We start from the raw sequence: 97043 nt of genomic DNA, 5'->3' as shown, positions 1-97043 counted from the left end.
TAAATCTCTGATCATGAAAAATTCCTCACTTTGTATCATTGCTGCGTCTCCTCCCAAAGAGAAGACTACGTTTTTTGTGGGGATTTTTCAACCGTTTATTAAGGGTATTTTAGCACCGATTCTTACACTGGGGGACAAAGGGGAGTGAACGTATAATCCAGAACATAGCAAACCTTCTGAGAACCCGCAGGTATGAGGTGGCATATGACCGGACGCTTGGCCTTTCGGGAGATTTTATAGACAAACCGTTAGACCAGGCTATAGCCATAGCGGCAGCAGAACTGTCCGATCTAATAACTCAACGTGAACCCCGGGCTTCACTGATCGAGGTGCAGTCTGCCAGCACTGATGAGGACGGTAACATTCAGTTCAAGGTGGTGGTGGAAATATGAGCGATATAAATTTTGTGACCGTTGACAGCGGGGAAATCCTTAATAACTTGATAAAAGCCTTTGAGGAGCATATGGGCGAAACACTTTATCCTGGGGATGAGCGCCGGCAGTTTCTATATAATTTTGTCCCGGTGCTGGTCTCGGCATATAATTCTATAAATAATACCGGCCGAGGAAACCTCCTTCGTTATGCTTCAGGAGAAGTGCTGGACAGCCTGGGGGAATTTTGGGACTGTACCCGGCTGCCTGCACAGAGGGCAAGAGTAACATTAAAGTTTTCACTGTCCGCAGCTCAGACATCCAGCACACACATACCTGCCGGAACGCGGGCGACTCCTGACGGGACTATATATTTTGCAACTCTGCAGGAACTTGTCATACCTGCAGGGCAGAATCAGGGGACAGTCACGGCAAAAGCCCAGGCAGGTGCACAGCTTAATTTTACCAGAATAGCGGTGGGGGACGGACAGCTTGCAGGACAATCAATATCGGATTTGAGCATAAGTGATATAACAATATATGCTGTAGATAAAGAGACTAATATAGTAACATCTTCAGGCACCACTGTTAATATCGAACAAGCCGTACAGTTGATTAATAAAGTTGTTGAAGTTCAACTTGAAAACACCTCATTGCAGAAAAGAGTTGATGACATAACGATAGCAATAACTGCTTTAATGGGAGGTGCTATATAACATGCCTATATGGAAAAAGAACATATTTGTAAATGCCATAAAAGCTAGGATGTTGCAGGAACGAAGGACGACGGAGGAAATTATTCGAGATTATCCAGCACTAACAGCAGAAGAGAAAGAAGAAATACTCAGCGCAATAGGGTAATATCACGACTCAAAGAGGGCTGTAAAAGACTCTCTTGTATTTTGCATAAACTTCTAATTATACCCTTATAAGAAATTAATTATCAGACTTATGTTAATCTAGATATTGAGGTATAATTTAGCAAAACATTAATTTGGAGGTAGAAACGATGAGAAGATTTGGTAAGTTAGCGGGGTTTTTTGTTGTTTTTATAGCAGTTATTGCAGCGTTTTGTAATGTTAGTTTTGCAGCGTCTGTTGGTCAGGTTTCAGCCAATCCAGATCAAGGATGGAGAAGGTATGATGATACAGATAGCAGAATAAAATATTCCGGCAGTTGGTTAACTGAAAATGTCTCAAGTAATTATAATTCAACTTCACATTATACTTCTACGTCAGATTCCAATTATACTTTTAAGTTTGTTGGTACAAAATTCAGAATTATAGGAGTAATTAACCAAGACCATCCGACAAACAACTCTATATCTATTGATGGAAATATTTACACAATGTCAGAATATGCAACATCATTACAAAGAAAAATCATTTTATACGAAGAAACTAATTTATCCTTTGGAACCCATAGTGTAACTGTTACAAGCAAATCAACTGGGAAGTTTACACAAATTGATGCCATAGATATTGATGAAACTGGCTATTTAGTTGATATTAACACACCAGATGCCCCGACAAATCTAAATGCAATATCTGGCAATAAAAAAGTTGACTTATCCTGGGGTTCCGTAGAAGGAGCTGCAAGTTATAATGTTAAACGGGCTTTAACTGCAGGTGGCCCGTACACAACAATTGCAACAACATCAGCCATTACATATATAGATTCAAATGTGAATAATGATGTTAAGTACTATTATGTTATATCCGCTGTAGTAAATGGAACAGAAAGTCCTAATTCAAATGAAGCTTCAGCTACACCGACCGCTCCTGAGGTTATTGGCAACCCTGGAATCCTTGAAATAACCATGACAAATGGACAAATCAAGGAATATGATCTCTCAGGTGCAGAGCTTTTAGCCTTCTTGAACTGGTATGATGGTAAATCGGATGGCACAGGAAAAGCATACTATACAATAACAAAGAAGAATAATATCAAGCCTTTCTTAAGCAGAAAAGAATATATAGCATTTGATAAGATTTCAAGCTTTGAGGTAAAAGAGTATACAGAATAAAAAACATTAATTTAATAGGTTGATTAAACGGGATTACTCAGAAACGGGTAGTCCTTTTTAGTATGCATAAAAAAAGAAAGGGTGAAAATTAATGAAACAAGAAGGTAAGTTTATCTTAATGAATGGGGAAGAATTAAGAGCCCATATCGAAGAGATAAAAGGCACTAAGAAGTTCACAAACATCCAGCAGCACCACACGGCAAGCCCGGCCTACAAGGATTTCAAGGGCAATCACATTGCGTTGATGAAAAGCATGGGAAATTACCATGTAGGCAATCTTAAAATGAGTGAAATAGCCCAGCACTTTTCAACTTTTCCCGATGGTACTATATGCGTAGGGCGGCCGCTTACAAAAGATGGTGGAGGCTTCCTGAGCCCCGGGAACAAAGACTCGATCACAATAGAAAATGTCGGTAACTTTGATACTGACACAATGACCGAAGAACAAAAGCTAAGTATTATATTGCTTAATGCGCTGCTTTGCAAAAAGTTCAGTATCATCCCTTCTACAACCACGCTGCCATACCATTGCTGGGTACAGAACAAGTCCTGCCCCGGCACAAGATATTTTGGAGGCAACTCCAGGCAGGCCGCTGAAAAGGGATTTATTCCACTTGTAAAGGCAGCAGTGGAAAATTTGATGACCTATGAAGAGGCACTGAAAATAGTCGCAGGAAAAGCTGGAACGTCATATGAATTCTGGTTGAGGAAGAGAGGGATTGATCCCAGTTTTGAAGCCCTGATTATTAAGATTGCAAAAAGTTATGGAGGTAGACAGGATGGATAATATCAACGCATTCAAAATAACAATCGTAGCTGTATTCGCAGGGGTGTCAGCCTGGCTGGGCTGGTTCGGATGGTTGATAGTCGCATTTATTTTTTGCATGACTGTGGACTGGATAACAGGTTCCATGGCTGCCTGGAAACGTGGAGCATGGGAAAGCAAAACGGCACGTGAAGGCATCTGGCATAAGACCGGCAGTATCGTAGCAGTATTGGTGGCATTGATACTTGACTGGGTAATAGGCAACGTGATGAACAACATTCCTAATATTCAAATACCATTTTCATATACGGTACTGATAACCCCGGTGGTTCTGGTATGGTACATACTCACGGAGCTGGGGAGCATAATCGAGAACGCAGGAAAGATGGGAGCACCAGTTCCAGGCTTTCTGCGAAAGGCAATATCAGTGTTCAAAGGAACTGTTGATGCTGCAGGCGAAAAAGCAATCAGCGGCAAATAGAATCTGCCCTCAGGCATATTGCCTGGGGGTATATTTTTTTAGCCGTTAAACGAACATATGTTCGAAATATATTTTATTTTGGAGGATATTTATGAATAGTTTCATCGGATGGATAGGCGGAAAGAATTATTTGAAAAAGGAAATAACAAAGAGATTCCCTCAGGGCTTCAAGAGATATATAGAGGTTTTCGGAGGAGCTGCATGGGTACTTTTCTACAAGGATTCACATGCTGACATGGAAGTCTATAATGATTACAACAGCGAGCTTGTGAACCTGTTCAGATGCGTAAAGCATCACTGTGGTGAACTTCAAAAGGAGCTGCAGTATGTTCTGAATTCCAGGGAGATTTTTAATGATTTCAAATCTCAATACAACATGCAGGGCCTGACCGATATCCAGCGGGCGGCAAGATTCTTTATGGTACTGAAAACCAGCTACGGCAGCAATCAGAAAAATTTCGGCTGTATAAAGAAGAATATCGCCCACATGGCGGAGTACCTGGAGCATATAAACAAAAGGCTTTCCGGCGTGGTAATAGAAAATAAGGATTTTGAAAACCTGATCGAAGTCTATGACCGGCCAGATGCTTTCTTCTATCTTGACCCACCGTATTACGGAACCGAAAAATATTATCAGGCGCAATTCTCCGAGGAGGATCATGTGCGGCTTGCCAGTGCTCTGAAGAACATTAAAGGTAAATTCCTGCTTTCATACAATGACTGTGAGTTTGTGCGGGATTTGTACCAGGACTTTCAGATAGAAGGAATTCAGAGAAACCATAATCTGGTTAATCGGTATGAGGGGAAGGAGAATAAGTATTGTGTAGGGATTATTAAGTGCAATTATACCTTTTGTAGGGACCAGGTGCATAAATTTCAAGGCCATGTTTACAAGCATACTCTTATTATTTGCGTTTCTTTGTTATTATCTGGAATGTAAGACTAATTCGAACGCATTAGCAAAAGATTACGAACAAATAAAGTTGATCATTGAGAATTGAATAATGAGGTACTTGTTATACCAAACAAATGTTGACACCAATTAATACCAATTGTAGTATAGATGTAATGGATTTCTGAATTATTACAGAGTTGTTTAAAATGCGAACCACCTATTATTTATATAATTGGTGGTTCGTAATGGGGTGAGTTACAAGTTATTGTTTATATTGATATATACAAAAGGAGGCAAAAATAATGAAGGCAAAAGAAACAAAGGACTTAAATATGGAGGGAACAAAGAAAGTCGATGGAAAAAAGACCCGAAAGAAGAACGAGCTTTTGTTTAAGATTAAAGAGAGCAAAAAAACAGCGGAAGTAGTGGGCATAAGAGATTCTTTTAAGACTCAGGCAGTTATCGAAATTCCGGATATGGTAGACGATTATCCTGTGACTAGCATTGGTAGAAGTGCATTTGCAACGCCCTATCTATGCAGAATAATCATTCCAAACGGTGTGACCATAATAAATGAAGATGCATTTCTTCTGTGTGTTAACCTAAAGCGTGTATCGATTCCCGACACTGTGAAGTGTATCAAAGATGGCGCTTTCTGTCCGGGGACGATCCTATCCGGTACAACGGAGTATATAAAGGCATATGCGGATATGAACAATTACGTCTTTGAACCGAAATAAAAGAATTCAGACTGAAATAAACAGTATAATCAGAAGTTGTTTTACTTTATAATGTTAAATAACAACAATCATTCTATTACCGCACATTCAGTAAACTTGAAATGCGGTTTTTTACTACCCATTTTAGTGCGTAGTTTGAACATTATGATACGAAAGGTGATCTTTAAAAACAGAATAGTGCGGTAGCGATTTAGAGTGATAATGATTAATTTAATTTTCTGGACCTTTAGGAAAAGTGTGTTTTTGAATTCATGCAACAATCCTGATTAATGACTGTTATATTCCCTATTTATTGCTACTATGTATAATTTATCAGAGAAACATAGTTGCTAATATATGTAAAAGATGTTAGTATTTTATGGATTACAGTTCCAATTATGATTACTATAAATGGAGGCTTTATGGGAAATGATTTAATGATAAACATTATAGGATGTATAATAATTGTAGTCTTATTAGGTCTAGCAGTTAACTCCTTACATTTAATAATTTCTGAGAAGATTATACAGAAAAGTGATAAAATTAAGCACATTATTATCGCAATACTATGTATCACTATGGCTACTGTACTTGTTGTATTTGGAACAAATAGAAATGTGCAGACTAATAATGCAAACAATAAACCAAATGATGAGGTTAGTAGTGAAAGTACAAGAGGTGTTGTTGACTCGATAAATACTTCTTTAGAACAACCAGTAATTGATTCTACCAAAAATAGTAGATCTCAAAAAGTTTCAGAAAAATCTGATTCACAAAAAAAACTTAGCATAAATAAACAAGATAATTTAGAAAAGAATACAATTAAACAGGCGCCAATAGATAACTATTCTGTAACAACAGGTGAAGCAGATATCGTCAACAGTAGTACGGTGACTTTGTATGGCAAAACTGGGGGATTTTATAGTAATATTGAAGAATGTGGCTTTATACTAGGTAAAGATAAGAATAAAATGGAAAGCCTTTACACATGTGGTGGTGTTAATTCAACAAATACATTTTTTATATCACCTACAAATTTACAAGAGTCACAAACTTATTATTACAAAGCTTATATAAAAGTAAACTCAAAATATTATTATGGTTCAGTACTGTCTTTTAGCACATCTGAAAATATTAGTATTAATAATTCTTCAACTAGTATAGAGGTCTATAGTATAACAACAGGTGAGGCAGATATCGTAAATAGTAGCACGGTTACTTTGCATGGTAAAATTGGCCAAATTAATGATAATATTGAAGAATGTGGATTCATACTCGGTAAAGATAAAAATAAGATGGAGTTTTTTTACACGTATGATGGAATTATTTCAACAGACACATTCGCTATATCACCAACAAATTTACAAGAATCACAAATTTATTTTTATAAGGCTTATTTAAAAATTAACTCCAATTACTACTATGGAGAAATACTATCCTTTTGTACAAATAAGTAAGTCATTATTAATCTAGTTGCTATCTATAATTGAAAATGTTCTTAATCGCTATATAGTTCTCCAAGATATATATACATACTTTAAAAACATATAATTGATAAATATTGTTTCAAAATAGAGGCTATATCATATGGCGGTAATAACTTATATTTGTTGTTATCTTTGACTGGTACGGTTCGCCTCCACCACATGATATAGGGTATGAGATCTGAACAAAAAAATTAGAAATGTTCAGATTTCATACCCTTTTCATTGCGTGAAAAGCTTGTTTGGCAAGGATTTCACGGTTTTGTAGAAATCCTTGTTATTAGAATTCATAATAACAAACATCGGAAAACTGTTATGAGAAAAGCGGAAAATACAACTTCCGAACCCCTGTTTCCAAAGATACCTAAATATTTCTTCCATACGGTTTGGCATCTTATAATTAATTGCCGCATGAGGTCTTTTCGTATTATAGAATGTAATATATTTTTCTATTCCCTTCTTAAATTCTGCCTCTGAACAGTAGCTGGTCTGATAGATTTCTTTTTGTTTGATGGATGAAAAGAAAGCTTCGGATACTGGGTTATCATGTGGCTTTCCAGAATTCGAAAATGATTGTACTACATTATAGTCACATAATAATTTTTGAAATGCGTAAGAAGCGTAGGGTGTGCCTCGATCACTATTAAAAATAATTGAGCTTGAGGGATTTCTTTGCACATATGCCTGTTTGAAAGTTGATGCCACCAGTTGCGTACTACTCCGTTTTTTTCCGTAATAAGAGGGGATGGCAGATTCATTTAGGATATTTGCTATTTGGCCAACAGCTAGTTTGTTCTCCTCGAATAATTTATAATCCCTTTTTTTTACAAAATAGGAGGATTTTTTTTGTTTTTGTAGAAAGAAATTATAAAATACAAACGATATATAAAATTTGAAGAAATTTTGTAGTATTTATGAAAGTAAATTAATAAAAATTTAGAGAATTTGAATTAATTTTCAGGGCGGATAAAAATCATGACTAGTGAAGAGGCATGGAAGAAAATAATTGATAAATTATCTATAGATCCTGATGATTATAAGAGTGTACCCCAAATTAATAGGATTCCGGTGTGGTTTAGTGCAAGTACTGATAAAGAATTTATCTTTATTAATAGTGCAAAGATGGAAAGCCCAAGTAGTAAAATAACTACACCGAGAAAGATTGTTTTTTCAGATTTTGATCAGGTATATGCGGTTTATGCAAGCTGGGCAGATGGTGAGAAGGGTGCTAGAAGTGAGGTTCGAAAGATATCAAGTAATACAGCATATATATTTGCACTTATTAAAGCATTACTTCAATCTTAAAATATTAATTTTAAAAGATTTAAGAGGATATTATGAATAATAATGAAAGTAAAATTTATGCAATACCAGATAAGATTAAAGAATTATATAAAATTGTAGACTTTCTTGAAGAAAGCTTTCCGGGAAGGCCATTTACTCCCGATGGACACTTGGTTGGAAGTATAGGTGAGGTTCTTGCAGAATTCTATTATGGATTAAAATTGCTTCCACCATCATTTGAAACACATGATGCTACGACAGTAGATGGAAGGCTTGTCCAAATTAAAGCTACTCAAGGTAGGAGTATTGGGTTAAGGGGTAACCCGGAATATTTACTTGTTATTAAAATTTTGTCTACTGGAGCAATTGAAGAAATATATAGTGGTCCTGGTTCCATAGTATGGGAAGCAGCAGGTAAGTTACAGAACAATGGACAAAGAAATATATCAACAAATAAATTGAAGGAATTATTCAAAAAAGTACCAATAGAAAAGCAATTGCAAAGAATAAAATAGTTAAGAAAAAATTATAAAAATGAACTGAACATAATTTGGGAGTTCTTGACGGTGGAGTTTTTTTAGGCTATATGCTTTTGATGATTGCAACTTCTAGATAAAGTATGGAAACAAGCTGGTAAAAATATAAATGATTATAAAGGATGATATTGTGAAAGAGGAATTAATTAATTTCTATAAACTTGAAAGATTGGCAAATTCTAACCCGGTTAAATTTCTGAATTTAATTAAAAGTTTAAGTGAAGAAGCGGATGTTAGCTGTTGTATAAAAATCTTGAAGATGTCTGGAATATGCGTAGATATTTATGGGACTGATAGAAATCGAGAATTATACGAACAAAGTTTAACAATACTATCTGATCACTTCGGAAAGAAATGTGAAGAAATTTTAATTTTTAAGTATGAGGTATCATTACTTGCCAAGTTAATAAAGGATTTTTTAAATTTACGATCTAAATGTGGTGTTGATAATGTAACAAAAATAAATCAAATTCCCGCTATACTACTAGTAGCAGAAATTTGGGTCAGAAGTTGTAGTGACTATATGAAAGGTTCTGAATTAGACAGTATTATAAAAAAATATCCATTTGCAATTATTGGTGGAGATTATAATGGGAAGCCTATAGATTTTACTATTTCAATTTCACAAATGGTACAGAGTATTGATAACATAATGGAGTATGTGGGTGTAATATTAAAATATTTGATTCATAATAATGCACCTTTGAGTGGGACACAAATAAATATACCATATGATGATTTAATTGTATCAAGACAGCATATTCCTTTAATTGATAAATGGGATCGTTTATACCATACATATGATGAGTGGAAGTTTACTAACTCAAAAATTTATAGTAAAAAAACTGGAGAAATTACTTTCATTCCTAGTGGAAATAACGATTTTCTTGCACATCATATATCAAACATAAGATTTAGAAGTATGAAATTTAAGTGGATGTTTGATTTTGAAGCTATAGGCGAGGAAAACATAAAAGTGGTACAAAATACTTTAGTTTTGCCACCAGAGGAATTTTGTTCATCAAAAGAAGCTCTCTCCACTATTTTGGCACATGAATTTTTTGGGTCGGATACTTTTAAAGAAGAGTGCTTTAAGGTTTCTATCGCAGAATGGATTAGAGCATACATAGTTTTAAGAATGGAAGCAGAAAACTATTTGAATTCATGCCAAAATATTAATACCACAGGGCTATCAATTAATAACTGGTGTATAGCGAAAAAGAGAAGCGAATGGATTAAGATAATTGAAAAGGGAGGTGTATGTGCAGAGAATGCCGAAATAATTATTAATTACTTAACGTTTGATAAAAAAGCTAAAGACTTATTAGACTGCCCTCTGATTCCGATGGATGGATATCTGGTAGCTTTACCATCATTTCTAGCAAATATTGAGGCTGCTAGTGCTATGTTGTCAAATTTTGTTAACAGGGGTGTTGATGTATCTTTTAAAGGATATGGTTTTGAAAGAAGAGTACTAAATAAAATTAAATCTTCAGGTTTTTCTGTTGTACGTATTGTAACCGAAGAGAAAAATGAGACATATGAGTGTGATGCAGTTTTTGTTATGGGAGAAGAATTATTCTTACTTGAATTAAAATCTTTCCTGCAACCCCATACTATAAGAGAACACTATGAATTAAAGCTGAAAATTCAATCGGCTGTTAGTCAACTGAATCGTATAAGCGATTTTTATTCAAACAGAATAGACATTATTAAAGATAAGCTGAATCTTCCATCATTTTGGATACCTAAAAAGATTCATAAGGTTATTGTATGTATGGCTAACTTAGGTGAAGCACTTAAAATAGATGATTGCGTGGTTGTTGATGAGTCAGTTCTTAGAAGGTTTTTTGATAGAGAGGCTCCAGCTATAGTTATAGGTAATAAAAAGATTGTATTTTTCGATGAAGCTTATGAAGGTGATATTAAACCTGAAAAGTTATTAACAATACTAAGTGAGCCTCCTCAGATAAAAATTGCAAAAAGTCAGCTTGAATATACCTCAAGGATTTTGGATTTAGATAATATTCAATTGAAATTCTTTGATTTTGTTAAAAAAACAGGTGATTTTACATATTTAAGTAAAGATGATGTAAGTGCAGTAGCTAATATTCTTAAGATTCCACCACAGGAGTTAATTGATAAGACAAATAAAAGTATGAATAAAGATGAGAGATAATTAGGAGGCCCGTCAGTCCCAGGTTGCCGCATATGGGTTGGCTGGCGTCGACAAGTCAGCCTTTCGCATAGGAAGGTCAAATGCCGGCACTGATTTGGCCATAGCCCTGAGCCATTTTACTGGATGTTATACAAAGCTTTATAATAGCTCCGTCAATCGCGGGGTTTTAATTATGTATGTAGGAATTCTTTGATTAATGCAGAACATAAATAGTTATGGAAATTAATAAATAAGAGTCAGTCAATGAAACTTTATTTGTTTTTTTCTGTCTAATATTTACAGAGGTGATTGGATTATGCAAAATAAAAAATGTAGATGTATTGAAAGACTCAGCTTGTTATTATTGTTAATGTTAATTTTATTTACTTTTGTAGCTTGCAATGACAAAAATGATTTAAAGATTGAAAATAATATGGCGTCCGATTCTAGTATAGAGACTCAAGGCCATGCGGCATCAGATTCCAGTATAGAAACATTGAATCAGAATACAGGCACTGATTCATTTGATATTAATGTGCAAATTAATTATAGAGTAACTATTGATAAAAACATAAAGGAAATCAATCCTAATATTATAAGAGCAACCAGACAGGCTATTTTTGACTACGATTGCAGTAACGCTAAGTTTTCTCATTATAATGGAGTTATAATAAACAATGATATTTGCGTATTTGAAGTAAATGAGACAGGTAAAAATACATGGCAGGTTAAGTTTTGGGAGAAACCCCAAAATTCCGATTTATATAACAAAGACGGATTCTGTTTTGCTACTGTAGAAAAACAAGATTCAGGAAGTTATAAAGGGTATGTTATAAATCCGGGAGGACCGGTGATTAGAGGAGATGAGACATATTAAGCATATTAATATTAATAGTAAATTTTACTGTGGATGAACCTGAGCCTGTGAAAAAAATTCTGTAAAATAAGCTTTCTATGATAAAATAAAAAATCATAGTAGGCTTTTTTCAATGGGAAAAAGAGCAAAACCATCCGCAGCAAATATGGAGAAACGGACGTTGTGGTTCCCCAGGACCGTGAAAGCACCTTCGAACCCAGAATAGTCCGAAAACGCCAGAAAGACATTTCAGCCATTGAAGACAAAATTATAGCCATGTATGCAAGAGGACTGACAACAAGGCAAATTTCCGACCAAATTGAAGATATATACGGATTCGAAGTCAGTGAGGGTATGGTATCAGACATCGCCGACAAGCTGCTTCCGGAAATTGATGCGTGGCGAAAACGACCGCTTGCCAGCATTTATCCCATTGTCTTTATCGATGCCGTACATTTTTCCGTTCGAGACAATAATGTGATTCGAAAGCTTGCAGCCTATATTATTCTGGGGATCAACGATTCCGGGCATAAAGAAGTTCTATCAATCCAGGTTGGTGAGAATGAAAGCAGTAAATACTGGCTGAGTGTTTTGAACGAGCTGAAAAATCGGGGAGTCAAAGATATCATGGTCCTTTGTGCCATGGGCTAACGGGAATCAAGGACTCCATAGCTGTGGCCTGTCCCCGGACAGAATACCAACGTTGTATCGTGCACCAGGTCAGGAATACATTGAAGTATGTTGCGGATAAGGATAAAAAGGCTTTTACCATAGATTTGAAAACAATCTATCACGCACCCTCTGAAGAGAGTGGGTATCAGCAGATGAAGGAAGTGATGGAAAAATGGCAGGAGCACTGCCCCAATGCCATGAAGAGCTTACAGACTGTCCTAGCAAAAAACAAACGGTCGGTCAAGAGTAAATACACGCCCTAAAAAAGGGCACTCTTGACTGCCATTTGTTTTTCTCTATAGTGTAGTCAAGGGCTTGTAAGCCAGATTCTGGCCTACAAGCCCACATAGTGCTTTTTCAATATCTGTGACTACTTTGTCTTTCTCACGCTGCTTCTTCTTTGCATATCGTTAAGATTTTATTTGGTCGTCATCAGGTTATACAGCACCTGTGCCATCTGAGCACGGGTGGTCTTTTCCTCAGGAGCAAGTTTTCCGCCGCTGACTGTTCCGGTTTCAACCATCAATGTCATGGCGTCCTTTGCCCAGGAAGCGATCTGTCCGGCATCACTGAATGCCGACAGCGTTTTTCCCGTATTGACTTTGGGCAGCTCGCCTATTGCTTTCAGTGCATTATACAGCAGGGTAAACATCTCCTGACGGGTGATTTCCTTGCCCGGCGCGAACATGTTCTTGCCTACACCGCCTGATATGCCAAGGCGTTTTGCCGCTGCCAGATAGCCTGTGTAATAGGTGTTGCCTGCGTCGGCGAAGTTATCCGCGGTCGCTGTGTCGGAGGCTATGTCATAAGCTTTCATCAGCATGACGATGAATTCGCCTCTTGTCAGTTTTGCATCAGGACTGTAATTGCCGCCTCCTGTGCCTGTGGTGATGCCTCTTGCTGCTATGAAGCCCACTGCCTTGCTGTACCTTGCGCTTTCAGCCACATCCTTGAAGGTCACTTTATTGTAGCCAACCGCATATTGGGAGAAGTGGCTGGTCTTGAAGCTTATTGTGCCGGTGGCCGGGTCATAGCTGCAATTGCTTACTACTTCCGGTTTGCCTGACCCATTTATGTAGTAGATGACGATAGCGTTCACATCCTCACCGGTTTTAGGCGTATAGGGCACCGATACCGATACGTTGCCGCCGAATTGGGAAATTGTCTTATCTCCGCTGGTGACACTAAAATTGTATACCGGTCTGTCCCCTATAATCTGCTGCGTTTGCGCAGACAGAGAAGAGACTTCTGCTTTGGAGGCCGATATGTTCACAGCTCCCGCCGCTTCTCCTGCTATGGTGGAAAGTGCGGCTGCGTCAAAGCTGATGGACGCAAAAGAGGTGGACACTTTAAGAGCTGCTGTTTTGCCGTCCGCAGCCAGTTCTATTGCTGCCTTGGGGATGCTGGTTTCTACGGTTTTGGCATCTGCCGGAGCCGTTACCTTAATTTCTACAACCGCTGCCGTACCGCTGCCTTGCTTTACCGCTGCTTCCACCGCTTTGGTGATGGCTTCGCTTACCTGTGCCTGTGTAACTGCTGCTGTGGCCTTGCCGCTGTTGTCAATAGTCGCTGTAGCGGTGGTTGTAGCCGTTGTTGTATTTCCTGAGGTTGTTGTTTCTATTTCCGGTTGTTTTGCCGGCGGTGTAACAACAGATACGCTGCTTCCGCCGTCTCCACCTCCGCCGCCGGAATACGCCGCCGGGTTCACCGTCACAGTTACATCGCGTGTATCCCCGTCATGGCAGCCCGCAGCGGTGAGTACGCAGCGGAAGATATAAGTCCCCTCCGTTAAATTCGTCGGGATGGAAAAGCTGCTGCCTGTCGCCCCGGCAATCTCACTGTAAAAAACCCCCCCTGGTACTTCGTTGCGCTGCTGCCACTGATAACCAATCGGATTGCCGTTGCTGGCTGTACCCTCTGCCGACAGGAATCCGCTGATTGCGCCCTGTGTGACAGTTGCATCCTGCGGCTCTGTGGTGACAGTGATCCCATGTTTCTCAAACAGACTGCCGTTCCAGAAATATGTGCCCTCCGTCAAGCCGGCTGCCGAGGCCGGTGCGTTACTTGCTCCCACCGCGACCTGCCCGGGAGCGGTAAAGACCGTGCCCCGGTCCTTGAATTTGTTGCCCATGCCTTCGACCTTTGAGGTCACAATTAAATAAAGCCCGCTTCCCTCCTCGGGAGAAAGCGTACCGGAAGAATATTTCAGGAAGCTGCCGCCTTTGCTGCTGGAAATACCCTGGTTAACCCCTGAACCTACCTTAACGCTTAATGTGCCGCCGTTTACATGCACTGTGCCTCCCAGGATGTCAATGCCCCTGTCTGTAAAAGCATTGACATTCACCGCGGCGCCGGTGTTGATGGTCAGGGTTCTATCGTTTCCTAACCGGATCTGGCCTCCTGCTGTCGGAGACTTCAGATTGATGGTGGCGTTGTTGCCCACAGTAATGTCCATATTGGACAGGCCGCCGGAATTGCCTGTGTTCTCCAGATCCACCGTGACATTTACAAGGTTCAGCGTACCACCGGCGATATTGCTGGTACCGTTGCCGCCCCGAATACCATTCTGGGCGGGGGTGGCGACCTTTACCGTGCCGCCGCCGTTAATGGTCAGGGCTTTGCCGTTTGTAATGATGCCCCTGTTATTACTGATGGTCAGGGTGTTGCCGTTAATGTTCAGCATGTGGTCTGCGCCCACTGTAACGTCGGCCGCGCTCAGTGTGATGGGTCCCGCGACGGTGATGGTTTGCGGCAGCGCATATTCCAGCGCCACTTTCAGCTCGTCTTCGTTGTTGACACTAGGGTTTTCATCGGGTTTCGCCTTGATCATATCGACGCAGTTGGCCAGGCCGGGTACCTCCTTGTAGGTATCCACTGCGCCCGCCGGAACATAGATGGAGGATAGCTTATCGCAATATAGAAAATTATAGTTGCCTTCGATGGCGGGCGGATTATTCCTCTCGAAAAACACGGCGGTCAGCATGGAATCGCCCGGAAATGCATTGTCCCCAATGGAGGTCACGGTATCGGGGATGACGACGATGGAAAGATCAGTTTCGTCAAACGCGAATCCGCCGATGGCGGTAATGCCGTCCTCCACGGTGTATTCACCGGTTATCCCCTTAGGGAAGGTGTACAACGTGGCCCCGCCGTCTGTCAGCAGCGCGCCACTTTGTGCGGAGACGCTGAAGTCTGTATTACCATCCGCCACGGTAAATGTGGTAATCGGGGTGCCGACAAATGCTGTGGGGTTAATCGCGTTAACATTGGCGGGTATGGTAAAGGCGGTGAGGGCACAGTAAGAGAATGCGCTGCCGCCAATGCTTGTCACGGCCGGTGTGCCGTCAAAGGTTACCGTGGCCAGATGGAGGCAGCTAACAAACGCGTTGACTGGAATGCCGGACACGGCCTCGCCGATGGTCAGGGCGGTGACGGAGGCCTTGGGGTCATAGCCGGCAGCTATCCAGCCGGTCATGCCTGCGTCGCTGGTGATGGTCAGGTGACCGTTATTCAGCGTCCAGCCCGCGTCGCCGATCGGCGCAGAATACGCCGCAGCCTCTATTTTCAGCGGGTCGCTGATGTTGTTTGCCGCATCCTTGACCACCACATATATGTCCTTTGCCCCGGCGATCAGGGTAACAGCTTTGCCGGTAACTGTACCGGTAACCATGCCAAGGGAGGTTCCTCCCGCGACACTTTCCTTTGTGGGAACCGCTGCGCCGCTGTTCACTACCGCATAGAACGCAGTGCCCGCTTCACCGGTGGTAAAGCCGATGGTAGCCTCCGTATCGCTGGTGCGGTTTACCGTTCCAGCCGAAAGCGTGGGAGCAGTGGTGTCAACGCTCTTTGTAAAATAGGTGCTATCCCACGTATAGGTTCCCGCGCTCAAGCCTGTGGGGGAGGCCGGTGCGTTCGCCGCGCCCACGGTTACCGGGGCTGTTGAGGTCAGCGGTGTGCCGCGGTCCTGCATGGGATAGCCTTGAAGCTCGGCGCCTTCTGCCAAAATAATCTTTGAGGCGCCGCCCCCCCCGACTGAAGATAAATTTTGGGCTATCATTGCTTTGCCGGACGGAACGGTGATTGTAGAGTCCTCATAGACTACTGATCCTGTACCCAACGAAGAAAAAATGCCCCATTCTGAAGTATTTGCCGTGATCTCGCATTCTTTAAAGGTCAAAGCTCCGTCGCTAGGATCAATGGCCACTCCGTTTGCATCATTTTCAAACACAACCTGGCTGCTTTCGATGTCAGCAGTACCCACCAGAGAAAGTCCTGTGTTTGAGCCGGACTGCCTGCTATTTTTGATGGTAAGAGTGGACCCCGTTATAAGCATGCTGGCAAAGGAGAGAATTCCAACTGACCCATCACCAGTGTTCTCAATCGTTATTTCGCATCCATCCGACACGGTCATCTGACTGAGGGAGAAAAATCCTGTTGAACCAAAACATTGATTATAAATCTGGAGCGTGCCGCCTTGAATATCAATGGTACCGAAAGAGGAAATTCCAATGGTGCCGGAGCTGGAAGCATCGGAATTCCCTATGGCTATCGCACAATCCACCGATTGAAGTTTTCCGCTGGAGCCGATGTTCACTCCCATACCCGTATTGTTGTTAATGACATTAAAGGTCAGCCCATCCTTTAACGAGAGCGTTCCCTCCAATTCGATACCATCTTTCAACCAATTCCTGAAGGTTCCCGGGCCCTTTACCGTCAGTGTTTTACCTACGGGAATGGTCAGTATACTGCCCATGACCTCTACTATCTGGCCTGTGGCAATGTTCAGCGTGTGGTCGGCCCCCACCGTGGTGAGATTCATTTGGATGAAGGTGTTGTTCACCGTGATATTTTTGGGCGTGGCTGATTCCAACGCAACTTTAAGCTCTGTCGCCGTTGAAACGGTGACATTTTCTTCTGCTGCAAAAGCTGTCGCCGGCATCATTGTCAGCACCATGCACAGCGCCAGCAGCACTGCGCCGAGTTTTTTGAGTGTTCGTTTCATTTTTAATATTACCTCCTCATTCATTGTTTTTTTGAACTGTCAGCCAGCGCAGGATTTCTTCCAGCGCAAGCCGGGGGCCGTCCCGCCAGAAAACGCTCCGGCCGTCGGTGCTGGGGCGGGGCAGTACCTCCAGGTCCCGCAGGCTGTCGTAGATGTGATCCGTTTCCGGCAACTGCCGGATATCAAACAGGATCAAATGGCCGTTACTGAGCTCAATGTCCAAGGTCTGGCCGTCTATAATGTCCACCCGGGTAATTTTCAGCATACGTTATCACCTCATTTCCGCCGGTTCCGCTTTTACATTCCGGCATAGTTTAAATCGTAGCAGAAAAATTTCTCCCTGTGCGTAAGGTTAAGAAATCTTTACCATTTTTTAAAAGAACTTTTCGGCGTTCCATTCTTATATAAAATATGGTAAAATAATTCGGTGAAATGGAGGTGAGGGGATGAAGAAAATAAAGCTCTTAATGGTAGAGGATGAAGCCAACGTGCTGGAAATCAACCGGGAATATTTCGAGGGCAAGGGATATGAGGCAATCTGCGGGGCGACCCTTGCAGAGGCGCGGTTTCTGCTGGAGGAACACGCCCCTGACCTGATTCTTTTAGATGTGATGATGCCGGACGGCTCCGGCTTTGACTTCTGCGCCGAGCTGCGGCAAAAAACAAACGCCCCCATCATCTTCCTGACCTGCAGGGATGAAAATGAGAGCGTGATAAAAGGACTGCTTCAGGGCGGTGACGATTACGTCACCAAACCCTATGACTTGAATGTACTGAGCGCCCATGTAGCGGCGCAGCTTCGCAGAAACGGGGTCATGTCCGCCGGGAAAATCGAGCTTCCTCCGTTGACTGTTGATTTTCTGGCGGGAGAAGCCACCTTGGACGGAAATCGCATTCCGCTTACGCTGAAAGAGCTGCAGCTTTTAGGCTGCTTCGCTCTGTTTGCCGGACAGCGGCTCAGCTTTAATGAAATCTACCGCCGTGCGTGGGGCGAGCTGTCCTCCGGGGCATCCGGCACGGTAAAGGCACATGTGTCCAATCTGCGCAGAAAGATGAAGTTCGATGAGGGCGGCTGGTTTGAACTGTCCAGCCCCTGCAAAAACGAGTACATATTCAGCAAGGTGCGGTATTAGCCTTTACAGTACGGGCAGAGTGAAAAACAGCTTGGTTTCATGCCCTTCCTGGCTTTCAATCCAGATTGTTCCGCCGTGCTGCTCCACGATATGCTTGCATATGTATAACCCAAGTCCGGTGCCGGTATCCTGACCAACCCCGGATTTGTGTTTTTTGCTGTAGCGTTCAAAAATATGGGGAAGCCGCTCTGCCGCGATTCCAACACCGGTGTCCGACACGCAGACCAGGATATGAGAACCCTCCCGCCTTGCGGACACGGTAATCAGACCGTTTGCCGTAAACCGCACCGCGTTGGAAATCAGGTTGACGATAACCTGAGAAATTCGCACCGGGTCGGCATGGACGGCGGGAAGCCCGCTTTCGATGCGGATGTCCAGCCGGTTTTGGTTCTTGTTCAGGATGGGGTAATGAGTTTCAACGGCGGCATGAATGATTTCATCCACATAGCAGCGCACCGGCTCCATGACCATACGCCCTTCCTCCATGCGGGTCACCTCCAGAACCTGTCCCACCATCAGGGAAAGCCGCTCCGCTTCGGATGAAATGAGGGTCATCCGGCGGGACACTTCGCCGCCCTCCAGCGTATCCGGATTTTGGGCAAGCTGTTTGGTGGTCTGCGCATAGCCGGACATCACTGTCAGCGGTGTTTTCAGTTCATGGGAGACATTACCCAGAAACTCGGTTTTCAGCCGGTTAAGCGCTTCTAGCGCATTCTTTTCCGTTTCCAGCTTCTGTTCCGCTTCTTTGGCCTGGGCCAGCACCCGGTTGTTCATCAGAAACAGGGAAACCGTCTGCGCCAGCACAAACACCAGCATGGCCATTTCCGATATGGGCGCATTGGGCCCGTCGCCGAACAAATCGCTGTACATCAAAATATCCGACAAAGCGGCAAGGAAAAAGACCGCGATGCCGTATATCGCGGCGCCCTGTTCCTTTGTCGGGCTGCGCATGTTCCAAAACAGCCCGGCAATGCCGGGAACGATGCACAAAACAAGCAGTATCTGATAATAGCCCAGCACTGAGGTATAGAAGATGGAATCTCCAAGCAATACGCATAGTCCGTAAACACAGGAGCCGAAAATCGCCGTATATTGAACGCCCAGCAGCAATTTCCCTGTGGCATACTGTCCGAGATACAGCGAAAGAAATACGGTCAGCAGCACTACGCTTAAATATTCCAGCATAAAGGAGAGGTTGCCGGGAATATGAAAGTATGTCCATGCCTGACTTTGCAGGCATTCCCGCAATGCCATGACAACGCAGGCCAGCGCAAAATACAGGGTTGCTTTTGTACGCGACAGCAGCAGGTAAATGCCCAGCAGCAGTACCGCCGCACACAAAAACGCACCTGCGACGGCCATCCCCTTGATTCGGTCAAAGGAAAACGAATCAGGGACGGTTCCTGATTTACTCAAGCTCAGCGACCCAAGGGACGCGCCCCGTTTAACATGATAAAATTGGGCGCTGTGGAGAATGATATCCATTTTGCCGTCTGTGGCTGCCGCGTCGAAGGTGATGTTGTTCTCCCACACCTCGGTGTCCTGCTTTGTGGTTCCCGGATGACCGGCCTGGGCAGTCAGGCTGCCGTTTACATAGACGCGCATGGCGTGGCGGCCGGAGAGGGCAATGGTCAGGGTGTAAACCTCGCTGGTATCCGGGAGTCTCAGAACAAACCGCTGAGAGAGGTAGTCGGCGCGGATTTCTTTGTAGCGGTCAATGCTTTCGGGAACAGCGGCAGCCGCATTTTCCGGTGACAAATATGTATTGGGGTAATAGGTTCCTGCCGGAGCAAGACGGATCAGCGTTTCATCCAAGTCCGCAAGGCCGGTCAGATCATACACGCCGTTCTGCGACCTGACCGTGACGCTTTCAGGACCTTCCGGCGGCCTGACCATCAGCCTCAGCGCAAGAACCGTGAAAAGCGCCGCTATCAGAAGCAATGACAGCCCGTACTTATGTGTAAAAGGTTTGATAGGTACCGCCTCTAACGATCCGGTATGCTTTTCTCCTTTGTGCCTGGGAGGGAATAACGGCGTCATGGGTTTTTTACCATGGGCTTGCTCCCGTTTCCTTTTCGCCTGTCCTCAGGCCGGGTGGCGTCCCCCGGAATCAGCCACACACCTGCGATTTTCTGCGAACCCTTGATGCGCCCATTGACACAGTGGTAGACCACCATCCGAGGGGTAAGGCCCCATTTCTCCGCCGCTTCTTTTGTGCTGATATATTCCATATTGGCTTCCTCTCAAAAAAACATCTTGTTATTGAAATTATATTTCTTATTGAGGAAGTTTTCAAGAAAAAAGCGATTGGACTTCGCATATGTATTTCGAATTTGCTGAGCTGCAAGCCATAAGAAGAAACCGATGCATATGGCAGACTGGATCAGCGGCAGCCTCACCCACCACCAATGCTAACAATTGCACCTTTACTCTCTTTCCCGAAATAATCCCGGTTTATTTCCCCATACCTTCAATCAACGGCCTTATGGCCGACTCGTAATAATCCAGTTCAAATAATGAGTACAAATGCTCTCTGAAGTTTAAATCACCTACATATAACGGATTAGTCAGAAGAGGTTTTGTCCTGTTGTCACCTGATAAAATAACATGGGAAGTTCCATATATCGTAACTATATATTCTGCCGGCTGAAAATCAAACAGGCAGTTTGGGGAGTATTTCGCTTGAATCTCATTGGCTTCAACATAATTTTTCCCGAAGTAGATGTAAACATTCAAGCCGTCTGAGGAAGTAACCTTGTTTGAAAGTGAGATAGCTGAGGATGAGGTTATTAACATGGCATAGGGGGCCGGTGACGTTATGACCGGTGCTGTAACGGCCGGTGGAGTTGTTTGAGGAGTTTTCACGGGAGCTTTTACAGGAGTTTCTTCCGCCTTAATTCCTGTTCTGAAGCTGAGATTGAAGGGAGTTATAAGCATGTTGTCGGACAAATCCTTAACTGCCCCTTTGGCTATTTTCAAGACATAAGCAGTATTATTTTCAAGATTGCCGGAGGGGACTACAGCAAGGCAGTCAGAAGTCACAAATAATCTTATGGGAAAAGAATTTCCCCACTTATCCGTCAATACTATTTTTTCAAAATTTGTACCCTTTTTAATCTTTTCATTAAAGAAGATTTTAATTGACTTATTAATAGTCACATTTGAAGCATTATTTTCAGGGTCACTGTACTTTATCTTTGGAGAGGAGGTATCCTTGACTGCGCTTAGAGTAAAGCCTGAAAAGAAAACAAAAGAAAAAAATATTGACATTAACATTATTAAAAATATTTTCTTCATAAAAACCCCTCCCCAATAACTGATGTAACATAAATCTCCTAACTATATGATATTATTGCTTTCGCAAAATTATATCCATAAATGGAATAAATGCAATTTTCACATATAACCTGAGGTTTAAATATGGCTTTGATTGACTTAAGCAGTGTTACCCCTGTTTTTGTTAAACGTGCAAATACTGGAATGAACAATAATTCAAGTACTTGTAATATTTTACAACATATAGTAAATTTAATAATATAAATTTTAGGGAGAGTGATTATATTGAAGAAGTTTATAGCAGGACTTATTATTGGTGCTCTGTTAACCGGTTCCATTTCATTTGCAGCGTCAAATCTCACAGCAGTTAAAAGCGCTTTTGCTACTTCAATAAATGGCAAAACAGTTAAACAGGATGTTGTCACAATTAACGGTGAATATTATTCAAGCCTGAAACAACTTGCTGGAAATCTGGGAATTAAGTATAAGGTAGATACCAAGGGCAAAAAGCTTATTCTTGGCGAAGCACCTGCAGTAAATACAAATTCCCGTAATAATCCGGCTCCGGTAGGTAAAACCCAGACTCTGACTTCACAGGCGTATACCGCTGATATTACAGTTAAGGAAATAGTCAGGGGTGACAAGGTAAAGAATTTGATAACTAAAACCGAAATTAAGGACTTGAAATTAGAGGCTGGCTATGAGTACCTTTTTGCAAAAGTAAAATTTCATATTAAAAATACAGATGAAAACAGGGCCATCTTTGTTTTTAACGCCTCATTTTTATTAGTCTCCGAAAAAGGCAGTACATATGAATCTATAAAGAGTTCAGAGCTGCCTGCTGAGACTTTAAATTCAGCTTTATTTAAAGGTCAGTCTGCCGAAGGCTGGGTAATATTCAAGGTGAAAACTGATGATAAAAAACCCTTGATTACATATGGGGGATATGACGGTGCGGGCAGTTTATGGTTTAAAGGATTTTAAGCCCTGATAGACACGGTTCAAATGTTTCAAATATTGCAGGAGGGGCCTACTTCAAAACGAAAGAGTTTTGCTTAAGGCTTCTTTTTGTTTACAAATAGAGGCTGGGGATGTTACTATTGGAGTACCTGTGTAACCTTTTTCCAGTTTCCGGATTTAAATTATTGGAGGCAAAATGAAAAAGCTATAGTTGTTATAATTGCTTTTACAGTAACGCTGTTAATATTCAAATATTATAATCAAAGTGCATTGGATGATGCAGGCAAGGTAAATGAAGATACTGTTTCACAGAGCAATCATTCACCCATAGCTGATAAGAGTTTAACGACAGAGATGGATAACAGGATAATGATTAAGTTCAATAACCAATGAGTATGACAGCATGCCGATAAGAAACGGGCGTAATGGCGATTCCAACAATACAATTACCGATTTGTCCGCTTTGAGAAATCTGGAGCATTTGGAAGTACTGTATTTGGATGATATGGGTGTTTCTGATATAACACCCATAGGCAAATTTGTACGGCTGAAAAGACAATGCCATAAGGGATATTGCTTGCATTTCCGGACTGTCCGGTCTGGAAAGTCTCAGCCTTGACTACAATAAAATCGAGGATATAAGGGCACTTGGAAGTTTACCGAATATTATGAGTATACATTTTGAAAACAACAATATAAAGGATTTCTCGGTGCTCAAGGATATTCCGAATTTACAGGAGTCTTATTTTGCAGGCAATCCTGGAACAGATTCCAGTCCGAGAAAAACAGACATATCTGAGTCCCGTGGGGACTGAGCTGTATTGCTATTTATCTTTATACTTCAATAAAACCAATGAACTATTAAAATACATCCCTAAAAGATGGGAAATATAAGTCCATCTGTCCGGCTCGAGGGTTGTATCTTGAAAGTCATTATTGCCATCAGGTTCAGCGATATTTAAAAGGGTAAATATGTATTTGGTCAATTTTTTATAAATGTTATCAATAGTATCAAAATGCTCTCTTTTTTCACGTATTGTTTTTGCAAGTTCGTCCCAACCGTTTGTACCTTTTACTTCTATTGGATCTGAACACCAGCGGTATCTCCAGGGTGCAGTCTGAAATATTATGTCATGTTCAGCATTTCCACTATTTTTGGGAATTGTACACAGATTTATAAATACACTATTGTCCACTATCCGGCCATGAGTGTGAAAAGAATCGAATTGGTCATAATCAACAAAAGCGGAGGAACAATAGTAAACAAAAGGAAAAACCGTGCTTAAGGACTTAAGCCTGTTATGCTGCGGTGATTTGGTTGCCGGATAAACTGAAAAACGGAAAAAAGAAGAAGAAAACTCCTTCCAGTTTCTGGCTGATTTTCTTATCATATAGTCCGCAACTTTATACTGTAGGAATACAGGAGCATATAAGGAACCGATAGCCACATCAAAGCCAAACTTTGCTTCTTCAATTAATGTGGGAAAATAGGGCGCACATGAGCAGGAACTACCTAAACGATTTTCCAACTCGCGGGTACAACTGTATGCATATTGAAGTTCACTAAAGGCTGCTTCCATAAAATACCTCCCAAATTATAAATTTTATTATAAATATATTACTATTGATTGACATTTAAAGCAATAATTTGAATGAAATTGTCATGATATCAATTTATTTGTTGTAACTTAAAATAGGATTGCTGATATGTAATTTCAATTAAATGATATAATTTTTATAAGTTAAGTCTGTGATTTTAGCTTGTGCCTCCCCGCACTTGAAAACATCTTAGCAACCAGCGTCAAGAAAATCAAGCCATAAGTTGGTATCCTTATATCAAGGAGGTGAGAACATGGAGCGATGGGAAGTAATAAATGCAGTGCAGCGGATGCAGGATTACATCAGCGAGAACATCAATTCAACTGTTACCCTTGGTGACCTTGCAAGGGCTGCGGGGTATTCACAATGGCATTCTGCAAGAATATTCAAAGAGCTTACCGGCAAGTCGCCGTTTGAATACCTGAGAGCACTGAGGCTGAGCAAGGCTGCCATACAGCTCAGGGACAACCGGACCAAAATTGTGGATGTGGCGTTTGACTTTGTATTCGATTCCCACGAAGGTTTTACAAGAGCCTTCAATAGGCAGTTCGGCATGTCCCCTAAAAGGTATAGTGAGAATCCCGGGCCCATACAGCTTTTTATGCCCCACCGTATTCGTGACTATTACCTTACACTGCAAAAAGGAGAGAACAAGATGTCTGAGAAAAAAAGCACCAATACTGTATTTGTCCAGGTAGTGGAAAGACCGGCCAGAAAACTGATTATGAAGAGAGGGCTTAAAGCCTCCCACTATTTTGAGTACTGTGAAGAGGTGGGCTGTGATGTATGGGGAGTGCTGTCCAGCATAAGGGAAGCCATGTACGAACCTGCAGGCATGTGGCTGCCCGGCAGGCTTATAAAGCCCGGCACTTCCAGATACATTCAGGGCGTGGAGGTTCCCGGTGACTACGCGGGAGAAGTCCCGGAGGGTTTTGAAATCATTGACCTTGAGCCATGTAAGATGATGGTTTTCCAGGGCGAGCCCTATGAGGACGAGAATTTTGGAGAAGCTATTGAAGAATTGTGGGATGTGATAAAAAAGTATAACCCACAGCTTTACGGTTTCCAGTGGGCGGAGGAGGCCGCACCGGCATTTCAGCTTGAACCCCAGGGCTACCGGGGCTATATTGAAGCCAGACCTGTAAGACAACTGAACGAAGGAATATAACCGTTATCAAAAGCACTTCTTTAAAGGAGTGCTTTTCTCAAGTTTAAAGGCGGCAGACCGGTGAGCAGTCGGCCAGCCGTCTGCCTCAGGCAGCTTAAAGCGGCTTCAGGCACTCAGCCGGGGTTTCATAATTTATTGTATAAAACGGCTTAATATGCTAAAATAAAGCAAATATTATGCTTTATTGTGAGGTCTTATGGTAACTTTAAAGGAAATGGAATGGAACAGAATAAATGAACTTCTGCTTGAAATCTATTCAATGGACAATGAGCATGAAATTGCAGACAGGTTTTTAAAGATTATCCGGGGACTGATTCCTTACTCCCAGGGCTTTATATTGATGAGCTCTGAGGAAAATGAGATTAATGCTGAAAACAGTTCTTTTATAAACATAAGCGAAAAGATGAAAAATCTGTATATAGATCATTTTTACAAGGTGGATTATATTAATTATATAATCAATGATTCCTCAACACTGGTATTTAAAGATACTGAAATACTGGAGAATTCCCTAAGGGTTAAGAGCGAGCTTTACCTGGGGTTCTTAAAGCCGCAGAATATTGAATACGGCTGCGGTATCATATTCATAAAAGAAGGAAATGTACTGGGAGTTTTGAATTTATTCCGCTCGGCAGACCTGGGGGATTTTTCGGACAGGGATATAAGAATACTTCATCTGGTAAAGGACCATATGACAAATATTATCCACTCCCTGAGAAAAAGCAGTAAATCCCTGGGGGGCAGGCTTTCAATAAATTTTGATGAACTGGAAAGCTACAAGCTGTCAAAAAGAGAAAAAGAAATAATTCAAATGATGATACAGGGCTTGTCAAATCAGGATATCAGCGATAAATACATGATCAGCATATCCACCGTAAAAAAGCATGTCTATAACATTTTCACCAAAATCGGCATAAACAGCAGGATGCAGCTTTTGAAAATATTCGGGGAGCAAAGATAAATAGAACTTTAGGAGTAGGGTTCATTCTCCTAAAGTTCTATTTATTTCAGAAAAATCAGTATTTAGTTCAATTGTGGTCAATATGGTATTGTAATATACTTTAAGCAACATTTAAATACTGTTGCATACAACGTGGTATGGGAAAGACGGCCGCGTTTGTATGTGAAGCAAAATAACAAACAACACTGTTTGTTATTTTTTTTATTCAATTTTTGTGGTTTGAATTGTAAAAGGAGGTAAAAATATGAAAAGTATTTGGACTAAAACCTTAAAGCCGGGTGAGAAATGGTCAGGAAACATCGGCAAAGGCAGATACCTGAAGTTCAGAGCCGATGAAGCCGGTGCCAACCTGTCCGTGCTTATATATAACATGTGGGACTCTTCTGAAAGATACAACATGCCGGATACCCTGAAAGCCCAGCACTGTGCCTATCTGACAAAGGGAAACATACTCCTGAGCGATAACGGAAGGGTACTTGCCAGTATTGTGGAAGACAGCCTGGGCTGGCATGACAGCATTTCGGGACACACTACCAGGCTGGCTACGGACGAAAAGTATGGAGAAACGAAATACCAGGAGGTGGGAAACGACTGGCTTAAGAGCGGCGAAGAGAATTTTGCAGTTGAGCTGGTGAGAAATGACCTGGGAATACGGGATATGGTTCCCTGTGTGAATTTATTTTCCAGGGTCTACTGCCGGGAGGACGGTAGCATGCACTATGACGAAAATCATTGCAAAAAGGGAGCTTTCGTCACTTTGAGAACTGAGATGGATATCATCCTCATATTATCAAATACTCCCAATCCTCTGGACAATCGAGCCGATTACCCATCTGTGCCTGTAACCGTGGAAGTTTTCCAGGCTCCGGAAGTAGAGCTGAACGATTATTGCGTCAATTTCAGACCTGAAAATTACAGGGCCTTTCAGAATACCTGGGACTATATAAATTTACTTGGCTGGTGAATAGGGGGGACAATATGTTGGGTTTTATTAAAAAAGAGAGCTTTTTGAAAGTAGAGGATGCCGTATACGAAGAGACAATTCTGGCGGGAGACGGCTGGATTCATGAGCTATTAAAGGGACAGAGCCTCAGAATAATCGATTTGGGAGGCAACCAGGCAGTGGATACCACTTTCTATGATTTACATAATCCACAGGACCACTATAGTGCCGTTGCAACAATTGTCTCTCAGGCAAATATCTACCTGACTACAGGGAGCATACTGAGAGCCGAGTCGGGCAAGCCTCTTCTGGAAATCACTGCGGATTTATGCGGCAGGCATGACACCCTTGGCGGGGCATGTTCCTCCCAGAGCAATACGGTGAGATATTCCAGAGAAAAGATGTATATGCACAACTGCCGGGATTCTTTTATGCTCCAGCTTGCAAAAAACGGTGAGACCGTCAGAAAGCGTGACCTGGCGCCAAACATAAATTTTTTCATGAATGTGCCGGTTACTGAAGAGGGAGCTTTGAAGTTTGACGACGGCCTGTCCGCACCAGGGTATTACGTGGAAATGAAGGCTTTGTGCGATACCATGGTTCTCATAAGCAATTGCCCGCAGATAAACAATCCATGCAACGCATACAATCCCACTCCGGTTCATGTGATTATCTGGAATGAACAGGAAATTCACGCAAAGGGGGCGGCAGTATGAACGTAATCTGGCAAAAAGTATTGATGCCCGGAGACCGATGGTCGGGCAATATCTGCAAGGAACGCCTTATACGCTTTACGGCGGAGGGGGACGGAGCAAACCTGGGAATGCTTTTGTACAATGTGCGGAATCTCAGCGAGCACTACAATGCACCTGATACCTTGAAGGCACAGCATACCTTTTATTTGAAAAAAGGCCACGCCATTATCAGCGACTGCGGGCGGGCCATGGCAAGCATAGTCGAAGACGATTTGGGCTGGCATGACAGCATAGCAGGCTGCACCACCAGAAAGATGACAGACGAAAAATACGGATTTACCAGCTATCAGAAGCAGGGAAACGACTATTTGAAAGCAGGTCAGGAGAACTTTATAAATGAGCTTATAAAGAATGGAATGAGTAAAAAGGACTTGATGCCTCCGGTGAATTTTTTCTCCAAGGTGGAGGCGGATGAGACCGGCAATTTAAGCTTTTGCAAAAACCACTGCAAAAAGGGCGCAGCAGTTGCTATCAGGACGGAAATGGATGTTTATATTGTTTTATCAAACACGCCTAATCCAATGGATGAAGCGGTGAATTATCCTTCGGTTCCCGTAAGAATAGAGGTTCTGCCTGCGGCCAGGGCTGATGAACTGGATTTTTGCGTAAATTATTCGGAATATACTAAAAGGGCGTTTGAAAATACCTGGGAATATGACTTGTTGCTGGGGATATAAGGGGTGAAAATATGATTCGATTTGAAAAAACTTTAAGCAAAAAAGAACCGGGCGATGCAGTATATGAGGAACTCATACCTGCCGGAGAGGGTTGGATGCATCCCTTGCGGAGAGGCCAGACACTGAGAATAATAGACCTGGAGGGCAACCAGGGCCTGGATCTTTTGATTTATGACCTGCATAATCCGGAAGACCACTACAGTGCGACCCAAACAATTGTCAGGCAAAAAAAGCTGTATATAAATGCAGGCACCGTATTTGTTACAGAATCAGGTAAAGAGCTGCTCAAAATGGTGGCGGATACCTGCACCTGCCATGACACAATGGGAGGTGCCTGCGCCACTGAAAGCAACACTGTCAGGTATGGACATCACACCCTGCACATGAAGACCTGCAGGGACAGCTTCATTTTACAGCTTGCCGGGCATGCAGACAGGTATTCAAAATCGGATCTGGTTCCAAATATAAATCTGTTTGCCCAGATATTAAAGCTTCCCGACGGAAGGTTCGAATTTATGGACGGTATTTCCAGTCCCGGTTCATATGTGGAGTTTGAGGCGTTGAATGACACAATGCTGCTCATAAGCAATTGTCCGCAGATAAACAACCCGTGCAGCGGCTTCAGGCCAACCACAAACAAGGTTCTTATATGGAATTAAAGAGCATAAAGCGTCAAGACCGCATTAAGACAGTATCAAGACCGCATAAAACAACAGCTTATAAATAAGTATGCCGCGGCTGCGGCGGAAAGGAATTAAGGCTATGAAACTGATAAAAGCAGTGGTAAGACCCGAAAAGGCAAACGAAGTACTGAGCGCACTATGTGATGCGGGCTACATATCCGCAACGAGATACAGCATTCTGGGCAGAGGCAAGCAAAGAGGACTGAAGGTAAGCAATATAAGCTATGACGAGCTGCCCAAGGAAATGATCATGATGGTAGTGCCGGACGAAGCGGAGGAGGAGATAAAGAAAATCATAATCCAAACGGCCCGTACAAGTAAGAATGGGATGTTCGGAGACGGAAAAATATTTATCATGCCTGTCCAGAAGTCGGTTACCATAAGCTCCGGGCTGGAAGAATAGGAGGTCTTATGAAGCAGGTATATATATTCATACGTCCCAATATGTACTTTAAAACCAAGGCTGCACTGGTGGAAAACAGCTTTCATTCCATGAGTGTAAAGGATGTACTGGGCAGAGGAAAGGGCAGCGGGAAAGGTTCCTTTGTGGCAGGCAACGAAGAAAGCCTGGTGAACCATATGGACAATCCGTTTATAGCCAAGAAGATGATAGAAATATTCTGCCGGGATGAAGATGTGGACCGCCTTATCAGTGTTGTGAAAAAGGTGAATCAAACCGGAAATCCCGGAGATGGAAAGGTATTTGTCCTGGAGGCCGAGGAAGTCATCAGGATAAGGACCGGAGAGAAGAACGACAATGCGCTTATGTAAATGAAAAGGAGATTATAGCCATGAGAAAAATAATTAAAAAAGTTTTAGTACTGCTTTTGTCAACTGCTTTTATCGCCAGCTCCCTTGCGGGCTGCGGCAGCGGTGACGAAAAGGGAGCTTCTGAAGGAAAAACATATAAACTGGGCGTTTCAGCCTATCCTGCCTTTTATACCTGGTACATATGCCAGGAAGAGGACTTCTTCAAAAAGAATAATGTCAAGGTTGAACTTGTTAATTTCCCGGTTTACAGCGACAGCGTACAGGCCTTTTCAACAGGCCAGCTGGACATGCTTTCCATAGCCACCCCCGACACAATTGCACCTTACATAAATGGGATAAAGCTTGAAAGTGTGCTGGTGCTGGATAATTCCAACGGTGCAGACGGGCTGGTAGCCAATTCCTCGGTGAACAGCATTGCGGACTTGAAGGGTAAGTCGGTTGCCACGGAATATGGAACCATAGAGCACTTCTTCCTGTTGAATGTGCTCAAAACCGCAGGGTTGAAGGAAAGCGACATAAATATGGTGAACCTGTCAATATCCGATTCCGCACCTGCGTTCCTGTCTGACAAGGTAGATGCTGCATGTCTGTGGGAGCCGTCCTTAAGCCAGGCGTTGGCAAAAAAGGATTCCAAGCTGCTGACCTCCTCAAAGGACACTCCGGGCCTTATTCCCGATGTGCTGGTGGCAGGAGGGGGTATGCTTGAAAACGGAAAGCAGGACATTGTAAATGTGATTAACGCCTACTATGATGCTATGGATTTCTATGTGGCAAATGAGGATAAGGCTATAAAGGATATGGCCAAGGGAGCCCAAATAAGCGAGGCGGAGATGAGAGTTGCCATGAGCGGCTCCAAACTGTTCACTATCCAGGAGGGAATCGACACCATGGACAACAAGGCTGAGGACTACAGCTATTTACCCTATACCGCGCTTAAGATAGCAGAATTTTTAAAAGGTGTGAACCTGATAGGCGAATTGCCGGATGATTCAGCAAAGCTTGTCAACAGCTATTACCTGAAAGAAGTTCTCAAGGGAAGAAAATCCAATCCTGTGCCTGATACAAGCATGAATTAACTCGTTGTGCTAGTTAAAAACGTGGTAACCAGGCTGCTCGGATGCTTAAACTGACATCCTGTCAATTTAACTGCAAAATCAGCAGGCTGTAATATTCCAAGTGTAAGCTTACACTTGGAAGTACAATTTCAGCAAAAAGCTTTTAATCATACTGCGCATTTCTTTAAAGTCGTCCTCGCGTGAGCAAACCTGTCTCTTCAAGACTTTATTAACTAGCGCTACAGGTTAAGTCAGGGCGGGTCCTCCAAAAGGAACAGCGGTGGAAAACCGGGCTTAAAAAACTCAGAACAGGCTTAAAACAGGCTCTTACGAATAAAAGAGGTGAAAACTGATGAACAAACTATTTCAAATACGCAAGAGTATTGATAAAAAATTATATATTTTCATAGCTGCCATGTCCTTTGTCATACTGATAGCTGTCTGGCAGGCAGCCAGTGTTTCAGGTGCGGTGAACCAGGTTTTTCTGCCCACTCCGGGAAGGGTTCTGTCAACCATCCTGGACCTGTTCATAACAGGTTCCATATGGGGAGACTTGTACATAAGCTGCTACAGAATATTCATGGGCTTCATATATGCAGTCATACTGGGCATAGTACTGGGCATCCTGGCCGGAAGCTTCTCGGTAACCGAAGCATTTATACAGCCTATGATAGAGTTCTTCAGATATCTGCCTGTTCCGGCCTTTGTACCGCTGATTATGGTCTGGGTGGGTATAGGAGAAGAGGCTAAAATAGCAGTTATATTTCTGGGTACCCTTTTTCAACTGGTTCCCATGGTGGCAGACGATCTGAGAAGCGTACCGGAGGACTATATAAATGCAGCTTATACACTGGGCTCAAAAAGATTTAAGGTACTGTGGAAAATAATAATTCCATCCATGCTGCCAAGACTGATGGACACCTTGCGGATGATGATGGGCTGGGCGTGGACCTATCTTGTGGTTGCAGAACTTGTAGCCGCAAACTCAGGCCTGGGCTACAGCATATTGAAAGCCCAGAGATATTTAAAGACCCCCTACATTTTTGCGGGTATTATAATAATCGGCCTGCTTGGGCTGCTGATTGACAGAACCTTTGCATTGGTGAGCAGGAAGCTGTTTTACTGGTCGGAAGGGGGAGTCAAATAGTGTTGGGAAAAAAATCGACTAGGACGGAAATATGCAGCGGGTCACAAATTGAGGCCCGAGTGGCAAACAGCAGGATTTTCGGAAGAAATGTGACAAAAGTATATAAGAGCAGAAAAAAAGAGACGCTGGCCATCGATCATGTGGATTTTGACATACTTGAGAACGAATTTGTCAGCATTGTGGGCCCGTCAGGCTGCGGAAAATCCACGCTGCTTAAAATGATAGGCGGGCTGGATGATATCTCAGAGGGTGCAATCATTCTGGATGACCAGGTTCTTAAAGGACCCGGCGCCGACAGAGGAATGGTCTTTCAGACCTATACCCTGTTCCCGTGGATGAGTGTGGAGGAAAACATACGCTACGGACTTAAGGAAAAAAAGTGCCCAAAGGACAAAGCCGATGTAATTGTAAACAAATATCTGGACCTGATAGGGCTTTCACAGTTCCGCAAGGCACTTCCCAAGGAACTTTCAGGAGGTATGAAGCAAAGGGTTGCAATAGCAAGGGCCCTGGCAAACAGTCCGGAAGTGCTGTTAATGGATGAACCCTTCGGGGCACTGGACCCTCAGACCAAAGCAAATATGCAGTTGCTGACCAGAAAGATATGGCAGAAGGAGAAAACAACAGTAATATTTGTAACTCATGATATTGAAGAGGCGGTTTATTTGTCTACCCGGATTCTTGTCATGAGTCAGAGGCCCGGCAGGTTCATAGCGGATATCCCGGTATTCCTGCCGTATGAAAGAGATCTGGAACTGAAGGATACACAGGAATTCATTGCATTACGAAAAGAAATAACCGGAATACTGCACCAAGGCGGTGACAATTCCTGAGGCAGTGACAATACAAGTGGATGAGGTAGATAGCGTGAAAGATACATGTGGCAAGTCAAAGTGGCTTTCACGCAGCGAAAGCCACTACGTGTCTTTCATTACTATTTGTGTACGCACTATGCGCGTAGATGGGAGATAATATGTTCAATAAAGTCTTAATAGCCAATCGGGGTGCAATAGCAGTGAGAATAGCACGCACTCTTAAAAAAATGAATGTAAAAGCTTTAGCGGTTTATTCCAGAGCGGACCAGGACAGCCTTCACACAGACTATGCAGATGAAGCAATATGTCTGGGAGATGGTCCGGTCACAAACACCTATCTGAATGGTGACAGGCTTCTGGAGATTGCAAGGGAAAACGGTGCCGACGCAATTCATCCGGGATATGGATTTTTAAGTGAGAACAGCGAATTTGCCAGGAAATGTGCCGACCAGGGCATTGTGTTTATCGGCCCTACACCCATGCAGATGGAACTGTTCGGCCTAAAGCATTCTGCCAGGGAGCTGGCACGGACGGCAGAGGTTCCCATGCTGGAAGGTACGGGACTTTTAAAAAATGTGGATGAGGCTGTAAAAGCGGCAGCTTCTCTGGGCTATCCGGTAATTTTGAAGAGCACCGCAGGAGGCGGAGGAATAGGTATGAGGGTCTGCCGGGACAGAGAGGAACTGGCAGGAGCCTACGAAGCCTGCAGCTATCTGGCAAAGACTAATTTCAGCAATGCGGGAATATTTCTGGAGAAGTATCTGGAAAAGGCAAGACACATAGAGGTGCAGATATTCGGCAATGAATATGGAGAGGTTGCGGCACTGGCAGAAAGAGATTGTTCCGTACAGAGAAGAAACCAGAAAGTAGTGGAGGAATGTCCTGCGGCGGGTATCTCGGAGCAGACCAGAGAGGCAATGCAGGAGGCCGCACAAAGGCTTGCCCTGTCTGTAGGCTATAGAAGTGCCGGAACGGTAGAGTTCCTGTATGATACAAAAACCGAAAAGTTTTATTTTCTGGAGGTGAACACCAGACTCCAGGTTGAACACGGAGTAACGGAAGAGGTGCTGGGTATTGACCTGGTCGAATGGATGGTCAAAGAGGCGGCAGGTGAGCTTAAGAACCTGCGGCAGTTGTTTTCAAAGCCCCGGGGCTTTAGCATTGAGGCCAGAATATATGCTGAGGACGGCAAAAGAAATTTTGCGCCCAGCGGAGGAAAAATTGACAAGCTGCATTTTTCAGATAAGGCAAGGGTTGAAACCTGGATAAGAGACAATATCGTCATTACCACAAACTATGACCCCATGCTGGCAAAGCTCATAGTCAAAGCGGATACCCGTGAGGAAGCAATAGCAAAAATGAAAGTAGTGTTAAGGGAAACATCCGTTTATGGTGTTACCACAAACATTGAGTATATAAATGCATTTATAAATACTGAGGAATATCAGAGAGGCCTGCTGTATACAGGAATGCTGGAGGGCTTTGAATACAGGGAGCATAAAATCGAGGTGCTTGACGGAGGTGTACAGACCAGTGTTCAGGATTACCCTGCCAGAACAGGCTATTGGGATATAGGCGTTCCTCCCAGCGGAGCCATGGACAATCTGAACTTCAGGATTGCAAACCAGCTCCTGGGAAACTGCCCTCAGGCCGCCGGATTGGAGTTTACGCTCCGGGGAGGGAAATACAGATTCCGAGACGACTTCATCCTCTGCATTACAGGTGCCGATATGAAGCCCAGACTTGACGGAGCACCCATACCCATGTACCGGGCCGTCAAGGTCAAGGCGGGGCAGGAGCTGGAACTTGGGAAAGCCGCCAGGGGCATAAGGGCATATCTTGCCGTTCAGGGGGGACTGGATGTTCCAGAGTATCTGGGCAGCGCTTCAACCTTTGCCCTGGGAGGCTTTGGAGGCCACGGGGGCAGGTGTCTCCGCACCGGGGATCTGCTGCAGGTTACGGAGGCAGCGGAAGGTATTACCTATTCAATCAATAAGGTACTGGTGCCGGAGATAACGGAAGTGATGGAAATCGGAGTGGTAGCAGGTCCCCATTGTACGGAGGAGTTTTTGAAAAAGGACTACCTGGAGCAACTGACTGAAACCTGGTGGGAGGTACACTTCAACAGCGACCGCACAGGGGTGAGGCTTTTGGGTCCTGCACCGCTGTGGGAAAGAGAGGACGGCGGTGAAGCAGGCCTTCACCCCTCAAATGTACACGACACTGCATATGCGGTAGGTACACTTGATCTGACGGGAGACATGCCCATTATTTTAGGGCCGGACGGTCCAAGCCTGGGAGGCTTTGTCTGCCCAGTAACAATACCCTCCGGGGAACTGTGGAAGACAGGACAGTTGGCTCCCGGCAGCAAAGTGAGATTCAAGCTCATAACAATTGAAACCGCCCAAAAGATAAGATTGGAGCAGGAAGCCTTTATAGCCTCAATAAAAGAGGGAAATATGAAGGCTCTGCCGGAAATCAATGAGACAGAAACAATTACCCCGTCTTATCCTATTTTGAGGAGGATAGAAAAAGAGGAGGGAGATGACTTTGTAATCCGCTGTGCGGGAGATGAATACATACTTTGTGAATATGGTGCCATGGAAATTGAAATGAGGCTCAGAATCAGGGTGCATGCATTGATGGAGGCGGTAAAAGGCTGTGGTGACATTCCCCTGATAGATGCTACGCCAGGCATACGTTCCCTGCAGCTTCATATTGATTCGGGCAGGATGTCCATACGGGAACTGGCAGACAGAATTGTAATGCTGGACGGGCAGATAGGTGACCTGAACGGTTTTAAGATAAAGTCCAGAAAAATAAAACTGCCGCTGTCGTGGGATGATCCGGGAGCCAGGCTGGCAGTGGAGCGGTATTATCAGAATGTCCGGCCCAATGCTCCCTGGTGTCCCAGCAATATAGAATTCATCAGAAGGATTAACGGCCTGGAGAGCCTTGAAAAAGTCAAAGATATTATTTTCCAGGCCCGATACATAGTCCTGGGCCTGGGGGACGTATATCTGGGGGCTCCGGTTTGCATACCCATGGACCCAAGGCACAGGCTGGTTACTACCAAGTATAATCCTGCAAGAACCTGGACCCCGGAAAATGCAGTGGGAATCGGAGGAGCCTACATGGGAATATACGGCATGGAGGGGCCTGGGGGATACCAGTTGTTTGGCAGAACCCTTCAAACCTGGAATCCCATAAGGGTTACAAAGAGCTTCCGGGAGGGGAAACCCTGGCTGTTGAACTTTTTTGACCAGATATCCTTTTATCCTGTCAGTGCAGATGAACTGCTGCAAATCAGAGAGGACTTTCTCAGGGGCAGGTATGAAATTATGGCTGAAGACACGGTCTTCGACTATGGCGAGTATATGGAGTATCTTGATAGCTGCAGAGAAGAGGGCCTGGAGTTCAAGAGACATCAGACCCGATCCTTCAATATTGAAAAGAATATGTGGAAGGAACAAGGTCTTGACCAATTCATATCAAAAAATGAAGACAGCAGGGCACAGGAACTGGAAATTCCGGAAGGAACCACACCTGTTTGCTCAGTTTTGCCCGGCAGTGTATGGAAAATACTCGTAGCAGTGGGTGACAGGGTCAAGAAGGGCGACACTATTGTCATAGAAGAAAGCATGAAGATGGAGTTTCCCCAGGTATCCACCTGTAACGGGGTTATAAGGGGCATATATGTGGGAGAGACCCAGGAGGTATGTGCAGGGCAGGTGCTTGCTGCTATTGAGGAGGACGGCTGATGAAAATTGCGGATAAAATCACAATAGAATATGTAAAGAAGGCATATGAAACCGGGGATTTCACTCCGTATGACCTGTGCCGGGAAATAGTCAGACGGTCGGAGGAAATAAGGGCGTGGAATATCTGGATTGTTGAGCCTTCCATGGACAGGCTTCAAAAGCAGGTTGAACGTATAATGGTTATGGACAGGAAGACCACCCCTCTATGGGGAGTTCCTTTTTCCATAAAGGACAATATAGACCTGGAAGGGCTGGAAACTACCGCAGGCTGTGAGAGCTATGCCTATTTGCCAAAAGAGAGCGCAACGGTTGTAAGGCTTCTCATGGAGGCCGGGGCGATTCCGGTGGGGAAGACAAATCTTGACCAGTTTGCAACCGGACTGGTTGGCACACGAAGTTTATATGGGGCAACCCATAATTCACTGAAGCCTGAATTGATAAGCGGAGGTTCCAGTTCAGGTTCCGCAGTCAGCGTTGCACTGGGCCTGGCTGCATTTTCCCTGGGCACCGACACCGCAGGCTCCGGCAGAGTACCCGCAGCCCTGAACAATCTGGTGGGCTTCAAGCCGACCATAGGTGCATGGTCTTCAAAGGGAGTCGTTCCGGCCTGCCGGTCTCTGGACTGCGTTACGGTCTTTACCCATACCACGGAGGATGCCATGCTGGTGGACAGTGTTGCAAGGGTCCATGACAAAAATTGCCCGCAGTCAAGGGAAGTAAAGAAAACGGTATTAACAATACCTGAAAAAATTCTCCTGCCGGAGGAGGAACTCGAATTTTTCGGAGAATTTGAAGTGCAGTACAGGGCCTGTTGGGAAAAGGTACTGGAAAATATTCAAAAGCTGGGACTGGCCGTTGAATACATACCCAATAAAATCCTTTATGAGGCCGCCTCCATTTTATATGACGGGCCCTGGATAGCTGAAAGGTGGGCTTCCCTGGGTGCCTTCATAGAAGAAAACGGAGGCAAAGGCATGGTGCCTGTTACCGAGAGAATATTGAAAAACGGCAGCAGGGAGGATTTAAAAGCAGGAGATGTTTTTAAGGCAGTGCACAGGTTAAGCGAGCTTCAGTGCGAAATCAGGAGATACCTGAAGGGTGGAGTTCTGCTTTTACCCACCGCAGGAGGAACCTATACCATTGAGGAGGTTAACTCAAACCCCGTTGAAACCAACAGCAAAATGGGGTTATATACAAATCACTGCAATCTGCTGGACCTCTGTGCCGTCAGTTTTCAAGCCGGTTTTGCCGGGGATAAGCTTCCCTTTGGAATGACCGCATTTGCACCGGCTGGGGAGGACGGCTTGAATCTGGGCCTGGCCAGGCTGTATCAGGCACTGGCGAACTGTGATAAGGCTGGAAAAGAGACTGTTCCTATCGCGGTCTGCGGACAGCATATGCGGGGAATGAAGCTGGAAAGCCAACTGCTGGAGCTGGGGGCAGAGTTTGACAGAGAGGCTGTAACTGCTCCGGAATATAAGCTTTACAAGCTGGACACTGTTCCGGTAAAACCCGGCCTGCTGCATGTAAATCAGGAGGGTAACAGTATAGAGCTGGAGGTTTGGAATATTCCTGTGGAAAGGCTGGGGGAATTTTTGCTGAAAATAAAGGCACCGCTGGGACTTGGACAGGTCAGGCTGGAAAGCGGAGAAGAAATCCTCGGCTTTTTGTGCGAGGAGTATGCCACCAAAGGGCAGAGCGACATAAGTGAACTGGGCAGCTTCAAGAAATTCACACAAAATTCATGAAAACAACAATTTTTATTAACATAACCGGTCTATTATAAAAGCATATTCTTTTTCATAAAGTCAATTTCGATTGACGTTTTATCTTCCTTTATATTTATATTATTTAATTTAGGCTCCGTGGACCACGGGGCCTAAATTGTTTATGCACTACTTATCCGTCATTTTACATTTTTGCTCACTGATTTAGCTGTAGATTAATATAATATAATAATTATATTAATCTGGAGGGTAAGAAAATGAATTTATTAAAAATAGCGCTGGATTTGGGCAAGCTGGTTCAAAAAAGTGATGTTGCCAAAGGCTGCCTTATCGGCAGCGCAACTACTCTTGGTACTGGAGGAGCTGTATATATAGCAAAAAAATTGCTGGAGGGCAAGCTTGCGGAAAAGGGAAAAAGTGCCGATTTGAATATTGACATCAAATAAAATCCGTAAAAGGCAAGGCCGGAGCCCATAAGGCCCAAAGTCCAAGAGCATCCGTAACTGTGTGAAAACAGCCGGGGATGCTCTTGTTTTCTGCTTATACCTGACACCAGATATCCTGCTGCCTCAAAACAGCTTGTATTTGGGCTTTTCCTCTTCAAACAGCCAATACCTGAGCCAATCATCAAATATTATTGCTCCAAGGCTGATGAAAATCCATAGTATTGCATAGTAAAGACATATCTGTCCATGGAAATTCAACGGTAAGCTGCTGTAATCCCATATATTCAGCTTCAGCCATACATTCAGGATCAAGCCGCTTACAAGTTCCACCGCCGTAACAATAACCGATGAAATAATGCCTTGCAGCCACAGGGGTATTGTCCAGGTGAACAATTCATTTATCAGACCTATAAGCACGAAGCAGGTACCTCCTACTATTACCATAGGCCAGGCGGAATACCCATTGTACATCCGCTCCAGAAAATAGTAGAAAAATCCTCCTATTGCAAATAAAATCAGCAGTTTTAAATACTTCATATCAGCACACTCCTGCATATTATTCCATAATATTCATAATATGCCCTGAGCGTTCACAGGGTGCAATAATGATACATTATGGAAAACAATGGGCTATACACCGGAAAAGGTTTTGGAAAAAATTGTGACGCAGCGTAAATCCCCTGCATATGATAAATTGATATGTCTTTGGAGGTATAGCATCTATGTGGGAAAAAATAAAAAGCTTTTTCAAAATCTTCTTTGCCAGAAGGGTTCTCAGGTACATGGAAAGAGATCCTGAGGAGAGCATACCTGCTGTTTTAAAGTGGATAGAGAGATTTGACAAAGCCGGAAGTGTCAAGCGCCAGGTCAAAACCTTCAGGAGCGCTATTGAGGATAAGCAGAGTAATTGGAGCATATTGACCAGAAGCCTGTGGTCAGATATAGATAAAGGAGTGCGCAGAAGAGTATTTGAAAACCTGGTGATAAATTCAACCCTCATCGGAAGCCCCAGGCAGGACAAAACCAAAGCGGAAAACAACTGCAATATTCCATGGACAGTCCTGATGGACCCCACCTCAGCATGTAATCTTAGCTGCATCGGCTGCTGGGCGGCCGAATATAAAAACGGACTTCAGATGAGTTATGAGCAGATGAACGATATTATCCTCCAGGCTAAGGAAATGGGTATATATACTTTTTTGTTCTCAGGTGGAGAGCCGCTGGTAAGAAAAAAGGATATCATCCGTTTATGTGAGAAAAACAGCGACTGCCTGTTTTTGGCCTTTACAAACGGGACACTGATTGACGAAGCATTTGCAGAAGAAATGCTCAGAGTTAAAAATTTCATACCTGCCATCAGTATTGAAGGCTTTGAAAAGGATACCGATGCAAGGAGAGGTACAGGGGTATATAACTCCGTTACGGAAGCCATGAAAATACTTAAGCGCAATAAGCTCCTGTTTGGAATATCCTGCTGCTATACCCGTGAAAATACGGAAACAGTAGGAAGTGAAGAATATTTTGACGAGATGATCTCCCAGGGAGCTAAGTTTGCATGGTTCTTTACCTATATGCCCATAGGCTCCGGAGCGCCCACCGAACTGATGGTCACTGCGGAACAGCGGGAATTCATGTACCGCCGGATACGAAGCTTCAGAAATACCAAGCCCATTTTTACACTGGACTTCTGGAATGACGGAGAATATATAGGCGGCTGTGTAGCAGGAGGACGCTACTATGTCCACATCAATGCAAACGGAGATATAGAGCCCTGTGCCTTCATTCACTACTCGGATTCAAATATCAGGGACAAAACCTTGCTGGAGGCATTAAAATCGCCTCTGTTTATGGAATATTACAAAAACCAGCCCTTCAATGAAAATCATTTAAGACCCTGTCCGCTGCTGGATAATCCCCAGAGGCTGGTTGAAATGGTAGAACGGTCGGGAGCAGTATCCACGGATATGAGGGATCCCGAGCAGGTTGCGGATCTGGCGGAAAAATGCAAAGAAGCAGCCGAAAACTGGGCGGTGACTGCCGAAAGCCTGTGGCAGGGGCAAGAGACTGCTTCCAGTGATACGGGCTGCTGTGTAAATTGCGGAGGCTGCTGCTGCGCCGGATACAGGATTGACAGGGAGAGCTGATATTTTACAGGTATTACTAGCTGCTTTCAGCCCATAGTAATTGACTGTGCAGGCAATGCGCATTTTGATACCTTCATTTTATGCAGATACATGAAATAAAAGGAAAAAATCAAAAGCAGCAGTTGCTTGCTTTTTTTATGCTGTCATTGCCTTTATGGGCCTTATACCGGAGCTATCCGGCAATACGCTACAACAATGTTGAAAATAATACAAAATTTGGTATAATATAAACTATTCAGAACTTTGCTGCAAAAATTATTTTTAATTATGAAATATAACCTTCATTCATCCTGCCTGAAATTTCTGATTATTCAGAGCTGACTCACTGCCATCTGATGTTACAACCTGCCGGGGGCACAAATATCTTCCTTTTTCCGAAAATGACATGACAAGCTGTTGTGCCGTTGGAGCAAGGCTGGTAAAGGGCGCCTTTGGCTTGAAGGGGGGATGCGGATACAGGCGCTTTGTTCGCCGGATAAAAAAGAGTCTGCTTAAGTGTAATATCAATTCAGAACAGGAGGATACAGGTGAATGAAATTTGAAAGTTCAATCAAAAGCTTAATCAAAAGCTCAATCAGAAGCACAGGTAAAACTACAGGCAAAAACAGGAGCATATTGAAAAGTAAAAACCTTATGAAAGCCGTCAGTTGGATTCTGTGTGCAGCCACGGTGGCATTGCTGTTAATCGTTCCGGCATTTCCGGGGGCAGGTGTTTATGCCGAGAGCATACAGCCGGGCAACTATCAGTTCGATACAAGAATCAGAATAAATTCTCTCGGTTTTATACCGGATCAGGTCAAAAAGGCCACAATCGCCGGCAGTTGCTCAGAGTTTTATATCGTAAGGGAAAATGGCGAGGTGGTGTACTCGGGCAAGCCAACTTCAATGAATAATGCCGATACCGGTGAACAGGTGAATATAGTGGATTTCACACCGGTTTCACAGGAGGGCTCCTACCTTCTTATAGTCCCGGGCATTGGAAAGAGTACGGTCTTTAAAATAGCAAAGGATATATATCTGGAGCCATACAAGGCCTCCATGCTTGCCATGTACCTGGCACGCTGCGGTACTGCAGTGTCGGCAACCTATAACGGAAAAACCTATGCCCATGGAGCATGCCATACAAGGGACGCTTTTCTGGACTCAATAACAGGCCAGCACACTGTCAAGGATGGCCTAAAGGGTTGGCATGATGCAGGAGACTACAACAAGTATGTTGTCAATGCGGGAATCACTGTAGGCTCCATGCTTTTTGCCTGGGAGCAATTCAAGGACAAGATTGAAAATATTCAGCTAACCATGCCGGAAAATACCAATTCCATGCCGGATTTTCTGGATGAAATCAAGTATGAAACCGATTGGCTGCTGACCATGCAGTACCCGGATGGCAGCGGCAAGGTTAGTCATAAACTTACCACCAAAAATTTCGGAGGTTTTATATTGCCGGAGCAGGAAACCGCCGACAGGTTCTTCACCCCCTGGGGAAGCCCTGCAACGGCAGATTTTGTCGCCATGCTGGCAATGGCCTCCAGAGCCTTCAGGCCGTATGATGCAGCCTATGCGGATAAATGTCTGAATGCTGCAAAAATCAGCTATGCATTTTTAAAGGCTAACCCCAATAATACAAATCCCAACCAAAGCGGATACTCTACAGGAGGGTATGACACCACTGATCCCGACGACAGGCTGTGGGCGGCTGCCGAGATGTGGGAAACCACCGGAGACAGCAGCTATCTCAGTGATTTTGAAGCCAGGGCGGAAACCTTTACAAAAAAAATTGATGTGGATTTTGACTGGGACAATGTCAAAAATCTGGGTATGTTTACATACCTGCTTTCAAACAGGACCGGAAAAAATCAGACACTTTATAATTCTATAAAAAGTGCCTTGCTGAGCGCTGCCGACAGTATAGTGAGCACTGCTGACAGCCATGGCTATGGCAGGACTTTGGGAACAACCTATTACTGGGGCTGCAACGGTACTGTGGCGAGACAGACCATGGTTCTGCAGATTGCAAACAAGCTGTCGCCCAAAGCTGATTATATCGACGCCTCTCTTGATGCCATAGGCTTTCTCTTGGGCAGGAACTATTATGACCGTTCCTTTATAACGGGAGTGGGCTTGAATCCGCCCAAAAGTCCTCATCACAGGCCGTCGGGAGGAGACTCCCTTGCCGAGCCCTGGCCCGGATACCTCATTGGTGGCGGCTGGCCGGGTGCAAAGGATTGGGTTGATAATCAGGAGGATTACAGGACAAATGAGGTTGCAATCAACTGGAATGCGGCTTTGATATATGCCTTGGCGGGGTTTGCAGGCGGGACTTCAACTGCCGAAGGGATCTATGGAGATGTCAATGGAGACAGCGTTGTGGATTCCATTGACTATGCACTGCTTAAGGGCTTCCTCATAGGGCAGGTAAGCACCTTCCCCGGAAAGGATGGCCTGAAGCTGGCGGATGTATATCTTGACTCCAATGTGGACGCTATGGACCTGGCAATATTAAAGAAATATCTCTTGGGCCAGATTGAAAGACTGCCGGTAAAATAATCTGTTTTTGCATATTTGATAAGGGAGTATGGCGCACTACTTTTCAGTAGTTTTGCGGTACTCCCTTTTTTAATGGTTATTTTTGAGATTTCAAGGTGTAATATATTACATCAGAAACCTTAAGCCGGCGGCCGGGACTAATCCGCCGGGAAACTGCCTATTTTTCCAAGGAGGTATTGCTTCAAATAGGCAAGATCAAGGGCACTTAAGGAGCCATCTCCGTCAACATCCGCCCTTTGGACCTGCTCCGGCGTGAGTGTGCCCTCGCCTGTACCCAGCAGATGCTTTTTAAGCAGGGCATAGTCAATTGCATCAATATCCCCGTTGCCGTCAATATCTCCTGGCAGGAATGCTGCCGCAGGATTAACCTGGATTCTCACTACACCTGTGTCACTGAGTCCTCCTGGATCTTTTACCGTAAGGTAGAATTTAAGTATGGTTGCAGAAGTAACCTTGGGGGCGGTAAATACAGGCTTTGGACTTGTGGTGTCGGATAGCTGGACTGTTGTTACGCCCACCTGGCTCCACTGGTATTTAATGGTGTCCTTATCGGTATCATCCGAGCCGGTTCCGTCCAGTGTGACTGTCTGACCGGAGTTCACGGTCTGCGGATTGCCTGCCTGAGCCCAGGGCGTGTGGTTTGAGCTTGCATCCCGGGGTTCAAAGTATACCAGCAGTACCTTTTTGGTTATGCCTCCCTTGTATTTGGGAGAGGATGAGGTGGAGCCGGAAGCCAGGTCCTTTATGGTAAAGGTCAGTACATTGGGACCGGGGAAGTTTTTAGCCATATCATCCTCAACGGTATAAGTATATACATTACTATTTATAAGTCCTGGGAACTCGGCATTCTTGGATATTTCAACCTTGTCCCCGTCAGGGTCGGAGGCGTTTATGGAAAGCCTCAATGTATCACCTGCCTTAACCCTGTATATATTCTTGTTCTTTCCGGGACCTGAACCGTCCGGAGTAATCTGTGCATCCGGAACGCTATTGGCAATAACGGTTATTTTTGCACTCTTGCTTGAAATATTACCAAACCTGTCCTTAACTGTAAACGTAACTGTATGAACGCCTACATCTGACTTTTCCGGCTTTACCGTGTAAATGCCTGCGGTATTCCAGGTATTGTTGATTACCTTTCCAAAGCTTCCTTCCATTGAGTAAAGAAGATTTTCAGCATAATAATTCTGCACGGTAAGAGGGAAGGACAGTTCCTGACCTGCATAAACAGAATAGGCTGGTATATCCTCAAGCACTACGGGACTTTCTGCCGACAATACATTTATTTGGGCAGTGGTACTGGAAGTACCCATGCTGCTGGTGCCTGTAAGATTGATGGTATAGGCTTTTCCTGCCTGGTCCTTTGTGGGTGTCCAACTGATTGAGTATTCATAGTCGTTGGCTGCCCATTTTCCCTTTGTTTTAACCAGCTTTGCACCGGCAGGAAGGTTTGAGGCAGTTATTTCTATATCACCGTCATTTGCCTGGGCCCTTATTATTCTTAAAACATAAGGCTTATCAGCAACTGCCGTGTCAGAGCCAAAAGGCAGTATTACAGGCTTTTGAGGAGCGGGGTCTACGAGGTTCCAGTTATAGGCCGTAAAAGGCTTCTGATAACCTGACGGGTTTGTTGGATAAATCCGCCTGATATAGGCTTTGACAAAATCCTTCTGGGTTGCTGTCATGACGCTCTGCAGGCTGTTGTATGAGAATATGAGGAAGTTGTATCTTTCAGAATCCTTGTTTCCTGTGGGCAGATTGTAGGCGTCACTGTAAGGGTCCCGCAGGTTTGCGTTAGGTGCGCCGATGGAAGCAGTCCACTGTCTGTAGATGAGTTCAAGGAAGGCGTTCAAAGCCGCCTGCTTGTTCCCGCTGTAATTCATAAAGCCTTCATACGGCCAGGTTACATCCAGCAGGTATCTTCTGGTGGTATCTCCATAGTTGGGTATGGAGGATGTGCCCGTATATGATGCCGCTGTATAGGTCTTGGAGTGGTTCCACAATTCTGCAAACCCTTTGAGTCCGGTAAGCGTCTGGACATTCTTGCCTCCAAACAGGCCCGAGTCATAGGTCTTGCAGCCCCACGGCATGGTGGCATAGTAAAAATATGTATTTGGAGTAAATACTCCGTTCTTACCAGTCACAAACATGGTGGAATACTGGGTCCATTTGTTCCTGAAAGCTTCCCTGGAGTTTATACCTTCATCTGCATTTATTCCGTAGGTATTCAGATTGTCCAGATTAGAGCCGGGTCCCCATAGTATGGTGTTTTCGTTCACACCCCAGGCCCATTCTCCGTTCCACTTATTGTTGACACGCTGCGGAAGCCCGTATTCAAAATCCAGGACAGACAGCCAGGTCAGCAGTGAAGTACTGTTAACCGCTTCAAGAAAGTCTTTTGAATGATCTGCTTTTGTATAGTCGTGACTTGTAAATTGATATTTGTTGTATATGCTGTTGGCGGCATAGCCGAAATACCGGCCCAGTCCCTTGTCGGCCAGCGGCAGATTGCTCAGGTTGTACCTCTGTTGATTGAAAAGGTTTCTGACTTCTGTTACGGCAGCCTTAAGAGGAACCTCATGAGGCATAAATTCCGACCAGCTTGCGATACTGTAGGGAAGAACAACATTTTTCATGTCATATGAGTTCCAGATTTTTTCCAGATTTACGTCATCCGGGGTGGGAACCCTGTGTCCGGTCAAAGCCCCCCAGAAATCTTCATCCTTTGAAAGGACGGGATTCCCTTCGCCTGGCTCCAGACTTAGAGGACCTGGCTGTAAAAATGGGTCGTTCTGACTCATAAAAGGACCGTCATTGTTGTACCTGAGATACTCGTAAACCTTTTCTCCAATTTCCGGATCACTGGCTGCACCTGCAAATTTTTTGGTGCTTCCTATAACCCTTGAAGAGTTAAAATCCGGATCACCGAAATAGACCAGGTCTCTCCCGCTGTCAGTGTGACAAATGGCACATTTTGCATCAAACATGGCCTTGCCTTCGGACAGCCTTTTCTGGGAGTACGCATCCGGTTCCAGGTAGTCCACGGCTACCTTGCCCCCTTTTATAGGAGTAACTACTCCTTCGGAAAAAATTTGTATACTGCAGAAAATGAATACTGATATGATACACAGAAGAGCGATGGTTTTTGATCCTTTTCGCAGCATTGTACACCTACCTCCTTACATGATACTGTTTTTAACTTTATGTAAATTTTGTGCTGTCACAAAACCTCCTCCGGCATATAATATTGAAGAAGCCAATATCATCAGAATTATGCCCAGCCACAAAAGAGAAAACCACTTGAACAGGGAAACCCTTAAAAGTACACTTCCGTCGTCGGCTGCATTCTCAATATTGATGTAGAGTTCTTCATTAAATGAACTGATAATGAATTCTTTGGAGTGGTATACTTTCTTCTTTTTGTAAAAATGGAGAGAGGTATCAAGAGCTCTGGTGGATTTGCCGTCCCAACAAGACAACCCGGCGGTCCAGGTTTTTTTCTCAGGCTGGTCGATTACCTCCAGGGTGTCTAATTCCAGTGTGTATTTTCCAATACTTATGGAGGAATTTTTGTCAATGACACTGCTGGTTTCTATTTTCATGCCTCTGGTGCCGATTAAGCCAAATGCAATCAGCACTATGGAAAGATGGATAATGAATAACATGAGAAGTCTGCTGTCATTAAATATACTGTTTATATTAACAAGCAGACCCAGCAGCAGAGAAATCAGACATATGACAGCCGCCGACAGGGAGAGCCTTGTAAAGCTTTCGTATGCGGCAAAGGAGGGAAGGAAGGACGTCACTGTTCCCGATAATAGTGAAGCCGCCCATACTGCCGCCCTGTATTTGCGGGACAGATGCCGGAAGGAAAAGATGGCTGATGAAGCAAGAATTATTGCCAATCCGAAAATGCCGAATACAAGGTCGTAGGTTTTTTCGGTTATTTCAGGTCCCCCTATTTGAAACAGGGGGTATACCGTCATCAGTGCAATAGCCATGGCAGTCACAATAAGAAGAAACGGAGGAATATATATATATAACCGTACTGGTTCAGAGCCGGTATCCTTTAATTCAGTTTTCCTTCTGAAAACAACTATAAGTACTGCCAGAACTGCGGCGGCCGCAATTATCAGCAGTATGGGGAAGAAAATTTTGCTGCTGTGGCTTGAATACGCATGGACCGAGTTCAGAATGCCGCTCCTTGCAAGGCCTGTCCCAAAAAGCACCGAGAAAACAATAGCTGAAATTACTGCTGTTAAAGGACGGCTGCTGATGGCATTGCTTCTTTTCAACTGAAGCATATGCAGATATGCTGTGGAAAGCAGCCAGGTTACCAAAGCTGAATTTTCAATAGGGTCCCAGTTCCAGTAGCCGCCCCAGCCCAGCTCTCTGTATGCCCATATTCCGCCGCTGACAATGCCTGTGGTAAGTATTATCCATGCCAGGAGAGGAAGCCTCCCGGTGATTGATAGTTCAGGGCTTTGAGGATAAAGTGTCTCATAGAGCATAGAGGAAAAAGCTGCAAAAAAGCATGAATAGGCCAGCATGACAAGCGGAGGATGAAAAATCATGCCTATGCTCTGAAGCGAGGGGCTCAAACCGAAGCCGTTACTGCTGGGGCCGACGGCCTTAAAGGGATTGCTTACTAAAATAAGGACAGTTAAAAAGGCCAGATTGAAGATAATGGTGGTGGCAGTCAAACATACCATATATTGCCGGTTTGAATACTGCTTAAAATGGAAAATGCCATAGATGATGATATAAACAACGGAAATACATGTGGCCCACAGCAGGAGGGACCCTGCCGAACCTGACCAGAAGGCGGAAATTTTATATATAAGAGGCAAATTCCTGTCGGTGTTTTTATACACGTATTCAATGGAGAAATCACTGGTGACCAGAAGATAGAAAAGTACCAGTGAAGTCAGCAGAATAAAAGCATTGGAAATAAGACCGGCTCTAAGTCCATAATTGCGGGTTTTAGCAAATTTTAAAAGTATAAGGCAAAAAATCCCCATAACAAATGAGCTTATGAGGCAAATATAACCCAATGTACCCATACGACCTCCTCAATGGGATTTATAATTTTCCCATAATTTTCTATATATAATTATATATTAGTTCCAATGTCTATTATTGTAGAATTTTCTTAACTATTACATCTAATTAACATATATGGTAATATAAGTATGTAATAATTACTGGCAGATTGCCTGCAAATTTATGATGAGGAGGGAAGGCTTGATATGTTTGAAACATTAAAACAAGGGAATATTTCGCATGAAAATATTCCGGGGATCAAGGTGTATTTGCTTCCGGCAGAGTCTATAAATTTGAGACAAATCATGGTGACACAAAATATCCTGGGTATCGTCAGGTTCGGGGAAGATGAGGGGTATCCCGAGCTTGAGGGGCTTAAGATATGCTTTCCAGCAATGAATGTGGCAATGAAGACTTTTTCCGCGAAGGCCTATTACGAGATTTGGACATCTGAAAACACTGTTGCCTGTGGAACTCTCCAAGGCCTGCAATTTTCAAGTGACGGATTTCATCAGCTTTTAACAGTATGCTTAAAGGAGGAGGACAGGGATTTACGTGAAATTGGAAGATTGGCCTATGACTTGATTTTCCAGTCGGTGCAAAAAAATAACCATCCCAATATTTCAAGAGTCTGGAATCATATTCCCAATATCAATCAGTTCGGGGACGGGTCTGAGAGATATATAAGGTTTTGCCTTGGCAGGGCGGAGGCCTTTGCACGGAACGGCAATATATTTCCTGCGGCCACAGGTATAGGCTGTCAGGGCAGCAGCCTGTGCATATATATGGTATCCATGCGGAAAGATATGAATAAATACCTTGAAAATCCTAACCAGACACCTGCCTACAAATATCCTGCCAAATACGGGATAAAGCCTCCCAGCTTTGCAAGGGGAGCATACACGGATTACGGCGGGGGAAGAGGAATATTATATGTTTCAGGCACAGCAAGCATCATAGGTTCTGAGACGGTTCACCAGGGTGATGCCGCCAGGCAGTGCGAGACAACTCTCAACAATATAAGTGTTCTCATATCAGGCACAAATTTGAGCAGTTACGGCATAAAGAAAGCTTTTACCCTTAAGGATCTGGATTGCATTAAGGTATATATAAAAAATGAAGCTGACTATGAAATAATAAAAGCTGTCTGTACCCAGGCATTTTCGCCGGATAAGTCAATAGCCTATCTGAAGGCGGATGTGTGCAGAAACGACCTGCTTGTGGAAATAGAGGGAATTGTTATGGAAAACCCGTAAGAGCTGATAAGGTATCAGCTTGTAAATGGAGGCGGCTCATCATAAAACTCGTATGATGAGCCGCCTCCATTTTTATTATCAGAAGTTTAGCCGTACTATTGCAGAACGGGCCGCTCGGACCATTATCTGGATAAAGGCAGCGTCTGCACCGCCCCCAGGAGATATTGCTTGAATACTGCAAAGTCAATGGAATCTATTGCCCCGTCAAGGTTTAAATCCGCCGCTTTTGTATCGATGGCCGGGTTGCCGCCCAGCAAATATGCCTTCAATAAAGCAAAATCTATGGCATCGATATTTCCGTCGGTATTGACATCTCCGTATTTTATCACCACGGAGCCGCCTCCAAGCGTCACGCCATTTTTACCCAAGGGTATCTTGTGATCCAGACCGATAAACTTGCCCTGATTATTTTTCCACAGCACCGGCAAAAGATAATTGTCGTACTTGTTGTCATTCCATTTCAGATCCCTGCCGCCGGGGAAGGCCGTTCCCTCACCGCGGGTAAGCAGACCGCCAGTATCTGCCGAGTCAATATTTATACACCAGAAAGTATGGTGCAATTTGTATTTGTTCTCCAGGATATAGTCTCTCATTGCCCGCAGATATTTTTTGTTGGAGTCCAGAAGCTTGTCTCCGCCTTCAGTGAGGCCTCCCCACTCGCCCACGAGTATCGGGGAAATTCCTTCTTCCATGATAAATGCCCAGTTATCCTTCCAGCACTGTTCATACAATATTTTTTTTGCAGCCGCATCGGAAGCTGTGGGGAAATCGCCTCTGAACCACTGCTGCTCATATACCATAGGCCCATAATCATGAGGTGAATAAACAAGCTGGGACTGATATTTTCCAAGATTTATGGGATAATCCCTTACGCCCCTGAGATTGCCTCCCCACCAGGTGCCGTAGTAATCATTGTTTCCTGTCCAGGGACTTGTATTGGTTTGTTCGTCATCCCATATGCCATCCTTTGGGTATATTTCCACACCTTCAACAAATATAAGTGCTTTGGGATGCACTTCAAGTATCTTAAGAGCGGTCTCCTGTGCAACCCTTTTCCAGTTGGTGGCACGGTTGGAGTTATCCCAGATTGCGCTTTGTGCCATTATTTTAAGGTCGCCTGTATTGGTGTGAGGCTCGTTTTTCAGGTCAAAGCCAATGATGGTATCATCATTTTTATACCTGTTGGCTACCCATACCCAGGCGGCCTTGAAAATGTCCTCGGTTATGGCACCCTTAACCCACAGAGGAGCGGTATGGCCCATATTGTCGGTTTCGGCACTATGTACGTCAAGTATTACTTTGATTCCCACTCTTTTAAAGTTTTCCAGCATGAAGTTGAACAACTGGTAACTGTTTAGCCCGGCTAGATCCGCATTATTGTAGCTGGTATCCGTTGAAGCGGGATATTCCCCCTTGCTCCACGCATACAGCAGGTCGGTTGCAATGGGTATCCTCACAACATTAATACCCTTGTCCGCCACTATTTCAATATCCGCCACAATATTGCTGTGGTAGGAATCCAACAGCATTCTTTCCCTGCAATTGAACCCAAACCAGTTGGCACCGGTCAACCAGACTTTATTTCCGTATTGATCCACAATATTGGTGCCCTCCACATGCAGCCAGTCATCATTTGTTTCACCGGCCTCGGGGGCTGCAGCAAGTACTTGTAAGCTGGATGCTATCAGCAGCACAATAAGTGTCGCCAATAAAAAAGATAGACTTAAGGACCTCTTCATATCTTTCCCTCCTGTACTTTATTTTAATAAAAAATAATAAAATTAATTGAAGAATACAAATAGGATTTCTACTTGCTTCATCTTAATTAATGATACCATATTAATTAACAAAAATACAATAAATTAACATTGATGCAATATTTCGACAATATTCGACCACTACCGGCTGCGCTGTTTTAAGTACCTGCCGGTGCTCCACTCTCGCCGGCTGATGCTCGCAGAGGGCTGAAGCAATGAATATCCTGACAACAACGTTGATTTCTTGAGACCGTGCAAAAACAATGATATAATCTTGAGAAAGCAGTCCCAATACGGTTAAGCCCATGCAGGAGGCTTTTATTGAGCTCAGAAGAAAATGTCGATGTAATCATCCCTTAAGGGGGAATGGATAGCAGGGACAAAAAAGTCCCATGAGAGAAAATTCATTGAGGAGTGGTTGGATGTATAGAGATAATAAAAAATTAAAATTACTTATAATAGGAGGCAGTGGTTTTGTAAGCAGCCATCTTGTCCGGAAAGCACTGGAATACGGTCATGAGGTCTGGGTATTGACCAGGGGCGGCAGGCCGGTTCCGGAAGGAGCCATTTCCCTGAAAGCGGACCGCTCAGACGGACAAGCCTTCAAAAGTGTCATCAGGTCAGCCGGAATCAGATGGGACGCAGTTCTGGACTGCATATGCATGGATGCTGAAAATGCCCGGCAGGACATAGAGGTTTTCAGCAAACTGGCAAAGCAGCTTTTGGTTATTTCCACTGACATAGTGTACGAACCGGGTTCCAGAAGCTTTCCCCAGACCGAGGAGTGTAAAGGCTGGATCACTGAAGGCTATGCGGGAAACAAGCGCTTGTGTGAGCTGGAATTCATGAACGCCGGAACAGGAGATATGTCCTGGACAATACTCAGACCCGGGCATATTTACGGGCCGGGTTCTCAGCTTGGCTGCCTGCCTTTGCACCAGCGCGACCCTGAACTGCTGGAAAGGCTTCTTGGCGGAAAACCCATTTCTCTGGCAGGGGGAGGCCATTTTTTGCTGCACCCCGTATTTGTGCTTGACCTGTGTGAACTCATGCTGGACCTTTTGGGAAACGAAAAGGCCGATAACGAAATTTTTTGTGTCGGGGGGCCGGATGTAATCGAGTGCAGAAAATATTACGAAATCATTGCCGGTATACTTAAGGTAGAGGCAAAAATAGAAACTGTCCCTGTTGACAGTTTTATACCTGACCATCCCGAGGCAGTGCCGTCCTTATGCCACAGGATATATGACCTTTCAAGGCTTAAGGCTGCCGGGGCAAAGCTGCCGGCCACCTCCATAGAAAAAGGGCTCAGGCTTCACGTGGAATCCTTGCTTCAGGGGCAGGAAAGGGCTTGAAGGGAGTTCGGGAAGCCGGTTTACTTTTTCCTGTTCTGCCTGTATTCATTGGGTGTCATACCACTGTGTATTTTAAAAACCCTGTTGAAATTTCTGATGCTTTCAAAGCCGCACTCCAGAGCTATGTTGGAAACACTTGCGTCGGTTCCGGCCAACAGGCTCTGGGCCATGTTTATCCTGAGCTTGTTTACATATTCATTAAACTGTTCTCCGATTTTACCGTTAAATATGCGGGAAATATGAAACCTGCTGAAGCCCAAATCCCTGGCGACACTTTCCAGGGTTATGCTCTCGCTGAAATGGCTCCCGATGTATCGCAGAAGCTTTTGAATGGTAGTATCATGCAATTGCCTGCCATCTTTGAATATAAAGTTCTGCTCAAGTTTTCCCAGTATGGAGTATAAAATACCTTTAATAACAAATTCGTTTCTATGGCTTGAACTCTCTTCTACGAGCATATCCAGCAGTGTGCCTACCGCTTCATGGGAGCAGACCCCTTCAATAAAGGGATTTTCAAGAGTCCTGCCCACATGTTTCTTAAAATACTCTCTGATAATCTCCGGAGAAAAAATCAAAATCAACAGTTTTGAATGGGCGGTGCTGCTGTAGCTATGAACATCATTGGGAAAGCAAACGGCAATATCTCCCTTTTTCAAATTCTTCCTGCTGTCATTTACAGAAAAGCACATTTCACCCTCAGCTACAAATACCAATTCCATATGTGAATGAAGATGGGGAGGAAAACTGAAGTCCTCCTCAAAGAGGATATTGAAATCATAGTGCTCTTTTGTGCTTATTGCTTCATAGTACGGGTACATGGCATCCCTCCATTGCTGTTGATTTAAATATACACTTAACAGCAATCTATGTCCATATCCTGTTAATATATTGCGAGATAGTTTTTAAAAATAGGGATAATATTATATTATCAGAAGATTTTAAGGAGGCATGTAAGATGAAGTGTAACAAGGAGTATCGTTTAGGATTTACCGGAAAAGCTGAAAAGATTCTGAAAAGTCTGACCCTGGAGGAAAAGGTTTACCTGATGAGCGGACAAATCAGCCTGCAGGATGAATTGGCCAATATTACAAAGGACCCCGACAATCTGCATTACAACTACTTTCCATATCCGGCAGGAGGTATTGAAAGGGTTGGACTTCCGCCCATGCTGTTCTGCGACGGACCAAGGGGCGTGGTATGCGGTAATGGTAAAACCACCTGTTTTCCGGTATCCATGCTGAGAGGCGCCAGCTTTGACACTGAGCTGGAGGAGAAAATCGGACGTGCCATAGGTAAAGAAATAAGAGCCTTTAACGGAAACCTTTTCGGAGGAGTCTGCATTAATCTTCCATATAATCCGGGCTGGGGAAGAAGCCAGGAAACTTACGGAGAGGAGTCCTTCCACCTGGGACAGATGGGAGCGGCCCTGGTTCGGGGCGTGCAGGAAGAAGACGTTATTGCATGCATAAAGCACTATGCCTTCAACCAGATGGAAAATTCCCGCTTCAAGGTTAGTGTGGAATGCGATAAAAGAACCGAGAGGGAAGTATACCTGGCGCACTTCAAGGACTGCATAGATGCAGGAGCCGCAAGCGTAATGAGCTCTTACAACCTTTACAAGGGCACACACTGCGGGCACCATAACTATCTCCTGAATGAAGTACTGAAAGAGGAGTGGGACTTTGACGGCTTTGTCATGAGTGACTTCTACTGGGGAGTCAAGGATACCGTTGAGGCGGCAAACGGCGGTCAGAATATTGAAATGGCTCATACCATGTACTTTGGGGACAAGCTCATAAAAGCAGTGAAGGATGGTCTGGTGCCTGAGGAGAAAATAGACGATTCCGCATTACGCATAATCCGTACCCTGCTGGCATTTACAAGCTGGCATGAAGCTCCTGCGGAGACTTCTGTGCTGGCCTGCAGGGAGCATGTTTCACTGGCCCTGGAAAGTGCAAGAAAAGGTATAACACTGCTGAAGAATGAGAACAAGGTTCTGCCCCTGGATAAAAAGAAGACCAAAAAGCTGCTTGTGCTGGGTGCATTAGGGGAATTGGAGCCAATCGGAGACCACGGCTCAAGTTGGGTACGTCCGCCTTATGTCATATCCCCTATTCAGGGTTTGCAGATGGTTGCACCCGAAACTCAAATCACCTATGACAGGGGAGATGATTTTGAAAAGGCAAAAGCACTTGCAAAGGAGGCCGATGCAGTAGTTTTCATAGTTGGCTACGATCATAATGACGAGGGAGAATTCGTATCTGAGGATGAAGCTGAGGGTTATACCGGTACCATGGGAGGTGACCGCAGGTTTTCACTGGGACTCCACAGGAACGAGATAGACCTGCTCAAGACTGTGGGGCCTGTAAACAGCAACTCGGCAGCAGTATTGATAGGCGGAAACATGATAATGATAACTGAGTGGAAGAATTGTGTAAGCTCAATCCTGATGGCATATTACCCCGGCATGGAGGGGGGAAAGGCTTTAGCTGAAATTCTGTTTGGAGATGTAAATCCAAGCGGCAAGCTTCCGTTCGTTCTGCCGTATAATGAAAGCGACCTGCCTGCGGTTGAGTGGGATACTACTTCCCAGCATTATGATTATTATCACGGCTATGCAAAGCTTGACAAGGAAGGTGTCAAACCTCTTCTCCCGTATGGTTTCGGAATGTCCTATACAACCTTCAGTATAGGAGGAGCGACATTTGCTGCTGAGGGAAGCAAAGTGTCGGCAACCTGCAATATCAGGAATACCGGCAGTGCTGAAGGCACCGAAGTGCTCCAGTTGTATGCGGGCTTCAAAAATTCCTCCATAGACAGACCTGTGAAGGTTTTAAGAGGATTTGAGAGAGTATCCCTGTTACCCGGAGAGGAGAAAACAGTCACTATATCCTGTCCTATAGAGAAGCTGTGCTTCTTCAATGAACAAACAAATAAGATGGAACTGGAGCACATGGAGTACGAGTTATATATAGGTACGAGCTCCTCCAGTGACGATTTGATTATGGGAACCGTTAAGCTGTGATTTGTTAATACGTTAAAAAACCTTGCATGTATTTGTCGGAGGCTTATTTTGAGCCAAGGACCAAATACATGCATTTTTTTTACAGTTCTGCTTTTTTACTATTTTTTCAGGGCAGATAATTAGTCCTGCTTAAGAAAAATGAAAATAGTGCAGAATTTTACAATTTATAGCAAAATAATTTCGGATAATCGTTATTATTGTCAAACTATTTGTATTGTAATGGAAACTGTCCGCATTCTATAATAAAATTACCTGCTGTTACGGTGGTTCCGGCCGGGCCGGAATCCGATGTCCTTTTGGCAGCTCTACATATCGCAGCATATCTATCCACTGGATTGCACACCAATGTACCCTTAAAAGCTTTTCCAAGGAGTGAATCATATGTCAATAAAAAAGAATATTGTCAGAATGGGATCAGTGCTCACGATTCTGTTGGCGTTATTGACAGGAACTGTTCCAAGGCCTGTCGCTGACGGATTTGGTGTGGAGCCGCTGCCGGATATTGAAAAGAGCAGTCCCTCTATATGCGGAGACTGCAACAATGACGGAAGCATTGACGCTCTGGATTTTGCACTTATAAAGCAATATATAGCCGATTCTGCGCATGGCTACAACAGTACAATGGACCTCAATGCAGACAATTCCATAGATGCAATTGATGTTTCCATAATGAAGCAGTACCTCATGGGCAAGCTGACTTCTCTGCCGTATACCGTACCTGAAACAGCCACAAAATGGGTGGGTACATGGTCAACTGCACCTCAACTGACGGAAGCGGCAAATATGCCTCCTTCTCCCGGGTTGTCCAACAACACTCTTCGCCAGGTTGTATGTGTCTCTGCGGGAGGCAGCCAATTGAGATTAAAATTTTCAAATGAGTATGGAAATTCACCGCTGACGCTGAATTCTGTACATCTGGCGGAATCAGCCGGAGAAAGCTCCATCCGGCAGGGAACAGACCGGGTATTGACCTTCTCCGGCAAGGAGGCGGTGACAATTCCGGCAGGAAAAACCGTTACTTCGGATACCTTGGACTACAGCCTGACAAAGTTGACAAATATGGCAGTAACCATATATTTCGGCAATGTACCTGCAGCGCTGACAGGACATCCCGGTTCAAGAACAACCTCCTACCTGAAGCCGGGAAATGCAGCAGGCAGTTTAAGCATGTCCGGTGCGGCAGTTACCGAGCACTGGTATGTCCTCATAGGCATTGACATATTTGCAGGAGATTCCTGCAAAGCAGCAGTAGCATTGGGAGATTCCATTACGGACGGAAGGGGGTCCACAACAAACGGAAATGACCGCTGGACCGACAGATTGGCATGGCGTTTGCAGGAAAATACGGCCACTTCAAAGGTTTCGGTACTGAATCAGGGGATTGGCGGGAACGCTGTACTGTCAGGCGGACTGGGGCCTACGGCACTTTCCAGATTCGAACGTGACGTGCTGCAGCAAAGCGGCATCAGGTACGTTATAATATTTGAAGGTGTAAATGATATTGGTGCCGGGGGTTCTCAGGCGGTTGCCACAAACCTGATAAATGCCTATAAGGAATTTATCACAAAAGCACATGCAAGGGGCATCCTGGTTTATGGTGCCACAATCACGCCCTTTGGCGGCTCCCAGTATGACAGCGCGGCACATGAGCAGGCCAGGCAGACTGTGAACAACTGGATCAGAACAGGCGGACAGTTTGATGCGGTAATTGACTTTGACGCCGCCGTTAGAAATCCGGGCAATCAAAAGCAATTATCGGGTTCCTATGACAGCGGTGACCATTTGCATCTCAACGCCGAAGGCTATAAAAAAATGTCTGAAGCAGTGGATTTGACTCTTTTTTCAAAATAAAACAAAGAAATATATGACAGGAAAGTGAGATGATACATATGAGAAATACAGCTAAAATGAGCAGATCTTTGACGGGAGGTATGATGATTGTTATGCTTCTTGCCGTGTTAATGCTTCCCATTGCTGCAGGCAATGCGTATGAAAGCCCTTCCGACATTGAAGCGAACAGTACTTTGGCAGTTTCCGGACTGATATACGGAGACTGCAACAACGACACGAATGTTGATGCTTTGGATTTTGCATTGTTTAAAAAATATTTAATGGAGCCGGAACAGCCATATATGGAATACATGGATTTGAATATTGACAGAACCGTTGATTCGGTAGATTATGCAATATTGAAAAAATTTCTGCTGGGCGGGATAGCATCGCTGCCATATGTTCCCGACCCGGTAAATCCCGGTGTACTGTTAGTGGGGCGTTTTGATACCAGTGATCCTGCCGGCCCCAAATTTGCGTGGAGTACATCTGCTATTAAGGCAAATTTCCAGGGCGCGGGAATCAGTGTGACCCTGAAATCAACCGGTGACAACTGGTTTAATGTGATACTGGACGGCAGGGTGCTTGCGCCTGTAAACGTGCCCGCAGGGGCATCAAGCCCTGTTGTGCTTGCAAGCGGTCTCACCAATGGCAGCCATATCATAGAATTGGTCAGAAGGACTGAGGCCTGGCTTGGAGAAGTCCAATTCCTGGGCTTCAATGTTTCCGGCGGCAGTCTGCTGGCACCTCCGGCTCCTTCTGCCAGGCGGATTGAGTTTATAGGAGACTCTATAACCTGCGGCTATGGAAATGAGGGTACAAGCCAGTATCAAAGCTTTACCTCCAAGAATGAAAATGCTTACCTGGCTTACGGTGCCATGACTGCAAGGCTGCTGGACGCTGATCCGGTTACTGTCTGCTGGTCTGGAAAAGGAGTAGTCAGGAACTATGGCGGAGATACCAGCGAGCTTATGCCTGCACTTTACCAAAGGATTCTGCCTTACAGCGCCATACCTGCATGGGATACCGGGAAATGGACACCTCAGGTGGCGGTCATTAATCTTGGAACCAACGACTTCAGTGTGGGAATACCGGACAAGGCAGCTTTTACTGCGGCCTACTCCGCGTTTGCAGGCAAGATCCGCAGCCAGTACCCACAGGCTCACATATACTGTGCTATGGGGCCCATGCTCAATGGGGACAATCTGACAAGTGCGAGGGATTTTATAAATACCGTGGTAACACAGAAGAATTCTGCGGGAGACGGAAAGATTCATTATATCGAATTTCCAATGCAGGATGCCTCAAACGGATATGGAGAGGATTGGCACCCCAGCGTTAAAACCCATGAATTAATGGCAAATCAACTTGCTGCCGCAATCCGGAAGGATTTGGGCTGGTAGCTGCCAGACCGGTCTGTTATATCTGTTATATAAGTACTGCCAACTTTATGGAAGAAAAAGCTCCTGCCCGGCAAAAACCTTGCCGGCAGGAGCTTTTTTGATGCGTCTGCTGAAGCGGAGCAACACCTGTCAAGGCTGGGAAAGGTTTATTGAAATACTCTCAAGCAGGCGTTCTGTTAAAACAGGTTGTTAATCCTGCCCGGGGTTTGCCTTAAATATGGGAGGACAAACCTAAAACCATCAAGTACCTGTGACAGCTTGATGAATCATTAATCTGAAGGGAGATGGGTATAATGCTGGATTTTTTATTGAAAAATTGGTTGGTTATAGTAACGGCACTGGCATTAGCAGCATATATGGTCTATTTGGCGGTGAACAGGCGTTGGGATAAACTCAGGAAACTTGCCTATAAAATGATAAGGCAGGCTGAGGATGTCATCGTGGGCACGAAGAAGGGGCAGGAAAGGTTCAACCTGGTGCTTGACCAGCTATACGGTATAATTCCTGCGTGGCTGAGATTGTTCATCCCCAGGAGCCTGCTGAAGCAAAAGCTCCAGCAGTGGTTCGACCTGATCAAGGACGGCCTGGATGACGGCAAAATCAACAAGTCGGTTTAAGAGCAAATGCAATGTGATTTCAAGGCATCCGGGTGTATCCGGGTGCTATTTTTGTAGCTTGACAAAGCCCTCTGTTTCGTATAGCATAGTATTTTGGTTAAGTAATTATGTAAACAATAATGCGCATTTCATATGTGCTTTATATGCTGAGCGAAAATGGAGTTAACTATGAGCGAAAAATACAGAAGAATTGTCATGACTGTGGCAGGTGTACTGATGGCGGGGTTTAGTGTAGGTATGTTTAATTTTTCAGGTTTCGGCATGGACCCGTTTCAGGTGCTGGCACATGGGATTTCCATGAAGCTTCCTCTGGGCTATGGCACTTTTTATACAATTTTGAACATTATTATGTTGATTGCAATATTTTTTATTGACAGGAGAAAAATTGGTCTGGGAACATTTGTTAACATTTTTCTGCTGGGATATGTAGTTCAGTTTTCATCCTGGCTGATGGAGGCATGGATTTCTGAACCGACTCTTGCTATCAGACTTATTTTCCTGGTTGTGGGCATAGTCATCATGTGTTTCGGATCATCCCTGTACTTTACAGGAGACCTGGGAGTTTCCACCTATGATGCCGTTGCACTTATTCTGTCTGAAAGAAAAGTCGCACGTTTTCAATATTGCAGGATAGGTTCTGATTTTATATGCACCGCCTGCGGGCTTCTGCTGGGTGCGACCGTCGGTATAGGGACACTTGTCACCGCCTTTTTCATGGGGCCTTTTATAGCGCTTTTCAACCGCAGGATAGCCGTTCCGCTCAGATATGGCAGAAGGTCAGGCCACTAGAATAATGGGTTGATTTAACCTATAGTGCTGGTTAAAAAGGTGGTAAACAGGCAGAAAGCTGTCCGGCTGCCACCTGCTACCTGCTTCCGGACGAGCTTCAAATAAATACTTGTATATGACGCTTTTGGCGAAAAAGCATACCTTACGAACTTATTTTTTAAAGACTTTATTAATCAGCACGACGGACTAATTTAATACAATTTGTGGTAAACTTTAAATAGATAAATATAATTCTATTTGAAGGGATAAATCATAAATGGAACAGGAACTTATTAAAAAGTATGCACAATTGGTAATAAAAGCAGGTGTGAATATCCAAAAAGGACAGATTTTAGTCATCAATTCCCCTTTGGAATGTGCGGAATTTACAAGGTTGATAGCGCAGACGGCGTACCTGGAGGGTGCCGGAGATGTGGTGGTCAACTGGAAGGATGAGCAGTTTTCCAAAATCAGATTATTGCATGCCTCTGAGGAGGTACTTGACGGCTTTCCCCAATGGAATAAAGATTTATACATGTCATATGCCGTCCAGGGAGCAGCATTTTTGAGTATTGCAGCCTCCGACCCGGAGCTTTTGAAGGATGTGGACGCAAAGCGCATAGCAAGGGCAAGCAAGGCCAGAAGTTCTGCCCTTAAGGAGTATTCAGACAGGCTGATGAGCAGCAAGAATCCCTGGTGTGTGATTTCAGTACCCACAATTCAGTGGGCAAAAAAGGTATTTCCGGAGGCGGCTGAGGAAGAAGCGGTTGAAAAGCTCTGGAAGGCCATATTGAGTTCTGTCCGGGCTGATACGCCGGACCCTGTTGCAGCCTGGGAGGAACACAAGGCGCAGTTGGCCGGGAGATTAAATTTTTTAAATTCAAAGGAGTTCAGTTATCTGATATATAAAAATTCCCTGGGCACCCGGCTTAAGGTTGAACTGCCTGAAAAGCATATTTGGATGGCAGGGGCGGAGCATACACCCGAGGGTCAGGTATTCCTGCCCAACATGCCCACCGAGGAGGTTTTTACGCTTCCTGTCAGGACAGGTGTAAATGGTGTGGTTGTGAGCTCCATGCCTCTTTGTTATAACGGAAGCCTTATTGAGGATTTCTCCATTACCTTTGAAAAGGGCAGAATAGTTGATTTTACGGCAAAGAAAGGTTATGAGGCGCTGAAAAACCTTATTGAAACTGATGAAGGTTCTCATTATCTGGGTGAAGTGGCACTTGTTCCTTTTGACTCACCTATTTCAAATTCAGGGATACTGTTTTACAATACGCTTTATGACGAGAATGCCTCCTGCCATTTGGCCATAGGAAAGGCATACCCCTGCTTTAAGGATGCTCGGGAGCTGACGGAGGAAGATATGAAAAAACGTGGAGTAAATGATTCCCTTGAGCATGAGGATTTTATGATTGGTACTGCGGATATGGAAATCGTGGGTGTAGAAGCCTCCGGTGAAGAGGTGCGGATTTTTCACGCAGGCAACTTTGTTTTTTAATTTAACCTGTAGTGCTAATTAAAAGTGTGGTAACAGTATATGGCGCTTTTGGCGAATTTGTATACCTTAAATAAAAAAGCCAGTCCCGCCGGAATAAATTTATTCCGGCGGGACTTTAGCCGTATCAGCAGGGGCTTTATATACTTCGGAGAGGAGTGTCGTTCCAGCAGTCCGGAGAGTCCAGCACTTGATTTACAATTTCCAGATAGCTGATTAAGCTATGGCATTTCTTTATTTTTTTCATCAGCTTTCCATCTCTGTCGGTATGTACCGATATATAGGACCAGAACTCCTTCATTTTGTCACATATGTGTTTTTCCCCGGAAAGAGAAGTTTTGTAGTATTGAAGTATTTCTCCATGGAATTCTCTCAGCATATGCACTTTGTCTGCAGGGGAGAAGGTTTTCCCCCTGATAGCCCAAGGAAGAAAAGGATCGCGCAGAGCACCTCTGCCCAGCATGAAATTATTTACTGCGGGGAGCCTTTCGCTGATGCTTGTAAAGCCGCCGCTGGTGAAGATATCGCCGTTATAGGTCACCTGATGCCTGCAGGCTGCCGAAAGGGCTTCAAAGGCTTCCAGGTCAACAGAGCCGGAATACATCTGTACACCGGTGCGGGCATGTATGATGACACCTCCCAGGGGATATTGATTAAGTATCTCCATTACTCTCAGCCCTTCTTCGCCGGAGTTCATTCCCAGGCGCATTTTAACCGTCAGGGAATAGGGCAGGTTCTCACAAACAGTATCAAGAAAGCTTTGTATCATATGGGGATGGGACAGTATGCCGGCTCCTTTTTTCTTTTTTGTCACCATTGGAAAAGGGCAGCCTATATTCCAGTTTATTTCGGTATGGCCCATTTCATATATGGTCCCGGCAAACCGCCGAAAAGCCTCGCCGCTATTGCTCAGAAGCTGGGGTACGATTTTCACCCGGTCCTCGTTATGTTCCGGAAGCAGGTCCTTCAACAGGGCCCTGCTGATTCTTTCATTGTCCGCCGTAGCTATAAACGGTGAATAATACGCATCAATCCCTCCGAAAATTCTTGCATATGCGTTCCTGTAGCAAGCTGTGGTCATTCCTTGAAGGGGTGCCAGGTAAAGCTTCATTTTCAATATCTCCTGTAGTATAAATTGATTCATTCTCAATAATAAATAGTAATCGGATTAAATACAATAGTTTTTTCAGGAGGGGAACACCTTACGGTAAAATTTCATAAATTTTTCATTTGTGCTAATAATTCCTGGAATTGTGGTGATACTAAACATTGGTAAATACCATAATATTTAGGAGGTTTTAAAGATGAGAAACAAAAAGTTGATAATCCCCGCAGTACTCGTACTTACAATTGCCCTATTCACAGGCTGTGCCAAAAAGGAGGAACAGCCCGGCAATACCACGACTCCCGCGACACAGACAACCACGCCTACAACCGCGGCCATCACTACTGCCGCAGGTACAACCTCTGCCGGAACTACTTCGGCGGCAACATCCACCACCGATGCAGTCACCTCCGCTTCAATTGTCGATAATGCGGCAGCCTTTGAAAAGGCCATAGGGACAAACGGAACATGGATTATTGCCATAACCAAAGATGTGAAGCTGGACAAGGATATTACCCTGGAGGGCGAGTATAAAAACGGCAAGAAGGACACGGCAGGCAAGGATATTATCCAGAGGAAGGTTGCACTTTATTCTCAGGACGAGAACCGCAATATAACTGCGAGATACACCTTGACCGCTCCCAAATTCACCATAAAGAGCCCTGAGGCCAGTATCCAGCATGGAACCTTCAAGGGTGACCTGTATGTGTCCGTGAAGAACTTCAAGCTGGTGGATGCCACTGTAGACGGAAATGTATATTTTACCTCGGAGGATATCAAAAAATCCTTCAGTATGGATGAAAAGAGTAAAGTAACAGGAAAGCAGGAAGTAAAGACCACATGATTTTAAGATAAAAATGCAGAGACTTGGCTGTTCAAGTCTCTGCATTTTTTAACCGGGCAATATACATATCGGAACCAAAATCTCCGTACAGCCTTACATTTTCATTGTAACCCGAGCCTGAAAACTGTGTGGGCAGAGGTATCCCCTTTGCCAGCGCCCTGTTTGAGCATTCAAATTCCTGTATACAGTCAGCTATGGCGGGGTCCGCTTCCACGGCCCCGAACACGGAACCGTCAGACTTGTGCTCTTTCGGGAGCAGATGCATCAAAAGCTCTCCGAAGCTCTTTAGATAAAGCCGCCGGGGACGGTTTTTCACACTGTACAGACCAGCCTTCAAATCTGCTATTATTAGTTTATCGTCGCTTTCCGCAGCAGTGGAGAGCAGTTGGAAAAAGCCGGTCAGCGCGGTGGTCCTGTCCTGGCTGAGGCTTTGCCAGACTACCTTGTTTGACTTGTAGGTTTTTATCCTGTAAAAGGTGCCATACTGCAAAATCTTCCGGTATTGCTTGTAAAAAGCTATCTGCTCTGCAATATCCTCCTTTTCCTCCTGGGACAGGCGCTTGAGGTCAAGCTCATAACCCAGGCAGCCGAAACAGGCAGTGTTAAAACGTGTGGACAGCGGCGTCCTGCGAAGAGTCTGCTGGTTGGGAGATTGTGAAACATGGGCACCCATGGTTGAGGGCGGATACAAGTAGGAAAGTCCGGTTTGGATTTTCAGACGCTCTACCGGATCTGTGTCGTCGGAGGACCATACCTGCGGGCTGAAGCACAGCATGCCCAGGTCAAAGCGGTTGCCGCCGCTGGAGCAGCTTTCCAGCAGGATATGGGGACGGGCGCCGAATATACGGGATAAAACCTCATAAAGCCCGATAATATACCTGTGGTAAAATTCCCCCTGATTATTGAACACCGGCGAACAGCCTTCTGCCATATTCCTGTTCATATCCCACTTTACATAGTCTATTCCGGCTTCGTCCAGCAGTGCTCCCACATTTTTTACGATATATTCCCGTACCTCGGGCCGGCAAAGATCCAATACCAGTTGATTTCTTCCCATGGCCGGTGTTCTGCCGTAAATGGTTACTGCATACTCAGGATGGCTTCTATAAAGGTCACTGTCGGGATTTATCATCTCAGGCTCGAACCACAGGCCGAAATTCAGCCCCAAAGCCTTGATCTTCTGCACAAAGGCTTTCATGCCGCCGGGAAACTTTTTGGGGTTTACCCAGTAATCACCCAGACCGCTCTTGTCGCTGCTCCGCTCTCCAAACCAACCGTCATCCAGCACGAAAAGTTCCACGCCCAGATTTTTGGCATCTGCTGCCAGCTCCAGAAGCCTGTTTTCATCGAAGTCAAAGAAATGCGCTTCCCAGTTGTTGAGCAATACAGGCCGTTCACGGTTTTTCCAGTGACTGCGAACAATATGTTCGTTTATAAACGAATGCATATTATGACTCATGCCGTTAAAGCCCCTCTCACTGGAGGTCATAACAGCCTCGGGGGTTTCAAAGCATTCTCCCGGACTGATATTCCAATCAAAGCAGTGAGGGTTTATACCAGTCTGAACCCTGACAATGTCCCGACCGGATTTTTCCACAAGGCTGTAATGGTTTCCGCTGTAGACAAGATTGAAACCATAGACATGGCCGGTATCCTGGGTGGCATCCGCTTCTGCCAGCATGAAGCCGGGATTGTGACGGCTGCTGCTGTTGCCTGTTGTGGAAGAATTTACTGTAATTCCGTACTGGACAGGTCTTTCATGAAGATGCGCTTCCTTGATCCAGCCGCCGTCAAGAGTGAGCAGCCTGAAATCTTCGTCAGGCAGGTCCAGAGACAGGCTCATAATACGGCGGACGGACAACAGGCCGTCACCCTTGTTTGTCAGCACTGCACGGCGGGTTATAACATCAGTTTTTTCAAAAACGGTAAAATACAAATCCAGAAAAATATTGTGACATTTATCCTTCAAGGTAACCACAAGTGTCTGATCTGCATTGTAAGCACAGGGTAAGGATTTTATGGAAACCGAACCTGAAAGGACATTATGTGAATAGTATACAAAGTCACTGGTAAAGTTTCCGTCGGGCATTTTCAGCTCGGTGGGGCTTTGTCTGTAATCGCCCCTGCCGATATCGGACCATTCCAGGTATAAATTGTCCAGGCAGTACAGCTCGTCGGAGGAATCATACAATATAGTGCAGCCCATGGGTACGGTCCGCTTCTGAGACAGCCCGGAGGCAGCTTCATACCCGGCCAGGCGGGCCCCGTAGTATAAATGTTCAAGATGGCCGAAGCTGGTAATTTTGAAAAGATAGGAGGTGTTTCCAGTATCCAGCCTGAATGCGTTACCTTTAATAGTTATCATAACAGTTCCCCCTCAAATAAGTTGAAAGCCAAAATCTGTTACTGTTAAGAATAACACAGTTTCAGGCAGGTTACAAGCAAATGGGCCAGCCGGAACGCTTTCCGGAATTTAAAATATTTTGTAACCTAAAGTCAAAAATGGTAATATATTTGTATAAACAAAATATTATTCCTTTTCTTAGTATTGACTTTATAGCTTTGCAAATATGTTGAATCAGATATGGCAGCAGCGTTTTTACATAACAAATGCAATATTAATTTGAGAGGGGTATACATATGATGACACTACAGCCTGTGGATGAAATCTTTGCATCTTGGAGGAGGTGCATGAGCAGCGGAGTGGATAACACTACCAGCGTTATTAATGCTGGTATTAACGAGGAGGTCTTTCAAACTGCCCTGAATGAGAGCAAACTGCTGGGGACGATATTCGGAGACCTGGGTTGTGATTTTGACGACTTGTCCATAAACAACAATTTAGCAATGCTCCTTGTGAATTCGGAAGGGGTACTTTTAAAAAAAAATGCTGTAGGGAGCTAGTTCGCAGAGTTGAAAGAATAGGAATAAAAGAGGGTATATCTTTTTCCGAGAAAGTTATGGGGACAAATGCTGTTGCCCTTTCCATGAAGCTGAAAAAGGCGGTGTACACAATTCCCCAGCACCATTACTGCGACCTGCTCAAGGATATCTTTCTATATTCCATTCCTTTATACTTCAACTGCGAGGTATTGGGATATTTCGTACTATGCAGGCTGAGTGAAAAAATAGAAATAGATCTTAAAATTCTTGCAGATTTGACAGCTTACAAGATTATGAATGAGTTTAAAGTCGGAAAACTGCATTCTTTTCTTTCTGACGGCAAAAATTGCTGCCTGACAAAGAAGCAGATCGAAATACTGAAGCTTATGGCGGCAGGAATACCTGACAAGGTTATTGCCTCAAACCAGGGCATCAGTATAAACACTGTAAAATACCACAAAAAATTCATTTTCAGAAAGCTCAATGTGGAATGTACGTCCCAGGCGGTGATTAAGTGTCTGAAGCTTAATATTCTGAATATTGACGAAATAGAATGCTGAATTTTGCCGGTAAAAACAAAAGTGGCACTACCTATGTGGGTAGTGCCACTTTTGTTTTTGGTAATAACTACACAAAGGCATAGTAGTTATGTTTACATTATCTGTTAAAATATGTATTATCACACAAGTTAACAATAATTTGCAGAAAAAAACAAATTTATTCAGAAAAATGCAATTTTGGATTCCAATCCGACAGCTATAAAAATACTGATGAGAGAAGGATGTAGAAATGCCTCTGATTGAAGTTAACAATCTGGTAAAGGACTATAAGCTAAATGTAAGAAAGAAGGGGCTATTGGGTTCGATTCAGGGTTTGATAGTACCTGAATACAAGATGAAGCGTGCAGTTGACAACATCAGTTTTTCAATAGAAAAAGGCGAAATGGTCGGATTTATAGGGCCCAACGGAGCAGGTAAATCCACCACTGTAAAAATGTTAACAGGAATTCTGGTTCCCACCTCGGGTTCAATTTCCATAGGCGGACTTTCACCTTCCAGGGACAGGAAGCGGAATGCAATGAGGCTTGGAGTGGTATTCGGACAGAGAAGCCAATTGTGGTGGGATTTGCCCGTTGTTGATACCTTTGAATTGCTCAGATATGTTTACAAGATACCTGAAAAAACCTTTAAAAGCAATATGGCGCTGTTCAATGAGCTGCTGGAAATAAATGCTTTCATGTCACAGCCCGTAAGGCAGTTGAGTCTTGGACAGAGGATGAGAGCGGACATTGCGGCTGCTCTGCTCCATGATCCGGAAATAATATTCTTTGACGAACCCACCATAGGACTTGACGTAATTGCCAAGGAAAAGGTAAGGGAATTCATACGGTTCATCAACAAGGAAAAGGGAACCACCATGCTCTTCACCACACATGATATGCAGGATATAGAAAAGACCTGTCAGAGAATGATTATCATAGACCAGGGTACTACAATATATGACGGTACCGTCCAACATATAAAGGACAGCTTTGGTACTACCAGAACACTGGTGGTGGATTTTTCCGAGAATGTGGGAAAGATTGAAATACCCGGTGTTGAGGTGGTTGAGGAGAAAGACCGGAAAAAGTGGCTCAGATTTCAGAAGGAGCAGGTTCCTGTCTCAGGCCTGATCTATGAGTTGACCCAAAAGTATGGAATAGTTGATTTGACCGTTCAGGAACCTGAGATTGAAGGGATAATCAGAGAGATCTATCAGGGAGGTATAAAGTTTGATGAGAGCGTATGTAGAGTTTGCTAAAAAAGCCTTTCAAAACAATATCACCTATAGAGCGGATTATGTCGCAGGTGTAATAAATGCAATCGTAATGATATTTGTAAATATATGCATATGGAAGGCTATCTATGAGGATGAGCAGTCTGTAGACGGCGTGCAGTTCAAAATATTGATCACATATGTGGTGCTGTCCTTCCTGATGCAGTGTATATATGGAATGGACGAGTATCATATAGAATACAAGGTCAGATCGGGGTCAATAGGCCTGGATTTGCTGAAACCTATAAACTTCAGCGCATATGTTTTCTCATATAACCTGGGAATACTGGTTTTTCGGATAGTCATGCAGCTTATTCCCGCATTGATTGTATCAATCGTGTTATTCAAGATGTATCCCCCGTTTTCCCTGTCAATGGCAGCATGCTTCGTATTAAGTACAATACTGGGCTATCTGGTATTGTACAACCTGAATTTTATTGTATGGATAAGCTCCTTCTGGTTTTACTGGACCTTCAGTCTGGTTACCATCAAGGATGCTGCAGTAATGATACTGTCGGGAGCCTTGCTGCCCCTGTGGTTCATGCCGCAATTCCTGGTGGATTTTATAAATCTTACACCCTTTGCCTCCATATATTACGTACCCATAACCATATATCTGGGACAGGTTCCCATGGAAGAGATAGCCATGGTTATGGTAAAGCAGTTGATATGGGCACTGGGCTTGTTCCTGGCAGGAAAGGTACTTTGGAGGATTGCCCTGAAAAAATTGGTGGTACAAGGAGGATAGCCAGGTGGAAAAAAAACCTTTATACAATATATTTGAGCTCTTGATACTCATGACGAAATATATAAAGCTCAGTTTAAAGTCCATTCTTGAATATAAGTTTGACAGGACCTTCATAACAATCGCAATTTTTTGCAGAGAAATGATAAGTGTAGTGGTTATGTACCTTATTCTGGCAAGATTTGTACATATAAAAGGCTGGGAATACGATGAAATGTTTTTCCTTTACAGCTTTTTGTTCCTGTCGTACAGTATTTTTGTCCTTTTCTTTGCGGGAATGAGGGATTTTGCCAGTATGATATATTCCGGTGAATTTGACAGATATCTTACCAGACCGCTGGGCCTGATGTTCCAGATAATAGTATCACGGATTGATCTGAGTGCCGGTCTTGGACATGGTATAGTGGGAATCATACTGTTTACAAAAACGGCATTTTCCGTGGGGATAATATGGAGCCCCAAAAATATCATATATTATATTGTTATTCTCATAAGCGGAGCAATCATACAGGCATCAATTTTCATGTTTGCATCCTGCTTCAGCTTCTGGACAATAAAAACCGAAAATTTACGCAATATGCTTTTTTTCAATGCCAGAAGATTTTCCGGCTACCCCATAAGTTTCTATCCGGGAATTATTCAAAAGCTGCTGATGTTTGTGATTCCATTTGCTTTTGTCAATTATTTTCCGTCCCAATTCTTTCTTAACAAAGCAGAAATGAACTCGTTCTGGAGCGGATACCTCTACCTGTCACCTGCTGTTGCAGCAATAATGTTCGTGCTGGTTTACGCCTTCTGGAAACAGGGAGTAAAGCGCTACTCAAGTACGGGAACTTCCATGTAGTCTTATAAATTTTACGGGATTCATAATTTTGCGGGCTTCACCTGCCGGTCCAGGCAGTTTACGCTATAAACCCTTCATAGCATTTTCAGGCGGCTTTGGAATGTGCTTTATAGATATGTGTTTTATGAAAAATGAAATCATGGAGGCAATCAAAATGAAAAGCTATAAAAATTTAATCGCGCTGGGCCTGCTGATACTGGCAGCAGCCGTATTTCTTGTGGTAAAGTACGTCAATTTCAACTCAATTCTGGTCAGCGCCGGTTATTATGAAGAAAGAATAAGTATATTAAGTACCGCAGATATACACGGACACATAGTGTACGATGAAGAAGCCGGCGGTTACTACACGCTGGACGAAGTAAGCGTAATGATGGGTATGCCTTTGATGAAGCATATAGTTGATGAAGTAAGGGCTGATAATAAAAATACCCTTCTTCTGGATTCGGGGGACCTGTTTCACGGAACTAACGAGGCCAATATCGAAAAGGGAAAAGGTGTAGTAGAGGTGGCAAACCTGATGGGCTATGACGCCATGACACCTGGAAACCATGATTTCAATTTCGGCTTTGACAGGCTGCTGGAAATCAGGGATCAGTTGAACTACCCCATACTATCTTCAAATATTTACAGAGACGGTAAGCTGGCCTTTGACGATTATAAAATAGTCAATGTGGGCGGCAAGAAAATCGGGCTGTTCGGTCTCACTGAGACGGGAGCCCTCATAAACACAAATTCAAGAGACAATTTCGGTGTGACGCTGGAAGACCCTGCGGAATGTGCCAGGAGAGTCATAGGAGAGCTGGAGGGCAAGGTGGATGCCATTATTCTTATATCCCATCTGGGAGATGACATGGATAGGGAATTGGTAAAAAAGGTTGACGGAATTGATCTTATCCTCTGCGGACACCATCATTTCTTATATGAAAAGCCTGACAAGATAAACAATACGTATCTGGTGGAGGCCGGCGGCTATAGCACCCATGTGGGGCAGGCAGACATGTATTTCAAGGATGGAAAGCTATCCAAGCTTATCTGGTATACCAAAAATATCAAGGATAAGTCCCTGGCTGACCCCAAAATGGATTCGGTTGCCCAGAAGTATCATGCCATAGCCTTTGAAGCAGGCAAGGAAGTTGTGGCAAAAACCCAGGAAAAGCTGGATGGCTTCAGATCCAACGTAAGAACCAGGGAAACAACCCTTGGAAACCTGCTTACAGATGCCATGCGGGATACCGGCAAGGCGGACCTGGCCCTGATGAACGGAGGCGGAATAAGGGAGAGCATACCTGCAGGCGGTGTCACCTTGTATGCCATAGGAAAGTCCCTCCCCTTTGTAAATTCTCTTGTAACTATAGAGGTCAAGGGAGAGGACATATACAGTTCAATCGAAAGAGGTGTGCGGCTGTATCCTGACGGAGGCTCAAACGGAGGTTTTCTTCAGGTTTCAGGCATGAAGTACATATTTGATGCCTCAAAGCCCGCCGGAAAGAGAGTTGTGAGCATTACAACCCTGGATGGAAAGGAACTGGACAGGAACAAATACTATAAGGTTGCGACAAATGATTATCTTTTTAATGGCGGAGACGGCTATGATGAGCTGAAGAAAGCCAAGCTTTTGTACAAGGGCGAGCTTTTAAAGGACGTGCTGTCCAAGTACCTGAAAGCAAGGGGAGAGGCAAGTGCAAAAATAGAAGGCAGAATAAAGCCTATCAACGAAAGATACAAATAGGCTGGGACAAGGGCTTTGTAAAATAAATTACTATATAAATCAATAAACAATTTCAGAAAAGGAGAGTTCTTATGCAAAAACAGGAAATTGAACAAAAGATATGCGAGGTTGTAAGCCGTCTTGCACAATTCAACAATGACAATATTGAGGTGGACAGTGATCTGAGAGATAACTACGGAGTTGACTCAATAGTGTTGGTAGAGCTGTTGGTTGAACTGGAGGATGTCTTTGCAATCACCTTTGACAGCAGTTTCTTGACCTATGAGGTATTCTCGACTGTGAAGTCCATTTCGGATTACGTATACGGCAAAATAAATACCGACTGCGTAAGCATCAATTAAGGGTGCCGCATGGAGAGGAATTTCATTGAAAAAGTACCAAGATATTTTGAACCGTATGTCAATGACTGTTTCCACAACTCATATGGGGCGGTGCTGCAGTATATGGGACTGAATCCGAATATCGTCCTTGCCGACTATCTTTCTTTCATGTACGACAGTGAGAATGGAAATATCGGGGTCAACTATTTCTACCGTTACAGCACAACGGTTGAATTTAAAGAGGAAGAACTTAATACTTCTCTGGAATTTGCCTATGTACCTGCTACGGCAGTTTTCAACCGGGAATCGGAAGATACCGAAAATATCAGGTTTCCGGACAGAGTGAATATCAATATGTTTATAAATGATGATAACGATACTGCGTATTTAAGGCTCAAAAAACTGATAGACAGCGGAAAACCTGTGGTTGCGGCGGTGGATCTTTTTCACATGAGCTATCACAGGGCATATCACAGGGATCATGGACTTCACTGTGTGGTGATAACCGGCTATGACGAAAAAGAAGGGTGTTTTGAGTTGTTTGACAAGTTCAGGCTGTCCAGCAGCGATTTTGAGGGGAAGCTGCCCATGGCAGAGGTTAATGAGGGCAGAGCCTCCGACAATCCTGCAACCTGGTCTGAGGATATGCTGAAAAGGCCTGTCAGAAATTTATGGATAGAAATATGTGCCCATAAGGACTTCCGGATAACAGACAAAAAGCTGATAAATGTACTGGACGAAAGCTGTAAGCGGTTAAAAGGCTTAAAACAGGTACTTGGCAAGGACTGCGGCTTGAAATCCCTGGAGGCTTTCACAAGGGATTTGCTGCTTAAAAAGGAAGAAGAGCTGGACGCTGGCCAATACAACTGGTTCAGATATTATTTAAACATAAATTTCAAGAATATTGCACGTAACAGAAAACGCTTTATGGCCTTTGTGGGTGAAATCAGCTCTTTGCTTCCTGAACACATTGCTGCCGATATTTGCGGCAAGCTGGAGGACGCTTCAAAGCATTGGGACATAGCTGCAAGCATAGCCTTGAAGATTGGAATAAAAAAGTCTCCTGAACTGATTGAGGATTTAGTGAAGCAGCTCTGTGAAATCCATGAGTTGGAAAGCTGTATTGCATCAAGTCTTGAAAGCTGTCTCAGGGGAAAAATGCCGGTAGAGATTTGACTGTCCTGCAGGATATATATTGAGGGAGTGATTTATATGGAGAAAAATGATTATTCGCCATGGAAACTGTTCAGCGAGAGCTGCGGGAAATACCGTGACAACACATTACTTGTCTATAACGATAATTCTTATACCTACCGGGAGATTTATGACAAAGTTATTGCTTTTTGCAATCTGCTGGAAAAGTGGGATTTTACGATTGGAGGAGTTTATCTTCCCAACTGTACGGAATTTATCACCGGCATGCTTGCCTTAAACCGGCTGAAAAAGGTATTTGTATCATTATCCTACCAGTTCAGGGGGGATACTCTTACAGAGTTGATCAACTATACGGATGTGGAACTTTTAATCACCGATGCAAAAGGCCATGCTGCAATCAAGGACAGCATCAGTTCCATGAACATCAGGACAGTAATTGTTTTACAGGAGAACGGCTCCTTCGACACCTATGAATATCAGAATAAAAATCTTAGGGAACTGCCTGGGATTTCAGAGAATACTTTTGGTATATGCTTTACATCAGGTTCAACATCAAGACCAAAAGGGATACTTTTGTCTAATAAGGCTATCACCGGCAACGCGTTAGCAGTTGCCGAACATCTCGGTTTTACTTCAGAAGAAAAGACGATTATTCCCCGTTCTCTGGCCCAGGCGAGCCCTATTTCAGGTGATGTGCTGATGGCGATCAGCCGCGGCGGCGGCATCATACTGCTTAATAATGTATTCCATCCCGCCATATTTTTAAAGGCGGTTCAGGAATACAAGGCCACAAATTTCTACATTGTAAGGACAATGCTCTTGCAGGTGCTGGAATATTCCCAATTGAAAAACTATGACCTGAGCTCAATAAAAAGAATACTTATCGGAGGCATGGTAAATCCTCTGACCATTTATCAGAAGACTGCCCAGGCCTTCCCGGCGGTGAGGGTGTATAACGCGTATGGAACCTCTGAGGCCTCGGCAAGGGTGACCTTCGGAGAACATGAGGATGTGATTTCCCTGCCCTGTGTCATTGGAAAGCCCATGAGAGGCAGCGACATAAAAATATACAGGGAGGATGGAAGCGAGGCCGATACAGGTGAAATCGGAGAATTGTACATAACCTCGGATTATATGATGGACGGCTATTATAAGTCTGACGAGCTCACCAGGGAGGTATTGGGGGCCAAAGGCTTCCGGGTGAGGGATCTGGGTTACAAGGACCGGGAAGGACGGTTTTTTGTACTCAGCAGGAATGATGACATGATCATGCAGGGAGGCAGCAGGGCTTACCCCATTGATATAGAGGAGGTACTGCTCAAGAATCCTGCGGTGAAGGAAACCGCAGTAATTGGAGTGGAGGACGAAAGGCTGGGCCAGAAGATAGTTGCCCTGGTTGTATTGAAGGAAGCGGGCAGCCTTGAGGTTAAGGACATATATAAATGGTGCGTTGCTGAGCTTGAAGACAGAAAGGTTCCCAAAGAAATATATATCATACCTGAAATACCGAGGAATGTCATAGGGAAGATCAGCAAGAAGGATATAAAAGAACTGTATACCAGTTTAATTACGAGACAGGAGGCTATATGATGAAAAGGGAAGACATATCAATAGAAAGACAGTTGGTGCTTTTAACCGCTGTTGAAATGGATGATTCTCAGGGAGAGACTCTGAAAAATATGCTGTCAGGGCATATAGAATGGTCCGAAGCCATTTATCAGATGGTAACACATAGAACCTTGAACATGTTCCGCTATAATCTTAAAAAGTTCGGGCTATTCCATCTGATGGAACAAGAACTTCAAAGGCTGATGAATACCCAATGGGGAGTTTTTAAGGAAAGGAATAGTTTTTACCTTTCAAAGCTTGTGGAAATCTTGCAGGAATTTGATAAAAAAAATCTGGTGGTTCCAATCCTGAAGGGAAACCTTCTGGCAAGTATCGTATATCCTGAAATTGAAACAAGGATTTTCAATGACCTTGATATGCTTATGAAACTGGAGGATGTGACTCCTGTGGTACAGACCCTTGAGAGCATCGGCTACATTCAGGGCAATTATGATGAGGAAAATGATGTAATAGTGGAAGTTTCAAGAAAAGAAAAAGTGCTTCACCAGATGGCAACCCACGAAATCCACCAGTTCTTGAAGCTGAGTGAAAGCAAGTTTGCAAAACTGGTGGAGGTGGATGTAAACCATGATATCCTCTGGAAGGGAAATTGTCCGTATAAGGTGCTTACCAAAGACCTTATAGAAAGGGCTGTTCCTATTGAACTGAACAATACCAGAGGCTATATGCTGGATTATATTGACAACATCATCCAGTTGAGCTGCCACCTGTTCAAGGAGGCCTGCCTTATGATATGGATAGCCAGCCTGAAGGATTTGAAAATATACAAGTTTGCAGATTTGTATATGTACATAAGGAAGTTCTATGGAAAGATTGACTGGAATGCGCTTGTGGATAGGGTTAAAGAATATAAGCTTGAAAAGATAATATTCTATAATTTCTATTATATAGAGCTTATGTTTGGAGAGATAGTGCCAAAGTCCGTAATGGAAAGCTTGCAGCCTGAGGATTTGGAATATCTGGACCAGTATGCCATAGAGAACAAGGAACCGTCAAAATGGGAGTTTGACTTTTTCACCCGCCTGTTTGACGTCAACAGAATTTTGAGTATAGACAAAAGCAAGGCAGAGGGTATGACCAGATTTTTGGATGCAAAATTCGGCTAAAAGGGCCGAGGCAAATAAATGCATTTGAAATCCATGACTTGATTGAGGAGAGATACCATGGAAAAAAGGACAGTTACCATACTCTGTTCAGGCTTTGGACTTGGGCTGTACATACCGGGCTTGCTGGCCGCACAAAGATTGAAGGAAAAAAATATTTCAGCCCGGGTGGAAGTATTTGAAAACCTCATGTCAAAGGATAAAAGAGACAATATAAAAAAAAGCAGGAAGGCGTATCACGGCAACTTTGCCCTGGCACAGATGTCCGCAAGAATGCCCATGGATATCAGGCAGAGTATTGACAGCCAGTTGGTGGACCAACTGCTGGAAAGCTGGCTGGAAGAAAAGAAACAGGACTTCATTATTCTTTCAGGCCACTGGCTGTATGTGCTGGAGGAGTACAGGAAAAAAAACGCACCGGCTGCAATAAATGCTGAAATCCTGTATGTGGACTGCGATCTGCCTCCCTCATGGAAGAGCTTGAAACAATATTTCCCTGATTATCACAAGGACTACAGGGAGATATGGCTGTACGATTTTGAAAATATGAAACTTCAATATCAGATTCCTGTGTCCAAAAGCGAACCAATACCATTTCACCAAAGGTCTGAGAGATTTATCATTCACGGAGGCGGTTGGGGCATGGGAACCTACAGGACAAAAATACCGGAACTCAGAAGCAGGGGTTTGTCTCTGGACATAGTGGCTTATGAGCCGCAGGAGGCTTCGGAAGGAAGCCCCAGAGACAGATATTTTATGGTGGATCCCGACTGGTGCGCCTGGAATAAAAATAGAAAAGGCTCACACGAATTTCCCCCCATTAGTGAAATTATTTATTCCAGGCCACCACTTTTTTTTAACAAGGAAGAATACCATGATCTTTTTGATGTGACCGGTCAGGACAGGGCCATAATCGGAAAGCCCGGAGCAGGTACCATGATGGATTCGCTGGCATCTGCAACGCCGCTTATCATGCTGGACCCTTTTGGAGAGCATGAAAAAAAGAACACGCAGCTTTGGGAGCACCTGGGCTTTGGCATAACCTATGAAAATTGGGAGAAGGCAGCCTTTTCAATGGATATACTGGAAAGTCTGCATAAAAATTTACTGGTCGGAAGGAAGGCAACAGTTGACTATACCGAGGACTATAAGAATAAAAATGGTCTTGTCTGACAGTAATTGACTTTACTCCAGGGTTAAAAATATAAAATTTAATAAGAGGTGCTATATGAAAGCTTCAGTAATAATTCCTACATACAATCGTAGTAAAATTGTTGAATTGACTCTTTCTTCGCTGGTTGACCAGGATATAGGACGTGAAAATTACGAGGTGATTGTAATTGATGACGGTTCCAGCGATAACACCCGCGAAGTGGTGGAAAGCTTCAAAGACAAAATAAATCTGATTTACTATTTTCAGGAAGACCGCGGATATCGTGTGGCATTGGCCAGAAACGAGGGGATAAAGAGGGCTTGCGGAGAGGTTCTTATTTTCCTTGACTCAGGCATGGCAGTAGGACATTCCTTTGTCAGTGCACATTGTGACGCCCACAGGGAGAGCAGCGGCAATGAAGGCTGTGCTGAGGCCAGGAAGGTGGTCATAGGATATGTATTCGGTTATGATCCCGATTACTACACTCCAGACAGCATACCTCCCATAGTAAACTTTAACGACCCCGATACTACACTGAGAGAGCTGGAGAGAACCCGCGAATATCCCGACATAAGGACGTCGGTTTATCTGCAGGTCAGTGATGAAATTAACAGACTGCCAGCACCGTGGACTCTTTTCTGGACAACCAATGTCTCGGTGGAGAGGTCCATAATGCTGGAAGCAGGCTGCTTTGACGAGGAATATATAACCTGGGGCATAGAGGACCTGGAATGCGGCTACCGGCTTTTCCAGAAGGGCGCTGTCTTCATTCTTTCAAGAAAGGCCTCGGGGATACATTATCCTCACGGCCGGGAAAACTATACCAATATAATAAGCAACCAGCGCAACAAGAGAAGGTTTTATCAGAAGCATCCCAATACCGACCTGGAGCTCTTTATGGCATCCGGCCCCTTAAGATTTAACCAGCATTATGAAGATTACCTCCTGTTCAAAAAACAACTGGTGAGCATACCTTCATATTCTGAATTAATTACCGGAGAGGCCGCTGAAATTCTTTCGGAAGAGTTATCGGGAATGCGGAATATTGTTTTCGGCTGTCAGGACGGATACCTGCTGGGAGTGTGCAAAAGTTCGGCAGGTATTGAAAAAGATCCCGAGCTTGCGAAAACAGCCAGGGAAAATAATCCGGAGGCAGATGTACAGGAGTTTATAGGCTGCCGGACCTTTTACGGGACTAAAGAATTTGAGGCTTGTCTGATTGCGGGAAGCGGTTTCGGGCTGCCACAGCAAATACTGGCAGGTATGGTGAGAGAGGCCGAAAGGATAGCAAAGAGGGTATTCTGGCTGGGTACTCCGTTGAATACCCGGTTATCCTGTTTCAAGTATCATCAGATAAGAGACCTTGGAAACGGATTAACACTGGATGAGGTCAACTCCTTACACAACATAATTTTATAAGCAATATTTTATTGATGTGAGGCTTACGATGGAAGATAACTTTATAAAAACTCTCGACAGGGGAATTTTAATAGTATTTGAGGGTATAAGCGGCTGCGGTAAAAGTGAGAATGTGGATAGCTTGCAAAGTTATCTGACTGGAAAAGGATACAAAATCCGTGTGATTGAATGGAATTCAAACTGTATCATCCGTGGAATGATTGAAAAATTAAAATCCTTAAGGCTTCTGACTCCCGGCGTGTATAGTTTTTTCCAATGGCTCAGCTTCGCACTTGATTACTTTTTCATAATCCTGCCCTCATTAAAAAAACGCTGTATAATTCTGGCCGACAGGTATGCATATACAGGCCTGACCAGGGATAAGGCCAATGGCGCCGGAGGCAGACTGGGGAAATTTATATATGGAAGGATTGTCAAACCTGACCTTGTATTTTTTCAGGACGTTAATCCCAGGGTTTGCTACCAGAGAATCCGAAAAAGAGGCAAGTCCCTGTTTCATACCAACAGGCTCATATTGGAAAACCGGATTATTAAAAATAAGGATTTGTTTTACCTTATGAAATTAAGGAAGGAATATCTGCTGCTGTTTAACAATCACACTGTAAAAAATGATACCGATATAATATGGGTCAGAAATGACAATGAAATTGTGAAAAAATACGTTGATGACTTTTTATCAGTTAAAAGGGAGGCACAGGAATATGCCAAAACATTCAATTAGGAATGTGCCCAGGTATTTTGTACCTTATACGGCCGATTGCTTTCAGAATGCATACGGTGCACTGGTTTCATATTACAATTTGAATACCGATCTGATTCTCGCCGACTATCTGTCTTTTATGTTTGACGCCGGGACAGGGTATATAGGCATGAATTTTCTGCACAAGCCCTCAAGAACCTTTGAATTTACAAAAGAAGAGATGAATACCTCCCTTGAATATGTCCGGTTTTCGCCCGCCGTCTGCTATGACAGCGCTGTTTCATCAGAGACAGAAGCTGCTCCTGACGATAAAATCAATATTTGCCTGTATTTTCAGGATGACCGGGACCTTGCCTACCAACGGCTGAAAGAGCTGATAGCTGCTGATATTCCTGTGGTGGTGGTTGTGGATCTCTATTATATGAGCTATCACAGAGCTTATGGGAAAGACCACGGAGCACATGCGGTGGTGGTTACGGGCTATGACGAGGAAGAAGGCTATATCGAGCTTTTTGACAAATACAGTCTTTCAAGCAGTGACTTTGACGGAAGGATACCGGTTGAGGAATTTAAAAGGGCCAGAAGCTCGGAGAACTTTCAAGGAGCATATTCCAAACCCATTAGGAACATGTGGATGGAAGTGGAGGTAGACAGCCGTTTCCACTATAATGACCGCAGATGGAAAGCGATTATCACGGAGAGCTGCAGCAGGATGCTGGGAGAAAAGGACGTTCTGGGTTTTAGCTGCGGGCTTGGGGCAATAGACCAATTAAGGAGAAGTCTGCTCCTTAAAAAACAGGAGCTGCCTGCTGAGGAACTTTTTCCGGAATACAGGCATTATTACAGTCCTGCCTTTAAAATAATTTCAAGGAGCAGAACCCGTTTCGGAGTCTTCCTGAAGCTGCTGGAAGCTGAACTGCCCCGTGGACTTGCGGAGGAAGCTGTCTTCCAGCTTGAGGAAGCTGCAAAGAAGTGGGAGATAATATCAAATCTGTCACTAAGACTGGCAATGACAAAGAATTTAAGCTCCATAGACAATGTGTGCAAGCAACTGGAGGCAATAAAAGACAACGAAAGCCGGGCTGTAGACAAGCTGCTCGGTGGTTTGAAGACAGGAGGCTGACATAATCAGCTATGAGAAATATCAACCTTTTCTGCCTGCCATATGCAGGCGGTTCTGCAGCAGTATACTCAAAGTGGAGTAAATTACTTAACAACGCTATAAGGCTTCATCCCTTTGAAATGGCAGGAAGAGCGGGCAGACACAGAGAGCCCTTCTACAACAGTATGCAGGAGGCGGTGGAAGATGTTATAGCCTTGATTCGGAAGGAGTGCGGCGACAGCGGTGATTACGCTGTTTGGGGCCACAGCATGGGCAGTATCCTGGCATATGAATTGGTCTGCCAGCTTCAGAAGAAAAACCTGAAACAGCCTGTGCATGTATTCTTTTCAGGCAGATATCCTCCCAGTATTGCCAAGGAGGAAAGGAACCTGCATATGCTTCCGGAGCCGGAGTTTGAAGAGGAAGCTGTAAAACTGGGGGGCCTGCCGCAAAATCTGTTCAGAATCAAGGGACTCTTAAAATTGGCACTGGATACCCTGCGAGCGGATTATAGGATTTTGGAAACCTATAAGCCGGGTACGCTTGAAGCCAGGTTCGATTTCGACATATCAGTGCTGGCAGGGAAAGCGGACGAGCTTGCTGAACCCGAGGATATGAGAAAATGGATGAACTATTGCGGCAGACAATGTAAATTTTATTATTTTGATGGAGGCCATTTCTATCTGCACAACCATGCAGAGGAAATAACCAGGATAATAAACAATACCTTGTGCTTGCCGAAGAGGAGGTAGCAAATGGAGGATAAAATACTAAAGGATATTGCTGAACAGTACGGAACCCCGCTTTACGTCTATGATACGGATAAGATAGTTTCTCAGTATGAGATACTTAAGAAAAGTCTGCCGGAGGAATTGGGAATATTCTATTCAATGAAGGCAAACCCTCTGCTTGGTTTGTGCCAGTTGTTCAAAAAGCTGGGCAGCGGAATAGAGGTGGCCTCTTCAGGGGAATTGTATACCGCTGTGGCAGCAGGCTTTTTACCTGGGCAGATTATTTTCACAAGTCCCGGCAAAACCCGTGAAGAGTTGGAGTTCGCCATAGAAAAGGGAATTTACAGCATAAATGTTGAAGCTGTGGAGGAAGCTGTGCTGATTGATGAACTCGCAGCCCAAAAGGGAAAAAAGGTGAAGGTGTCTGTCAGGATAAATCCCGACTTTGACATCTCGGGCTCAAACATTAAAATGACAGGCGTACCCACACAGTTTGGCATAGACGGGATAAATGCCGAAGCTGCCTTTGAAGCCTTGGGTAAGCTTGCAAATATAAAGGTGACAGGCATACATATATATACGGGAACTCAGGCACTAAATGCAAAAAATATAGTTCTCAGCATGGAGGAAATAATAAAGCTCTCCCTGGATTTATCCCAGAGATGCAATTTCCCGCTGGAATTTCTGAATCTGGGCGGAGGCTTTGGAATACCGTATTTTAAGGATGACATGCCCCTGGATATGGAAACCTTTGCAAAAGAATTTTCACTTGTGTGGAGCAGGTATAAAGAGAGGCTTGCAGGTACCAGGGTTTTCGTTGAAAGCGGCAGGTTCCTTATGGCCGAGGCGGGTACCTATCTCACAAGGATATTATACTCAAAGGATTGCAAGGGGAAAAAATACCTGGTTTGTGACGGCGGCTCAAATCAACATGCATCCTCGGCCTTCCTGGGCAGGTATATCAGAAACAATTTCCCCATGCACATTCTGAACAGATGTGAAAACGAAGAGCAGGTAAACGTAACAGGCCCGCTGTGTACTCCTACCGATATCATAGGGCAGAATGTAACGCTGCCCCGTGCAGTTGCCGGAGACGTCCTTGCAATTCACAAGTCGGGGGCATATGGCAGCACTCAAAGTCCGGCATTGTTCCTCAGCCATCCTTTGGCAGCAGAGGTGCAGTATTACCGGGGAAAAACATATATTCTGAGAGAAAGGTGGGGAAAGGAAGATTTCATAAAAGGCCAGAAGGAACTGGAGTTTGAACCCTAGTAAAACATTGGATGAATAGGGTGCATAAATTTGGTGGAGATGTAGTTCAAAAGAATATACCCAAATCATGTGCCGGGATTTACCGAATGTCGTACTGGTATCCGAAGGGCCCTATGGGATTTTTCGTGGCGGTATGGATAGAGAGTTTAATTTGATTAAATATCTTACACAGGACAGGGATAAAGGTGTAATTATCTGGTTGTGCAATATAGGTGCGGAAAAGTACTGGAACAAACTTAGTGCAGGGGTTGTTGACAGGAATGAGGATATTCCGGTCAACAGGATCGAGGAAATGAATCTGCTTGTTTGCAGGGAGCAGGATATCATGATACTGCGCAAGAAGCCGGATGAAGAGTATCTTGATAACCTCGGAAGGCTGGGTTTTTCTATTCCAAAAATATTGACACCCGGGGAAGCGGATCTTCTCACCCCCATATCGGAACTGGTGGTAAAGGATGAGGAGCTGCTTAAAACCCTGAAAACAATTTCAATGCAGAACGAAAATGTATATTTTGTTCCCTATGCGGTCACCTACCTTGAGGAGGAAATAGCAGAAAAAGCCGGGCTGAAATTAATGGGAGCTCCTTCACAGGTAAACGCCAGGATAAATGACAAGATCTTCAACAGAGAAATATCCGAGGAACTGGGCTTCAATGTGTGCAGGGGAAAGGTATGCAGCTCTGTAGAAGAGCTTCGGCAGGAATACCTCGAACTTACGGAGAGGGAACCTTTCTTTGAGAAGGTTATAATAAAAGAGCCAAACGGAGCATCAGGCAAGGGCCTGTATGTCATAGAGAACAAAGAAAAGCTGGAGGCAAGCCTCCGGATGATTGCCAGGTTTTCCAGAGGAAGGTCCGATTCCAAATGGCTGGTGGAAGGCTGGTATAAAAAGAAATTCGATATCAACTATCAGATTTACGTTTCTCCCAAGGGAGAGGTTGACGTATTCTCCATTAAACAGCAGTTGTTAAGGGACACGGTTTATATCGGCTCGGTAATGCCGCCCAGGCTTGACCAGAAAACCATGGATTCCTATGTTGAGTACGGCAGGGTAGTTGGAAAGCATCTCTATAAAATGGGCTTTACAGGCGTTGCAGGAATAGACTCCATTATTACGGAGCAGGATGAAATCATACCGGTTATTGAAATAAATGGGCGTTTTACCCTGTCCACATACATATCGTTTATTTCTCAAATCCTCAAGAATAAAAAGGTATTATCCAGGTATTTCAGGCTTTTACCCGATCATGCGGTGGGATACGCCGACATATGCAAGGCTTTGGAGCAGGCAGAAATACTTGTTAAACCCCTTCAAAAGGAGGGCGTGCTTGTTTATACGGCAGGAACACTTCCTTACATATTGAATGAAGGCGCTGATTATCATGTGGGCAGGGTTTTTACATTAATCGTCTCCGAGGACTGGGACAAAATCCATGAGTACGATTTAATGCTGGAAAATATAATGAACTCGTTTTCGTAATATAAACAACAGGATTAAGAGGAGGAATATGTCATGGAATTGACTGAAAGAATTGAAAATATTATCACATCTGTTTTAAAAATGGAACCTGAGAAAATCAAGGAGATATCTCAGGATGAGACCCTTAACAGAATAGGTGTGGATTCGGTAAACTTCATAGAAATAGTAATCAGTCTGGAGGATGAGTTCGGCATAGCTTTTGAGGATGATGAACTCCTTCTTCAGAACTTGAATACAATAAATAAATTACAGAAAATAATAGGTGACAAACTGGGATGATAATGCAATTGAAGGCCAGGTGCTTTCAAGAGCAGTTTTTCCTGTTGTTCTGAAAGGCGGAAGGTGCTAAAATGGGAAAGGCTTTGGATATTGATTTGTATAAAAACGGATTTGATGTCAGGTATATTGACTGTATACAAGGACCAATAGCAGCAGCTTCAGGCTACTTCAACCATGAGAATTATTTCTATTACTGCTTTCTTCACAGCATACTGGGAAACATGCACAACTATTTCCGGACGGACATCTCGGAACATGCAAACAACATATTGGACGGAATGGGTTTAAGGCTGGAGAAGATAACTTGCTCCAGCCATTCCTTTGATGGGGTGCTTTTAAGGATTACTGAAGAAATACAGGCAGGCAGGCCTGTAATAATGGTGGTAAAATATAATTCCCTGTTTTATAGCATGTACTATAAAAACAGCTCCTTTACAGCCAACCACGGCATAATTGTAAATGAGTTCAATGAGGTGAACAGCACCTTTGGAATCAAGGAGGCTACCCTTCTCAGAGACAGCATCGATGCCTATGAAAACAGGGATGTCTTTTTCTCACTGCATTTAACCTATGCTATGCTCAAGGACGTATGGGAGGACTCAAACCGGCAGTTTCGGGCAGATAAGGCATTTTTTGAGGACAGTATATACTCACTGCGTAAAACTGAAGAAATTGAGCTCAATATGAACAAGGTATTAGGCATGGCCTTGACCATGCTTAAAAACAATAAAAACGGATTGATAAGTGAAATTAATGATTTCCAGGGTGAAAAGAATTTCAGTAACTTTATACAGGTAAAGCGGCTGAGATTCTCAGGCTGCCTTAAACCCATATTCAGCCTGCTGTACAAGCAATGTGCCCTGCTGAAGCTTGATGAAACCCGGCTTGAAAACCTTGAAAAAGAGCTGGGCCAAATCAGGGACAAAGTTCTTAATGTATTGAACAGGGCCAGCCATAGGGGAGAGGTTATAAGCCGGGAACGCAAGGACGAGCTTAGCAGTCTTGTGGCAGAGGGAGACAGGAGGCTTGCGGAGCTTGTTGAAAGCCTTATGGTGGATGAGAGCAGAAAAAGACAGGTTGACTATTTTGTTGATATAAAGGCTCTTTATAATAACCAGGCCTTTGAAGAAGAGTTGAGAGACGACTCAATTGCCGACATTACCGGAGAAGGGACCCACTATATTTTCAAGGATGTGGTTGTGAACACCGCCTGGAAAAAGGGGGAATACTGCTTCCATTATTCATACTCTCCCGGATGCAGCGACAACATAAGCTGTTCAGGTCAGGAGATATGGGTGGACGGAATCAGTGCAACCCATCTGAGCATTCTAGGGTGTGCCGAGTATGGGAATTATAATGAAGAGATAATTATAGAATATTCAGACGGCAGGAGCCATACTGTCAAGGCGGATTTTTCCGACTTTTTTCAGCCCCCGGTCTTTCTGGAAAATGTTTATTGGGCAGGAGAGGCAGCGGTCAGGAAGAATGGAAAAACTATATATCAAAGCTTTAATTCAAGGCTGTTTGCAAAAAAATACAGTATAGAGTCCGGTGCAATCAGCAGATTGATTCTGCCGGAGCGCAGGAACGTACATATCTTTGCCATGACCCTCTCGCTGGAGGAATGGGACTGATCCCTGGAGCAGCCTATGGCGCATAAAGGTTAACAGTAATTAAAGTTGAAAGCAACATATATAAGAGCAACCTGTATATACTATAAAAGATATATTAATATAAGTTGGAAGCTTTAAGAAGATATTGCGGTTCAATAATTTGACTCGTTGTGCAGGTCAATAACAGATAAGTTTGCAAGTCCCGGGAGTGAGTAGCATTTTCTGACTGTTACCATATTTTTAATCAGAACTATAGGTTGATTTATATTTGGGTTAAGGATTTCGGCTTAATTGGCGATAGAGTATATACCCTCTATTAACAATGTACAATACGTTTTTGAGCGGCGAATTTGGCTTGCGGCTGCGTTGAAGCCGCTTGCAAGGCACAAAGCATTCCTTCGCGTCTTCGCCTTGTCGCAAACCAAATTCTCTCGCTCAAAAATCTCCAACCTCACGCCGAGATATTTTGTCAACTTTCGAGGCGGATGGACGCAGCCTTGCTGACGCAAGGCAAGGACGACAACAAAGAAAGGTGGCAAAATAGCTGACGTGAGGCGTGTTATACATTGTCAATAGAGGGTAATATACCAGGACATATACCGGATATTGGGATATGTCCTGAAACAATTACAGAGAATGTTTCAGGAGGATTGAATGAGTAATATTTCACAGAGAATTGACAGGCTTCCGGCCACGCCTTTGCTTTGGAGGGTACTGTTTCTGACAGGTATCGGCTGGATGTTCGATGCAATGGACCAGGGAATGGTTTCGGGAGTCATGGCCTCCATAGGCAGGGAGTGGAAGCTTTCTCCTTCAGACCTGGGCTTGCTGGGCAGTGCGTCCGCAGTGGGTATGGCAGTGGGTGCGGCAGTGGCGGGCATGGTTGCCGACAGGCTGGGCAGGAGAACGGTTGTAACCTACACACTTGTCTTATTTGGCATAGCCAGTGCTTTGTCAGCCTTTTCACCAAACTTTCATTTTCTGCTGCTATTCAGATTTTTTACCGGATTGGGCCTGGGGGGAGAGCTGCCTGCTGCCTCTACACTGGTAAGCGAATATTCTCCTGCAAAAATCAGGGGGAGAATGGTGGTATACCTGGAAAGCTTCTGGGCCTGGGGTTGGATTATCGCAGCACTTATTGCGTATCTTCTGATACCTGTATACGGATGGAGAACAGGCTTTTTGCTGGGCGGAATTCCTGCATTGTACGCTGCATATATGAGAAGGGGAATCCCTGAGTCGCCAAGATATCTGGAGCAAAACGGACAACTGAAGCAAGCAGATGAGATTGTAAGCAAAATGGAGCAGCAGGCAGGCTTCAGCAGTGAGGCGCTGCCGTTGGAAAGCGGGGCCGGGGAAGCAGACAGGAAAAAGGTACTTCTGTCTGAGCTGTGGTCAAAAACCTATATCAGGCGGACTGTTGTGCTGTGGGTATTATGGCTGGGGATCAATTTCGGATATTACGGCTTTGTTCTCTGGACACCTACCCTGCTGGTGGGCAAGGGCTTCAGCCTTGTAAAGGGCTTTGAATTTACGCTGATAATGTGTATAGCCCAGCTTCCCGGATATTACAGCTCCGCATATCTCATAGAACGGATAGGCCGGAAGGCGGTTCTGGTCATATACCTTGCAGGAACTGCGGCGGCAGCTTATCTGTTCGGGCATGGGCAAAGCGGGAATGCTGTGCTTGTTTCAGGCTGCCTGCTCTACTTTTTCAGTCTGGGAGCCTGGGGTGCCGTATATGCCTATACACCTGAAGTATATCCCACCAGGATAAGAGGGAGCGGCACAGGCTGGGCGGCGGCTGTGGGACGCATAGGTGCCATTCTGGCTCCTTACATCGTGGGAGTGTTGTATGAATCCCAGGGTAAGGAGGCAGGCTTCAACAATGTCTTTTTAATCCTTACAATAGTCTTTGCGGTAGTTGCTGTGGTTGTTGCGGCAGCGGGTATTGAAACCAGGGGCAGGACGCTGGAGGAAATCAATACCTTGAAATAATTATTATATAGAAAGCACATTCATACCCGGCGGCTGGATAAATTATACAAAAAGCTGTTTTATTTGACCTTGAAAGTATATATAATAGTATTAAATTAACTTGTCGTACCGGCTTAAAACAGACAGAAAGCCGTCCTCCCGGGATATGTAGACTTATCTGTTAAATTAACTGGCACAACAGGTTAATTTAACTCATAGTGCGGGTTAAATCGTATAAATACTGAAAAATGGAAGGATGGGGGAAAACAATGGTTACATGCAAGAATCTATTTGAGAATAAAAACATTGAAATCATTGAAACCAGGGGTGAGGTCAAGGTCCTTGAATATAAAAAGGATATAAGCGTTGACACAGGAAATGCCATGGCAATGTATTACGCATCCCAGATGAATGTCAGAAAGAGACAGGTCCTTATAGAACTCAACAACAGTGCATATACAATAAGTGCGGGAGCAATGCAGTGGACGGCAGGTGCCGTGGCTATGGCAGCCGATGTAAAGGGACTGGGTGACCTTCTGGGAAAAGCCTTGTCTTCAAAAGTGACGAAGGAATCGGCAATCAAACCCAAATATCAGGGTAACGGCCTGCTGATGCTGGAGCCCACTTACAAGCATATACTTCTGGAGGAGGTCTCCGAATGGGGCGGTATGGTATTGGATGACGGCTTGTTTCTGGCTTGTGAATCCAGAATTCAACAGTCTGTTGTAGCCAGGTCGAATTTTTCTTCGGCGGTGCTGGGGAAGGAGGGCCTGTTCAATCTTTGCCTCAGGGGAGCGGGTGTTGCAGTACTTGAAAGCCCTGTTCCCAGGAATGAGCTGATAGAGTTCGTGCTCCAGAATGACGAGGTCAGAATTGACGGAAATTATGCCATAGCCTGGTCGGATACCCTGGATTTCAGGGTGGAAAAATCCAGCAAGAGTCTATTGGGTTCCGCTGTTTCAGGAGAAGGGTTTGTAAATGTATACCGGGGAACGGGCCGGATTCTGCTGGCTCCCGTAGGCTAGAAAAATATCGTTGACACGAACATATGTTCGGTATATTATATATATATCATAGTTAAACAGGTGATATGTATGGTTGAATATTTTCTTAAAGCCTCTCTGGAGAGAAACAGGATTATAAATATTATCTATTTAAAGAATAATGAGATTACTGAGAGAAACATCAAGGTTTTTGCTATTGACCGTGGAAATGTAAAGGCCTTTTGCCTTTTAAGAAAGCAGAACAGGGTGTTCAAGATTGAAAACATCCTGTCTGCCGGCTTTGCCGTCAGCAGACCTATGCGGATGGCGGAATAGCAGTATAAAACTACTTAAATTAACCTGTCGTGCTAGTTAATAAAGTCTTTAAGAGACAAGTTTGCAAGTCACGTGAGGACGACTTTAAAGAAATGCGCAGTATGATTAAAAGCTTTTCGCTGAAATTGTGGGCTTACAGCATGCTGTTTTGGCAGTTAAATTGACAGGATGTCAATTTAAGCAGCCCTGGAGACCTGGATGGTCGAGTTGCTGCGACGGCTAAAATAAGGTATACAATTTCGCCAAAAGCGTTATATACAAGCATTTATTTGAGGCTCGTCCGGGAGTGAGTAGCATTTTCTGACTGTTACCACACATTTTTAATTAGCATTATAGGTTAAATTATTTGCTGTTTTTTCCGATATTTACTAAAAGACCTTAAGATTTCTATGTCTTTCGGGACACTGGTATTGGAGAGATAGTATTATGAATATAAATCAGAAAATCCACAATAATATCATATCTTTGATGCAGCCGAATAAGCTTTACGGTGTATTCCGGCAGAACGGCCAGGGTTTGGACGGCAAAAACGGCCAGAGCGGCCGGAACCCAACCGGTACATGCTGCATGGGCAGCGTGTGGGATAGTTCCAAAGGAGAAAATGACATAAAAGAGTCTATAAATAAATTAAGAGAATATGACCGTGATATCCAGGCAAGGGCATACGAGAATACTGCCAGGAGACTGGAGCTGGAAAGGCTTGAAAGGGAGGAAGTTACTGCAAGGAACCTGCATGAGAAAGGATTGGTTCTGGCAAGGCATGAAGATACCCTTAACTGCTACAGCTTCGGCAAGCTGCTCTCGGCCAAAGGAAAAATGCATGCTTCAAATACCTCCTCTAAAGCTGAAGAAGTGGGCAAAGAGCTCAAAGAATCCGTGGAGTTTGGCATTGCCGCCGCAAGGGTTGCAGTCAGAAGGAAAAACAACCGTATAAAGGAAGAAAATGAACAGGCCTTGGCCAAAAGAAACAGCAGGAAAAATAAACCTAGAAAGCACATAAATGTGGTATTATAGCAGTTTGGCGGCTTGGTACTATCAAAAGGGGTAGTTTTCCCGAATTTTGTTTAAAGCCAGGGATAATATATTTTTTAAATAACCGGATGTCGGAATTTTGGCATCCGGTTATTTGTACTTTACCACTTGATTTTGACAGACTGTATTTATCTATGGTGATACCTCTGATATGAACTGATTTTTCAGAACTCATACATAATTACTTATTCTTTAGTATGGGTATAAGTACGTGGATACTGTAATTGAAAAAATTATTGAATTCATGCCGGGAGCACTTGCCTTTATCTGAATTGTCTGCCGTATGCCAGGAAAACTTGAGTATATCTGAAACCCTTTTCCAATAAAATTTGGATTGGTACTGACTGCCGAAGCTATTCCGTTGTTGTCAGTATAAACTGTTATCTTACTCTGATTGGTTCCCGGCATAACGACTGTTATATAGGGGTGTTTAGTGATATCTTCAAATGTAACCGGAAAATTAATTAATGGTCTGCCTTGGGAGTTTAGTGCGCACACCTTTAGCGGTTCCGTGTATCCTCGTCCTCCAGGAGCCGCAGGTGAAGGCTCTGCCAGCCTCACACTCTGTTGAAGCGGTGAGTTTACAATATCCGTCAGGTAGTCACCTGCAGCAGCGTTTACAGGTATTGAGGGTATCAGTAGTGTAGCCAGCAGCAGGATTGCAATACAGCATCTACCTATGGCTGTTTTACCTCCAAAAAATTTCTTGACTTTATAAGTATTCATTTAATGAATCCTCCTTTTTCTTTTAATAATATGAAGCTATTTCAGATTTGCCTTTTTGCTCTTCTTTTTGGGATATTCTACATAGAGGTATCACCGTTATTATGCCATATTTTACAGTTTATGTAAAACTGTACATGTGTATAATTTTTATGTCCTTTTTTGTATATAATGGCTGGCAAAAAACAAATTTTTTATCTATTCCAGGAATTGTATTCTTCTCACATAAACTTTTTCTGATTGTATGCCTTCCCAACCGGCACTACAGCTTAATTTAATTTTTAGGTATTAAACGCCAATTTCCTTGGAATGTTATAAATGGAATACATAGATTGATTCCAAATACATGGAAAGTTGGTGATTGAAATTACTAAGCCTCAGGAAATTGATGTCATGAAGCCTGTGGGAGATACTTTTCCCCAGGAAAAGTATCAGGAGCTTGACGGATTCATTGAAAGCCTGGAGACCACAAAGGGTGCACTTATAGAAATTCTCCACAGGGCACAGCATATTTTCGGCTACCTGCCCAGGGAGGTACAGCTTTATATTGCCAGGAAGCTGGGTATCCCCGGAGCGGAGGTCTTCGGCGTGGTCAGCTTTTATTCCTATTTCAGTACAAAACCCGGAGGAAAGCATACTATCAGTGTATGTATGGGAACGGCCTGCTTTGTCAGGGGTGCCGACAAAATAATCGAAGGCTTTAAGGAAAAGCTGTGCATTGGAGCCAATGAAACCACTAAAGACGGACTCTTTACCATAAAGGATGTAAGGTGCATAGGCGCCTGCGGCCTGGCACCTGTTGTCATGGTTGACGGTAAGGTTTTCGGAAGGGTGAAGGTGGAAGACATTGAAGGAATTCTGGATTTATACCGGACAAAGGAGGTACAGCATGCAGATAAAATCTCTGGAGGAGCTAAACAGGGCTAGGCAGGAGGCGGCAGAAAAGGTCAGGATCAGACAGCACCGGGATACGGACCTTACAGACAGAAACATACTGGTCTGCGGAGGCACCGGCTGCCTTGCCAGTGACAGCCTGAAGGTGGTAAAAAACCTGGAAACCATTATAAAGGCCAGAGGCCTGACAGATAAGGTTCAGGTTGTGAGAACCGGGTGCTTTGGCTTTTGTGAACAGGGCCCCATTGTAAAAATAGAGCCCGACAATGTTTTCTATGTAAGGGTCGGGCCCAAGGATGCAAAGGATATTGTAGACCAGCATCTGGTTAAGGGAAACAGAGTGGAAAGGCTTTTGTACGAAGATCCTCAAAAGAAGGAAAAGGTTCATACCCAGGAGGAAATGAGTTTTTACAAAAAGCAGCAAAGGGTTGCACTCAGAAACTGCGGCCTTATTGATCCGGAGGATATTTGTGAATATATAGCCATGGACGGCTATCAGGCACTTGGAAAGGCGCTTACCCAAATGTCTCCCGCCCAGGTGGTGGATACCGTCAAAAAATCAGGTCTCCGGGGGCGCGGAGGCGGAGGCTTCCCAACAGGCCTCAAATGGGAGATAACCGGCAGGCAGAACAGCCGGGAAAAATATATCATATGCAATGCGGACGAAGGCGACCCGGGGGCCTTTATGGACAGAAGCATTCTGGAGGGAGATCCTCACAGTGTAATTGAGGCTATGGCCATAGGAGCCTATGCAATCGGCGCTCAAAAGGGAATAGTGTATATCCGGGCAGAATATCCCCTGGCTATTGAACGGCTGACCAGGGCACTGGGCCAGGCAAGAGGGCGCGGCCTTCTGGGAGAAGATATTTTCGGCACCGGTTTCAGCTTTGATATCAGGCTAAAATATGGAGCCGGTGCCTTTGTCTGCGGAGAAGAAACCGCCCTGATAAATTCCTGTGAGGGAAAAAGGGGGGAACCTGACTACAAACCGCCGTATCCTGCTGAAGAAGGCTATTGGGGCTATCCTACCTGTGTCAATAACGTGGAAACCTTGGCAAATATTCCTGTGATAATGAATCGGGGTGCTGACTGGTTTGCTTCTATGGGAACGGATAAAAGCAAGGGCACGAAGGTGTTTGCTCTTGCAGGGAAAATAAACAATGTAGGCCTGGTGGAAGTACCTATGGGAATTACCTTAAGAGAAATCATATTTGATATAGGGGGAGGAATTCCCAGAGGAAAGAAATTCAAGGCGGTTCAGACAGGGGGGCCCTCCGGCGGTGTAATTACCGAGGAAAATCTGGATACCCCCATAGACTATGACGGACTTTTAAAAATCGGCACAATGATGGGTTCCGGTGGAATGATAGTAATGGATGAGGATGACAACATGGTCAATATAGCCAAGTTCTACCTGGAATTTACCATGGACGAAGCCTGCGGACGGTGCGGCCCGGGACGAATCGGAACAAAAAGGCTGTTTGAAATGCTTCATAAAATAACCTCCGGAAATGCCACCATGGCTGATCTGGATGCCTTAAAGCAGTTGGCCCATATTGTAAAGGACAGCGCCTTGTGCGGCTTGTGCCAGACAGCTCCAAATCCTGTGGTGAGTACTATGAAATACTTTTGGAACGAATATCTGGAATTTATAAAGGATGGGGATAAGTCTCAGGAGAAGGACAGGTATGTTCTCAAAAACAAGATTGGTATGCAGCCATAAAGGAGGTATGTGGAGTGAGTATAAAAATAGGTAAGGGTGAAAAAAGCCCGCAGGCTGACAGCAGTATTGAGACAAAAAAAATTAAGGCAAGGATAAATGACCAGGAAATTACCGTTGCGGAGGGCATGACAATTTTGGAGGCCGCTCACCGGGCAGGTGTTAAAATCCCGACCCTGTGCCATCTGGACCTGCATGATCTGCAGCTTTACAATAAGACGGCCTCCTGCAGGGTGTGCATGGTGGAAGTGGTGGACCAGCGGAATAACCGGAACAGGCTGGTGCCCTCCTGCGTTACAAAGCTGGCGGAGGGCATGGCTGTGAGGACGGACACCAGGAGAGCCATCATAGCAAGAAGAGCGGCAGTGGAGCTTTTGCTCTCAAACCACCCCAATGAGTGTTTTACCTGCCCTAAAAATGTGGAATGCGAGCTTCAGGCGCTTGCCAAGGAGCTGAATGTAAGAGAAATACGTTGGGAAGGGGAGAGAATGAGCTATCCCAAGGACATGTCCAGCGATGCGATAGTAAAGGATGCAAATAAGTGTATCTACTGCAGACGCTGTGAAACTGCATGCAATGAGGTGCAGACCTGCGGGATTCTTTCAGGCATAGGCAGGGGCTTTAACTCCTTTGTAGGACCGTTTGCAAACATACCCATGGTGGAATCCTCCTGCACATACTGCGGACAATGCGTGCAGGTTTGTCCAACTGCGGCGCTTACAGAGGTGTATCATACGGATAAGGTTTGGGAAGCAATCAATGATCCGGACAAGTATGTTATCGTTCAGACTGCACCCGCCATACGGGTGGCGCTGGGTGAACTGTTCGGCATGGAGGCCGGGACAATCGTTACCGGAAAGATGGTGACAGCGCTTAAACGCATGGGCTTCGACGCTGTTTTTGATACCGATTTCGGAGCTGACCTGACAATTATGGAGGAGGCTTCCGAGCTGATATACAGGCTTCAAAACAATAAGACCCTTCCAATTCTCACAAACTGCTGTCCGGCCTGGGTAAAGTTTATCGAGCAGCAGTTCCCGGAGCTCATACACGTGCCTTCAACCTGCAAGTCACCACATATTATGCTGGGGACCATCGCTAAAACCTATTATGCGGAAAAGATGGGAATCGATCCTGACAAGATAGTCATGGTGTCGGTAATGCCGTGTATAGCTAAGAAAGCCGAAGCAAAGCGGCCCGAGCTTACAAAGGATTCACGGAACAATGTGGATATTTCCATAACCACCCGTGAACTGGGAGCTATGATACATGAGGCGGGCATAGAGTTTATAAAGCTGCCTGACAGTGAATTTGACAGTCCGCTGGGAGAGACCACCGGAGCAGGTGTAATATTCGGAACTGCAGGAGGTGTTATAGAGGCTGCCCTGCGTACTGCCTCGGAATGGATCACCGGAAGCCCTCTGGAAAAAATAGAATTTGAAGAGCTGAGAGGTCTGGAGGGAGTACGCAGGGCTACGGTAAAAATCGGAGACCGGGAGCTGAATATTGGAATAGCAAGCGGACTTGGCAACGCCCGGCATATTCTTGAGGATATCCGGGAGGGGAGGGCGGACTATCACGCCATTGAGATAATGGCCTGTCCCGGAGGCTGTATAGCGGGAGGAGGACAGCCCTACCATCATGGGAATGATGAAATAGTTAAAAAGCGCAGGGAAGCCATATACCGGGAGGACAGGAGCAAGACCTTGAGAAAATCCCATGAAAACAAGGAGATACTGGAGCTGTATAGGACCTACCTGGGCGAACCTTTTGGAGAAAAGGCTCATGAACTTCTCCACACGCATTTTGAGAAGAGAGACAGGATATAATTTCATGAAGTTAACGCGTTGTGCTAGTTAAGGATGTATATGAGTAGAAAACAGCTTATAGACTGTTTCCTCCCGGACGAACTTTAAAGAAATGCTTGTATATAACCCTTTTGCTTGAAATAGTACGACTTGCAACATGCTTTTTCAGCAGTCGCAGCGACTCGACCATCCAGGTCTCGCGTGGACAGTCTCTATCAACTTTTTTCATGTTCACCACATGTTTAACTAGCACAATACGTGAAGTTAGTATGGAAGTACCCGCTGATATAAAATTTACACAGGTAAAGTAAAATTTAAATCAATTAGCACAACGGGTTAAATTAAAAGCTTGAACAGAGTTACTTTTGTTTCAAGCTTTTTTATATTATGCCGCTGCAAAAGAACCGGAAGGATGTCAAGCTGAAGAAAACAAAATTATAACCAGCATAATTCTAAATTTACTCTTATTGTAAGATAAGTAAATGCATTCTATACTATTAGAGTATATATTGGGGGGGAGACTCTTTTGGTGAGTTGACAGGGAAAAAGACGGTTTTGCCCGGTATAGGTCAAGGAGGCAGCAGAGAATTGTGATTACGTATGAGATAGGCAATAAACTTTATATTAATATTACCAACCGTTGTACAAATCAGTGCGGCTTTTGTGTGAGAAATGATGCAAAGGGTATCGGCTTTGATTTGTGGCTGGAAAAGGAGCCCACCGTAGACGAGATAATCAAAGCCGTCGATAGTGCGGGAATACATGACGAATTTGTTTTTTGCGGTTATGGTGAACCAACGCTAAGACTGCCGGAAATTATTGAAACAGCAAAATACCTGAAGAAATTTGGAAAACCAATTAGAATAGATACAAACGGTCAGGCTGATTTGATATGGAAAAGGAGTGTAGCAAGGGAACTGGCAGGTTATATCGACGCCATATCCATCAGCTTGAACGCAAGCAATGGAATCAGATATCAGGAGCTATGCATCTCGGATTTCGGTGTGTCAGCATTTGACTCAATAATTTCCTTTGCAAAGGACTGTGTAAGATTTTTGCCCAAGGTTACAATGTCGGTTGTGGATTTGATATCTGAAGATGAAATTGAGAAGTGCGCCCGAATTGCAGAGGAAATTGGTGCGGGTTTTAAAGTAAGGCATTTTAATGGGTGAATCTGCCACTGGTAGAAACTGCAGAAAGGGTGTAAAAATATGGCGTTGGAATCTGTTGAGATAATTAGAAGACGTTTGGAAGAAAGGCCGGGAGAAATAGAGGC

Annotated in this window: 85 protein-coding genes and 1 pseudogene (1 of these 86 cut by a window edge); 72 read left to right on the top strand and 14 right to left on the bottom strand. The window is 44.2% G+C overall.

Annotation, left to right across the window (positions count from 1 at the left end; translation table 11 throughout):
* The first annotated feature begins 388 nt into the window (after positions 1-388).
* The 8 genes from CLHUN_RS06395 to CLHUN_RS06365 all read left to right on the top strand — a co-directional run bounded on the left by CLHUN_RS06395 (position 389) and on the right by CLHUN_RS06365 (position 6715).
* Complete coding sequence (locus CLHUN_RS06395) at positions 389-1087, top strand: baseplate J/gp47 family protein (protein ID WP_080063745.1); 699 nt, start codon at positions 389-391, stop codon at positions 1085-1087.
* Between the two features lies 1 nt (position 1088).
* Positions 1089-1232, top strand: a complete 144-nt coding sequence (locus CLHUN_RS22070) for a hypothetical protein (RefSeq protein ID WP_165755683.1) — start codon at positions 1089-1091, stop codon at positions 1230-1232.
* A gap of 148 nt (positions 1233-1380) precedes the next feature.
* Positions 1381-2397, top strand: coding sequence for a hypothetical protein (locus CLHUN_RS06390; protein ID WP_080063744.1), 1017 nt, complete (start codon positions 1381-1383; stop codon positions 2395-2397).
* A 91-nt stretch (positions 2398-2488) separates the two neighbouring features.
* The gene (locus tag CLHUN_RS06385) at positions 2489-3184 is read left to right on the top strand and encodes a peptidoglycan recognition protein family protein (protein ID WP_080063743.1); all 696 of its coding nucleotides are present in this window, start codon (positions 2489-2491) and stop codon (positions 3182-3184) included.
* The gene (locus CLHUN_RS06380; RefSeq protein ID WP_080063742.1) at positions 3177-3644 is read left to right on the top strand and encodes a phage holin family protein; all 468 of its coding nucleotides are present in this window, start codon (positions 3177-3179) and stop codon (positions 3642-3644) included. Before CLHUN_RS06385 ends, CLHUN_RS06380 begins: the two co-directional genes overlap by 8 nt.
* Positions 3645-3735: 91 nt before the next feature.
* The gene (locus tag CLHUN_RS06375) at positions 3736-4584 is read left to right on the top strand and encodes a DNA adenine methylase (protein ID WP_080063741.1); all 849 of its coding nucleotides are present in this window, start codon (positions 3736-3738) and stop codon (positions 4582-4584) included.
* Positions 4585-4841: 257 nt separating this feature from the next.
* Complete coding sequence (locus CLHUN_RS06370) at positions 4842-5279, top strand: leucine-rich repeat protein (RefSeq protein WP_080063740.1); 438 nt, start codon at positions 4842-4844, stop codon at positions 5277-5279.
* Between the two features lie 401 nt (positions 5280-5680).
* Positions 5681-6715 (top strand): hypothetical protein, encoded by a 1035-nt coding sequence (locus CLHUN_RS06365; protein ID WP_080063739.1) that lies wholly within the window; start codon positions 5681-5683, stop codon positions 6713-6715.
* A gap of 249 nt (positions 6716-6964) precedes the next feature.
* Here CLHUN_RS06365 and CLHUN_RS22850 read toward each other — a convergent pair whose 3' ends face one another.
* The gene (locus CLHUN_RS22850; protein ID WP_422785043.1) at positions 6965-7489 is read right to left on the bottom strand and encodes an integrase core domain-containing protein; all 525 of its coding nucleotides are present in this window, start codon (positions 7487-7489) and stop codon (positions 6965-6967) included.
* Positions 7490-7717: 228 nt separating this feature from the next.
* Between CLHUN_RS22850 and CLHUN_RS06355 the strand changes: the two genes are divergently transcribed.
* From CLHUN_RS06355 to CLHUN_RS06335, 5 genes and pseudogenes are all read left to right on the top strand, one after another.
* Positions 7718-8047 (top strand): hypothetical protein, encoded by a 330-nt coding sequence (locus CLHUN_RS06355; protein WP_080063737.1) that lies wholly within the window; start codon positions 7718-7720, stop codon positions 8045-8047.
* Between the two features lie 32 nt (positions 8048-8079).
* Positions 8080-8541 (top strand): DUF6998 domain-containing protein, encoded by a 462-nt coding sequence (locus tag CLHUN_RS06350; protein ID WP_080063736.1) that lies wholly within the window; start codon positions 8080-8082, stop codon positions 8539-8541.
* 151 nt (positions 8542-8692) lie between these two features.
* The gene (locus tag CLHUN_RS06345; protein ID WP_133051094.1) at positions 8693-10741 is read left to right on the top strand and encodes a hypothetical protein; all 2049 of its coding nucleotides are present in this window, start codon (positions 8693-8695) and stop codon (positions 10739-10741) included.
* 295 nt (positions 10742-11036) lie between these two features.
* The gene (locus tag CLHUN_RS06340) at positions 11037-11597 is read left to right on the top strand and encodes a hypothetical protein (protein WP_080063734.1); all 561 of its coding nucleotides are present in this window, start codon (positions 11037-11039) and stop codon (positions 11595-11597) included.
* A gap of 111 nt (positions 11598-11708) precedes the next feature.
* Positions 11709-12454, top strand: a pseudogene (locus CLHUN_RS06335) (IS256 family transposase); the annotation flags it as partial.
* A gap of 212 nt (positions 12455-12666) precedes the next feature.
* On the opposite strand, the gene CLHUN_RS06330 reads toward CLHUN_RS06335, so the two are convergent.
* Positions 12667-17067, bottom strand: coding sequence for an S-layer homology domain-containing protein (locus CLHUN_RS06330; RefSeq protein WP_165755681.1), 4401 nt, complete (start codon positions 17065-17067; stop codon positions 12667-12669).
* Positions 17068-17071: 4 nt separating this feature from the next.
* On the opposite strand from CLHUN_RS06330, the gene CLHUN_RS22065 reads away from it, so the two are divergent.
* Both CLHUN_RS22065 and CLHUN_RS06320 read left to right on the top strand, forming a co-directional pair.
* Positions 17072-17563: a hypothetical protein gene (locus CLHUN_RS22065; protein ID WP_165755680.1), complete on the top strand. Its 492-nt coding sequence runs from the start codon at positions 17072-17074 to the stop codon at positions 17561-17563.
* Between the two features lie 133 nt (positions 17564-17696).
* Positions 17697-18383: a response regulator transcription factor gene (locus tag CLHUN_RS06320; protein WP_080063731.1), complete on the top strand. Its 687-nt coding sequence runs from the start codon at positions 17697-17699 to the stop codon at positions 18381-18383.
* A 3-nt stretch (positions 18384-18386) separates the two neighbouring features.
* On the opposite strand, the gene CLHUN_RS06315 is transcribed toward CLHUN_RS06320, so the two are convergent.
* The 3 genes from CLHUN_RS06315 to CLHUN_RS06305 form a co-directional block, all read right to left on the bottom strand.
* Positions 18387-20324 (bottom strand): sensor histidine kinase, encoded by a 1938-nt coding sequence (locus CLHUN_RS06315; RefSeq protein WP_242656454.1) that lies wholly within the window; start codon positions 20322-20324, stop codon positions 18387-18389.
* A 95-nt stretch (positions 20325-20419) separates the two neighbouring features.
* Positions 20420-20614 (bottom strand): MerR family transcriptional regulator, encoded by a 195-nt coding sequence (locus CLHUN_RS06310; protein ID WP_080063730.1) that lies wholly within the window; start codon positions 20612-20614, stop codon positions 20420-20422.
* Between the two features lie 223 nt (positions 20615-20837).
* Positions 20838-21680 carry an Ig-like domain-containing domain gene (locus tag CLHUN_RS06305; protein ID WP_080063729.1) on the bottom strand — a complete coding sequence of 281 codons (843 nt, stop codon included), beginning with the start codon at positions 21678-21680 and terminating at the stop codon, positions 20838-20840.
* Between the two features lie 264 nt (positions 21681-21944).
* Between CLHUN_RS06305 and CLHUN_RS06300 the strand changes: the two genes are divergently transcribed.
* The 4 genes from CLHUN_RS06300 (at position 21945) to CLHUN_RS22060 (ending at position 23434) form a co-directional block, all read left to right on the top strand.
* On the top strand, positions 21945-22643 hold the full coding sequence (locus tag CLHUN_RS06300) for a DUF4352 domain-containing protein (protein ID WP_165755679.1): 699 nt from the start codon (positions 21945-21947) through the stop codon (positions 22641-22643).
* A gap of 84 nt (positions 22644-22727) precedes the next feature.
* Positions 22728-23012, top strand: coding sequence for a hypothetical protein (locus tag CLHUN_RS06295; protein ID WP_080063727.1), 285 nt, complete (start codon positions 22728-22730; stop codon positions 23010-23012).
* A gap of 10 nt (positions 23013-23022) precedes the next feature.
* Complete coding sequence (locus tag CLHUN_RS06290) at positions 23023-23238, top strand: leucine-rich repeat domain-containing protein (RefSeq protein WP_080063726.1); 216 nt, start codon at positions 23023-23025, stop codon at positions 23236-23238.
* Positions 23239-23287: 49 nt separating this feature from the next.
* A complete protein-coding gene (locus CLHUN_RS22060; RefSeq protein WP_165755678.1) occupies positions 23288-23434 on the top strand; it encodes a hypothetical protein in 147 nt (48 codons plus the stop codon).
* Positions 23435-23443: 9 nt separating this feature from the next.
* Here CLHUN_RS22060 and CLHUN_RS06285 read toward each other — a convergent pair whose 3' ends face one another.
* On the bottom strand, positions 23444-24199 hold the full coding sequence (locus tag CLHUN_RS06285; protein WP_080063725.1) for a hypothetical protein: 756 nt from the start codon (positions 24197-24199) through the stop codon (positions 23444-23446).
* A 272-nt stretch (positions 24200-24471) separates the two neighbouring features.
* Between CLHUN_RS06285 and CLHUN_RS06280 the strand changes: the two genes are divergently transcribed.
* The 14 genes from CLHUN_RS06280 (at position 24472) to CLHUN_RS06215 (ending at position 39127) form a co-directional block, all read left to right on the top strand.
* Positions 24472-25386, top strand: coding sequence for an AraC family transcriptional regulator (locus tag CLHUN_RS06280; RefSeq protein WP_080063724.1), 915 nt, complete (start codon positions 24472-24474; stop codon positions 25384-25386).
* A 196-nt stretch (positions 25387-25582) separates the two neighbouring features.
* A complete protein-coding gene (locus CLHUN_RS06275; RefSeq protein WP_080063723.1) occupies positions 25583-26347 on the top strand; it encodes a LuxR C-terminal-related transcriptional regulator in 765 nt (254 codons plus the stop codon).
* Between the two features lie 244 nt (positions 26348-26591).
* Positions 26592-27311: an urea amidolyase associated protein UAAP1 gene (locus tag CLHUN_RS06270; RefSeq protein ID WP_080063722.1), complete on the top strand. Its 720-nt coding sequence runs from the start codon at positions 26592-26594 to the stop codon at positions 27309-27311.
* Positions 27312-27325: 14 nt separating this feature from the next.
* Positions 27326-28006 (top strand): urea amidolyase associated protein UAAP2, encoded by a 681-nt coding sequence (locus CLHUN_RS06265; protein WP_080063721.1) that lies wholly within the window; start codon positions 27326-27328, stop codon positions 28004-28006.
* Complete coding sequence (locus CLHUN_RS06260; RefSeq protein WP_080063720.1) at positions 28003-28722, top strand: urea amidolyase associated protein UAAP1; 720 nt, start codon at positions 28003-28005, stop codon at positions 28720-28722. Before CLHUN_RS06265 ends, CLHUN_RS06260 begins: the two co-directional genes overlap by 4 nt.
* 11 nt (positions 28723-28733) lie before the next feature.
* On the top strand, positions 28734-29381 hold the full coding sequence (locus tag CLHUN_RS06255) for a DUF1989 domain-containing protein (protein ID WP_080063719.1): 648 nt from the start codon (positions 28734-28736) through the stop codon (positions 29379-29381).
* Between the two features lie 103 nt (positions 29382-29484).
* Entirely contained in the window at positions 29485-29808 is a 324-nt protein-coding gene (locus CLHUN_RS06250; protein ID WP_080063718.1) for a P-II family nitrogen regulator, read from the top strand.
* An 8-nt stretch (positions 29809-29816) separates the two neighbouring features.
* Positions 29817-30176 (top strand): P-II family nitrogen regulator, encoded by a 360-nt coding sequence (locus tag CLHUN_RS06245; RefSeq protein ID WP_080063717.1) that lies wholly within the window; start codon positions 29817-29819, stop codon positions 30174-30176.
* A 20-nt stretch (positions 30177-30196) separates the two neighbouring features.
* A complete protein-coding gene (locus CLHUN_RS06240) occupies positions 30197-31252 on the top strand; it encodes an ABC transporter substrate-binding protein (protein WP_080063716.1) in 1056 nt (351 codons plus the stop codon).
* A 331-nt stretch (positions 31253-31583) separates the two neighbouring features.
* The gene (locus CLHUN_RS06235) at positions 31584-32378 is read left to right on the top strand and encodes an ABC transporter permease (protein ID WP_080063715.1); all 795 of its coding nucleotides are present in this window, start codon (positions 31584-31586) and stop codon (positions 32376-32378) included.
* Positions 32378-33211, top strand: a complete 834-nt coding sequence (locus CLHUN_RS06230; RefSeq protein ID WP_242656453.1) for an ABC transporter ATP-binding protein — start codon at positions 32378-32380, stop codon at positions 33209-33211. The genes CLHUN_RS06235 and CLHUN_RS06230 overlap by 1 nt, the downstream gene beginning before the upstream one ends.
* Positions 33212-33351: 140 nt before the next feature.
* The gene (gene uca / locus CLHUN_RS06225) at positions 33352-36954 is read left to right on the top strand and encodes an urea carboxylase (protein WP_080063713.1); all 3603 of its coding nucleotides are present in this window, start codon (positions 33352-33354) and stop codon (positions 36952-36954) included.
* Positions 36954-38702: an allophanate hydrolase gene (gene atzF, locus CLHUN_RS06220; protein ID WP_080063712.1), complete on the top strand. Its 1749-nt coding sequence runs from the start codon at positions 36954-36956 to the stop codon at positions 38700-38702. Before uca ends, atzF begins: the two co-directional genes overlap by 1 nt.
* A gap of 236 nt (positions 38703-38938) precedes the next feature.
* Positions 38939-39127 (top strand): hypothetical protein, encoded by a 189-nt coding sequence (locus CLHUN_RS06215; RefSeq protein WP_080063711.1) that lies wholly within the window; start codon positions 38939-38941, stop codon positions 39125-39127.
* A gap of 123 nt (positions 39128-39250) precedes the next feature.
* Here the strand turns inward: CLHUN_RS06215 and CLHUN_RS06210 are convergent, their stop codons facing one another.
* Positions 39251-39664, bottom strand: a complete 414-nt coding sequence (locus CLHUN_RS06210) for a putative ABC transporter permease (RefSeq protein WP_080063710.1) — start codon at positions 39662-39664, stop codon at positions 39251-39253.
* Between the two features lie 185 nt (positions 39665-39849).
* Here CLHUN_RS06210 and CLHUN_RS06205 point away from each other — a divergent pair, with 185 nt between their 5' ends.
* Positions 39850-41271, top strand: a complete 1422-nt coding sequence (locus CLHUN_RS06205) for a radical SAM/SPASM domain-containing protein (RefSeq protein ID WP_080063709.1) — start codon at positions 39850-39852, stop codon at positions 41269-41271.
* Positions 41272-41802: 531 nt separating this feature from the next.
* Positions 41803-43818 (top strand): glycoside hydrolase family 9 protein, encoded by a 2016-nt coding sequence (locus CLHUN_RS06200; RefSeq protein ID WP_340148325.1) that lies wholly within the window; start codon positions 41803-41805, stop codon positions 43816-43818.
* A 137-nt stretch (positions 43819-43955) separates the two neighbouring features.
* Here CLHUN_RS06200 and CLHUN_RS06195 read toward each other — a convergent pair whose 3' ends face one another.
* Positions 43956-46982 (bottom strand): dockerin type I repeat-containing protein, encoded by a 3027-nt coding sequence (locus tag CLHUN_RS06195; protein WP_080063708.1) that lies wholly within the window; start codon positions 46980-46982, stop codon positions 43956-43958.
* A 15-nt stretch (positions 46983-46997) separates the two neighbouring features.
* On the bottom strand, positions 46998-48881 hold the full coding sequence (ccsA, locus tag CLHUN_RS06190) for a cytochrome c biogenesis protein CcsA (RefSeq protein ID WP_080063707.1): 1884 nt from the start codon (positions 48879-48881) through the stop codon (positions 46998-47000).
* 186 nt (positions 48882-49067) lie between these two features.
* Between ccsA and CLHUN_RS06185 the strand changes: the two genes are divergently transcribed.
* A complete protein-coding gene (locus CLHUN_RS06185; RefSeq protein ID WP_080063706.1) occupies positions 49068-50117 on the top strand; it encodes a chorismate transformation FkbO/Hyg5 family protein in 1050 nt (349 codons plus the stop codon).
* Positions 50118-50239: 122 nt separating this feature from the next.
* Here the strand turns inward: CLHUN_RS06185 and CLHUN_RS06180 are convergent, their stop codons facing one another.
* Complete coding sequence (locus CLHUN_RS06180; protein WP_080063705.1) at positions 50240-51856, bottom strand: cellulase family glycosylhydrolase; 1617 nt, start codon at positions 51854-51856, stop codon at positions 50240-50242.
* Positions 51857-52296: 440 nt separating this feature from the next.
* On the opposite strand from CLHUN_RS06180, the gene CLHUN_RS06175 reads away from it, so the two are divergent.
* Positions 52297-53229, top strand: a complete 933-nt coding sequence (locus CLHUN_RS06175) for an NAD-dependent epimerase/dehydratase family protein (RefSeq protein WP_080063704.1) — start codon at positions 52297-52299, stop codon at positions 53227-53229.
* Positions 53230-53249: 20 nt separating this feature from the next.
* On the opposite strand, the gene CLHUN_RS06170 is transcribed toward CLHUN_RS06175, so the two are convergent.
* Complete coding sequence (locus tag CLHUN_RS06170) at positions 53250-54047, bottom strand: AraC family transcriptional regulator (protein ID WP_080063703.1); 798 nt, start codon at positions 54045-54047, stop codon at positions 53250-53252.
* Between the two features lie 137 nt (positions 54048-54184).
* Between CLHUN_RS06170 and CLHUN_RS06165 the strand changes: the two genes are divergently transcribed.
* The 6 genes from CLHUN_RS06165 to CLHUN_RS06140 all read left to right on the top strand — a co-directional run bounded on the left by CLHUN_RS06165 (position 54185) and on the right by CLHUN_RS06140 (position 62376).
* Positions 54185-56254 carry a beta-glucosidase gene (locus CLHUN_RS06165; protein WP_080063702.1) on the top strand — a complete coding sequence of 690 codons (2070 nt, stop codon included), beginning with the start codon at positions 54185-54187 and terminating at the stop codon, positions 56252-56254.
* 381 nt (positions 56255-56635) lie between these two features.
* On the top strand, positions 56636-58105 hold the full coding sequence (locus CLHUN_RS06160) for a GDSL-type esterase/lipase family protein (protein ID WP_242656452.1): 1470 nt from the start codon (positions 56636-56638) through the stop codon (positions 58103-58105).
* Between the two features lie 38 nt (positions 58106-58143).
* Positions 58144-59487: a GDSL-type esterase/lipase family protein gene (locus tag CLHUN_RS06155; RefSeq protein ID WP_242656451.1), complete on the top strand. Its 1344-nt coding sequence runs from the start codon at positions 58144-58146 to the stop codon at positions 59485-59487.
* A 293-nt stretch (positions 59488-59780) separates the two neighbouring features.
* Entirely contained in the window at positions 59781-60104 is a 324-nt protein-coding gene (locus tag CLHUN_RS06150; protein ID WP_080063701.1) for a hypothetical protein, read from the top strand.
* A 168-nt stretch (positions 60105-60272) separates the two neighbouring features.
* On the top strand, positions 60273-60893 hold the full coding sequence (locus CLHUN_RS06145) for a YczE/YyaS/YitT family protein (RefSeq protein ID WP_080063700.1): 621 nt from the start codon (positions 60273-60275) through the stop codon (positions 60891-60893).
* Between the two features lie 256 nt (positions 60894-61149).
* Positions 61150-62376: an aminopeptidase gene (locus tag CLHUN_RS06140; protein ID WP_080063699.1), complete on the top strand. Its 1227-nt coding sequence runs from the start codon at positions 61150-61152 to the stop codon at positions 62374-62376.
* A gap of 136 nt (positions 62377-62512) precedes the next feature.
* On the opposite strand, the gene CLHUN_RS06135 is transcribed toward CLHUN_RS06140, so the two are convergent.
* Positions 62513-63484, bottom strand: a complete 972-nt coding sequence (locus tag CLHUN_RS06135; RefSeq protein WP_080063698.1) for a tRNA-dihydrouridine synthase family protein — start codon at positions 63482-63484, stop codon at positions 62513-62515.
* Positions 63485-63677: 193 nt separating this feature from the next.
* Here CLHUN_RS06135 and CLHUN_RS06130 point away from each other — a divergent pair, with 193 nt between their 5' ends.
* Positions 63678-64322: a hypothetical protein gene (locus CLHUN_RS06130; RefSeq protein ID WP_080063697.1), complete on the top strand. Its 645-nt coding sequence runs from the start codon at positions 63678-63680 to the stop codon at positions 64320-64322.
* A gap of 31 nt (positions 64323-64353) precedes the next feature.
* Here CLHUN_RS06130 and CLHUN_RS06125 read toward each other — a convergent pair whose 3' ends face one another.
* Positions 64354-66687, bottom strand: coding sequence for an alpha-galactosidase (locus CLHUN_RS06125; RefSeq protein ID WP_080063696.1), 2334 nt, complete (start codon positions 66685-66687; stop codon positions 64354-64356).
* A gap of 275 nt (positions 66688-66962) precedes the next feature.
* Here CLHUN_RS06125 and CLHUN_RS06120 point away from each other — a divergent pair, with 275 nt between their 5' ends.
* The 23 genes from CLHUN_RS06120 to CLHUN_RS06010 all read left to right on the top strand — a co-directional run bounded on the left by CLHUN_RS06120 (position 66963) and on the right by CLHUN_RS06010 (position 90604).
* Entirely contained in the window at positions 66963-67226 is a 264-nt protein-coding gene (locus tag CLHUN_RS06120; protein WP_080063695.1) for a LuxR family transcriptional regulator, read from the top strand.
* Positions 67227-67282: 56 nt separating this feature from the next.
* Complete coding sequence (locus tag CLHUN_RS06115) at positions 67283-67765, top strand: helix-turn-helix transcriptional regulator (RefSeq protein ID WP_080063694.1); 483 nt, start codon at positions 67283-67285, stop codon at positions 67763-67765.
* Positions 67766-67994: 229 nt separating this feature from the next.
* Positions 67995-69005, top strand: coding sequence for an ABC transporter ATP-binding protein (locus tag CLHUN_RS06110; protein ID WP_080063693.1), 1011 nt, complete (start codon positions 67995-67997; stop codon positions 69003-69005).
* Positions 68980-69768 carry an ABC transporter permease gene (locus tag CLHUN_RS06105; protein WP_080063692.1) on the top strand — a complete coding sequence of 263 codons (789 nt, stop codon included), beginning with the start codon at positions 68980-68982 and terminating at the stop codon, positions 69766-69768. The genes CLHUN_RS06110 and CLHUN_RS06105 overlap by 26 nt, the downstream gene beginning before the upstream one ends.
* Before the next feature lie 4 nt (positions 69769-69772).
* Positions 69773-70609 carry an ABC transporter permease gene (locus CLHUN_RS06100; RefSeq protein WP_080063691.1) on the top strand — a complete coding sequence of 279 codons (837 nt, stop codon included), beginning with the start codon at positions 69773-69775 and terminating at the stop codon, positions 70607-70609.
* Between the two features lie 154 nt (positions 70610-70763).
* Positions 70764-72338: a bifunctional metallophosphatase/5'-nucleotidase gene (locus CLHUN_RS06095; RefSeq protein ID WP_080063755.1), complete on the top strand. Its 1575-nt coding sequence runs from the start codon at positions 70764-70766 to the stop codon at positions 72336-72338.
* A gap of 71 nt (positions 72339-72409) precedes the next feature.
* Positions 72410-72679, top strand: a complete 270-nt coding sequence (locus CLHUN_RS06090) for an acyl carrier protein (RefSeq protein ID WP_080063690.1) — start codon at positions 72410-72412, stop codon at positions 72677-72679.
* Positions 72680-72688: 9 nt separating this feature from the next.
* Positions 72689-73834, top strand: coding sequence for a BtrH N-terminal domain-containing protein (locus tag CLHUN_RS06085; protein WP_080063689.1), 1146 nt, complete (start codon positions 72689-72691; stop codon positions 73832-73834).
* Positions 73835-73870: 36 nt separating this feature from the next.
* A complete protein-coding gene (locus tag CLHUN_RS06080; RefSeq protein ID WP_080063688.1) occupies positions 73871-75403 on the top strand; it encodes a class I adenylate-forming enzyme family protein in 1533 nt (510 codons plus the stop codon).
* Positions 75400-76548, top strand: coding sequence for a nucleotidyltransferase domain-containing protein (locus tag CLHUN_RS06075; protein ID WP_242656450.1), 1149 nt, complete (start codon positions 75400-75402; stop codon positions 76546-76548). Before CLHUN_RS06080 ends, CLHUN_RS06075 begins: the two co-directional genes overlap by 4 nt.
* 57 nt (positions 76549-76605) lie before the next feature.
* A complete protein-coding gene (locus tag CLHUN_RS06070) occupies positions 76606-77718 on the top strand; it encodes a UDP-glucuronosyltransferase (RefSeq protein ID WP_080063686.1) in 1113 nt (370 codons plus the stop codon).
* 55 nt (positions 77719-77773) lie between these two features.
* Positions 77774-79117, top strand: coding sequence for a glycosyltransferase (locus tag CLHUN_RS06065; protein ID WP_080063685.1), 1344 nt, complete (start codon positions 77774-77776; stop codon positions 79115-79117).
* 28 nt (positions 79118-79145) lie between these two features.
* Positions 79146-79838: a dTMP kinase gene (locus CLHUN_RS06060; RefSeq protein WP_080063684.1), complete on the top strand. Its 693-nt coding sequence runs from the start codon at positions 79146-79148 to the stop codon at positions 79836-79838.
* Positions 79819-80940: a BtrH N-terminal domain-containing protein gene (locus CLHUN_RS06055; protein ID WP_080063683.1), complete on the top strand. Its 1122-nt coding sequence runs from the start codon at positions 79819-79821 to the stop codon at positions 80938-80940. Before CLHUN_RS06060 ends, CLHUN_RS06055 begins: the two co-directional genes overlap by 20 nt.
* Positions 80941-80951: 11 nt before the next feature.
* A complete protein-coding gene (locus CLHUN_RS06050) occupies positions 80952-81671 on the top strand; it encodes a thioesterase II family protein (RefSeq protein ID WP_080063682.1) in 720 nt (239 codons plus the stop codon).
* A gap of 3 nt (positions 81672-81674) precedes the next feature.
* On the top strand, positions 81675-82922 hold the full coding sequence (gene lysA, locus CLHUN_RS06045) for a diaminopimelate decarboxylase (RefSeq protein WP_080063681.1): 1248 nt from the start codon (positions 81675-81677) through the stop codon (positions 82920-82922).
* A gap of 151 nt (positions 82923-83073) precedes the next feature.
* The gene (locus tag CLHUN_RS06040) at positions 83074-84402 is read left to right on the top strand and encodes an ATP-grasp domain-containing protein (RefSeq protein WP_242656449.1); all 1329 of its coding nucleotides are present in this window, start codon (positions 83074-83076) and stop codon (positions 84400-84402) included.
* A gap of 33 nt (positions 84403-84435) precedes the next feature.
* The gene (locus CLHUN_RS06035; protein WP_080063680.1) at positions 84436-84681 is read left to right on the top strand and encodes an acyl carrier protein; all 246 of its coding nucleotides are present in this window, start codon (positions 84436-84438) and stop codon (positions 84679-84681) included.
* A 71-nt stretch (positions 84682-84752) separates the two neighbouring features.
* Positions 84753-86315: a hypothetical protein gene (locus CLHUN_RS06030; RefSeq protein WP_080063679.1), complete on the top strand. Its 1563-nt coding sequence runs from the start codon at positions 84753-84755 to the stop codon at positions 86313-86315.
* 633 nt (positions 86316-86948) lie between these two features.
* Complete coding sequence (locus CLHUN_RS06025; RefSeq protein ID WP_080063678.1) at positions 86949-88292, top strand: MFS transporter; 1344 nt, start codon at positions 86949-86951, stop codon at positions 88290-88292.
* A 248-nt stretch (positions 88293-88540) separates the two neighbouring features.
* Positions 88541-89296 carry an AIM24 family protein gene (locus CLHUN_RS06020; protein WP_080063677.1) on the top strand — a complete coding sequence of 252 codons (756 nt, stop codon included), beginning with the start codon at positions 88541-88543 and terminating at the stop codon, positions 89294-89296.
* A 69-nt stretch (positions 89297-89365) separates the two neighbouring features.
* Entirely contained in the window at positions 89366-89590 is a 225-nt protein-coding gene (locus tag CLHUN_RS06015) for a hypothetical protein (RefSeq protein ID WP_080063676.1), read from the top strand.
* Positions 89591-90016: 426 nt separating this feature from the next.
* Positions 90017-90604: a hypothetical protein gene (locus CLHUN_RS06010; RefSeq protein ID WP_080063675.1), complete on the top strand. Its 588-nt coding sequence runs from the start codon at positions 90017-90019 to the stop codon at positions 90602-90604.
* A gap of 210 nt (positions 90605-90814) precedes the next feature.
* Here the strand turns inward: CLHUN_RS06010 and CLHUN_RS06005 are convergent, their stop codons facing one another.
* Positions 90815-91348 (bottom strand): hypothetical protein, encoded by a 534-nt coding sequence (locus tag CLHUN_RS06005; RefSeq protein ID WP_080063674.1) that lies wholly within the window; start codon positions 91346-91348, stop codon positions 90815-90817.
* A gap of 363 nt (positions 91349-91711) precedes the next feature.
* Between CLHUN_RS06005 and CLHUN_RS06000 the strand changes: the two genes are divergently transcribed.
* The 5 genes from CLHUN_RS06000 to CLHUN_RS05980 form a co-directional block, all read left to right on the top strand.
* Positions 91712-92272: an NADH-quinone oxidoreductase subunit NuoE family protein gene (locus tag CLHUN_RS06000; RefSeq protein WP_080063753.1), complete on the top strand. Its 561-nt coding sequence runs from the start codon at positions 91712-91714 to the stop codon at positions 92270-92272.
* Positions 92235-93962 carry a NuoF family protein gene (locus tag CLHUN_RS05995; protein ID WP_080063673.1) on the top strand — a complete coding sequence of 576 codons (1728 nt, stop codon included), beginning with the start codon at positions 92235-92237 and terminating at the stop codon, positions 93960-93962. The genes CLHUN_RS06000 and CLHUN_RS05995 overlap by 38 nt, the downstream gene beginning before the upstream one ends.
* Before the next feature lie 65 nt (positions 93963-94027).
* Complete coding sequence (locus tag CLHUN_RS05990; RefSeq protein ID WP_080063752.1) at positions 94028-95788, top strand: NADH-dependent [FeFe] hydrogenase, group A6; 1761 nt, start codon at positions 94028-94030, stop codon at positions 95786-95788.
* 569 nt (positions 95789-96357) lie between these two features.
* Positions 96358-96939, top strand: a complete 582-nt coding sequence (locus CLHUN_RS05985; RefSeq protein WP_242656448.1) for a TatD family nuclease-associated radical SAM protein — start codon at positions 96358-96360, stop codon at positions 96937-96939.
* Positions 96940-96978: 39 nt separating this feature from the next.
* Positions 96979-97043: the 5' portion of a 2-hydroxyacyl-CoA dehydratase subunit D gene (locus tag CLHUN_RS05980; RefSeq protein WP_080063671.1), read on the top strand. It continues 1105 nt past the right edge of the window; only the first 65 of its 1170 coding nucleotides appear in the window; it begins with the start codon at positions 96979-96981; its stop codon lies beyond the right edge, outside the window.

It is taken from the genome of Ruminiclostridium hungatei, assembly GCF_002051585.1.
Lineage (GTDB): Bacteria > Bacillota > Clostridia > Acetivibrionales > DSM-1351 > Ruminiclostridium > Ruminiclostridium hungatei.
Note: the sequence above shows the minus strand (reverse complement) of the source record. Positions and strands in the feature narration are given on the sequence as shown.

Excerpts from the sequence above, each read along its gene's own strand:
- CLHUN_RS06285 (WP_080063725.1), bottom strand. The coding sequence starts at position 24,199 with ATGGAAGCAGCCTTTAGTGAACTTCAATATGCATACAGTTGTACCCGC.
- CLHUN_RS06175 (WP_080063704.1), top strand. The coding sequence starts at position 52,297 with ATGTATAGAGATAATAAAAAATTAAAATTACTTATAATAGGAGGCAGT.
- CLHUN_RS06260 (WP_080063720.1), top strand. The coding sequence starts at position 28,003 with ATGAACGTAATCTGGCAAAAAGTATTGATGCCCGGAGACCGATGGTCG.
- CLHUN_RS06050 (WP_080063682.1), top strand. The coding sequence starts at position 80,952 with ATGAGAAATATCAACCTTTTCTGCCTGCCATATGCAGGCGGTTCTGCA.
- CLHUN_RS06140 (WP_080063699.1), top strand. The coding sequence starts at position 61,150 with ATGGAACAGGAACTTATTAAAAAGTATGCACAATTGGTAATAAAAGCA.
- CLHUN_RS22070 (WP_165755683.1), top strand. The coding sequence starts at position 1,089 with ATGCCTATATGGAAAAAGAACATATTTGTAAATGCCATAAAAGCTAGG.
- CLHUN_RS06090 (WP_080063690.1), top strand. The coding sequence starts at position 72,410 with ATGCAAAAACAGGAAATTGAACAAAAGATATGCGAGGTTGTAAGCCGT.
- uca (WP_080063713.1), top strand. The coding sequence starts at position 33,352 with ATGTTCAATAAAGTCTTAATAGCCAATCGGGGTGCAATAGCAGTGAGA.
- CLHUN_RS06070 (WP_080063686.1), top strand. The coding sequence starts at position 76,606 with ATGGAAAAAAGGACAGTTACCATACTCTGTTCAGGCTTTGGACTTGGG.
- CLHUN_RS06365 (WP_080063739.1), top strand. The coding sequence starts at position 5,681 with ATGGGAAATGATTTAATGATAAACATTATAGGATGTATAATAATTGTA.
- CLHUN_RS06310 (WP_080063730.1), bottom strand. The coding sequence starts at position 20,614 with ATGGAATATATCAGCACAAAAGAAGCGGCGGAGAAATGGGGCCTTACC.
- CLHUN_RS06035 (WP_080063680.1), top strand. The coding sequence starts at position 84,436 with ATGGAATTGACTGAAAGAATTGAAAATATTATCACATCTGTTTTAAAA.
- CLHUN_RS06180 (WP_080063705.1), bottom strand. The coding sequence starts at position 51,856 with ATGAAGAGGTCCTTAAGTCTATCTTTTTTATTGGCGACACTTATTGTG.
- CLHUN_RS06330 (WP_165755681.1), bottom strand. The coding sequence starts at position 17,067 with ATGAATCTCACCACGGTGGGGGCCGACCACACGCTGAACATTGCCACA.
- CLHUN_RS06210 (WP_080063710.1), bottom strand. The coding sequence starts at position 39,664 with ATGAAGTATTTAAAACTGCTGATTTTATTTGCAATAGGAGGATTTTTC.
- CLHUN_RS06160 (WP_242656452.1), top strand. The coding sequence starts at position 56,636 with ATGTCAATAAAAAAGAATATTGTCAGAATGGGATCAGTGCTCACGATT.
- CLHUN_RS06395 (WP_080063745.1), top strand. The coding sequence starts at position 389 with ATGAGCGATATAAATTTTGTGACCGTTGACAGCGGGGAAATCCTTAAT.
- CLHUN_RS06305 (WP_080063729.1), bottom strand. The coding sequence starts at position 21,680 with ATGAAGAAAATATTTTTAATAATGTTAATGTCAATATTTTTTTCTTTT.
- CLHUN_RS06095 (WP_080063755.1), top strand. The coding sequence starts at position 70,764 with ATGAAAAGCTATAAAAATTTAATCGCGCTGGGCCTGCTGATACTGGCA.
- CLHUN_RS06185 (WP_080063706.1), top strand. The coding sequence starts at position 49,068 with ATGTTTGAAACATTAAAACAAGGGAATATTTCGCATGAAAATATTCCG.
- CLHUN_RS06270 (WP_080063722.1), top strand. The coding sequence starts at position 26,592 with ATGAAAAGTATTTGGACTAAAACCTTAAAGCCGGGTGAGAAATGGTCA.
- CLHUN_RS06075 (WP_242656450.1), top strand. The coding sequence starts at position 75,400 with ATGATGAAAAGGGAAGACATATCAATAGAAAGACAGTTGGTGCTTTTA.
- CLHUN_RS06205 (WP_080063709.1), top strand. The coding sequence starts at position 39,850 with ATGTGGGAAAAAATAAAAAGCTTTTTCAAAATCTTCTTTGCCAGAAGG.
- CLHUN_RS06030 (WP_080063679.1), top strand. The coding sequence starts at position 84,753 with ATGGGAAAGGCTTTGGATATTGATTTGTATAAAAACGGATTTGATGTC.
- CLHUN_RS06125 (WP_080063696.1), bottom strand. The coding sequence starts at position 66,687 with ATGATAACTATTAAAGGTAACGCATTCAGGCTGGATACTGGAAACACC.
- CLHUN_RS06200 (WP_340148325.1), top strand. The coding sequence starts at position 41,803 with ATGAAATTTGAAAGTTCAATCAAAAGCTTAATCAAAAGCTCAATCAGA.
- CLHUN_RS06215 (WP_080063711.1), top strand. The coding sequence starts at position 38,939 with ATGAATTTATTAAAAATAGCGCTGGATTTGGGCAAGCTGGTTCAAAAA.
- CLHUN_RS06110 (WP_080063693.1), top strand. The coding sequence starts at position 67,995 with ATGCCTCTGATTGAAGTTAACAATCTGGTAAAGGACTATAAGCTAAAT.
- CLHUN_RS22065 (WP_165755680.1), top strand. The coding sequence starts at position 17,072 with ATGAAGGTGTTGTTCACCGTGATATTTTTGGGCGTGGCTGATTCCAAC.
- CLHUN_RS06135 (WP_080063698.1), bottom strand. The coding sequence starts at position 63,484 with ATGAAGCTTTACCTGGCACCCCTTCAAGGAATGACCACAGCTTGCTAC.
- CLHUN_RS06250 (WP_080063718.1), top strand. The coding sequence starts at position 29,485 with ATGAAACTGATAAAAGCAGTGGTAAGACCCGAAAAGGCAAACGAAGTA.
- CLHUN_RS06320 (WP_080063731.1), top strand. The coding sequence starts at position 17,697 with ATGAAGAAAATAAAGCTCTTAATGGTAGAGGATGAAGCCAACGTGCTG.
- CLHUN_RS06055 (WP_080063683.1), top strand. The coding sequence starts at position 79,819 with ATGCCAAAACATTCAATTAGGAATGTGCCCAGGTATTTTGTACCTTAT.
- CLHUN_RS06275 (WP_080063723.1), top strand. The coding sequence starts at position 25,583 with ATGGTAACTTTAAAGGAAATGGAATGGAACAGAATAAATGAACTTCTG.
- CLHUN_RS06195 (WP_080063708.1), bottom strand. The coding sequence starts at position 46,982 with ATGCTGCGAAAAGGATCAAAAACCATCGCTCTTCTGTGTATCATATCA.
- CLHUN_RS06350 (WP_080063736.1), top strand. The coding sequence starts at position 8,080 with ATGAATAATAATGAAAGTAAAATTTATGCAATACCAGATAAGATTAAA.
- CLHUN_RS06245 (WP_080063717.1), top strand. The coding sequence starts at position 29,817 with ATGAAGCAGGTATATATATTCATACGTCCCAATATGTACTTTAAAACC.
- CLHUN_RS06015 (WP_080063676.1), top strand. The coding sequence starts at position 89,366 with ATGGTTGAATATTTTCTTAAAGCCTCTCTGGAGAGAAACAGGATTATA.
- atzF (WP_080063712.1), top strand. The coding sequence starts at position 36,954 with ATGAAAATTGCGGATAAAATCACAATAGAATATGTAAAGAAGGCATAT.
- CLHUN_RS06155 (WP_242656451.1), top strand. The coding sequence starts at position 58,144 with ATGAGAAATACAGCTAAAATGAGCAGATCTTTGACGGGAGGTATGATG.
- CLHUN_RS06280 (WP_080063724.1), top strand. The coding sequence starts at position 24,472 with ATGGAGCGATGGGAAGTAATAAATGCAGTGCAGCGGATGCAGGATTAC.
- CLHUN_RS06355 (WP_080063737.1), top strand. The coding sequence starts at position 7,718 with ATGACTAGTGAAGAGGCATGGAAGAAAATAATTGATAAATTATCTATA.
- CLHUN_RS06390 (WP_080063744.1), top strand. The coding sequence starts at position 1,381 with ATGAGAAGATTTGGTAAGTTAGCGGGGTTTTTTGTTGTTTTTATAGCA.
- CLHUN_RS06370 (WP_080063740.1), top strand. The coding sequence starts at position 4,842 with ATGAAGGCAAAAGAAACAAAGGACTTAAATATGGAGGGAACAAAGAAA.
- CLHUN_RS06165 (WP_080063702.1), top strand. The coding sequence starts at position 54,185 with ATGAAGTGTAACAAGGAGTATCGTTTAGGATTTACCGGAAAAGCTGAA.
- CLHUN_RS06105 (WP_080063692.1), top strand. The coding sequence starts at position 68,980 with ATGAGAGCGTATGTAGAGTTTGCTAAAAAAGCCTTTCAAAACAATATC.
- CLHUN_RS06060 (WP_080063684.1), top strand. The coding sequence starts at position 79,146 with ATGGAAGATAACTTTATAAAAACTCTCGACAGGGGAATTTTAATAGTA.
- CLHUN_RS06150 (WP_080063701.1), top strand. The coding sequence starts at position 59,781 with ATGCTGGATTTTTTATTGAAAAATTGGTTGGTTATAGTAACGGCACTG.
- CLHUN_RS06080 (WP_080063688.1), top strand. The coding sequence starts at position 73,871 with ATGGAGAAAAATGATTATTCGCCATGGAAACTGTTCAGCGAGAGCTGC.
- ccsA (WP_080063707.1), bottom strand. The coding sequence starts at position 48,881 with ATGGGTACATTGGGTTATATTTGCCTCATAAGCTCATTTGTTATGGGG.
- CLHUN_RS06065 (WP_080063685.1), top strand. The coding sequence starts at position 77,774 with ATGAAAGCTTCAGTAATAATTCCTACATACAATCGTAGTAAAATTGTT.
- CLHUN_RS06240 (WP_080063716.1), top strand. The coding sequence starts at position 30,197 with ATGAGAAAAATAATTAAAAAAGTTTTAGTACTGCTTTTGTCAACTGCT.
- CLHUN_RS06290 (WP_080063726.1), top strand. The coding sequence starts at position 23,023 with ATGCCGATAAGAAACGGGCGTAATGGCGATTCCAACAATACAATTACC.
- CLHUN_RS05995 (WP_080063673.1), top strand. The coding sequence starts at position 92,235 with ATGCAGATAAAATCTCTGGAGGAGCTAAACAGGGCTAGGCAGGAGGCG.
- CLHUN_RS06120 (WP_080063695.1), top strand. The coding sequence starts at position 66,963 with ATGATGACACTACAGCCTGTGGATGAAATCTTTGCATCTTGGAGGAGG.
- CLHUN_RS06235 (WP_080063715.1), top strand. The coding sequence starts at position 31,584 with ATGAACAAACTATTTCAAATACGCAAGAGTATTGATAAAAAATTATAT.
- CLHUN_RS06375 (WP_080063741.1), top strand. The coding sequence starts at position 3,736 with ATGAATAGTTTCATCGGATGGATAGGCGGAAAGAATTATTTGAAAAAG.
- CLHUN_RS06005 (WP_080063674.1), bottom strand. The coding sequence starts at position 91,348 with ATGAATACTTATAAAGTCAAGAAATTTTTTGGAGGTAAAACAGCCATA.
- CLHUN_RS06385 (WP_080063743.1), top strand. The coding sequence starts at position 2,489 with ATGAAACAAGAAGGTAAGTTTATCTTAATGAATGGGGAAGAATTAAGA.
- CLHUN_RS06115 (WP_080063694.1), top strand. The coding sequence starts at position 67,283 with ATGGGGACAAATGCTGTTGCCCTTTCCATGAAGCTGAAAAAGGCGGTG.
- CLHUN_RS06130 (WP_080063697.1), top strand. The coding sequence starts at position 63,678 with ATGAGAAACAAAAAGTTGATAATCCCCGCAGTACTCGTACTTACAATT.
- CLHUN_RS06265 (WP_080063721.1), top strand. The coding sequence starts at position 27,326 with ATGTTGGGTTTTATTAAAAAAGAGAGCTTTTTGAAAGTAGAGGATGCC.
- CLHUN_RS06255 (WP_080063719.1), top strand. The coding sequence starts at position 28,734 with ATGATTCGATTTGAAAAAACTTTAAGCAAAAAAGAACCGGGCGATGCA.
- CLHUN_RS06020 (WP_080063677.1), top strand. The coding sequence starts at position 88,541 with ATGGTTACATGCAAGAATCTATTTGAGAATAAAAACATTGAAATCATT.
- CLHUN_RS06085 (WP_080063689.1), top strand. The coding sequence starts at position 72,689 with ATGGAGAGGAATTTCATTGAAAAAGTACCAAGATATTTTGAACCGTAT.
- CLHUN_RS06145 (WP_080063700.1), top strand. The coding sequence starts at position 60,273 with ATGAGCGAAAAATACAGAAGAATTGTCATGACTGTGGCAGGTGTACTG.
- lysA (WP_080063681.1), top strand. The coding sequence starts at position 81,675 with ATGGAGGATAAAATACTAAAGGATATTGCTGAACAGTACGGAACCCCG.
- CLHUN_RS06010 (WP_080063675.1), top strand. The coding sequence starts at position 90,017 with ATGAATATAAATCAGAAAATCCACAATAATATCATATCTTTGATGCAG.
- CLHUN_RS06340 (WP_080063734.1), top strand. The coding sequence starts at position 11,037 with ATGCAAAATAAAAAATGTAGATGTATTGAAAGACTCAGCTTGTTATTA.
- CLHUN_RS06025 (WP_080063678.1), top strand. The coding sequence starts at position 86,949 with ATGAGTAATATTTCACAGAGAATTGACAGGCTTCCGGCCACGCCTTTG.
- CLHUN_RS06170 (WP_080063703.1), bottom strand. The coding sequence starts at position 54,047 with ATGTACCCGTACTATGAAGCAATAAGCACAAAAGAGCACTATGATTTC.
- CLHUN_RS22060 (WP_165755678.1), top strand. The coding sequence starts at position 23,288 with ATGAGTATACATTTTGAAAACAACAATATAAAGGATTTCTCGGTGCTC.
- CLHUN_RS06380 (WP_080063742.1), top strand. The coding sequence starts at position 3,177 with ATGGATAATATCAACGCATTCAAAATAACAATCGTAGCTGTATTCGCA.